Genomic DNA, 115,343 nt, shown 5'->3' on the forward strand with positions numbered 1-115,343 from the left:
CTTTTTTAAAGTATTTTTACTTTAATATTCTAACGCCTTATTCTGAGCTATTTGCAATTAATACTAGAGATTTTAACTATACCTTAGTTAAACAACTTAGCACTTCCTAATTATCTATAACTTTATTATTGTATCTAAATATATAAGATACTATCTTTGCTGTCCTAATTAAAATCATTTTATGATAAATATTACACTACCTGATGGGACCATTAAAACTTTTGAGAAAGGAATAACTCCTATGGAAGTTGCTAAAGATATTAGTGAAGGTTTTGCGAGGAATGTTATTTCAGCCAGTTTCAACGATGAAACTATCGAAACTAATACCCCACTAAAAACAGACGGTTCATTAATATTATATACATGGACAAATAACGAAGGAAAAAAAGCGTTCTGGCATTCAACATCTCATGTTCTAGCTCAAGCTCTTGAAGAACTTTATCCTGGAATCAAATTATCTATTGGTCCAGCTATTGAAAATGGGTTTTATTATGATGTAGATTTTGGAGATAATACGATTTCAGAAAAAGATTTTAAAACTATCGAGAATAAGATGTTAGAAATCGCCAGAGGAAAACATGATTTCAATATGCGTTCTGTTTCTAAACATGAAGCTCTATCATTATATAAGTCTCAGGATAATGAATATAAGGTAGAGTTAATTGAAAATCTAGAAGATGGTACAATCACATTTTGCGATCATTCTACATTCACAGATTTATGTCGAGGAGGCCATATTCCAAATACTGGGATTATTAAAGCTGTAAAGATTTTGTCTGTAGCAGGCGCCTATTGGAGAGGAGATGAAAACAATAAGCAATTAACCCGCGTCTATGGCATTTCATTTCCTAAACAAAAAGAATTAACCGAGTATTTACATTTATTAGAAGAAGCAAAAAAACGTGATCATAGAAAACTTGGTAAAGAACTAGAATTATTCACATTTTCACAGAAAGTAGGTCAAGGCTTACCACTATGGCTACCAAAAGGTGCAGCTTTGAGAGAACGCTTAGAAAATTTCCTAAAAAGTGCACAGAAAAAAGCTGGTTATGAAATGGTAGTAACTCCACATATCGGACAGAAAGAACTTTATGAAACTTCTGGTCATTATGCCAAATATGGAGAAGATAGTTTTCAGCCCATTACCACACCTAAAGAAGGTGAAGAATTTTTATTGAAACCAATGAATTGTCCTCATCACTGTGAAATATACAATAGCAGTCAATGGTCATACAAAGATTTACCAAAACGTTTTGCTGAATTTGGCACAGTATATAGATATGAACAAAGTGGTGAACTTCATGGATTAACTCGTGTAAGAGGGTTTACTCAGGATGATGCCCATATTTTCTGTACTCCAGATCAGTTAGATAAAGAATTTAAAGATGTTATTGATTTAGTGCTTTATGTTTTTGGATCATTAGGGTTCGAGAATTTCACTGCCCAAGTCTCACTTAGAGATCCCGAAAATCCAGATAAATATATTGGTAGCGATGAAAATTGGAAAAAAGCTGAAGATGCAATTTTGAATGCTGCAATTGATAAAGGTTTAGATTACGTTGTTGAAACTGGCGAAGCAGCTTTTTATGGACCGAAACTAGATTTTATGGTCAGAGATGCTCTTGGGAGACAATGGCAACTTGGTACAATTCAAGTAGATTATACACTACCGGAACGTTTTGATTTAACCTACAAAGGCAGTGATAATGAACTACACCGCCCGATAATGATTCATCGAGCTCCCTTTGGAAGTATGGAGCGTTTTATTGCTATCTTACTAGAACATACTGGAGGAAATTTCCCGCTTTGGCTTATGCCAGAACAGGTAATTATACTTTCATTAAGTGAGAAATATGAAAAATACACCGAAAAAGTTTTAAATTTGCTAGAAAAACACGAAATTCGCGCCCTCGCAGATAATAGAAACGAAACTATTGGGAAGAAAATTCGGGAGGCCGAAATGAATAAGATACCATATATGGTTATTATTGGCGAGAATGAAGAAAACGAAAACAAAATTTCTGTTCGTCAACATGGTGGTGAAGATTTAGGCATGATTAATGTAGATGAGTTTGCAGAAATTGTTGATAATGAAGTGAAAAAGACATTAAAAACATTTAAATAAAACAATTAAGTTTAACTAAAATATATAAGCCATAGCAATACGTAGAAGAAATTACTCTAAGCGAGTAGTAAAAGAAGATCAACACAAAATTAACTCTAAAATTAGAGCTGAGAAGGTACGCCTTGTCGGTGATAACATAGAAATAGGAATTTACTCAACAAAAGAAGCACTTGCCATTGCGGATGAACAAGGACTGGATTTGGTTGAAATATCTCCTAAGGCTGATCCTCCAGTATGTAAAGTCATGGACTATAAGAAGTTTCTTTACGAACAAAAGAAACGTGAAAAAGCTCTGAAAGCGAAAGCTTCAAAAGTGACTATAAAAGAAATTCGTTTTGGTCCTCAAACTGATGATCACGATTATGAATTTAAAAAGAAACATGCGGAGAAGTTTTTAAAAGATGGAGCTAAATTAAAAGCATTTGTATTCTTTAAGGGTCGTTCAATTGTTTTTAAAGAACAAGGTCAAATCTTATTATTAAGATTGGCTCAAGATCTTGAAGATTTAGGTAAAGTAGAACAAATGCCTAGATTAGAAGGTAAGCGTATGACCATGTTCATCGCGCCAAAAAAAGTAAAATAAGCTGAAGAGTTCAGCCATTAAGATAATAAGCGAAACGTAAATAAAAATAGGAAACAATGCCTAAAATGAAAACCAAATCAAGTGCTAAGAAACGTTTTAAACTAACTGGCACTGGTAAAATTAAAAGAAAGCACGCTTTTAAGAGTCATATATTGACAAAAAAATCAAAAAAGCGAAAGCTTGCTTTAACTCATGACACTTTAGTACATAAAGCAGATGAGAACAATATTAAAACCATGTTACGTTTAAAGTAACATAGTTTTAATCGGTTAAAACAAATTATAAACCCTGGAGTTAGGCAAAACCATTTAGCAAGTGTCAATATTTGACCGCCTACTACAAAAAAACAATTTAAGAAATGCCAAGATCAGTAAATTCAGTAGCGAAAAGAGCCAGAAGAAAAAAGGTTCTTAAGCAAGCAAAAGGTTACTTTGGAAGACGTAAAAACGTTTGGACAGTAGCAAAAAATGCGGTTGATAAAGCGATGCAATATTCGTACAGAGACCGTCGAGTAAAAAAGAGAACATTCCGTTCATTATGGATTATGCGTATTAACGCTGGAGCCAGACAACACGGAATGAGCTATTCTAAGTTTATGGGAAAACTTAAAGCTAACAACATCGAATTGAATCGTAAGGTTCTTGCCGATTTAGCAATGAATAACCCAGAAGCTTTTGAAGCAATAGTAAACAAAGTAAAGTAAGGCGTTTGCCTAAATAATAACAACAATTCGCTTATAAAAACCGATTCAGAAATGAGTCGGTTTTTTTTATCCATATCCTCCAAACGCTTATTTTTAATTTTGGTGATATTCAATATTTGATTCACAATATTCAGTGACTAAGAAGTCTTGTGAATTGCAAACAACTTTAAAGTTTCTGTTTTTCCTTCTAAAAGTTCTTCACCTAATGGAATGGATTTAAATTTAGAGGGCAATTTAAGATTTACCAGTAACTCTTCAGATATCAACAATGACTCATTATAGTCATTACACTGTTCCTGAATTCTTGATGTTGTATTAATTACATCGCCATGATATGCAAGCTCCTTTTTAATAGTTCCTACCTCTGTAATAATAATTTTTCCAGAATGAAGACCTGCTTTAAATTCAGGAATAACCCCATACTTTTTTGTAAAGTATTTTGAGTTTCTTTTAAGTCTTCGTTCATATTCAAAAAATAAATGAATACAATTCAGTTGCTTTAATCCTTTTTCCAATCGCCAGGTTAATACAGCTTCATCTCCAACATACTGGTAAATTTCTGCATCATATTTACTAACAATTCTATTCAGATAATAAAAACAATCCTGAATAAATTGACTGTATTTTAAATGGCCCAGTGATTCTGCTATGGTTGTAGACGATTTCAAATCAATAAACATTAAAATACGCTCTACTTCTCGTGGCTTTCGATAACGACCAATAATCATATTAAAAATTACGCCTCTTCCGAATTTATCATTGGTTAACCTTATAAATGAAAAGATTAAAGAACAAATAATAAAATACAACGTAACAACCCAAAATATTTTATTGGTAATCCACCAACCTCTTTGATTTGGAAAATCAACTTTTATGTATGATTCTGCTAAATAAGCTATAAGGGTTAAAGAAAAAATTAAAAATATGAGATAAATAATAGATTTAAATAATAATATTAACCCCAAATGCAATACTTTAGAAAGAAACTTGTCGAATAAAAATTCGACAATCGCATATACAATACCGACCATCAAGCCTAATATCAGACCAAATATGAGATATTCAGAAGCAGTTGTAACCTCATTGAGCTCTACTGTTGTGACTTTCTCATGATTTCTACCATAATATCGAATTAGAATAAATGAACAAAAGGCGAACGACCAAAACAGAATCGAATACAATAAAAGTTTAAAGAATTGTTTTAAAGCGAATTTCAAATCCTATAGTTTAGATTATTAATGACCTATATTTTAGTATATCGAGTTATCTGTTTTCTAAATGAACAAGAAACTAGTTAAAAAAACAATTAGGTTTTCTGTTTCTTCTTTTTAGCAGCTGGAAATAACACATTATTTAAAATAAGGCGATATCCAGGCGATGTTGGATGCAAGTCTAATTCTGTTTTTGGATCTCCCACTTTATGTGTATAATCTTCCGGATCGTGCCCTCCATAAAACGTAAAAAAGCCTTTTCCTTTTATACCATGGATGTATTTTGCTTCTCCATTCGTTTTGTTTTCTCCCATTACTAATACATTAGACTTGATCTCTTCTCGAGTAAACGATGTTGTTTGTCCCATAAAACCTTTAACTAATGCCGTATGATTTTGACATAACATTGATGGAATCGGATCCCATTTCGCAGAAAACTCCATTAAGGAAAAATAATCTGTAGTTGGTGGAATACGTCGTTTTTGTGTCATATCTATGGAAGAAAACTCATAGACGTTCGGATTACGTTCTAATAAATAATCTTTAAACGCAAAAGTTTTATTGTAATCTATTTTACTTTGATAACTAGGATCACTTCCATCGCCATCAAACATAGGTTCACAAATATCAACACCTTCTGCAGATAATGCAATATCAAAACTATCTGTAGCACTACACATGGCAAACATAAAACCACCTCCTATGACATAATCACGAATTTTTTTTGCAACTGCCAGTTTTTCCTGAGAAACTTTATCATATCCTAATTTTAGTGCAAGGGCTTCAGCTTCTTTCTTTTCCTGAATATACCATGAAGCCGATTTGTAAGCGCGATAAAACTTTCCGTATTGACCTGTAAAATCTTCATGATGCAAGTGTAACCAGTCAAACAATAACAACCCATCATTTAATACTTCTTCGTCGTATATCGTTTCGTAAGGAATTTCAGCATAGGTTAATACCATAGTTACGGCATCATCCCATGGTTGTAATCCGCTTGGAGAATATACCGCAATTTTAGGTGCTTTTTCCAAAACGACAGCTTCCATATTTTGTGACGGACTAGCGATAAATTCGAGAATTTCTTCTGCTTTTGAACTTGAAATCACTTCAAAACTAACACCTCTTATCGTGCATTCACGTCGTATTTCTTCAGAATCTGGTAATAAAAATGATCCACCTTTATAATTTAATAACCACTTCACTTTTGCCTGCTTTTCTAGTGTCCAATAAGTAACACCATAAGCTTTTAAGTGGTTTTGCTGGCCTTCAACATCCATAGGAATTAGAATATAGGACGCATAGCAATTACATGCTAAAAAGATAAATACGATAAGGGCAATTGTCTTCTTCATAACCGAAAGATACTCAAAAATTAGTCCGAAACTAAACGCTTTAATATACTTTTAGGTTTTTTAGTTGAAACGATACGTTTTTAAGATAACGCCAATTGCGATAATTGATTATAATATGGCAAACATTCGTTTAATAACGGAATTAAATGTTTTGGAAATGGATCTGCTTTAGGTTTATAAGTAGAAAACTTAGACGATTTATGAACATTATCATACCAGTATTTTGCCCAAACACCATCTTCTTCAAGCTTTTGAGGTTGCCATGCTAACATTGCATTGTTAAATGGGATATCACTATGTTCACAGAGCTGCTTCAGCACACCTTCAGGATTTAGTAATACATTTTTAGCATCTAACACAACATAATTTATGTCGTTTTTTTCAAAATATTGAATCAAATCTAAGTGTAGCTTATATCCAACATCCATCATGGTTGGTTGTTTTATGACTTTAGCAAATGATGGAAGCATTTCTCTAGGATCTCTAGTGAGTATCACATTATACAAACTTTTCATAAAACGTCTATCTAAATCTAAAAGATGATGTGTCATATTTTTAAAAAATAAGACGGGTTGTTCAGAATAATTAAGCATCATCTTTACGACTTCATCTCCATCATTTTCCATAGTTTTTAAAATAGTTTCTGCTCCTGGATGATAGTCTTTAGCATTCGAATTCTTAAGGTAATAAGCATATAGGGGCTCATCAAATACTTTGGTATCATTTCTTTGGGCAAAACTATACATCAAAGCGGTTGATATATTTCTAGGTCCAGACCATAGTGAAATACGTTTAATTGAATTACTTACCATTGGCAACAGCTTCTGCAATTAAATCATTATAAAATCCTGAAAGTTTTCTGGTCATATCTCCATATGTCTTCTCTCCTATTGGTCGTCCATCGATTTTAGTCACAGGTGTTAATCCACCAAAGGTTCCAGTAACAAAGGCCTCATCTGCACCATACACATCAAATAGCGAAAAGTTTTTTTGATGACAAACAATTCCGTTTCTCTGACAAGATTCAATGACTTTTGCCCTTGTGATGCCATTCATACAATATTGACCTGTAGAGGTCCACACTTCACCATTTTTAATGATAAAGAAGTTCGTTGCATTACATGTCGATACAAATCCATTAACATCGAGCATTAACGCTTCATCTGCTCCAGCTTCAATGGCCTGAATGAGTGCCTGAACTTCATGAAGTTTACTGTGGCAGTTTAGTCTAGGATCGAGATAATCTGGAGAACCTCTTCTAATTGTACTCGTGAATAGCGTAATTCCTTTTTCTTTGCTGTCTTCGGAAGCCTTTTTAAATTCAGGAATTATGACAACATTAGGACCAGAAATGGTTAACCGAGGATCTTGAGATGGTGTTTTTTTGATGCCACGCGTTATCATAATCCTAACATGAACGTGGTCTGTCATCTTGTTCTCATTGAGCACTTTCCAAATGGTCTGAGTCAATTCTCTTTTAGTAAAGGGAAAGGTCATTCCAACTGAAGCTGCAGACATCCATAAACGGTCTAAATGGTCTTCAAGAAAAACTAAAACTCCACGATGTAAGCGTAGAGCTTCCCAAATACCATCACCTACGAGATAACCGCTATCGAATACTGATATTTTGGCATCGTCTCTTTTGAAGAATTCTCCGTTAATATAAATTTTAATGTCTTTATTTCTGTCGTCAGCAACAGCATTATGCGTTCCATGAACCATTTCAATAGATTTTAGATAGGATTCTGAAAGATAAGAAAAAGATACATAGACCTTAAGTTGCCTTTAAGCCTTAAAGTCTATAGAAAAATAAGTGGTTATTTAAGAGGTTTGATAGAACGTTCTGGTCCAGACAATAAGGACGCAATGACTTTTGTACCTGGAAACTGTTCTAAAATAATTTTTATAAATACTGTAATTGGAATAGCCATAATTAATCCAGGAATTCCCCAAATAAAGCCCCAAAGCATTAACATAATGAGTACTGTTATGACATTTATAGAAAACGATTTGCCCATAAAGACAGGCTCTAGAATAGCTCCGAATAACACCTGTACTCCAGTAATTGATAAAATAAAGAAGAATAACGTACTCGTTGGGTCTAGTTCTACAAAAGCAAAAATGGACAATAGTATAACAGAAATAAACGAGCCAACCATTTGTACAAAATTAATTAGGAAAGCGAAAAGTCCCCAGAAAATCGGGAAACTCACATCAAAAAAGACACAAGCCAAGCCTGTAAATATTCCAGTTAATAAGCTCACTAAAAACTTAACTTTAATAAAAGTTATTAAGTCTTTTTCAATCTTCATGAACGCTTTTATAGACGTATGTTTTCGTTTTAAAATAGTGTCATTCATTACCTTATGCATATTAATAGATTCTGATAACCATAAAATGGTAAAAAAGGTAATCATTAATATGTTGGTCAAAAATTTTCTTATAAAGTCAAAAGTTGAACCAATATTATCTTTCTCAAAAAATTGGGCAAATATATTACTATCAGTATCATACACAATTCCGAATTCATTTTGCAAATACAGCATCAAATCATTAATTTTAACTTCAGCTTTACCAAAGAATCCAGTATTGTTAGATAAGATTTGTCTGCTGGATAATTGCACCAACTCGACGCCTATAAAGACACCTATAGCTATTAAAGAAATGACAATAACGATACTTAACAATCTAGGCACATTTCTTCTGCTCAACCAACGCATCAAGGGCAGAAACAATAATGCTATAAACATTGATGAAATAAGTGGAATAAAGATAAAAGACAGAAGCTTTAGTAAATAAAATACTAAAGGAATTACTATAAATAATAAAAGTGTGTTTGTTGTTCGTCTTTCTTCTAACATGAGGCAATTATTCTGTTCTTAGCTTTAAACAAAATTAAGCTAATATCTTGGTATTCTTCTTTAAAAAATCTTAAAATGGTACATCATTATCGTCATCTTCTGGAGTTCCAAATGCATCAGAAGCCGATGGAAAATTTTCTGGTTTAAATGTATCATCATTGGCTGCTGCATTCATTTTAGAATGAAACTCTCCAAAAGGTGTATCAAAATCGTCTAGGTTATCAAACTTACCTAAATGACCGATGAATTTCAATCTGATATTTTCTAAACCACCATTTCTGTGTTTTGCCACGATGAATTCACCCTGACCTTCAGTAGGAGAACGGTCATCATCATCCCATTCATCAATTTTATAATATTCTGGTCTGTAAATGAAACTCACAATATCAGCATCTTGCTCAATAGCTCCAGATTCACGTAAATCGGATAACAACGGTCGTTTACTTCCTCCACGCGTTTCAACAGCACGCGATAATTGCGATAAAGCAATTACTGGAATTGATAATTCTTTTGCTAAGGCCTTAAGGTTTCGAGAAATCGTAGATATTTCCTGTTCACGGTTTCCTCCTTTCTGACTTCCACCTGCTGTCATTAACTGCAGGTAATCAATCATGATCATTTTGATTCCGTATTGTGACGCTAAACGACGTGCTTTTGCTCTCAAATCGAAAATAGACAACGATGGTGTATCATCAATAAACAAAGGTGCTTTCTCTAATGTTTTAACTTTAACATTTAATTGTTCCCATTCGTGCTTTTCTAATTTACCTGTTCTTAATTTCTCGGAAGATAAATTTGTTTCTGAAGAAATTAAACGTGTAATTAACTGTACTGATGACATTTCTAAAGAGAAAAATGCCACAGGAATATTACTATCGACAGCAATATTTCTTGCCATGGTTAAGGTTAACGCTGTTTTACCCATACCTGGACGCGCTGCAATAATGATTAAATCACTCGGTTGCCATCCAGAAGTTAATCTATCTAATTTGGTAAAACCAGTAGGAATACCACTCATTCCCTCTTTATTGGAAATTTCTTCAATTTTCTTTTTAGCCTGAATAACTAAACTTTGTGCTGTTTCAGTTGACTTTTTGACATTTCCTTGTGTAACCTCATATAGTTTCGCTTCTGCATTGTCTAATAAATCGAAAACGTCTTTGGTTTCATCGTAAGCTTCCTCAATAATTTCATTAGATATTTTAATCAAACTACGCTGAATATATTTCTGAAGAATGATACGCGCATGAAATTCAATATGGGCAGAAGATGAAACGCGTTGCGTTAAAGAAATCAGATAAAAATCACCTCCAACCAAATCTAATTTAGCATCCTTTTTTAACTGACTGGAAACGGTTAATAAGTCGATAGGCTCACTGTTTTCAAATAATTTGAAAATGGCTTCAAAGATGATTTTATGAGATTCTTTGTAAAATGCTTCAGCGCTTAAGATATCGATAACTTCATCAACACCTTTTTTATCAATCATCATCGCTCCAAGCACAACTTCCTCTAAATCAATTGCTTGAGGAGGTATTTTTCCTTTTTCTAAGCTGATAATTGTGCTTTTATCAACTTTATAGCCTTGTATTTGGTTGGGTTGTTTCATAACTGCGAATGTAAATAAATTGTAAACAAAAACGATAGTTTAGTTCGTTTACAATCTTAACAATTGTTCAACAATTTAACTGTTAATAACTTGAATATATTGTTAATAGCGATAAAAAAAACCGAAACTAAATGTTTCAGTTTTTTCAATCCTTTATGTACTAAGGTTTAACCTTTAAAAACTCCCATATTAGTGTATTTATCCATACGCTGTTTGACCAATTCTTTTGGTGATAAGTTTTTAAGATCCTCATATGTTTTTACAATAGCATCTCTAACTGCCAAAAACGTCTTTTCACGATCCGTATGTGCTCCACCTAAGGGCTCTTTAATGATCTCATCTACTAGTTTTAGTTTTTTCATATCAGGTGCTGTTAGCTTAAGAGCTTCTGCTGCTTGCTCTTTGTATTCCCAACTGCGCCATAAAATAGAGGAGCAAGATTCTGGAGAAATCACAGAATACCACGTATTCTCAAGCATCATAACTTTATCTCCTACTCCAATTCCTAGAGCACCTCCAGAAGCGCCTTCCCCAATAATAACTGTAATGATAGGCACTTTAAGGCGTGTCATTTCCAGAATATTTCTTGCTATAGCTTCTCCTTGTCCACGTTCTTCAGCTTCAAAACCTGGATAAGCACCAGGAGTGTCAATAAGCGTCACTACAGGAATCCCAAATTTTTCAGCAGACTTCATTAAGCGCAAAGCTTTGCGATATCCCTCAGGATTAGACATACCGAAATTTCTATATTGTCTGGTTTTTGTGTTATAGCCTTTTTGTTGACCAATAAACATATAACTTTGATCACCAATCTTTCCTAAACCACCAATCATAGCCTTGTCATCTTTCACATTTCTATCACCATGAAGTTCTAAAAAGGAATCGCCACAAAGCGCTTTTATATGATCTAATGTATAAGGCCTGTTAGGATGACGAGACAATTGAACGCGTTGCCAAGCTGTCAGATTTTTATAAATTTCTTTTTTCGTTTCAACTAATTTTTTTTCAATCTTCTTGCAAGTTTCAGTAACATCAACTTCACTTTCTTCGCCAATGATTTGACATTTTTCGAGTTGATCCTGCAATTCTTTTATAGGAAGTTCAAATTCTAAGTATTCCATTTAAACAATTGTTTAGTTTTAGTTAGCGTACAAAACTACATATTTTTTCGAATGTAGGCACGTGAAAGGTAAGTCTGATTTTAGGGTTTAACAAAAATAATGAATATCCTTATACGAAGACAAAATTTACTATATTTTATCAACAAGAGAAGGTTCTTTAATTTTCCGTTTGTAATTCTTCAAAACGGCATCCATTAGCACAGTAACTAAAATCAATATTGCACCATAATAAAATTGGGCACTCATAATTTCAGTCTCTGGGAATAATAGTAAAGCCAAAGCAATACCATATAAAGGTTCTAAATTATAGGTAAGAATTACAGTGTATGGACTAATTAGACGCATCACATGTACAGAACCTATAAATGCATATGCTGTACAAACTGAAGCCAGAATAATAAGATATAACCAATCTTTCGAACTGAGATCAAAGAAGTCTAAACTAAACCCATCCTGAAAGATGAGAATAAATAGTGTTAAAAATACAACGCCACTAATGAACTCGTAAAACGAAATTACAGTGGCTTGATGAACCTCAATAAAACGACCATTAATTACAGCAAATAAGGTTGAAAATAATGCAGATGAAATACCTAATAGTATACCGTTTATGTATTTTATTTCGCTTTGAGTAATTAAAAACACACCTGCTATGACGATTATTCCGAAGATAATTTCGTACCAAATAATGCGTCGTTTATAAATTAATGGCTCAATAAATGACGCGAAAAATGCTCCAGTAGAAAACATAGCTAGAGTAATAGACACGTTTGATTGATTAATAGCTTCGAAAAACGTAATCCAATGCAGAGCGATGATGATTCCAGCTCCGAAAAACTTGAGTTTGGTTTTCGTATCAATTTTAATTTTGAGTTTAATTAGCTTTATATAGCCATACATTAAAATACCAGCAATAAGCATGCGATACCAAACTAATGCTGTAGAACCAATTGAAATCAATTCTCCCAAGATGGCAGTAAAACCAGCAATAAACACTAAAAAGTGAAGATGTAAATAATTCTTGGTTTTAGCGCTTCGCATTGTACAGAAGATATCCTGCTAATATACCAAAAACCAAATTAGGAAACCAGACCGCGACTATAGGCGAAAAATCTGATTGTTCAGCCATGACACCAAAGACCTTATCAAAAAACACATAAATCATAGCAGTTGTAATACCAAATGCCAAGTTAATACCCATTCCTCCTCTTCGTTTTACAGAAGATACAGCAACAGCAATAATGGTTAAAATAAATACAGATACAGGTAAACTCCACTTTTTATATTTTACAACTTCATAACGACCAATATTTGAAGATCCTCTCCGTTTTTCTTTTTCAATAAAACGAGTAAGTTCACCATATTGTAGTGTTTCAGCAATATATTCTACAGGTGTTAAGTCATCTACATCAAAAGTGAACAAAGTATCCATTCGACGTTTCGATTCTATAATATCTTCATGAGCACCAACTGTTCGTTTTGTATAATCAATAAGTCTGTACGTTGAATCGATATAGGTAATTGAATTCGCAGAAATCTTATACTTCAATTTATTACCTTCAAAATGTTCAAGAGTAAATTTATTTCCTCGTTTCGTATTCGGATCAAAACTACTTACATAGATAAAATCATTATCATTAATTTGTCTGTAAATGTTTTGAGTTTGCACAAGATCTTTGTTATTTTTAAGATATTTATATTTAAACGTATTAAATCCTTTACTTGCTTTTGGTGCTAAATACATTCCAAGTACTAAGGCAAAAGTGGCAACAATGGTAGCACCAATTAAATAAGGTCTTAAAAATCTGGTAAAGGATACTCCTGAACTTAAAAACGCTACGATTTCCGTATTGTTTGCTAACTTGGATGTAAACCAAATCACAGACAAAAACAAAAATATTGGAAATAGTAAATTAGCGAAATAAATTGTGAAATCCAGATAATATTGAGCTACAGCAGGAAAAGGAACTTCACGTTCTAATATTTTCCCTATTTTCTCTGCTAGATTTACTGTAATTCCGATAGGAATAAACAGGATCAACATCATCAAAAAAGTGAACAAATAACGTTTTAATATGTACCAGTCTAGGATTTTCAATTTATAAGCGCTTATCCATTTGTTTAACCATTTTATCTTTCCAAGGTCTAAAATCTCCTGCTAAGATATGTTTTCTGGCTTCTCTGACCAACCATAAATAAAATCCGAGATTATGAATGGTTGCAATTTGCTTTCCTAATAATTCGTTCACAGTAAATAAATGTCTCAGATAAGCTTTGGTGTATTCTGTATCTACAAAAGTGATTCCCATTTCATCAATAGGTGAAAAATCATCTGCCCATTTCAGGTTTTTGATATTTATACTTCCATGAGCAGTAAACAACATTCCATTTCTGGCATTTCTGGTTGGCATGACACAATCAAACATATCAACACCCAAAGCTATATTTTCTAGAATATTAATTGGCGTTCCAACTCCCATTAAATATCTTGGTTTATCCCAAGGTAAGATCTCACATACGACATCTGTCATGGCATACATTTCTTCAGCTGGTTCACCTACTGAAAGTCCACCAATAGCATTCCCTTGTGCTCCAGCATTTGCGATATATTCGGCAGACTGCTGTCTTAAATCTTTATATGTACTTCCTTGAACAATAGGAAAAAATGTTTGTTCATAATCGTACTTGAATGGCGTTTTATTTAAATGTGTCAAGCAACGTTCTAACCAACGATGTGTCATATGCATTGATCGTTTGGCATAATTATAATCACAAGGATATGGTGTACACTCATCAAATGCCATGATAATATCTGCACCAATACTACGTTGAATTTCCATGACGTTCTCTGGTGTAAACACATGGTAGCTTCCGTCAATATGCGATTTAAATTTTACACCTTCTTCCTTAATTTTTCTGTTTGCAGATAAAGAATACACTTGATAACCACCAGAATCGGTTAAAATATTTCTATCCCAATTCATGAATTTATGCAAACCACCTGCTTTTTCCAGAATTGGTGTTTGAGGTCGTAAATATAAATGATAGGTATTTCCTAAAATGATATCAGGATTGATATCGTTTTTAAGTTCTCTCTGGTGAACACCTTTTACAGAAGCTACAGTTCCGACAGGCATAAATATAGGAGTCTCAATTTTACCATGATCTGTAGTTATTACTCCAGCTCTGGCTTTACTTTGAGAATCATTAGCTTTTAATTCAAAATTCATAACATAGGCACATCAGTGGGCAAAGATAATTATCTCACTGTATTATGGTCTTAAACATTTAATAAAATTATACTTTGAAAAACTTAAAACACAGATTCAATATTTTAAATTGTTAGCAACTGACGAAAATCGTTAATAAGTGACCCATTTCTATTTTTGATTAGGCTGCTGAAAACTTTATTTTTGAGGCTTAAATTACTCACTCTATTTTTATGCCAAACACACAACAATTACAAGACTTAACAACTCAGGTTCGTAGAGATATTTTACGGATGGTACACAAAGTAAATTCAGGTCATCCTGGAGGTTCTTTAGGATGCGCAGAATTCTTTGTTTCATTATATCAAAACATTATGGATCGAAAAGAAACTTTCGATATGGATGGAATTGGTGAAGACCTATTCTTCCTTTCAAACGGCCATATTTCACCTGTGTTTTATAGCGTGCTTGCAAGATCAGGTTATTTTCCTGTAAATGAATTAAATACCTTCAGACTTATTAATTCCAGATTACAAGGACATCCAACTACTCACGAAGGTCTGCCAGGCGTGAGAGTTGCTTCTGGTTCTCTCGGACAAGGTTTTAGTGTGGCTTTAGGTGCTGCTGAAACAAAAAAATTAAATCATGACAAGCATCTTGTTTACAGTTTACATGGTGATGGTGAATTACAAGAAGGACAAAACTGGGAAGGTATTATGTATGCCGCTGCGAATAATATTGATAATATCATTTCTACAATTGATTTAAACGGTCAGCAAATTGATGGAGCGACAGATGATGTTTTACCCATGGGAAGTCTTAGAGCTAAATTTGAAGCATTTGGCTGGACTGTAGTTGATATTGAACAAGGAAATGATATTGATGCTATATTAACAGGAATGGCCGAAGCTAAAGCTTTAACAGGAAAAGGAAAACCAGTTTGCGTTTTACTCAAAACAGTGATGGGGAATGGTGTTGACTTTATGATGCATACGCATGCTTGGCATGGCAAAGCTCCTAATGATGAGCAATTAGAAATTGGATTAGCACAAAATCCTGAAACTTTAGGAGATTATTAATCATCAATTAAAAAAACAATGAAAACGTACACAAATACAGGAAATAAAGATACACGTTCAGGTTTTGGAGCTGGATTAACGGAATTAGGAAAAACCAATGAAAATGTTGTCGCACTTTGCGCTGATTTAATTGGTTCTTTAAAAATGGACGATTTTAAAGCCAATCATCCTGACCGCTTTTTCCAGGTTGGAATTGCTGAAGCTAATATGATTGGTTTAGCTGCCGGAATGACTATTGGTGGAAAAATTCCATTTACTGGAACATTCGCCAACTTCTCTACTGGTCGTGTTTATGACCAAATCAGACAAAGTGTTGCCTATTCTGATAAAAATGTAAAAATTTGTGCATCTCACGCTGGATTAACATTAGGTGAAGATGGTGCAACACATCAAATTCTTGAAGATATTGGCCTCATGAAAATGTTACCAGGCATGACCGTTATCAACACCTGTGATTATAATCAAACTAAAGCGGCTACTATTGCTATTGCTGAACATCATGGTCCCGTTTATTTACGTTTTGGAAGACCAAAAGTGGCTAATTTCACTCCTGAAAATCAAACATTTGAAATTGGCAAAGCTGTTCAATTAACTGAAGGTAATGATGTTACCATCGTGGCGACTGGTCATTTAGTTTGGGAAGCTCTTGAAGCAGCAAAAGCACTTCTTGAAAAAGGAATTTCTGCTGAAGTCCTTAATATTCATACCATTAAGCCTTTAGATGATAAAGCCATTTTAGATTCTGTTTCAAAAACTGGTTGTATCGTAACTGCTGAAGAACATAATTACTTAGGTGGTTTAGGAGAAAGTGTTGCAAGAGTACTTGCGCTTCATCATCCAACTCCTCAAGAATTCGTAGCTACTGATGATACATTTGGAGAATCAGGAACACCAGAACAACTAATGGAGAAGTATGGCTTAAATGCTGATGCTATTATAAAAGCTTCAGAAAAGGTCATAAAAAGAAAATAATACTTCGGTAAAAACAATGTATAAAAATCTAGCTTTAATCGGCTAGATTTTTTTTTGATTATACCTCTAAATGAACTTAATCTGTTTTCAGGTAAACGAAATAATAATCGTTTGGCAACGTTTTTGATATTATACATCCAAATCACAAAAAACGAATATTATGAAAATTTTAAAAACAAATAGCAACCACTTAGCTACTAAGAATGGTGTAAGTAAAAAATTAATTATTAGTGCGCTTATATTAGGTTTATTAAGTTTTAATGTCAATGCACAGGAAGGAAGCGCTTTTGGTATTAAAGCTGGATTAAATTACAATGCTAATGGTGATTATTTTGAATCTATTGGTGATAATGCCAAACATCCTGATCGTAACATTGGTTATCATGTTGGTGTTTTTGGAAAAATTGGAGACCGATTATATTTCAGACCAGAATTACTATACACTGCAACTAAAAGCACCTATAATAGTGATGATTTTTCAATGACTAAAATTGATGCTCCTTTGTTAATTGGTGCCAGAATTCTCGGACCAGTTAGTATTTTTGGTGGACCTTCACTACAATATATATTAAATACAGAATTTGATGGTATTAATATTAATGATGTTAAAGATGACTTTTCAATGGGTTTAAACTTTGGGATTGGCTTAAACCTTAATAAAATAGGAATTGATTTGAGATATGAAAGAGGTTTTAGCAATAATGAAGCTATATTTATTGATAACAATTTAGGCAATGGTGTTGTAAGTAGAATAGACACAAGACCAGATCAATTAATCCTTAGTGTATCTCTTGCATTGTAAATAAAAAAAAGCCGCTAATAGCGGCTTTTTTTTAGTTTAATTATCGTCTTGGTTTGAAATTGCTGTGCTCGAATCTAAGTAATTAGGAATACCATCACCATCTGTATCATCATTGGTAGGATCTCCATCATTATCTAAGTCTTCATATTTTGTTAATACTCCATCTCCATCATCATCAATATCAAAAAAATCAGGGATATTATCATTATCCGTATCATCATTAAATACATTTCCATCACCATCGATATCTTCTAAAAATGATAGTACTAAATCCTGATCGTGATCATTAGGCTCTCTGGTGTATAATTCAAATTTAAAAATAAGGTTTTCGTATTGAGAAATTCCAAAAGGAGGTGCATTAAAATAAGCTAAACCTGAAGGAACAAACATAACACCCAAACCATAATTACTATAAGAAAATGTACCATCACCATTATCGGTAATTTCGGTTGCCGTTCCAAAATCAACTAATACTAATCTCCAGGCTTCGATAAGCGTAATAAGATCTAAATTTTCAGCATTAGCAGTACTATCAAAATCTTCACCATCAAATAGTTGTCCGTAATAATTGATATTTACAGTATCTGAAGCGTATGGAGAATCTCCTCCTCCTTGATTTAATTTAAGAGTATAGTATTCGTATTCAACATTTAAGTACTCGGCTGTATGCGTTTCAACGGCATCTATTAGTAATGTATTAATATCTGGATCTGGAAGATCTAAATATTCACCAGTTTCCGTATTAATAGGTAACTCGGTAATAACTATGTCATCATATGTATAGTCACCAGGTGTTTCAAATATTGAGGAATTGTAATAATGGGTGCTCATATAATTTAACAAAGAGTCTTTATCTCTTGCTTGTTGAATTGTTCTGTCTCTTGGTGGTGGAATTTCAAAACCGTCGTCATCATTTTTGCATGAGGTAAAACACAAAACGGAAAGTAGAACTACTATAAGGGTATTTCTAAACATCATAATTAAGTTTATTTTCTTTAACATTCATTCAAAATACTTCAACCTATTTTAAATGATACAATATTGCTTATTTTTAAGGTGCAAGATACAATAATATATATTTTTGCATCAAACAATTAACGCCATTTTTATAACTTTAATATGCGAGTCGATAAATACCTTTGGAGTATTAGATATTTTAAAACCAGAAGCATTGCTACTAATGCATGTAAAAAAGGCCATGTAAAGGTAAATGAACAAGTCGTTAAGCCTAGTAGAGAGGTTTATCCAACTGATAAAATTGAGTTACGGAAAGATCAGATTAACTATATCATCATTGTAAATGACATTCCAGAAAGCCGAGTTGGTGCAAAATTGGTAGATATTTACCGAACAGATATAACTCCAAAAGAAGCTTTTGAAGCAAAAGAATTATTAAAATATTCTAAAGATTATTACAGAAAAAAAGGAGCTGGAAGACCAACAAAAAAAGATAGAAGAGATATTGATGATTTTTATGAAACTCCAGAAGAAGATAATTAAAATTTAAATCAGCATTAACAAACTGTTTTTTATCTTTGAAAAAACCAAAAAAGCATGAGCATTACCAAAAACACCATCTTAAATCATCAGGAAATTCAGCACAAAATAAGACGAATTGCTTACCAGATTTATGAAAGTAATGTGTATGAAGAAGAAATTATCTTAGCTGGAATTCAAGACAATGGTTTTTTGCTAGCAAAAAAACTGAAGCAAAACCTCGAAAAAATTTCTGATATAAAGCCTGTACTTTGTAAAGTGCATATCGTTAAAAAAAATCCACTTTCAGAAATCACCACCTCGCTTAATAAAGAAGATTACACTAATAAATCTTTGGTTTTAATTGATGACGTTTTAAATTCTGGAAGTACTCTTATTTATGGTGTAAAACATTTTCTAGATGTTCCGTTAAAACAGTTTAAAACTGCTGTTCTGGTAAATAGAAATCATAAAAAATATCCTGTTAAAGCCGACTTCAAAGGGATTTCATTATCGACTTCTTTAAACGAACATGTAGAAGTAACACTGACTGGCAAAACATATGAAGCCTATTTAAAATAGTTCAAGTAGAACAGACTCTACAACTTCTTCTATAGTTAATAAATCTGTTTTAATGGTGATATCTGACTGTTCATAAAATGGAGCTCTCTCAAATAAATGCTTCCCAATAAATTCTAATACTTCAGTTTTAGTATTCAAGTGAGAAATTAGAGGTCTGTTTGATTTTTCTAAAAATAAACGCTCTGTAAGATTATGAATTGATGCTTTAAGGTAAATCACTTTGGAATCGTCTTCTTCTTTAAGTATATTTAAATTATTTCCATAACATGGTGTACCTCCACCTAAAGCAACTATAGTATTCTTTTTATTTATAACTTCTTTTAAGTAAATGCTCTCCTGCTTTCTGAAAAAAATCTCTCCTTTAGTTTCAAAAATCTCACTTATCTTTAAATTTACATTCTCTTCAATATAAGCATCAAGGTCAATAAAATCATAATTTAAAATTTCTGATAATTTCTTACCTACAGAAGACTTTCCTGAGCCCATATATCCAACTAAAATAAGTGTCATTTTTCTGTTATAAATTGATTATTAAAAACATAAGTATCGCAATCACAAAAAAACAAAAAAATATCCAATAATAGGTTTGGAATATTAATTAAACGTTTTATATTTGCACCCTCGTTAGAGAAACTTATTGACCAGTTAGCTCAGTTGGTAGAGCATCTCCCTTTTAAGGAGAGGGTCCTGGGTTCGAGCCCCAGACTGGTCACATAAAAAAAGTTAAGCATCCGCTTAACTTTTTTTTTATCTTTATTAAAATTATGCGCACGTGGCGGAATTGGTAGACGCGCCAGCTTGAGGGGTTGGTGGACATTAGTCCGTGGAAGTTCGAGTCTTCTCGTGCGCACAATTACCTTCTTTAGCCGTCTCACCTTGGTCACAAAATCATAAATTACATCTAAATATCAATGTTCATTAAAAAAAAAGATTATTTTTGTTTAATCTTTTTATTTTAAAAATGAACAATATCAAAAGTACCTTCAGTATAAAAGACCTTGAGAATTTAACAGGCATCAAAGCTCACACTATAAGAATATGGGAAAAAAGGTACAACTTGCTTCAGCCCGAAAGAACTGATACTAACATTAGATATTATAGCCTATCCAATCTTCAAAAGCTACTAAACATTAGTTACTTAAATAATAATGGCTACAAAATATCAAAAATAGCAGCTCTTAAAAATGACGATATCTCTCAATTAGTAAAAGAAGTTGCTGAGAACGATACAACAAATAATCATGCTATTGATGCCTTCAAATTATCTATGCTCAACTTTGACCAAAAGTTATTTTATGATACTTATGAAAGCTTAATTAAAGAAAAATCATTTGGAGAAATTTTTTATCAAGATTTAATTCCACTTTTATCTGAAATAGGAATGCTTTGGCAAACGGATACCATTACTCCTGCTCACGAACATTTTCTGACCTCTCTTATAAGACAAAAGATATTAGTCAATACCGAGATCATTCAATCTCAAAATCAAGTAAATTCTGATAAAATATTTGTCCTGTATCTTCCAGATAACGAAATTCATGAATTAGGCCTCATGGTTATTAATTATGAAATTATTGCTAAAGGACATCAATCTATTTTTTTAGGTCAAAGTGTCCCTCTCGATAGCCTTAAAGATCTTCTTAATTATTACGACGACATCACATTCATATCATACTTTACAGTAAAACCTGAAAAAGATGATATTGCTGATTACATCAAAGATTTTTCACAGACATTAATTGTTAAAGATTCTATTAAATTTTGGATTTTAGGTAGAATGTTAGATGAAATTGATTTAAATTCACTACCAAAGCAAATTATTCCTTTCAAAACCATTAAGGATTTAGTTAAAAAACTCTAAAATTTCATCCCTAAGACTAAAGTTGTTTAACTTTTGTTTAAATTTGTTAAACAATGAATAAAAATATCGCTATCATAGGTTCTGGATTTTCCGCATTATCTGCTTCTTGCTATTTGGCTCAGAGCGGATATGATGTTAGTTTATTTGAAAAAAATGCTACTGTTGGAGGTCGTTGCAGACAATTAGTTAAACAAGGATTCACTTTTGATATTGGTCCGAGTTGGTATTGGATGCCAGACATTTTTGAAAAGTTTTTTGGAGACTTTGGAAAGTCTGTATCCGATTTTTACGAATTAGACAAATTAAGTCCTGCCTACAAAATCTTTTTCAAAGACGAAATTATTACGATAGGTGATACCTTAGACAAAATATGTAAAGAATTTGAGCGTATTGAGTCTGGAAGTTCCAAGCCCTTAAGAAAATTTATAAGTAAAGCTGCTACCAATTATGATATCGCCATAAATAAAGTAGTTCTAAAACCTGGAATTTCTCCATTTGAACTCGTTACACCAGAAACTGCATTACGAGTTGATCAGTTCTTTAAGACTATTAGTGGAGAGGTGAGAAAGCATTTTAAAAATCCGAAATTAATTTCAACGCTTGAATTCCCAGTATTATTTTTAGGTGCTAAACCCAGCAATACGCCTTCGTTTTATAGTTTTATGAATTATGCCGATTTCGGTTTAGGTACGTGGCATCCTAAAGGTGGCATGTACGAAGTTATTAAGGCAATGGCAGCTTTAGCTGAAAGTCTAGGTGTAGTTATTCATACGAATAGTACCGTTCAAAAAATTAATGTCACAAACAATACAGCTTCCTCTGCAATAATCAACGGAGAAATCAAAACTTTTGACGTCATTCTCAGTGGAGCTGATTATCATCATTCTGAAACGCTATTAGATCAAGAGTTTCGCCAATATTCTGAAAACTATTGGAGCAAGAAAACATTCGCACCTTCTTCACTCCTATTCTATATTGGCTTTGACAAAAAACTTAATAATGTAGAACATCACAATCTGTTTTTTGATACTGATTTCGAAACGCATGCCGAAGAAATATATGACAACCCTCAATGGCCAAAAGACCCCTTGTTTTATGCTAATTTCCCTTCAGTAACTGATAAATCTATGGCTCCAGCAAATTGTGAAACAGGCTTTTTCCTTATTCCGATTGCTCCTGGCATTGAAGATACTAACGAACTGAGACATCAATACTTTGATCTTATTATCTCACGTTTTGAGAAACTAACTCAACAAAGTGTAAAAAATAATATTATATTTAAGGAGTCCTTCTGTATCAAAGATTTTATTAAAGATTATAATTCTTACAAAGGCAATGCCTATGGAATGGCTAATACGCTATCTCAAACGGCATTTTTGAGGCCCAAATTAAAAAGTAAAAAGGTAAACAACCTTTATTTCACAGGACAACTAACGGTTCCAGGACCAGGAGTCCCACCCTCACTAATTTCAGGTAAGTTAGTGTCTGAACTCATTAAAAAACACCACAGCAATTAATATGAAAGCTATTTTTGATACCGTTTCAAAACAATGTAGTAAGACTGTTACTAAGTCTTACAGTACATCATTTTCTTTAGCAACGAAAATGCTCTCGAATTCAATTCGTCAAGACATATACAACATTTATGGTTTTGTAAGATTCGCTGACGAAATTGTTGATAGCTTCCATGATTACGACAAAGAATTATTATTTCGTAATTTTTCTAATGATCTGGAATTAGCGCTTGAACATAAAATAAGTCTTAACCCTATTTTAAATGCTTTTCAAGAAACTTATCATAGATACGCCATTGACAAAAGTATGGTTGATGCTTTTATGAAAAGTATGCGTCTAGATTTGCACAAACAAAATTATCTCACTGAAGCAGAATACAAAGACTATATCTATGGTTCTGCAGATGTTGTTGGTTTGATGTGCTTGAAAGTCTTTGTGAAAGGTGATCAGGAAAAATTTGACGCTTTAAAAGACTCAGCAATGAGCTTAGGCTCTGCCTTTCAAAAAGTAAATTTCTTAAGAGATCTAAAAGCTGATTTTGAAGATTTAAGCAGAACATATTTCCCGAATACAGATTTAAATCATTTGGATGAAGTTTCAAAGCAAACTATTATTGATGATATAGAAAATGATTTTGCAAAAGGTCTAAAAGGTATTAAAAATCTTCCTATTGAGGCTAAGTTTGGTGTATTCATGGCTTACAGATATTACAGTCAGCTACTAAAAAAACTAAAAAAAACACCTGCTCTTGAAATAAAATCGACCCGAATTAGAGTGCCAAATTATAAGAAATTTGAGTTACTCACCAGAAGTTATGTCAAATATCAATTAAACCTATTATAATCTCATGCAAACGGTATTATGGATTCTTGTTTTTTTAGGTGTTTTTTGCACCATGGAATTTATGGCGTGGTTTACTCATAAATACGTCATGCACGGTTTTTTATGGAGTTTACACAAAGATCATCACCATAAAGATCACGATAGCTGGTTTGAGCGTAATGATGCTTTTTTTATTTTTTATGCGGTCGTAAGTATGACGTGTTTTTACTTATGGAGTTACGAAGGTATTTGGTATTGTTTACCAATCGGATTAGGCATTATGGCGTATGGAGCGGCTTACTTTTTAGTACATGACATTTTTATTCATCAGCGATTCAAGATGTTTAGAAATGCCAATAACTGGTACGCAAAAGGGGTAAGACGCGCGCACAAAATTCATCATAAACATCTCGGTAAAGGCGATGGTGAATGTTTCGGAATGTTATTCGTCCCTTTCAAATACTTCAAAAAATAATAGTAAATTTTGTCTATGGCTGAAAGTTCCCATTTCGATTATATCATCATAGGAAATGGTTTAGCAGGTCTTCAACTGGCTTTAAAACTTTCGGAAGATAATTTCTTCAGCACTAAGACAATTGCTCTGATAGATCCATCAGAAAAAAACACAAACGACAAAACTTGGAGTTTCTGGGAAAAAGAATCTTCTCAATGGGATTCTATAATTTCCAAATCTTGGAATAAAGCCTCTGTTTTAACTTCCGAAAAGGACATACAATTAGATCTAAAACCATATAATTATAATACCATCAAAGCTTTAGATTTCTATAAGTACGCTAAAACGAAACTTCAAACGAAAGACAACATACACTTTATTATTGAATCAGTAGTTTCAGTTGAAGAAAATGAAGACCTTTTAGTTACTACAAACAATTCAACTTATTCGGCATCTCACGTATTTGACAGTCGGGTTCCTGAAGAATTTTCAATTCAAAATAACAAAAGCATTTCAATCATTCAGCACTTTAAAGGATGGATCATAAAAACTGAAAACAACTGTTTTGACGATTCAAAAGTAATCATGATGGATTATCGTTTAAAGGATGGCAATCAAACAACGTTTATGTACGTGCTTCCGTTTTCAACAACAGAAGCCCTTGTTGAATTCACCTATTTTACTGAAAATGTAGTTGAAGAGCACATTTACGACAACTTTATCAAAACATATATCAAAGATTATCTTAAAATTGATACTTACACTATCCTTGAAACTGAACAAGGACAGATTCCTATGAGCAACTTTGATTTTTCAAAATTCAATTCAAATAAAATAACAAAAATTGGAACTGGAGGTGGTTGGGTTAAAGGATCCACAGGATATTCCTTCAAACACACTGAAAAAAAAGTCTCAAAAATAATTGAGAATTTAAAGGCAAACCAAAGACCTTCAAGGAATTTATTCAAACAAAAATTTAAGTTTTATGATAAAGTATTTCTTAAAGTTCTAAAAGATGAAAATCATAAGGGCGAATGGATTTTTAAGCAGTTTTATGGTAAAAATTCAATTCAAACCATGTTTCGCTTCCTGGATGAAGAATCTACACTTTTTGAAGAACTGAAGATCATGTGGTCCTTATTTTCTTGGTCGTTCATTAAAGCCTTTTTTAAAACGCTTTAAGTAAATCTTCAATAGTATTTATAACAGCATCATTATTCCAATCTGCTGGACCTGTTTTATCAATCACAATGTGACCATTTTTATCAATAAGAAACGTTCTTGGAATGGACGTCACATCAAATTCGCTTGGATATTTTGTTAACGATTGATAAACGGGAAAACTATAGGCTTTTTTAGACATAAACTTTTTAATAACGGATTGGTCTTCATTCGAAACAAATAAGAATTCAACATCTTTATGATCTTTATAGTTTTGATATAGAGCTTCCAGACTTGGCATTTCGGCAACACATGGTGGACACCAAGTGGCCCAAAAGTTAATCAGAATCACTTTGCCTTTTGAAGTACTAAAGTCATAAGCAACACCTGAACTATCCATTAATTTCCAATTGTAACTCGATACAGCTTGACGCTCATCATCATCTATAGTTGATGGTTTTATAAGTAATACAATCCCTTTATTAATAAAGACTTGAATTGGATGTCTTGTTTGAGGAATAAGAATTAATGCAATAGCAATAATGAAAATGATATTATAAACAGTTGCTTTTTTTGATCTAGCCATCATAAGTGAATTTAAAACAGAAACGCATCATCATAGTCGATAATGCGTTTCAAATCTAACAACAAAACTCTAATTATAAAACTCAATTAGTTTCTTGTGACTGTAATTGAATTTGATAAATGAAATGTTCCAGTTAAGTTATTCGCATTTGTTACTGTTGCAATGTTGGTATCGTTTTCGTAACGTAAGTACCATATTAAGCATACACCAGTTCCTGCAGCATCAAAATCGACTCCTTCTACTGCTTCTAAAGTTGGAGGCGTTCCTAAAATCATTCCGTTAGCATCAGTAATAACCCAAGTTGCATTAGTACCTACTCTGTTATCAGGATTTTCAAAACCAATGCCACTCACCATGTCAGGTGTGCCATCTACTGTGAACATGAATGGGCCACCAGTAAGTACATCTGCATTCGGACCTCTTTCCACTCGAATCGAATTAGACAAACTAAACGTACCTGTTAAATCAGCTGCATTAGTCACTGTCGATAAATTAGTATCATCTTCATAGCGTAAATACCAGATTAAACAAACACCACGTCCCGCACCATCAAAATCGACACCTTCTAACATTTCAACTGAACCTGGAGCTCCTAAAATGTTTAAATTAATATCTGTAATCACAAATGTACTATTCGATCCAACTGCGTTAGGATCTGTTGCAATTCCACTAACATTATCTATATTTCCATCGACAATAAAGTTAAATGGTCCTCCACTTAGTGTTCCTGCATTTGGCACTCCTAATCGGTTAACAGCAATAGAATTTGATAAATCGAAATTCCCTTGAAGGTCATTCGCATTCATGCCTTCTTCTAAGCCTTGTAATCCGTTTTCATAACGTAAATACCAAATTAAACAGGTCCCAACACCTGCGCCATCAAAATTAACACCTTGAAGTGCTTCGTTGGTTGGTGGTAAGCCCAGGATATTGCCTTGATCATCTGTAACCACAAATGTTCTATTTGAACCCACTGCATCTGGATCTGTCGATATTCCACTTACGAAGTCTGGTGTACCATCAACGATAAAGGTAAAAGGGCCTCCTGTTAATGTACCAGCATTAGGAACTATTGGATTTTGAACGAAATTTCCATCGTCATCACTACTGCATGAAGTGGCTATAAAACCTAAAGCCAAAGCTGCAAAAAACATTTTTCTAATCATCATTTATAATTTTAAAGTTTATTTTATGCTTCAAAATTATAGTTTGTATTTATGATTAAATGTTAGCTAGCTAACACTAAGCAATTTTTTTTAAAATTCTGATTTCCTTGCGATTGAAGTTGATATAATTCTCCGCTTTAAGTTCATTAAGAAGAATGTTTAGTGTTGGTCTTGATGTTCCAATTAAAGAAGCTATATCTTTTTGTGTATAAGGATGCTTGATTATGTGATCACCTGTTTTCGGACAATCATAACCATAGTCAGAACAAAGTTCATCTAGAAATTCTATGAGTCTAGTTTTAGTGTCTTTAAATAATAAAAGCTGAAGTCTACGCTCTAGTTTTTTAAATTTTAATCCGATAAACTTATAAACTTTAAAACTAAAGGTTTGATTATTTCGCATTAATTCGTGCATGGTTGTCACACCAATGTGACAAATGGAAGTTTCATTGTCAATGGATTGCGCAAACTCATCGCGTTTATTGTCACCAAGAATGGCTTTCTCACCAAACAATTCACCTTTTGACAAAATGGCTTTTACGATTTCGTCACCATTTTCGTTGTAATAGCCAATTTTAACTTTTCCTTTTTCTATGAGATATACCTTGTTGGCAGAATCCTCTTCAAAGTAGATATAGTCCTTCTTTTTGTAAGCATCAAAATCATGATTACTTTTATATGCTTTGAATTTATGAGGACAAAGCACCTTAAAAAGATTGACATCATCGAAGAACCAAATGGATTGCATTTAGGATTTTTTTTGTTAGATAAAACTAAAGTCGTTATAAAACGATAATACTTACAGAGTTATCATAAAAAAAAGCCCTTGACATCTCAAGAGCTTTTTTATATTTGATAATGCAATTAATTATGCTGCATTTTCTCTTTTAATTTTATTTAAAGCCGAACCTTCATTATACCAGTCAATTTGTGCTTGGTTATACGTATGGTTTACTTTAATAGTGTCAGAACTTCCATCAGCATGAACCACTTCAATTGTTAATTGTTTATCTGGAGCAAACTCATTTAAATCTAAAAAGTTGAATGTATCATCTTCTTGAATTAAGTCGTAATCACTCTCATTAGCAAATGTCAATCCTAACATACCTTGCTTTTTAAGGTTGGTTTCATGAATACGTGCAAAGGATTTTACTATAACAGCTGCAACACCTAAGTGACGAGGTTGCATAGCTGCATGCTCACGTGAAGACCCTTCACCATAATTATGATCTCCAACTACAATTGATTTAATTCCAGCTGCTTTATAAGCTCTAGCCGTATCTGGAACACCTCCATACTCACCAGTTAATTGATTTTTTACGAAGTTTGTTTTCTTTCCAAAGGCATTTACAGCACCTATCAAGGTATTGTTTGCAATATTATCGAGATGTCCACGGAAACGTAACCAAGGACCAGCCATACTAATATGATCTGTAGTACATTTTCCAAAGGCTTTAATTAAAAGTTTAGCACCTGTAATCGAATTTCCAATAGGCTCGAAAGGTGTTAGCAATTGTAAACGTTCAGAATCTGAAGCGACTTTTACTTCAACGCCACTTCCATCTTCCATTGGTGCTAAGTAGCCATTATCTTTTACATCAAAACCTTTTGGTGGTAATTCCCATCCTGTTGGCTCATCTAACATGACTTCTTCTCCATTTTCATTAATTAATGGATCAGTCATCGGATTAAAATCTAAGCGACCAGCAAGTGCAATGGCTGCTGTTAATTCTGGTGATGCAACAAAGGCGTGTGTATTCGGATTACCATCAGCACGTTTCGCAAAGTTTCTATTGAACGAATGTACAATACTGTTTTTAGGTGCATTCTTCGGATCCTCATATCGAGCCCATTGCCCAATACATGGACCACAAGCATTCGTAAATATCTTAGCATCTAGTTTCTCAAAAATTTGAAGAATCCCATCACGTTCAGCAGTGTAACGCACCTGTTCTGAACCTGGATTAATTCCTAACTCAGATTTCATCTTTACACCTTTATCTAAAGCTTGCTGTGCAACCGAAGAAGCACGAGATAAATCTTCATAAGATGAATTGGTACAAGACCCAATTAAACCCCATTCTACTTTTATTGGCCAATCGTTAGCTTTCGCTTTTTCTGTCATTTCTTTACCCACTGTTGTCGATAAATCTGGTGTAAAGGGACCGTTTAATAATGGACCTAATTCAGAAAGATTTATATCTATTACCTGATCAAAATATTGTTCAGGATTTGCATATACTTCAGCATCAGCTGTCAAATATGTTTTGATTTTATTAGCTTCATCAGCAACATCTTCTCGATCTGTAGCACGTAAGTAACGTTCCATAGATTCATCATATCCAAATGTTGAAGTTGTTGCTCCAATTTCGGCTCCCATATTACAGATTGTACCTTTTCCTGTACAAGACATTCCTGTAGCTCCAGGTCCGAAATATTCCACAATAGCTCCAGTTCCTCCTTTAACAGTAAGAATTTCAGCTACTTTTAAGATTACATCTTTAGGAGCTGTCCATCCAGATAATTTACCTGTTAATCTTACTCCAATAAGTTTAGGAAATTTCAATTCCCAAGCCATTCCAGCCATTACGTCAACAGCATCAGCTCCTCCAACTCCAATAGCTACCATACCTAATCCACCAGCATTTACGGTATGTGAATCTGTTCCAATCATCATTCCTCCTGGAAATGCATAATTTTCTAAAACAACCTGATGAATAATACCAGCTCCTGGTTTCCAGAAACCAATCCCGTATTTATTAGACACCGATTCTAAAAAATTAAATACCTCATTACTTGTATTTATAGCATGCTGTAAATCTGATGTTGCTCCATTTTTTGCTTGAATCAAGTGATCACAATGTACAGTCGTAGGAACTGCCACTTTACTTTTACCAGCTTGCATAAACTGTAATAACGCCATTTGTGCTGTCGCATCTTGACACGCTACTCTATCTGGAGCAAAATCTACATAATCCTTACCTCTAGTAAATGCCTTATTTGGTTTACCATCCCATAGGTGTGAGTATAAAATCTTTTCTGAAAGTGTAAGTGGTTTACCAACAATATTTCGAGCTGCGTCAACACGCTCAGCCATATTATCGTAAACTTTTTTAATCATGTCAATATCAAATGCCATATATGTTATTTATAAGAGTGAATATTTGTTTGTTTCCTTGTGGTCAAGGATTGCAAAATTACAAATTTTTAGTCAGATTTAAAAATGTGTAACAAAAAGTGTTAAACACTGAATATAAATCAATAAAAAGCTCTTTTACTGATATAAAAATACATTATTGTTAGTTTTTTAAGATATAAAATAATAAATTAACAATATCACTTATTTAAAATACGATTTAATTTTTGGTGAATCCCTTAAATCGGTCATTGGTTTTTCATAGAAGCGATACACTAAATAAGAGACCACAAAAGTGATCAGCACATAAACTAATAGGTAAATAATTAAATCAAACCCTTCCATTGGTTCCGAAGGAATAAAGTATTTCATTAACTGCATTATAATTGAATAATGAAATACATAAATGGAATAAGATAAAATACTTATGTATGTTATTGGTATTCTAATTGATTTTGGAGCTGTTTTCATGTCACTTAGAAGTGGCAATGTACAAGCAATAGCTAATGATTTTATCACAAAATACCATACATTCCAAAATTGAGGATAATATTCAATAAACCATCCTTTAATAGGTATCAGGAAATTTATTGCAATCAAGACAACAACTCCAAAAGCAAATGCCAAATTCTTAATCTTATACCAAAATTGTGGTTTAACTATTGAAATATATGCAGCTAAAACGCCGTAATAGATGGCATCAATTCTATAAATCACAATCGATTTCACATTGAGTGTCCAATGCCTCATGTGACGAATTGCTTGTTCATGATTATACATCAACTTGGTCAAGACAAACAGTACTAAAATAAAGAGTGTGACTTGCAAGAATAACCTAGGTCGAGAGGCTTTTTTTCTAATAAACAAAACCAGATATAAGAGTAATGGACCTAGAATATAGGCAAATTCTTCTACAGATAAACTCCACGATTCAGGGTAAAACCAAGGCAATTGTGTACTAAAATTATGAAGAAAAAAACCATACTTCCACAATTGATCTGGTAGCTGACTTCCTATGTAAATAGCCACCAAAATATTGATAACCAGAGTGAGGTAATAATTTGGTAAGGTTCTAAACCAGCGTCTCACCCAAAAATAGGTTACCTCTTTAAAACGGAATGCTTTTGAGACATACATTTTGTATAAAATTCTTCCGATTAAAAAACCGCTTAATACAAAAAACACATCAACACCTAAAATCCCACCTATACTAAACAACTTTCGGGTAATTCCTCTCATTTCAGGAGTAATCCAAAGCGTATGCGAACACATGACCATAATAATGGCTATAGCTCTCATGAGGTCTAAGCCAAAAATTCGTTTTTCATAATCTATTCGCATCAAAAAAAGCCTTAGTTTTGTTTAGGTAGTAAAATAAAAAAATGAGATCCCACTTTTTACTGGGATTAGTTCAATTTGCAATTGTCAACATGCCTTTTAGGCGTCTCAAAATTGAATTTCACTAAAATGAAGTCCAAAATACTAAAATATACATTGTGGTTCATAGTTTTATTAACTATTGTTGGAGGCATCTACTATTTAAAGTTACCAAACAGACATAAAGCCATTGTTAAAACCAAGCTTTATCATGGATTCGGTATTGTTGATGGGCAATGGAATATTCAAAGCAACGATTCATCAATTAGTCTAATAACACCTACTTTGGTTATCGACAACATTTACAAGTCAATGGAAGGTCCAAAAGTAGTGCGTACTTTTCAGTTGGATGCTACCAAAAATGAACTGGTTTGGATAACTTCTTTTGAAACCAAAGCCTTGAGCACCAATGAAGTTGATCAGCTTTCTAATGATTACATCTGTCATACAAATATTGATTTATACGAAGGCGAGCATTATTCAAGATGGCAACTTAACCACAGAATTGGTGAGCAATATCCTCGTTTAACCTCGATGAGTAATGGTATTGAAAGTTATGCCTTTCCTGACGGGTTTGGGTTTCCTGTGTTCACAAATGAAAATTTACTATTGGCTACTCAGTCTTTAAACCATAATATCACAGGTGATCCATTCGACATTAAACATCAGGTAATTATAGGATATAAACCTCATGAGCAAGCCATGAAACCTCTAATGAGCAAAACCGTTTTTGTAATGCTTCCTTATGACTCTGAAAACCCATTTCAAGGTCCTACAGAGAACAATCCTAACATGTGTTTGCCTGTTGAAACGAAAAACCATTCTTACAAAAATGAAAATGGTGAATCACTTTCTGGTCATTGGGTAATTTTCCCAGGAAGGGATACATATCGTTACGATATTACGCATCAACTTCAGTTGAAAGACAGTACAACCATGCATCAAATTGCAACCCATTTGCATCCTTTTGCCGAGCGCTTAGCGTTTAGAGATAAAACTGCAGATGCTACCTTATTTGTTTCAGAAGCTGAAAATTATACTGATAAAATCGGACTTAAAAGCGTGTCTTATTTCTCAAGTACTGAAGGCATCATGTTGTATCCAGATCATAAATACGAATTGGTGCTTGAAACAAATAACACCACAACTATCAATCAGGATATGATGGCAAGTATGTTTGTGTTTTTATATGATAAAGAAATGCATGATAAATTAAAAGCCTACAAACCTTGAGACCTTTTGCCAGTTTAATACTTTTACTTTTTTTGAGTTGTCATACTTCAACCGATAACTTACCAATATTAAGCTATAAGGTAGATGATACTGGACAAAAAAAATTTTACACAATCACATATGATGGGTTTACCAATCAATTAGGTGAAACATTTTCTACGGAACACACAAAAAGCAACATATACATTGCTAATTTTTTTTTCACACGTTGCCCAAGTATTTGTCCGCCAATGCGAAACGAATTAATTTCAATTGCTGAAGAATTTTCAGAAGAACCGGATTTTATGATGATCTCACATACGATAGATCCTGAACATGATTCAGTTTCGGTGTTAAAAGCGTATGGTGAAGCTACTGATATTCCGGAAAGTAAATGGCAATTTTTAAGAGCTTCAGAAGACAAAACAAAACAGCAAGCAGAACTGTATATGACGAATTTTAAACCTCATGAAGACGGTTCAGACTTTTATCATAGTAGTTTTGTTGCTTTAGTTGACAAACAGCAACACATTCGTGGGTTTTATAATATATTGGTTCCTGAGGACGTTGAGCGATTAAAAAATGACATTCAAATCCTGTTGAATTAGTCCATTTTCTTATACATTTTGAAAAGAACAACAATGGTGTAAATCGCTGCAATTGCTTTTACAAGCATTCCAATAGTAAAAATTTGACTTCCGTAAGGCCAATGTTGTATTTTGAATAGTGAACCCACAACAATTAATATAAATCCTATGAGAAATAGTACTATTGCTGGAATAACGGCTTTCATTTAGAATAAACTCTTGATGATTTGCTCATCTGAGATTCCTTCAGCTTCCGCCTTGTAGTTTTTAATAATTCTGTGACGCAAAATTCCCTGAGCTACCGCTTGAACATTTTCGATATCTGGAGAAAACTTACCATTTATCGCTGCGTGCGTTTTAGAAGCGAGAATTAAATTTTGAGATGCTCTAGGTCCAGCTCCCCAATCTACGAACTCTTTTACCAAATCTGAAGCAGTATCAGCGTTAGGACGTGTTTTACTTACCATTTTTACTGCATATTCAATCACGTTATCAGCAACAGGAATACGACGAATAACGTTTTGAAAACCAATAATTTCTTCAGCAGTAAATAGAGAATTAACGGTTGCCTGAATATCTGTTGTTGTTGCTTTTACCACTTGAACCTCTTCTTCAAACGAAGGATATTCTAAATTAATAGCAAACATAAAACGGTCTAATTGTGCTTCAGGTAAAGGATAAGTTCCTTCTTGTTCAATTGGGTTTTGAGTAGCCAGTACAAAATAGGGTAAATTTAATTTGTATTGATGTCCAGCAACAGTTACAACACGTTCCTGCATGGCTTCTAATAAAGCTGCTTGTGTTTTTGGAGGTGTTCTATTTATTTCATCTGCAAGAATGATATTAGCGAATATTGGACCTTTAATAAATTTAAAATGTCTGCTTTCGTCTAAAATTTCACTACCTAAAATATCACTAGGCATTAAATCTGGTGTAAACTGAATACGTTTAAAATCTAAGCCAAGTGCTTGAGCAATAGTATTAACCATCAGGGTTTTTGCCAGACCCGGAACACCAATTAACAACGAGTGTCCTCCAGAAAAAATTGAAATCAATATTTGATTAACAACCTCATCCTGACCAACAATAACTTTGGCAACTTCGGTTTTTAGGGCGTTATATTTTTTAACAAACTGTTCTATTGCAGCAACATCAGACATACTTTATTGTTTTTCTTTTTTTAACCAGTTACTCGTAAATTCACAATCTCTATATTCGCCATTAATCTTAATATACGTATCATTGATTTTCTCTTCCTGCCACTTAGCAATTTCCTGAATCTGTTTATCCTGAAGCGCTAAATTTTTGATTTTAAGGTAATCTTTAGCAAAATTTGCTTCGTGCTCATCAATTCTATCTGTAACCGTTAATAATTTATATTTTACTTCATTAACACGATCCTGATCTTGTAAGACCAAACTGACTTCGTTATCTTTTAAATCCTGAATTTGTCCGTACAATTCCGGATCCATCTTTGTCAGTTCAAAATTAAAATCCTGTGTATATGGGTTAATTAATTGTCCACCATCGTTTTTAGTTTCTTTTTCATCACTAAATTCTTTTGCAGCGGCTTCAAATGTTAATTCCCCAGCAATAATACGTTCCCTTATGGTATTGATTTTATCTTTAGCAGCAGTTTTAGCTTCTTCAGTAACCTTTGGTCTTAGCAAGATGTGTCTAACATCATATTCTTGTCCTCTAATTTTTTCTAACATCACGATATGATATCCGAAATCAGTTTCAAAAGGATCAGAGATTTCACCTTCCTGTAAGGAGAAAGCCACATCTCTAAACTCTTTAACCATTCGAGGCCGCTTCTTATTTAAGGTATATTTACCTCCATCTTTACGAGATGCAATGTCATCAGAATAAAATACTGCTTTGGTAGTAAAGCTTGCCCCATTTTCAATGACATCTGCTTTAAACTCTTTCAGTTTATCAATAACCCTTTGCTTTTCAACCTCAGAAATTTCAGGAATAATAACAATTTGAGCTACTTTCAATTCTGTACCAAAGGTTGGTCGTTCCTCCTCTGGAATGTCATTAAAGTACTCCCTCACTTCCTCTGGAGTAACTTCAATTTCAGAAACTATTTTCCGTTGCATGTCTCCTGCTAACTTAGCATTTTTGTTAAGTTCAAACATTTCATCACGCAAACTTTGTTCACTGTCTTTATTATAGAAAGACAAGAGCTCTTGCATAGTTCCACCTTTGGTTTCCAAAAACGCATTGATTTGTTGTTCGATACTAGAGCGAATCTCTAATTCGTTAATAGGAATACTATCCTGAATAGCATGATGTGCATACAATTTATCTTCTAATAATTTACCAAACAACTGGCAACGCGTGATGTCTGCCGTAGAAACACCTCTAGCCTCAAGCTGAATAAATTCCTTATCTATATCTGAATCGAGCACTACAAAATCACCAACAACTGCTGCAACACCATCAATTTTAACGCGATCACTCGCCATTGATGTGTCTATTTTAGTTTTCGACTCTGTCACCTCATCTTCAATGATTTCTTGTCCTGTAACAAATTGCGCACAAAGCACGAAGGCCATAGCGACTATAAGTTTTGAATTATTTATAAATTTCAAATTGTTTATTTTTAATAGCATCTTTGGTAATATCTTTTTCAAGCTTTTTGATAAGCTCTAGTTTTCTTTTATTGATGATTATCTGATCAATCGTAGGTTTTACATAGTCTAAAGGCGCTGTATCGTTCTGAAACAAAACATCTTTAATTTGCACCAAATATAGGTCTAATGAATCTTTGAGTTGTATAAAATTAGATTTTTTTAACAGTTCTTTTTTATTATCTGAGTTTACTGCCGGAATTTTGTTTACAATCTGTGACGTCTGTATCCATAAGGAGTCGTTAAGTGAATACGATTTGAATTGAACGGAAATCGAATCCAGAAATCTTTTATCCTCATCATTAAATCGCTTGAATTTCTCTTTGATTTCCTCTTCATTAATAGCATTATTAGGTAGTGTAATATACCTGAACCTTACCAACTCTTCGTTGAGTTTAAAGGTTTCTTTATTGGCTTCATAAACCTCCTGAGCCTCATAATCATTAATAACGGTATCAATACTCTTTTTTACCAATGCTTCAAGATATGCTTTGGTATACAGGTCTTTTTTGTATTGTTCAACGAGCTTTTCAAAATTCTCTTGTTTCTCTTCAGAAAGGTTGCGTTCTGCACCATCAACAAGAAGTAATTGTGTTGCCCAACGATTTATAAACCCATTGACAACAAATGTACTGTCTTCTTTAGAAACACCTTCACCTACTAGCGCTTTAATATCGTCTTCATACAAATACGATTCATTAACTCTAGCTACAGGAACCCTATCGTCAGTTGTTTTAAAAAAACTGCATGACGATACTCCAAAGGCACATGATATGACTATGATATACTTTTTGAACAATTAGTTTAGTATTTGTGATTTTACCTTTTTAAGAACTTTAGAATTTACGTTTACCGTGTAACGTTGGTTAAGCGACTTGATCCAATCATCTTCTATTTGATTCTGGTAATCACTAACAACTTTACCTCTGGCTGAATCTAGGGTTTTATAGCTTTTAGAAATTACATCTTTAACCAAAATGACGTGAAACGAATCGTTATGCTTATAAATTTTTGATATTCCTTTTTTAAATTCAAAGTCTTCTGGTAAAGTTTGATCTCCCAATTCAAAGATACCACTGGTAGAAATTATGTTCTGTGCATCTTTGCTATTGAGATTGGTATTTATATCGTCTACAGATTTACCTTTATTCAAAAGATCAACTGCTTTTTCTACATTTTTTTTGTTGGCTGAAGAAAAGATAACTGCATCTACTCTATCGTTCCACATGTAATCATCCTTATGTTTTTCATAAAAGGCCTTTAAACCAACTGTATCTTTTGATGCAGCATTCCATACTTGTTTTTCCATAAGCTCAAACAAAAGCAAGCCATCTCTGTATTCTTTTAGAACATGTGCAAATTCTTCATTCTCAAACTCTAAATTCTCGCGATTATATTGTATGATTTGATCTTCTTTAAATTTATTATAAACACCACTAACTAATGCATTTGCACTCATGGTCTTGTTAGCATAGTTTCTCTGATTTTTAAACAAATGCTGTGCAAAATCACCATAGGTAATCGTGCTTTTACCTATGGTCATGAAGGCTTTATCATTATCTAAATCTTCAGGAACTATCCAAGCTTGCTTAAAGTAACTATCATTAATAGTATTTTCAAAGTAAATCAAAGCCTCTTTGTTATCGACCACTTTATACTTTTCATTAAGCTTTTTTGCTAATGCCGAATTAATTAATTGCGAACGAGAATCACGTCTCACTTTATTTTCAAATACCGCTTTAACATCTTCATAAGGTTGTGTATCCTTTTTGCTAATCAATTTCACGATATGCCAGCCAAAATCTGTTTTAAACGGTGTGGATACCTCATCTTTATTTTTAAGGCTGAATGCAACATCCTCAAATTCCTGAGAACCTAGTTGTCCACCTGTAAAAGGAGCTAAAACGCCTCCCTTAGCCGAAGAGCTTTTATCATCTGAAAATTGTTTCGCTAAAGATTCGAATTTTTCGCCTTGCTTTAGTTTCTGATAAATTTCTTTGATACGAGTTTCAGGATTTAACAGACTGTCTTTCTGGTTATTTGCTACCATGATATGTGCAACAGTAACTTCTCCTAGTGACGGACGCTTATCTGTTACATTTACAATATGAAATCCGAAACGTGTTCTAAACGGCATAGAAACCTCTCCGACTTTGGTATTAAAAGCAGCTGTTTCAAAAGGATATACCATTTTAAATGCCGAAAAGTAACCTAAGTCCTCAGCAAAAATAGTTTTACCATCATGTACTTCTTTTTGAACTGGAGCATAGCCCTCTTCAAGAATTCGATCACGTAATTCTAATAATCTGTTATAGACTTGAATTGTATCTTTTTCATTTTCTTCTATTCTAATGAGAACGTGAGAAGCTTTAACATCCATCGTAGATCGATCATAAGCTTCTTTAACAAGAGCCTCAGTCACTTCACTATCAGACATATAATTCTTAGTCAATTGCGATTTATAATTGGAAAACTCTCTTATATACTTGGCGTCTTTATCAAGTTCAAGACGCTTAGCTTCTTTCACTTTTAATTGATAATTAATGAAAAGTTCAAGATAGGCATCGACATCTTTTTGTGATTCGTCTTTCACTAAATCTAAATTCTTGTTATAAACTCTAATAAATTCTGAAGCCATAACAGGCTCATCATCAACTGTAAACAATACATCATCTTTGTCAATTTGTGAAAAAGCAGTAATTGAAAAGCAAAATAAAATTGCGGTAATAAGGTATTTCATTGTTTTGTAATTATGAATTAAATGTTGAATACGATTGAAACAAAGTTCAGCAAAAATAACACAAATAAGAGATTTAACAAGATGCTTTTTTCTAAACGTTTCTCAGACCAATTTAGTATCTTCTAAAAGTTCTTAAAATGTTGATTTGTAAAAGTAAGCCTGCATAAGACGATTACAATCATCCGATATTACTTACCAATCAACTAAAACAGGCATTTAAAGTATATGTTCCGTGTTTTTATTTTAAAAAAAGACAGTATCTTTAGAGTCTTAAATTAATCCCTCGTAATGCTTTATACTACAGAAATTATAGTTAAAGTCCCTCTTGATGTATTTGTCAATAAAATGAATAACATCGACAACCTGAAACATTGGCAAAGAGGACTTAAGTCTACCGAACATATTTCAGGTAATCCAGGAGATTTAGGTTCAAAAATTAAACTCAATTATCAATTTGATAAACGAAAAATGGAAATTATTGAAACAATTACAAAAAGTAATTTTCCAAAGGAGTTTCATGCAACCTATGCAACAAAAGGCATGAATAATATTCAAAAAAATTATTTTTCCGAAACATCAGATGGTCATACGAAATGGATTTCAATAAATGAATTTACACCACTTAGTTTTTCAATGCGGATTATGCTATTTTTAATGCCAAGTGCCTTCAAAAAACAATCGTTAAAATATATGCAGGATTTTAAAAATTTTGTTGAAAAAGGAACCTCTGTAGCCAATGCGTAAACTAAAACTCATCTGGGATTTTCGTGGTCCTAACGCATTAAAGACTGCTGAACATCATACTATTCACCTAAAAGAATACGTTTCAATTGAAAAATTAAATATAGACATCACTGGTTTCGAAATTTTAAGTGATATGCATGCCATTGCATTTATGGTTGTAGATGAACAGGATATGAAACCTATTAGAGATGCTTTAAAACCTCATAGAGGACAACTATATCAAGAATAATTTAACACCTTTATAATGATTAAAATTAAAAAAGTAGCACTTTTTACACCATTACTATTTGTCCTATTTTCAAGTTGTAAAACTGAAAGCAAAGACCAAAAACAAGTTGTGAATTATGCTGAAGAATTACATTCATATGCTCAGCCTAATAAAAGCGTCATCAAGCATTTAAACTTAGACATTACTGTGAATTTTGAGGATCAAGTCATAGATGGCGTGGCTACGTATACTATTGACAATAACAAGGCTTCTGAAATCATTTTAGATTCAAAATTTTTAGATATTGTTAAAGTTGAAGCTGATGGTAAAATTACCGAATATGAACTGGGTGAAGTTAATGAACAATTAGGACAACCATTGACGATTCATATTACCGAAGATACTAAAACCATTTCTGTTTACTACAAAACAACGAATAAAACGGAAGCCTTACAATGGCTAAGTCCGCAACAAACTGCAGATAAAACACATCCATTTCTTTTCACTCAAGGGCAAGCGATTTTAACACGAACATGGATTCCAATTCAAGACAGTCCACAAATTCGAATTACTTATGATGCAACGGTTCGTGTGCCAAAAGAATTAATGGCAGTCATGAGTGCTGAAAACCCAAAAACCAAGACAGTAGATGGTGTTTATTCATTTAAAATGGAACAACCCATTTCGCCTTACTTAATTGCGCTAGCTGTTGGTGATATTGAGTACAAAGCTGTGAGTGAACGAACAGGTGTTTATGCTGAAAAATCGATGATTGACAAAGCTCATTATGAATTTTCAGATATGGAAAAAATGGTTGTTGCTGCCGAAAATTTATATGGCGATTACGATTGGGACCAATTTGATGTGATTGTCTTGCCGCCTAGTTTTCCTTTTGGAGGCATGGAAAATCCACGTTTGACGTTTGCCACTCCAACCGTTATTGCTGGTGACAGAAGCTTGACATCTTTAATTGCACATGAACTTGCGCATTCGTGGTCTGGAAATTTAGTAACCAATGCAACATGGAATGATTTCTGGCTCAATGAAGGCTTTACAGTGTATTTTGAAATTCGAATCATGGAAGCGCTCTACGGAAAAGACAGAGCTAATATGATAGCGTTAATTGGCAGACAAGACTTAGATGACGAAATTGAAAGTTTCAAGAATGAACCAAATCGTACAAAACTAAAACTGGATCTTAAAGGCAAAAATCCCGACGATGGCATGAACAGCATTGCCTACGATAAGGGATATCTGTTCTTAAGAACTTTAGAAGAAACTGTAGGTCGCGACAAATTTGACGCTTTTTTAAAGGATTATTTTAAAACGCATGCATTTTCAACCATTACAACTGAAAAGTTTATCGATTACATCAATACCAATCTTTTAGAACCAAATAAGGTCACCTTCAATACTGAAGAATGGATTTACCAGCCAGGAATTCCTTCAAACCAGGCAATCATAAGTTCTGATAAGTTCGCGAACGCTGAAAAAGTACTAAAACAATTTTTGTCTAACGATACCATTGATGCATCAATCACCAAAGACTGGACAACTTTAGAATGGGTTCATTTCATTAGAAATTTCCCAGATACAATGACAACAGAAGATATGGCACGCATAGACAAGGCATTTGATTTAAGCAACGCTACAAATTCACACATTGCCATGGTTTGGTATGAACAAGCCATCAATAAGGATTATCATGGCAATAATGTCGATCAAAATATTGAAGATTTTTTGATTAGAGTTGGTAGACGTTGGTATGTAAACACACTTTTCAAAGCATTTAAAAATAATGACAAAATTGATGAAGCCATAGCTATTTATGAAAAATCTAGAGGCAACTATCACTCGGTTACTGCCAGTACAATTGATGAATTATTGGGCTTATAATTTTAATACTCTATCAAAAATGCAATTATTCAAATCTCTAATAATTCTTTTATTTCTGATAATTTCCTTTTCAGCTCAAGGACAAAATGATGGTAACATTAATCAGTTCGGACTTAAAGCTGGAATAAATTCTTCAAAATATACTCCAAGTACAGTGTTGACAGATTATAATAACCATATAGGTTTCTACGCTGGTGTATTTTATGAATTACGACTAGATGAACGATTCAGCTTTAAACCTGAATTATTATTTTCTTTGCAAGGAAGCTCTATTACGCATAAAGATATTCAGATTAATAATGGAAACTTACCCTTTTACGTGGAGCCTTATGACTTTGATTTTGAAGTCTATGATTATGTTGTAGCAATTCCTCTAACAATTAAATATCATTTAATTAAAGATTTATATCTTGGAGCTGGACCTCAATTTAATTTTATAATAGATCAAACGTTTCAAACTGATCAACAACTTTTAGATGGTACAGGTTTTGGACGTATTTACGAAGATGGTGAGAATTTTGAATTTGGGTTTCATCTGGTCTTAGGTTATGATATCTCAAATACGATTTCATTTCAAGTTGGCGCTTTTTCAGCTGTTGGAAATAGAAATAACGATGCTAAATCCTTTGTTTTAAATTCAGGTTTAGAGTTTAAATTATAGCATATTGTTTGATCTGGGCTTATTTATTGTAAATTCATTATTTTAGTTATTATCAACTAGCATTCAGGAATTAATACGCCTGACTATTCAAACTACCATGATATGAACACAACACCTGAACACAACGAGCGTATTGCACAAATGACCTTTGGATCAGTCTATCCACATTATGTCACTAAAGTTGAAAAAAAAGGACGAACTACAGATGAACTTCACCAAGTGATAGAATGGTTAACTGGTTTTGATGAACAGCAACTCAAACAATTCATTGATGAAAAAGCTACATTTAAAACTGTTTTTGCAAAAGCAAACTTAAATCCTAATGCGCATTTAATTAAAGGGGTTATTTGTGGTTATCGCATTGAAGACATCGAAAATACACTGACACGACAAGTGAGGTATTTAGACAAATTGATTGATGAACTTGCTAGAGGCAGAAAGATGGAAAAAATATTAAGAGAATAATTACAAAAGATATAACGCATGACATGGATTGAAAAACTACTTGGAGCCTTAATCATTATCGTGATGGTAACTCGTTTGATTTTTCCGTTTGCGTATTCTTCGATTGTAATAACGCTATTAATGCTCATATTAAGTATGTTATACTTTTGGTTTGGATTTGCTATACTTAACAATATTAGATTCAGACATATATTTAAAAATAAATTCTATAAAGATATCAGTGTACTACGAATATTAGGAACAATCGTAACTGGATTTGTTTTATCATTAGTCATTATTTATGCTTTATTTAAGTTTCAAAGATGGCCATACGGCAACATTGGTTTACGCATCTCGCTTTGTGGCTTATTGATAATTGCCATCGTTGTTTTTATGAAATATTTGAGTTCAAAACATCAATTTTATTCTAATTTCTTAATCAGATTGTTTCTAATTGGAATTCTAGCAACATCGCTTTATTTTGTTTCTTCCGAAACACTTTTAGAACTGCAACATAGAGATTATCCTGAGTATGTTGAAGCTGAAAAGAATTTAATGAAAGACCCACAAAATAGAGAGTTACTACAAAAAGCCAATGAAGAACGACAAAAAATGGATCTGAACAGCAGTCATAAAAATTAAAAAATGAGCAATTCTACATTGCTACTATAGCATAATCTGTTTCAATTCATAATCTAACAGCACTTACCCTAACCCATTTATTGGTTAATTTTCATTAATTTCGTTGAAGAAATCTAAAAATGCGCTCAATTTGAAAACAATCATAAACACATCCAAAGCTCCTGCTCCGATCGGACCTTATAATCAAGCAGTTTTAACTGGAAACACTTTATATACTTCAGGTCAAATTGCTATAGATGCTGAAACAGGAGCGCTTGTAATGGACAATATTCAGGTTGAAACTAAGCAAGTTATGGAAAATCTGAAAGCCGTTTTAGAAGCTGCAGAAATGACGTTCGAAAATGTGGTTAAAACATCCATTTTTATCAGTGATATGCATAATTTTTCCCAAATAAATGACGTGTATGCTCAATATTTTGATACTGATTCTGCTCCTGCACGTGAAACAGTTGAAGTTGCTAATCTTCCAAAATTTGTTAATGTTGAAATTAGCATGATTGCTGTTAAGTAACTATATCATATTTTGGCAAAGACTTTAAAATTATCCAAAAAAGAACTCAAAGAATTTCTTGACGCTAAAGTCGAACAGTACAATCACCCTAAATTTATAGAGAGTGATCCAATACAAATACCACATCAGTTTTCTAAAAAAGAAGATATTGAAATTTCTGGATTTTTGACGGCTACAATTGCATGGGGAAATCGTAAAAGCATCATCAATAATGCGCACAAAATGATGCAACTTTTGGAGCAATCACCATACGATTTTGTGATGAATCATCAAGAATCAGATTTAGAGAAATTAACCAATTTTGTACATCGTACGTTTAATGGTGACGATTTTGCTCAGTTTATACGCAGTCTTAATCATATTTATAAATCTCACAATGGTCTTGAAGCTGTATTTTCATCAACTAAGGAAACGCAATCGCTTCAGAATGCCATCCATAAATTCAAAACCCTTTTTTTTGAAATTGAACATCTACCCAGAACACAAAAACATGTAAGCGATCCTTTAAAAAATTCAGCGGCAAAACGTATCAATATGTATTTACGCTGGATGGTACGGCAAGATCAAAATGGTGTGGATTTCGGTATATGGAATTCGATGAGTCCATCACAACTATCTTGTCCCTTGGACGTTCACTCTGGAAATGTTGCTCGAAAACTGGGCTTACTAAAACGCAAACAGAATGATGGCAAAGCATTATCTGAATTAGACAATGCCTTAAGAAAACTAGATGCTCAAGATCCTGTTAAATATGATTTTGCCCTATTTGGCTTAGGTGTTTTTGAAGGCTTTTAAAAGACCTAAACTATGGCTTACTTCTTTCACTTGAGTTTTCACGATTAGGATTAATGTTTAACCAAGCGTTGCGCAAACTAATTTGAGATTTTGTCGCATTCTTATTTTCAACAAGATCAGCTTTAGTTGTATAAGCTTGAGTCATTTTTGTATTTATGATAACTTCTTCACCATTCCTATTTAAAACAAGTGAAATATCCTCTCCTAGTTTGGCACCATAAAGTTTTATTATGATGGCTCTGGCTGTATCGTAAGACACATCTACACCATTTACAGACTTAATAATATCGTTTTCAAGAACACCATTTTCTACCCAGAAACTATTCTCACTGACGTTTGAAGAGAAAAACAAAATATCATTGTCTTTATCTGCCTCAAAAACAGAACCTTTTCCAGATTGAACAAATCCGGTTTCAACTTTAGATTCTTCAAAAGTTAATCCGACTTTTTCTAAAAAAGCACTGTAATCAATAGGAGTTCCATTCACAATATGTGTATTTAGAAACTCGCCAATGGAAGGATATGTCATTTCGGTAATTTCAGATATTAGTGAATCGTCATCAAATGGTTTTTCAACGCCATATTTACTAGATAATTCTTTCATTAAACTCAACATACTTCTATTTCCATTACTCGCTTCTCGCAACAAAATATCCATACACATTCCTATTAAAGCGCCTTTTTGATACACATTAGAATAATTCTTCTGATATGGCGACTCTAAAACATGTTCGCTCATTTCAGTAAAACTCATGGTATCATCATAGTAAGTTATAGATCTTAAAATTTGAGAGTTTATCACTTTGTAATAATCTTCAGGAGTCAGCAAACCTTCATACACTTGAAAATGTTGGGCAAAATATTCGGTTACGCCTTCATACATCCATAAATGCTTTGAAAATGTCGGCTCATAATAATCAAAATAGTGAACATCCTCAGAGTGAACTGTGAGTGGTGTTACAATGTGGAAAAATTCATGTGAAATGATATCGATTATAGATTGCGCTATACGATCTGGAGTATATGTTTCCATCAAAACTGCCACTGTAGATGTATGGTGTTCTAGTGCACCTATACCTTTTGGCTGACCTTGACTTCTATCTGTCAAATACAAATAAATATCATAACGTGAAGTTGTATTTATGTCACCCAAATAAGTCTTTTGAGCCTCCATCATTTTAGCAACAACTTCTTTTAAGGTTGATGCCTTATGTTTTTTATTTGGCGAATATACACTGAGTACAATTTTAATATCATCAACCATAAATTCTTCAACATCTAATTTCCCATACATCATTGGATTATCTGTGATATCAAAATATCGTGGTGCAAAATAACTTGTCGTAATTTTAGTACCATCTGGACTTGATTTTATATTCGTGTTTTGAAGTGCAGATGTGCGTTCAAAAGTTGCAGGAGCAGTAACATCTAGTGTGTATTGTGCTTTTTTTAATGATTCAAAATAACCTATAAATCCGTGTAAATTTAAAACATAATTCTCTGGAGAAATATTTGTTCCTCCTGGAGAAAATGGAATATCTTCTGCTAGTCCACCAGAAATTTCTAAATCGTATGTATCATTTACAAAATACTCCAATTTGTCTAATTGTGTTGCATTAACGATTTGCCAGGTATTGTCATCCAGTTTTGTAACTGTTAAATGGTTTCCATCATAATCTATAGCTTTAATATCCTCAATATATTTTCCAAAATTATCTACAGCATAACTTCCTTGTATTATTCTTGGCATTCTGTAAATAACCGTATCTTGAATAAAACGACCAGGATTAATCGTTACAGGAGCTTTATCGTCAATAATTTGTGTTAAGTCAATGGAAGTTGCAATCGGATGTGCAGTCGCTAAATCATTGTCAATGTCTTTTGGAGAACCACAGGCTAAGAGTATCACACTCAAAAGGATTGTGGATAGGGCGTATTTCATAATAAATTTTTCTTTTTTTAGACGCACAAAATTACAATAGGTTACACTTAATTTAGCAAAGGTTTTGTTAAATTAGAAGTCGTATTTTAGCGTCATGTCTAAACCTCTCATTAGTATTCTTACACCTTTCAAAAACACATCTGCATTCATACCAGAATGTATTTGTTCGATTATTCAGCAAACCTATGAGCATTGGGAATTATTGATTGTTGACGATCACTCTTCAGATAATAGCTATGACATTGTAAACAAATTTGCTCAGGAAGACGCTCGTGTAAAATTATTTAAAAATTCAGGTTCAGGAATTATAGACGCTTTGCGTATAGCTTTTGAAAAAAGTTCTGGGACATATATTACACGCATGGATAGTGATGATATTATGCGTCCTGAAAAATTAGATTTTATGTTGAATGATCTTCAGAAATATGGTAGAAAACATATCGCTCTGGGTTTAGTAAAATACTTTAGCGATTCTGGCATTGGTGATGGTTATGCCAAGTACGAATCCTGGCTAAATAAACTTTCAACTGAAGGCGCAAACTATTCAGAAATTTATAAAGAATGTGTCATTCCTTCACCTTGCTGGATGGTACATCGAGAAGACTTGATAGCCTGTGAAGCATTTTATCCAAATCGTTATCCTGAAGATTACGACTTAACATTTCGGTTTTATAAAAATAACATCAGGTGTATTCCCAGCAGGAAGCTTTTGCATTACTGGAGAGATTATAGTACAAGAGCATCACGAACAGATAGCAACTATGCTGAAAATCATTTTCTTGAGTTAAAATTACATTACTTTTTAGACCTAAATCACGAGGCGTCGAGACCTCTTGTGATTTGGGGAGCTGGACAAAAAGGAAAAACTATTGCGAAGCTATTACAGAAAAACAAAATTAGTTTTATATGGATCTGCGACAATCCGAAAAAAATAGGCAAACATATTTATGATGTAGAACTGTATAATTTTGAACATTTAAAAGCACTTAAAAATCCGCAAAGTATCATAACAGTTGCCAATTCAAAAGAACAAAAAATCATCAAATCGTATTTTAAATCTATAGCGATGCAACCTATGGAAGACTACTTTTTCTTTTGTTAATTAAAGTAACACTGAGATAACATGAATTCTTCAAAATATTAGTTATTTTGCCCGATATTTTCAAATAATGTACAGATATTTTCCAATCTTATTAATTTTCTATTGTTTCTTGACTCTAAACGATTTGAATGCATCTAATGTTTCAATTTATAATACCTCAATATTCTGTCCAGCTCCAATTATGACAAGCTTTTCTCCATCATCTGGACCAGAAAACACATTGGTAACTATAACTGGAAATAATTTTAATGCGGTAACATCTGTAGATTTTGGTGGAATAAATACTTCTTTCAATATCATAAGTGACACGGAATTAGTAGTTGTAGTTCCTGCTGGATTAACAACGACTTCAACTATTACTATGACAAGTTCTGGTGGATGTACTGGAACATCTCCAACTATGTTTTCTTTAATTGAATCAGATTGTAACTCTACGAGTAATGATGACATCTATATGTCTGAAGTTTATGATTCTGATGGTGGAAGTTATGGTGTTATCGAACTTTACAATCCAACGAATACTGTTATTGTCTTAGATGGTGTCTATCAAATTGACCGTTATGGTGATATTGGGAATGCTGCTCCAAGCTATTCTATTTTACTAACAGGTACGATAAACCCATTAGATACATTTATTATAGAAATGGGTAGCACAGGAAACACTTGCAGCGGATTAGTTAGTGACTTGGATCAAGGTGCAGGAATCAATGCGAATGATGAAATAGTACTTCTTAAAAATTCTATTCAAATTGATGTTTTATATACTGATGTCAATATTGGTTACACTTACATAAGAAATTCTGATGCTGCTGCACCCTCAACCACATTCGATATTAATGAATGGACATTTTCCGATACTGAAGATTGTTCTGACTTAGGAATGCATACGGAAGACCCAGTTAACACACCAGTTATAACGCAACCTGATTCTCAAATAGTTTGCGAAAATACCAGCACAAACTTTACCGTTTCAGTTGATGTCGGAACGTATACGTATCAATGGAAAGTTTTAGATGCTTCAGGAAATTGGATCGATGTTGTTGATAATGCAAATTATTCTGGAACGACTACCAATACATTAATGGTTAATAATATACCTTTTAACTTTGACGGAAATCAATATTATTGTGAAATTACTTCCACCTCGTGCGATTTATTAAGTATTGCAGTCCAGTTGGAAGTTCTTAATCCGGAAGTCGATACCATTGCGAATCAAACCGTTTGCACAGATTATACCTTACCTGTGTTGACTAACGGAAATTATTTCTCTGCTTCTGGTGGCACTGGAACACCGTTTAATGCTGGTGATATCATTTCAACCTCGCAAACCATTTTCATTTATAATGAAATCGGAACTGCGCCTGATATCTGTTCTAACGAGAGTAGTTTTACGGTTACAGTTTCAGGAACTCCTTTGGTCGATACGATTGCGAATCAAACGGTTTGTACAGATTTCACCTTACCTGTGTTGACTAACGGGAACTATTTCTCTGCTTCTGGTGGAACTGGAACATTGTTTAATGCTGGTGATATCATTTCAACGTCGCAAACGATTTACATTTACAATGAAGTCGGAACTGTGCCTGATACCTGTTCTAACGAATCTAGTTTTACGATTACAGTTTCCGGAACACCTTTGGTCGATACGATTGCGAATCAAACGGTTTGTACAGATTTCACCTTACCTGTGTTGACTAACGGAAATTATTTCTCTGCTTCTGGTGGCACTGGAACAATGTTTAATGCTGGTGATATCATTTCAACCTCGCAAACGATTTTCATTTATAATGAAGTCGGAACTGCGCCTGATACCTGTTCTAACGAGAGTAGTTTTACGGTTACTGTTTTAGGAACTCCTTTAGTCGATACCATTGCGAATCAAACGGTTTGCACAGATTACACCTTACCTGTTTTAACCAATGGGAACTATTTCTCTGCTTCTGGTGGCACTGGAACAACGTTTAATGCTGGTGATGTCATTTCAACAACACAAACGATTTACATTTATAATGAAGTCGGAACTGCGCCTGATACCTGTTCTAACGAATCTAGTTTTACAGTGACAGTTTCAGGAACTCCTTTAGTCGATACCATTGCGAATCAAACGGTTTGTACAGATTATACCTTACCTGCTTTAACCAATGGGAATTATTTCTCTGCTTCTGGTGGCACTGGAACAACGTTTAATGCTGGTGATGTCATTTCAACCTCGCAAACCATTTTCATTTACAATGAAGTCGGAACGGCTCCTGATATCTGTTCTAACGAATCTAGTTTTACAGTTACTATTTCAGGAACACCTTTAGTCGATACCATGGCGAATCAAACGGTTTGCACAGATTATACCTTACCTGTGTTGACTAACGGGAACTATTTCTCTGCTTCTGGTGGCACTGGTACAATGTATAATGCTGGTGATGTCATTTCGACAACTCAAACCATTTTCATTTATAATGAAGTCGGAACGGCTCCTGATATCTGCTCTAACGAATCTAGTTTTTCAATTACAGTCTTCGGAACACCTTTGGTCGATACGATTGCGAATCAAACGGTTTGTACAGATTTCACCTTACCTGTGTTGACTAACGGAAATTATTTCTCTGCTTCTGGTGGCACTGGAACGACTTTTAATGCTGGTGATGTCATTTCAACATCGCAAACCATTTTCATTTATAATGAAGTCGGAACTGCGCCTGATATCTGTTCTAACGAATCTAGTTTTACAGTGACAGTTTCAGGAACACCTTTGGTCGATACCATTGCGAATCAAACCGTTTGCACAGATTATACCTTACCTGTGTTGACAAACGGAAACTATTTCTCTGCCTCTGGTGGCAATGGAACAACGTTTAATGCTGGTGATGTCATTTCAACCTCGCAAACCATTTTCATTTATAATGAAATCGGAACTGCGCCTGATATCTGTTCTAACGAATCTAGTTTTACAGTGACTGTTTCAGGAACTCCTTTAGTCGATACCATTGCAAATCAAACGGTTTGCACAGATTATACCTTACCTGCTTTAACCAATGGGAACTATTTTTCTGCTTCTGGTGGCACTGGCACAATGTTTAATGCTGGTGATGTCATTTCGACAACACAAACCATTTTCATTTATAATGAAATCGGAACTGCGCCTGATATCTGTTCTAACGAATCTAGTTTTACAGTGACAGTGGGTTCATCGGTTGATTTCAATCTTTCCGAATCAAACATTGATGTCATCAATGGAAGCTTAACAATCAATATGGACGATCCATCGCTTAGCTTTGAGTATTCATTAAATGGTGTAGAATTTCAAACCAGCAATACATTTACAAATTTACCTAATGGATCTTACACCTTGTTCGTTAGAGAAGTTAATGGTTGTCTTATAAAATCAATTACTTTTGAAATCACCTTAGATTTATATATTCCAAATTTTCTAACACCAAATGGCGATGGTTTTCATGATACCTGGAAAATCACTGATAGGAATAACATCGTTATTGACGTGTATATTTTTGATCGCTACGGAAAACTTCTAAAACATATTATTGGTACTGAAGCTTCATGGAATGGGACTTATAATGGAAAAACTCTTGAAACCAATGACTATTGGTACATTATTAATTTAAGAACTGGACAAGCAATAAATGGTCACTTTACTTTAAAGCGATAGTTACTTTTACATTTAAGTTTTGTGTAACTTTGTGAAATGCGTTTCAAAGTACAATCCGAATTCAAACCTACAGGTGATCAACCTCAAGCCATTCAGCAATTAGTTGATGGTATAAATTCTAATGAAAAATATCAGACTCTACTTGGAGTCACTGGTTCTGGTAAAACATTTACGGTTGCTAATGTGATTGAAGAGGTTCAAAAGCCGACTTTAGTTTTAGCACATAATAAAACACTGGCTGCTCAATTGTACTCTGAGTTTAAGCAGTTTTTTCCAGAAAATGCTGTTGAGTATTTTGTATCGTATTATGACTACTATCAACCTGAAGCTTACATTCCAGTTTCTGGTGTTTACATTGAAAAGGATTTATCCATAAACGAAGAAATTGAGAAAATGCGATTGAGTACAACCTCTTCCCTTTTGTCTGGACGTCGTGATGTCATTGTGGTGGCTTCAGTATCGTGTTTATATGGTATTGGAAATCCTGTAGAATTTCAAAAGAATGTAATTTCCTTAGAAATTAATCAGGAAATTTCAAGAACCGAATTATTACATCGCTTGGTACAAAGTTTATATTCGAGAACTGAAGCCGATTTTAATCATGGAAACTTCAGAATAAAAGGCGATACCGTTGATGTATTTCCAAGTTATGCTGATGACGCCTTTCGGATTCACTTTTTTGGTGATGAAATTGAAGATATCGAGCAGTTCAATATTCAAACCAATGAAGTTATTGAACATTATGACCGATTGAATATTTATCCTGCAAACATGTTCGTTACTTCTCCTGATGTGCTTCAAGGTGCTATTCGGGAAATTCAAGATGATCTGGTAAAACAACACGATTATTTCAAAGACATCGGTAAACATTTAGAAGCCAAACGTTTAAAAGAACGCACCGAATTTGATTTGGAAATGATTCGAGAATTGGGCTATTGCTCAGGAATTGAAAACTATTCCAGATATTTAGATGGACGACAACCTGGTACACGACCATTCTGTTTGCTTGATTATTTTCCAGACGATTATTTGATGGTTGTTGATGAGAGTCACGTGACCATTTCACAAGTTCACGCGATGTATGGTGGTGATAGAAGTCGTAAAGAAAATCTTGTGGAATACGGATTTAGATTACCTGCTGCTATGGACAACAGACCATTAAAGTTTGAAGAATTTGAGGCGCTGCAGAATCAGGTGATTTATGTGAGTGCAACACCAGCCGATTACGAACTACAAAAAACAGATGGTGTGTATGTTGAGCAAGTGATTAGACCAACCGGTTTATTAGATCCTGTTATTGAAGTGCGTCCGAGTTTGAATCAGATTGATGATTTAATTGAAGAAATACAAGTACGAGTTGAAAAAGATGAACGCACCTTGGTTACAACATTGACCAAACGTATGGCTGAAGAACTGACTAAATATTTAGATCGTATCCAAATCCGTTGTCGCTATATTCACAGTGATGTGGACACGCTTGAACGTGTTGAAATCATGCAGGATTTGCGAAAAGGTTTATTTGATGTTTTGGTTGGTGTTAACTTACTTCGTGAAGGTTTAGATTTACCTGAAGTCTCTTTAGTTGCTATCATTGATGCTGACAAGGAAGGCTTTTTACGATCAACGCGATCTCTAACACAAACTGTTGGTAGAGCTGCACGACACCTTAATGGAAAAGCCATTATGTATGCTGATAAAATTACGAAAAGCATGCAAAAAACGATTGATGAAACAGAATACAGACGTGAAAAACAAATTGCGTATAACACCAAGCACAATTTAGTTCCAAGAGCACTAAATAAGAGTTTGGACAATGCATTGACCAAAAATTCAGTAAGTACATATAGTTATGAATTAGAAGCTGCAAAAGCTGCAGAGCCAGAAAGTGAGTATCTCACTAAAGCTCAATTGGAAAAGAAAATTCGTGAAAAACGAAAACTCATGGAGCAGGCTGCTAAGGCCCTAGACTTTATTATTGCAGCTCAACTTCGGGATGAAATTAAGAGCTATCAAAACAAATTAGAAAAAGTAAATCGGTCTTAAAATGAAAGTCAGTGAACCTGTTATTAAGGTGAAACAAAATTTTCATCAGCCAGTTGAAACTGTTTGGAAAGCCATAACAGAAATCAAAGAAATGCGACAATGGTTTTTTGAAAACATTCCAGCTTTTGAACCATCTGTCGGATTTAAAACTCAATTCACTGTCACTTCTGAAAACAGACAATTTCCGCATCTATGGGAAATAACAGAAGTTATTCCTCTTCAAAAAATTGTTTATAATTGGAGATATGAAGGTTACGAAGGTAATTCGTTTGTAACTTTTCAATTATCTGAAATTAACAGTCAACTTACAGAACTCACTTTAACAACTAAAGTTACCGAAGACTTTCCTGATGACATTCCAGAATTTAAAAAAGAAAGTTGTGTTACAGGCTGGAACTATTTTATAAAAGAAAGACTGTTAGAGCATCTTAAAGAATAATAAGACAAAATTATATGTAATATTATAAATTATAGGTTGTGTCATTCCGAACAAGATACGAGGAGGAATCTCATTATTATAAGATTACTCGTCACTCATTATTCGCTCTGTCGAAATGACAAAGACGTTTTAGATCTCTGATTGTATATCAATTATATTGTACTTTGAAAATATCAATTAAGAAATCTGGTGGTACAACTTTATTAGGAAAACTTTCCATCAAATCAAGAACTCTATTTATAGATTCATGACTCAAACCCATTCGGAGTCCGAAATTATGTAGCTTCACCAATTCCTTAGAACTGATTTCGTGATCAAGATTCATTAATAAGACTAGTCTGTGAAATTGAACAATGCGCTCACTATGCGATTTTAGGTGTACATAGGTCACAGGATGCTCAATGAGATAATCAAAATCTTCTTTTGAAATATCCAATTGCTTGGCTACACCAAAAAGGAATCTATATTCAATGGACTTTATATTTTCATTTGTCTGTGCGAAAGCAATCATTTCTGAAAGCAAGCTCAATTTTTCAACGCGATTTATCATGACGAGGGATTATGATTTTTACTTTTTTAAAGTTAATAAGTTTAATTTGCCGTAAACCTTGATAAATTGTAGCTTATCGAAAAATATAATGCCTTTCATCGGTTTTTTCCTACTTTCATATAAAAACCATATTCAATACATTGATTATTAAAGGTTTACAAAAAACATGCATTTCATCGATTTTTGAATCGTTAAAAATTATTATCGATGAAATACACATTAAATAATTATTAAATTTTGTGTACATTCGTTTTAATCAATTCTTAGATGAAAAATATAAGGTAAAATTTAAACACCAAACAGATACTATGACCAATAACGACATATTTAAAAAACTAAGAGTTGCACATAAGCTACGTGATGATGATATTATTAAAATTTTAGAACTTGTTGACTTTAGAGTTACTAAAAGCGAATTAAATGCTATGTTTAGACGTGAAGATCATCCTAATTATATGGAATGTGGTGATCAGATATTAAGAAACTTCCTTAACGGATTGATAATTCATCTACGTGGTCCATTACCGAAACCTCAAAAAAAGAAGCCTTAAATTATCAGTATCGCAAAAATAGGCTTCTTAACATATACTTTAGATTTAAGACTGTAAATTGCATATTGATTAAAATGTCCCTATGCTTGAGATTCCTAATGCAACTAAAGTGATTCCAAATATTTCAGAAACTGAAATAAAAGCACTTAATACCAAATACAAATCCCTTTCAGCTACCGAAAGAATTAAAGAACTATATAAAGACTTTGACGTTACAGAGGTGATGTTAACAAGCTCTTTTGCAGCTACTTCAGCATTTTTATTAAAATTGTTTTCTGAAATTAATCAAAAGCAGGAAGTTTTTTTTATTGATACTGGATATCATTTTGAAGATACGTTAGATTATAAGGAACAGTTGACTAAACAATATGGACTCAATGTAAATTCTATTAGTGCATTAAAAGAAGAACATGATTTCACTACAAAAGATGAGACCTGGAAAAAGAATCCTGATTTCTGTTGCTCCATTAACAAAGTTAGACCTTTAGATATTATAAAGAATAACTATAAGGTTTGGGTTTCAGGTTTAATGGAATGGCAAAGTGATCATCGTTCAACTTTAGATATTTTTGAATTACGTGGCGAAATTTTAAAATTTTATCCACTCTTAGATATTACCAAAGCACAACGTGATACTTATATCAAAGAACACGATTTACCTTTTCATCCTCTAGTAGCTAAAGGGTATAATTCAATTGGTTGTAAACACTGTACTGTTCCAGGTGAAGACCGAAGTGGTCGCTGGAATAATAATCCGAAGACAGAATGTGGATTACATTTATAAAGTTGTCCTTCCGACCGAAGTGAAGGAATCTATAACGATAATTAGTTTTCTCAATCTGTTCGACATAACAATTAATTCAATTTAGTTCATAAAAAAAGCTCTCAAAATTGAGAGCTTTTTTTTATTATGTTGAGATTCTTCGCTTTTGCTCAGAATGACATTTATACCTTAAGCTAAAACCTGTTGTACTTTGTCAGCTGCTTCCTGAAATTCAGTAGCACTCATTACATCCAACCCAGAGTTGTCAATTAATTCTTTAGCGACATCAGCATTGGTTCCTTGTAAACGAACAATAATTGGTACTTCAATATTACCCATATTTTTATAAGCATCAATAACACCTTGTGCAACACGATCACAACGTACAATTCCACCAAAGATGTTTATCAAAATAGCTTTAACTGCTGGATCTTTTAATATGATTTGAAAAGCTGCTTCAACTCGAGCTGCATCAGCAGTACCACCAACATCTAAAAAGTTAGCTGGCTCTCCTCCTGCTTGTTTAATCAAATCCATCGTTGCCATTGCTAATCCTGCTCCATTCACCATACAACCAACATTTCCGTCAAGGTCAACATAGTTTAAACCAAGCTTTCCTGCTTCAACTTCAATTGGATTTTCTTCACGTAAATCACGAAGTGCAGCTAAATCTTTATGTCTGAAAAGCGCATTATCATCTAAAGAGACTTTGGCATCTACAGCCATGATTTTATCATCACTGGTTTTTAACACAGGATTAATTTCAAATAATGAAGAATCAGATTTATCGTATGCCGTGTATAATGAAGTTACAAACTTTGTCATTTCTTTAAACGCAGTTCCTGACAACCCTAAATTAAAAGCAATTTTACGTGCTTGAAAAGGTAATATTCCAGTAGCTGGATCAATTTCTTCATGAAAAATCAAATGAGGTGTTTCTTCAGCAACTGTTTCAATATCCATTCCACCTTCTGTAGAATACATAATCATATTGCGACCATTAGCTCTGTTTAACAACACAGACATGTAATATTCTTCAGGTTCTGAATCTCCAGGATAATAAACATCTTCAGCAACTAACACTTGATGAACACGTTTTCCTTCAGCAGATGTCTGAGGTGTCACTAAATCCATTCCAATAATTTGTCCAGCAATCGTTTTTACCTCATCTAAGTTTTTAGCCAACTTAACTCCACCACCTTTTCCACGACCACCTGCGTGAACTTGAGCCTTAATTACGTGCCAACCTGTTCCTGTTTCTTCAGTTAATTTCTTTGCTGCAGTAACAGCTTCATCTGCATTTTGTGCAACAATACCACGTTGAATGCGTACACCAAAACTGCTTAATAATTCTTTTCCTTGATATTCGTGTAAATTCATCTTTCTTAGAGTAAAATTTTAGATACGCAAAAGTAGTTAACCTATGGCGTTTTACCAATAGTTTTTAATAATGATTTATACAGTTTTATTATTTCGTTTCAGAAATTAAGGATCTCAACCTTTTAAACGTTTAATAATAGAAAATGCATGATCAACCAAATGATCTTCTACAACTATGGTAAATTCATTTGTTGTAGAAACAACTTCATATAAGGTGATGTTTTCCCAGGCTAACTGCTTAAATATTTGGTAGTATAAGCCTGAAATATTTGAATTCCCTTTTGGTAAATAAATACTAATAGCAGATAATTTATCTTTAAATCCTATTTGTTTCTCGTTTTTAAAAGCGTTCAAAATACTCTCCTTTTCAGATGTTGAAATAATAATATTGCTCTCAAATATACCACGAGTAAAAGCATAGAAAATTTGATGATTAGCACTTATGGATTCCAAAATATGTGAATGATTTTGAATTAAAGACGGTGAATTTTGAAATGTAAAGTCACTTAAATTCGATCGAACAGTAATATCTCCTAAATTCTCAAATATTTTTGTCAGTCGTTTCGTATTATTAATATACAAGGGCTGATGATAACGTCGTAAAGCCATCATGATAGCGCCATCTTTTACGGGTCGTCTCAACATTTCGGAAATTTGCTTATTCAAATCTTTGGCTAAAGCAGAATAGTTAATAATTTCTCGCGACAAACCTTCTTCTAAAAAAGGACTCGAAACTATAATACGTTCTACACAAGAGGCGATTGTTTTCAATTTGTTTATTATTTAACAATTTGTGCAAAATTAGCAATATTTTTGCATTTTTATGTTTAGACTACTGATTACATCTATTTTTGAATTCTGAAATACATTATATTTTAATAGTTCAAACTAATGAAACGAACCACCTTATTACAAATCGCTAAAGACTATGGCAGTCCAGTATATGTTTATGATGCTGATAAAATTCAATCGCAATACCAACGATTAACATCTGCTTTTAACAAGGTTAAACACGTGAAATTGAACTATGCTGTAAAGGCATTATCCAATATTTCAGTTTTGAAATTGTTTAATTCATTAGGCTCGGGATTAGATACCGTTTCAATTCAGGAAGTACAACTCGGACTTATTGCTGGGTTTAAACCTGAAGACATTATATTTACTCCAAATGGTGTTTCACTTACTGAAATTGAAAAAGCTGCCAGTTTAGGAGTGCAGATTAATATTGATAACCTTTCAATTCTAGAACAATTTGGCACAAAACACCCTAAAACTCCAGTTTGTATTCGTATTAATCCTCACGTGATGGCAGGTGGAAACACTAATATATCTGTTGGACATATTGATAGTAAATTTGGCATTTCAATTCATCAGATTCCACATTTACTTCGTATTGTTGAAAATACCAAAATGACTATTAACGGCATTCACATGCATACTGGAAGTGATATTTTAGATATTGATGTATTCCTTTACGCAAGCGAGATTTTATTTGAAACTGCTAAAAACTTTAAAAATTTAGAGTTTATTGATTTCGGATCTGGTTTTAAAGTGCCTTATAAAGTTGGCGATATTGAAACAAATATTGAAGAATTGGGCGACAAACTATCCGAACGATTTAATGAGTTTTGTAAGGATTACGGCAAACAACTAACCTTAGCATTTGAACCAGGTAAATTTTTAGTCAGTGAAGCAGGTTCCTTTTTAACGAAGGTCAATGTCGTTAAACAAACCACTTCAACCGTTTTTGCTCAAGTAGATTCTGGCTTTAATCATTTGATTAGACCAATGCTCTATGGTTCGCAACATGACATCATCAATATTTCAAACCCAAAAGGTCGCGAACGTTTTTATTCTGTTGTAGGTTATATCTGTGAAACGGATACATTTGCCAATAATAGACGTATTAGTGAAATTAGCGAAGATGATATTTTAGCATTTAAAAATGCTGGAGCCTATTGTTATTCGATGGCATCAAATTATAATTCACGTTATCGTCCTGCAGAAGTACTCTGGTATAAAAACAAAGCACATCTAATCAGGAAACGTGAAACCTTTGAAGATATCATAAAAAACCAAGTAGAAATTTCATTCGCATCTTAATCAACTATTAATTTTTTATATTTTACAATCTAAGTGGTTTATAATAGTTAAGGTAATGTTAATATTGTAGGAAAAATTTACTATCTTTAACATTCCCTAAAGTCTTTTCAATAGCTATATTAAAGACTGATGACTAAAAAACTAATCCTTATAATTGTACTTAGCTGTACACTAAATAATCTTGCGCAAAATTCTAATTCAAGCAGATCACTAGATTCTGTTCTGAATTGGTTAGAAACTCACCATAGCAGTATTAAAGATTCAAGTGCTTTTAAAATCAATTCAAGAATCGCTATTAACCTTTCTAAACAAGCTAATGATAGTAACAGGCTTGCACAATCTTATAGCTTTTTGGCTAGTTACCATGAAGAATATTCTAATTTAGATTCGGCTGTTTTCTACCTAAACACTGTAAAAGATATTTACACAAATCTTGATGAATCACTTAATCTTGCCGATACCTATCTTGATATTACAGCGCTCTATACTATAAAAGCAGACTACAACAAAGCTAAAAGTAACGTTTATAAAGCCTTAAGTATTTATGAGGCACTAGACAATCAAAAAGGAATTGCTAAGTGTTATGCTCATATTTGCGATTTGCAATATTATGAAAACGATTATAATGAAGCCATAATACATTGTGATAAAGCTATTACTATTCAAAAAGAAATTAATGCTAAAGAAGATTTAGCTCTTACCTATCGGTTTAAAGCTAATAGTCAATTATTTACGGGTTTTAACTTGGAAGACGCATTAGAATCTATTAACACTTCAATTGATTTATACAAGGAATTAGGTGAAACTGGAGCTCCGATGATGGCTTCAGTAAACTGGAGAGGTAATATTTACAAATATATGGAACGTTATGATGAAGCCATTGCAGATTATCAAGCTAATTATGACAACTCTAAAGCTATGGGATTAGAGCAATACTTGATTCCGTCGTTGGGCAACATCGGACATGTTTATGTCATGCAAGGCCAATATGAAGATGCGTTACCATACAATCTCAAGGCTATTGAGCTCATAAAAAAAACAGGAAGATCTCGAAATTTGTGGGAAAACTACATGCATGTTTCAGAAATTTATGAATCTATTGGAGACCACACAAAAGCCTTGTATTACCATCAACTATATGCTTCAGAATTGGAATCTTTTAAAGATAATATCATCTTAAGTCTCGAAAGTAAAACACAGTCTGAGTACGAAGTGGGTCAAAAAAATGCTACAATTTTGTTTCAGAATGAAAAAATCAGTCAGCAAAAACGAACTAAAGTCTTATATATTATACTTACTGGATTACTGGCAGTCATTCTTTTTGGAGTTGTTTATAATTTCAGAAAAAATCAACAAAAAAATAAAAAACTAGAATCGTTAAATAGTGAATTAGACAGTAAGAATCAGCAAAATGAATTGCTACTAAAAGAAATACACCATCGTGTCAAAAACAATCTGGAATTAGTGAAAAGTTTAATTGCATTGCAATCTGCGCAATTAGAAGATTCTCCAACCAGAGATGCCATGATTGCAAGTCAGAACAGAGTTCAATCTATGGGAATTATTCATCAAAAGTTATATCAAGGCGAAAATTTAGGAAGCATCGATATGAAGGATTACTTTATTAATTTGAGTAATGGTATTTTAGATACGTTTAATGCTGAAGACAAAGTTAAGATTGAATGCGCAATGGATGAGTTAGAATTAGATGTTGACACAGCTGTACCTATCGGACTTATCGTAAATGAATTACTGACCAATGCACTCAAATATGCATTTCCGAAAGATAGCAAAGGAACAATTGAAATTTGCTTATCAAGACCAAACCCTGAGACGATTGCTTTAAAAGTAATAGACAATGGTGTAGGAAAAATGTCGAATACTACTCCTAAAGGTACAGGCTTTGGAACACAACTCATCAAATTACTTACACAACAACTCAATGGACATATGAAAGAAAGCCATGACCATGGTACATCAATATCATTCGAATTTAAAATTAAATCCGCAGCCTAAATGAGCACTCCTATTAAAATTTTAATTGTTGAAGATGAAATGATTATTGCAGCAAACATCTCATTACAACTTACTATGCTTGGCTATGACGTTGTAGGCATTGTTCCACGAGCAGAAGACGCCTTAACGTGTGTTAAACAAGATCATCCAGATATTGTTTTAATGGATATTAATCTCAAAGGAGACTTAGATGGCATTGACACGGTTAAACTTATTAAGGAAATTCAAGATATTGCCGTCATTTATTTAACTGCAAATGCTGATGAAACGCATTTTAATAGAGCAAAAAGCACACATCCGCATGCCTTCATCTCTAAACCCTTTAAAAAACTTGATTTACAACGTGCTATTGAATTAACTGTAGATCGAATTCAACAGGAAAAAAATGAGTATGTTGAGGATAATCTATCAAAAACAGAACCTTCGCCATTTATGTTAAGTAATTGTATTTTCGTAAGACACAATGAAAAAATGGTAAAAGTTGATATTCAAGACATTCTGTACATAGAAGCTGAACGAAATTATTGTCGCATATATTCAAAAGACAAAGAATACTTGCTGGTAATGACCTTAAAAGATATGGATGAAAAACTTCCAAACAAACATTTTTTGAGAGTTCATCGCTCATTTATAATCAATTTGTCTCAAATAGATGAAATTGCCACAAGCCACATAGTTATTGCCAAAAAAGCTATTCCTGTTAGTAAATCTTTAAAAGAAGAATTACTAAAACGACTACAAACCATATAGCCAAAATACATACAGTTACTTCAAAATAATTTCCGATAAATAAATCGATGCGTTCGGACAAATTATCTATCAATTCGTCCTTGACAGATTTTTTTATAATAAGATAATAGGTTACTTAGTCAATGAATGTAAATCATTTATTAATCAACCATTTAAATATAATTATTATGAAAATTTCTAAAACAATTTTAAGTATTGCATGCTTTTTATTAATGCTACCTTTAACAATACTGGCTCAAGAAGATGAAAGTTTTATAATGAACACGACTGCGTTCACTATAAAATTTGGTCATGATTCAGACTTTACAGAAGGTGTAAAAAAATGGAACAAATGCTACAAAGACAATAAAGGAACAGAAAGCTGGAATGTTTGGCATCGCCTACAAGGAAAAGGAAATGTTTACGTATTGACATCAACTATGGAAAACTGGGCTGAAATGGATAAAAGTGATGAAGCAGGAAAAGCATGTCGCTCAATAGCTGAAGATCTAATCATTCCTCACATTGAAAATTCTGAATTTAATACGAATAGATTTATGCCTAACTATAGTCGTAAAACAAACCTAGAAGGCATGAGCATTGTTTGGGTTTACAGCTTTAAAGTAAATAACTCATTAGTTTTTAATGAAGTAGTAAAAGATGTGACAACAACTATCGCTCAAAAAGAAGGTGATAAACGAGGGTTTTGGTACGCAGTAATGGCTGGAGAAGGTGCTAATTATTTTGTATCGACGCCTTATAAAAGTTTTGCAGATTTAGATACTGATACCGACAATGTATGGCAAGTATATGAGAGCGCTCATGGCGCAGCTAAAACTAAAGCAATTCGTGAAAAATTCAATGCAGCATTAGAAGATGTTTGGAGCTATACTTACACGCTTGAAACGGAATTAAGCATGAGCCAAAATTAACCATTAAAACTTATTAATTGTGAAAACTTTAAAAACAACAATATTAGTCTTATTTCTTTGTATTGGTCAAATTACTTTAGCCCAGGAAACAAAGAGTTTCAATGAAATCGTCTCTCAAAATCCAACTGCCGAAGAAGACCTTAAGGTCGTTTCAAATTACTTAGATGCGATTATTAGCAACAAAATGGATGTCGTTGCAAGTTTATTATCAGATGATTATATATCATCTGGACCAAGTAATGGTGAAACTTCAACAAAAGCTGAAGAAATTACGAACTGGAAAGAAGCACATAAAGTGCGTACCAATCAAAAAAATGAATACGTGGTTAATTCCTGGAGAGTATTAGATGGAGAATATAAAGGTGATTGGGTGTCAATATGGGGAACTTATACATTTACAGAAAATGGTAAAGATATCGTATTACCTTATCAATATACAGCAATGGTTGATGGTGGAAAAATACAAAAAGCAGTGATTTACTATGATAATTTGGCTGTAGCTACTGCAATGGGTTATACTTTAACTCCTCCAGAAAAGAAAGAATAACCATTTTCTTCTAGAACATATAACTAACAGGCAGAAACGATTTTTGTGGAGAGGGTCGCGATAACTAAAAAAAAGATTTCGTTTTAGTGTTTTAAAAGCAAATCAACCAATTAGGTTATCATCTGCCTGTTTTTTTAGTAATCAAATTACAATCATACATTCTTTTAATAAAAACATGAAAAAAGTAGGTGTTATAGGAGGTTCTGGTTTTATTGAAAGTGATGTTATTTCGCTTTTACTACTTCATAATTTCAATATTAAAGTTTCAACTATTGATATTTCAATAAAAGAAAACTACGAACATCTTATGGAGTTAGATCATTCAGAAAACCTATACGTCTGTGAAATAGACACTCAGCAAAAGTCAGCTATATCTAATTTTACTAAAGATTGTGATTTGGTAATCTTTATGAATCCTTCCGATATAAAATTTTAACAACAAAAAAGACCATACAATGAAAGCTATTAAATTATTCTTAATTACAATCACCATGGGTTTATGTACTATATATTCCCAAGGACAAACCCTAGAAAAAGATATCAAAATGTACACTCAAGTATGGGATGATATTGTCAATAAAGGTGAAATCGACAAAATTAATTCAACATATTTCGATGCAAATATTACAGCCATTCAAAGTCCTGAAAATATTGTAGGCATAGAGAACTTTAAAGCGTATTATCAAAATTTTATTACGGGGTTTTCAAATATTGAATTTACAATAGTAAACGTTTTTGGTCATGAGAATCAAATTGTAAAACAATGGAATTTTAAAGGCACACATACTGGCGACTTCTTCGGTATTCCTGCAACCAATCGAACGGTTGATATTCAAGGTGTTACTATCACGAAAATGAAGAATGGAAAAATTGCTCAAGAACAGGATTTTATGGATAATGCTGTGTTTATGCAGCAACTTGGTTTAGTTTCAAATCCAGAGAATATTTCAATTATCAATGGTCTTTATGATGCTTTTGCAAAAGGTGATATTCCTACAGTGCTTTCTGGCATGGATGCTACTGTTGTATGGAATGAAGCTGAAAGTAATTCTTTAGCTGACAGCAATCCTTATATTGGTCCTGATGCCATATTAAATGGGGTATTTGCACGTCTTGGAGCCAATCATGAGTATTTCAAATTAGCAGATATAGTACTTCATGACATGAGCAATAATCAAGTATTAGCAACTTTACGATATGATGCAAAAAACAAAGCAACTGGTATCGTTTACAATGCGCAAGCAGCACACTTATGGACACTCAAAAATGGAAAAGTTATTGCTTTCCAACAATATGTGGATACCAAAAAATTAGCTGATGCTGAAATGAATTAGAACTGCATCATAAGATACTATATATAAACCTCAACAACAATTTCAGTAGGAACTATACCCAATAAAAGTTTCATCCAATGACACAAAAACAACATTATGAAAAGCTCAAAGTTAAAATTTAGTCGAAGTCTTACTGGAAGTGCTTTTTCACGTTATTTTTCATTTTCAGCGTTGTATGTCGCACAAGGGATTCCGGAAGGTATTTTGTTTTTTGCATTACCAGCATGGTTAGCTATGAATGATAAGTCTCCTGTAGACATTGCCGCTTTCATTGGTGTCATCTTAATTCCGTGGAGTTTTAAAATAATAATAGCGCCTCTAATGGATCGCTTTACCATTTTATCAATGGGAAGAAAACGACCTTGGGTTATTTTTGGTCAACTAGGTTTAATCCTCAGTTTTTTGAGTATCGGATTTGTACCTGATCCTTTAAATAACATCACTGGATTAATGATTGTTGGTTTCTCGATTAGCTTTTTTGGAGCTTTTCAAGATGTAGCCACAGACGGAATGGCTGTTGATGTGATTCCTGCTGATGAACAAGCCAGAGCAAACGGATTGATGTGGGGAACAAAGATCATTGGAACATCTCTATCCTTGGTTGTTGGTACCGCATTGATCAATAGTTTAGGTTTTACAACTGCTATTTCATTATTATCAATTGCTGTTGCAATTATTATGATAGTTCCCATCTATTTTACGGAACGTCCAGGCGAAAAAATTATGCCATGGCTAAAAGGTGAAGCAAATACCGAATCTGAGGCTAGCCAATTAAAAAGTTGGGCTGAAATCATAAAAAGTTTGTATCGTGTTACAAAATTACGATCCAGCCTCATCTTTGTAGTAATTTCTTTTGTTAGTGGAATTTTATTTGGGTTGATGGATACACTATTACCCATTTTTACTATTCAAGAACTCGAATGGACCAATACCGATTTTTCTCAGTTCTTTTCAATAATAAACGTTGTTGCTGGTATCTTTGGAATGATCATCGGTGGCTATCTCGTAGATTATTTTGGTAAAATTAAAATGCTAACCATTTACTTAAGTTTAATTACTGCTGTTATTTCAATTTTCGCTTTTGCAACTGGTCTTTGGTCAAACCTTATTTTTTTATGCGGATTTATGTTTATCTATTATGTACTCAACATTTTTTTATGCATCGGGATTTTCGCATCTGGCATGCAACTATGTTGGAAAACAGTTGCAGCAACACAATTCACTTTATATATGACATTATCAAATATGGGACGAGCCTCAGGATCTGCTTTGTTAGGTATCCTCAAAGATAGTTATAGTTGGGAAATTGTTTTCGTGTTTACTGCTTTAATGCCATTGATAATGGGTGTTTTAGTTCAATTTATTAACTTTAAAAACCACAAACAAAAAGTTGATCAGTTTAAGGTATTAGACCATACGTTAGTGGCTCCTCATGTTATTGAAGATTAAATTAAAATTATTCGATTATGCTAACCAAACTAGGTGAAAGGTTTACAATTATTTTTCAAAAGTATATGCCAGATGCATTTGTTTTTGCGCTTATACTAACATTAATCACAGGCCTCTCTGCATATATTTGGTCTGGTAAAAATATAATGGAGATTATAGTTGCATGGTATGATGGCTTTTGGTCGCTCTTAGAATTTGGAATGCAAATTGTTTTAATCATAATTACAGGATTTGCTATTGCATTATCTCCAGTGATTAATAGAGGTATTGATATTTTAACCAGTTACATCAAATCACCACGACAGGTTTATTTTTTTGTCACTTTAATTGGAGCTTTATTATCATTGGTAAGCTTTGGGTGGATTGTCATTACTTGTGTATTAGCCAGAGAATTAGCTTTACGTATAAAAGGCATTAATTATCCATTTTTAATTGCTTGTGTTTACTTTTCTGGCGGAAGCTGGGTTTCCGGACTTTCAAGTTCTATTCCTTTATTATTGGGAACAGAAAACAATTATTTAATTGAAGCTGGAGTTTTAACGGAAACTATTTCAACGACTACAACACTAGGTTCTCCTTTAAACGTAGCAATGCTTGCTTTATACGTCGCTTTTGCGCCTCTATTGATTGTATTTCTAATTCCGAAAGAAAAAAAATTAACACAACTGGAAGACATGCTGGAAGTAAAGTCTTCACAAAAAGAGAAGTCTATCAAAGAGGAAGCTTCCAGTTTAAACCTATCCTTCAGCTCATTATCAGATCGTTTAAACAACAATTTTATTCTTCAATTTAGTATTGTTTTAATCGGTCTCATTTATATCGTTTATCACTTTCAGACCAATGGTTTTGAACTGAATTTTAATATCATGATTTTCATTTTCATAATGGTTGGATTAGCATTACATAAAACACCAATGCGTTATGTGATTGCTATGAAACGTTCTAGTACAAACATCTCAGGAGTTTTGTATCAATATCCATTTTATGCAGGCATCATGGGCATAATGATACATACTGGTTTAGGTGAAGAATTAGCAAATTTACTCGCTTCAACAGCTACAATAGATAACTATCCGTTTTTTGCTTATGTAACAGGTGGCTTTGTCAATTTTGCAATTCCTTCAGCTGGTGGTGAATTTGCTGTTGTTGGTCCGAGCATTATCAATGCTGTCTCAGAAATTGGCACTGGATTACAACCTGAAGAGCTTAACAAAATGATCTCAAGAGCTTCCCTGTCAGTTGCCTATGGCGAAAGCTTAACTAATTTACTACAGCCTTTTTTCTTACTTCTGGTATTTCCAATTATGGGAAAAGGCATTAAAATCCAAGCACGAGATGTGATGGGTTATTTAGTCTTACCATTTTTACTATTTTTTTTAATTCAATCTATTCTCATAACCTATATACCATTGTAAATTAATGTATCAACCAAAACCAACCAAAAATGAATCTAAAACAATCAATGCTTATCGCAGTAGCTTTAAGTTTACTAAGTCTAGTTGCTTGGGAATGTTATTGGAGAGCACATGGTAAACTACCAGATATTGACGACAATAAAGACCTCTGGGCAGTACAAAGAGCCAAAGTTGAAACCTTATCTAAAGAAGACGTTGTCCTTATGGGATCTTCCAGAGTCCTTTTTGATATTCAATTAAATGAATGGGAAAAAGAAACTGGAATTAGACCCATTCAATTAGCAACTGCTGGTGCTTCGCCTCTACCTATTTTTCACGATATCGTAAACAATACAGATTATATAGGAACTGTCATAGTTGGTGTAACACCAGGACTGTTCTTCTCAACCACATTTCCCGAAGCTGGTCCGTGGAAACGAGCACAAACTCGTGTTGAGCATTATGAAAACCGAACGTATGCGCAACGCATCAACCATTGTTTATCAATGCCTCTTCAAAAACATCTGGTTTTTATATCCACTTCAGAAGAAGGCTGGTCAGATGACATCGATTTAAAGTCCTTACTAAATTCTGTCTCTTTAGGTGCCGAAAGATTAGAAAAACCACAATTTCCTCCATTTTATAAGTTTGAATATATGGATGAAAACCGCAACGTGAGAATGTCTGATAAGACTGCTAATGATACTGCCTTTGCCAGAACTGTAAAAAACGTTTGGCAAAGCATTGTAGAAGGTAATGACAGACCTCCTCAAAAGAAAGAAACAACGCAATTTTTTGTTGAAGACGCTAAAAAATTCAAGGCTAGAGGTGGGAACCTTATCCTATTGCGATGTCCTTCTACTGGTTTGTTTAAAGATATTGAATCGAAACATTTGGCAAGAACTGATTTTTGGCAAGAATTGGTAAAAGCGACCGAAGCTAAAGCATATCACTATGCCGATTATGAATCATTAAAAAATCTTGACTGCCCAGAATGGTCACATTTATCGGGACCAGATGCCAGTTTCTTCACTGCTGAACTAGTGAAAATCATGAAAGCCGATGGTGCATTAACCAACTCTAAAACCAACTAATTATGTTATTCAACTCATTAAGTTTCGTAGTGTTTTTAGTCATTGTTTTAGCACTATACTATTCGAAAATTTTTAAATGGACTGGTAAAAAAAGAATGTTGCTTTTAGCGAGTTATGTTTTTTACGGACTATGGAATCCGCCTTTAGTTATCCTACTTTGGATTTCAACACTAGTGGATTGGACAGCAGGAAACAAATTAGCAATTGAAGAAAATCAGAAAAAGCGTAAAATGTGGTTGCTTCTTAGCATGTTTGTGAATTTGGGCTTTCTTGCTTTTTTCAAATATGGTAATTTCTTATTAGAGAACTTTACTTTGGGACTGAATGCTCTAGGTTTAGCTTACGAACCAAAACCAATGGACATCATTCTTCCTATGGGCATTTCCTTTTATACGTTTCAAACCATGTCTTACACGATAGACATGTATAATAAAAAAATCAAGCCTGCTCGTACGTTTTTAGATTTTGCGCTATATGTAACATTCTTTCCACAGTTAGTGGCAGGACCAATTGTAAGAGCCAAAGATTTAATCACGCAATTTTATGAAGAGAAAAAAGCTACGAGTCAACAGTTTATTTGGGGAACATTTCTGCTAACTATTGGTTTATTTCAAAAAGTGGTTTTGGCAGATACTCTGTTAGCTGATGTTTCTGATCAGGTTTTCGGATCTAAAGAAATGTTGCATAGTTTAGATGCATGGACAGGAACTCTGGCTTTCTCCGGACAGATATTTTTTGACTTTGCTGGATATTCAACATGTGCTATCGGAATTGCCTTAATGCTTGGTATAATCTTACCAGACAATTTTAGATATCCTTATGCAGCCATTGGTTTTTCAGATTTATGGAAACGCTGGCACATTTCATTATCAACCTGGTTAAGAGATTATCTCTATATTCCTTTAGGCGGAAACCGAAATGGATTAACCAGAATGTATGTCGCGTTAATGTTAACTATGTTACTTGGAGGATTATGGCATGGAGCAGCATGGACCTTTGTTATTTGGGGAGCATTGCATGGTATGTATTTAGTAGTAGAACGTTTGTTAAAGACTAAAATTACCATTAAAATCAATGCGTTAAATGGTGTTCTTCTAGCATTACTCACCTACACGCTTGTCAACTTTACTTGGGTGTTTTTTAGAGCCAGAGAATTTTCAACAGCAAAGAATATGATAAGTTCTATGTTGTTTATGAATCCTGAAGGCAGCAAAATATTACATGGCTTTGATGTGCTTAAGGTTTTGACATTAATTAGTTTATTATTTATTTGCCATTGGATCATGAGAAACACATCAATGAAAGAGGTTTCTAAGAAAATACATCCAGTAATCTTGGGTGTAATTTGGGCTATGCTGTTGTTTTTGATATCGATTTCTCAAGGCAGTGGTGAGCAGTTTATTTATTTTCAATTTTAAGTCTAAATTATTAAATAAGTCATGAACACAAACAAAATACAAAACGTTCAACCTGTTCAAAAACAAGATCGTATTCAATTCTTAGATGTCTTGAGAGGTATTGCTATTTTCTTTATTTTCAGTGCTAATATCGTGGTGTTTTCAGGTTTATTATTCTTTTCTGATGACGCTAAATATCCTGAAGCCATTCTTAGTTCAGATGTATATTTAGACTTTATAATGTTTACTTTAGTTGATGGGAAATTTTATTCTATTTTCTCCTTACTTTTTGGGATTGGTTGTGTTATTCAGTTCAACAATGTACAAAGTAAGAACAAACCGTTTGCTCCTTTTTTTAGACGACGTATGTTCTGGCTTCTAATAATAGGTTTAATTCATTTATGCTTATTCTGGCTAGGCGATATTTTAACCTTATACGCTTTACTAGGATTTACTTTGATTTATTTCATTAAGGTTTCAAACAAAAAACTATTGATTTATGCTACGATTTTGATCTTATTTCCAATCGTCAACTGGTTGTTTGTACACTTTACAGACCTTAATTATGCTCAGATTTTCTTTAATACATCAGTTGCATATTATGAATTCTTCGGACTGCCATTAGCAGAATGGAATGGATCCCATTTTCCTGATTTTCAAAAATTGGAATTGAATGAAAGACTAATAGATTTTTTCAAAATGAATATTGGTAATACGTTTGTTAGAATTGGTGCCATTTTAGAAGAAGGACGGATTTTCAAAGTTTTGGGGATTTTTCTCATCGGACTTTGGGCTGGAAGAAAAATATTGAATGAAAATCTATTAAACAACTTAACACTTCTCAAAAAAATTGCGTTTTGGGGAATTCTCATCGGTTTACCAATAAGTATAATCAGAACTTATATAGAATTTTTTGGAGGTTCAGAAGCCTATTGGGATTTATTTAAAACCATTACTTATGCTTTAGGAACTGTGCCTCTAGCTATGGGATTAGCAAGCCTACTAGCATTATTATATTTTAAAAAGCCTTCATATTTTTCGGTATTTGCTCCAGTTGGAAAATTAGCACTGAGCAACTATCTTTTTCAAACCTTTATAGCTGTTATACTATTCTACGGAATTGGTTTCGGTTTCGCAGGAAAATTTGGATTCACAGTTGTAATGCTAATGTCCATTTGCATTTTTACAGTACAGGTAATCATGAGCAAGTTATGGCTTAAACACTTTAGATTTGGTCCATTTGAATGGATTTGGAGACAGTTAACCTACAAAAAACGACTGAAACTATTACAAGACAAAATTTGATTGCGTAACACTTCTAAACTAAAACATTTAATCTTATGATTACAAAAATTGACCGCTGGACAAAACCTGAACTTCACATATATATTCTTCTACTATGTGCTAACGCAGATTCAAACGAAACTGAAGTTGAAATAGAAATGATTAAATCTAAAGTAGATCCAGAAACATTTGACAAAATCTACACAGAATTTAAATCAGATTCCGAAGACGTGCAGTTTGAAAAAATAGATGATAACATTCAATGCCATGATTACAATAACATGGAACTGGCTAAATTTCGTCAGGAAATTCATGAGATATTTTTCAGCGATGGAAAATTCATGATGATGGAACAGAATTTAAATCGCATATTAGACAATATTTTATACTAAGCTAACAACACTTAATACATGGAACAAGACGAAGGATTAAAACGAAGTATTGGTGTATTTGGCTTATCGGCTAATATTGTAAACATCATGATTGGCGCAGGTATCTTTGCATTACCAGCAATTATTACAGGCATAATGGGATCTGCTAGTATATTTTCATACATTTTTTGTGGTATTCTAATAACCTTAATTGTCCTCTGTTTTGCCGAAGCTGGGACTAAAGTAAATAACACAGGTGGTCCTTACACCTACATTGAAACCGCTTTTGGAGATTATGCTGGATTCATTGCAGGTGTTTTTGCTTCTGGTAGTAATATGATAGCAAGCGCAGCAGTAGCAAATGCTCTTGTAAATATTTTAATGACTCTCCATCCTGTTTTTGAATTGCCTTGGGTTCGTATAAGCTTTCTTTTCATAATGTATTTTAGTTTTGCTTTTATTAATATTAAGGGTGTTAAACAAGGAATTGGTTTAATAAAACTTAATACCATTTTAAAAGTAAGTCCGTTACTTATTTTAGTCATTTTTGGATTAAGTCAAATATCAACAGATAATCTTCATATTGAAACCTTACCTGAATTAAGTCAGCTAGGAGAATCATCACTCATCTTATTTTTTGCATTTTTAGGTTGTGAAACCGGATTGATCGTTGGTGGTGAAATCAAGAATCCAAAACGAACCATTCCTCGTGCTATTTTAATAAGTATTGGTTCTGTTGTTGTACTGTACATCCTTATTCAAACGGTTTGCCAAGGTATTCTTGGTGATGCATTAGCAAATTATAAAGCAGCTCCTTTAGCTGAAACTGCCAAAGTTATTTTAGGTCCTTTTGGATTTATTCTATTAATCATTGGTGCAGCAGTTTCTATGTTTGGAAATATTAGTGGTGATGTATTAAACTCACCAAGAATTTTATTTGCATTATCTAGAGATAACGTCATTCCTATTAAACAATTATCTAAAGTTCATTCAAAATTTGCCACACCTCATATTGCCATTATCACACATACACTTATTACTTTTGTTTTGGCTGTAACTGGTAGTTTTGAGCAACTGGTTATTCTTGCTACTGCTTCTCTACTTTTACTTTACTTAGGAGTTGCTTGTTCGGTTATAAAATTACGAAAAACTCACAACGCTGAACCTGGTGAATTTAAAATACCTGGAGGAAAACTAGTACCTTTATTATCTATTGGAATTATCGTTTATTTTCTATCGAATTTAACATTGAAAGAAATCATAGGTACAGGAATTTTCATAGCAGTACTTTCGATTCTTTTCATTATCATTACCAAGATGAAATCTAAAATGAATGATTAAATCCATAACAAATACTCGTAAAAACGTATTAGATAAAAATGAATTATTTTGTCATTTCGCACGTGATGTGGAATCCAATTTTAATGAGATCCTGAAACAAATTCAGGGCGACAATACTTTTTAATATGATTAAGTTCTTCAGACACATTCGTCAAAATTTACTCATGGAAAACAAAACCTCCAAATACTTCAAATACGCCATTGGTGAAATTGTTCTGGTTGTCATTGGAATTTTAATTGCGCTTCAGATTAACACCTGGAATAAGCAAAATGAGGAACATGAATTAGAACTTAAAATACTTCAAGAAATACGAGTAAATCTAAATCTGGATCTGAATGAAATTCAGGAAGATATCGAAATAATGGCTGATATTAATGCAGCTTGTGATGACGTAAATACTTATTTAAGAACTCAAGAAAGTCCTTCCGAGAAATTCTTTAATAATGCTGCTATACTTAGAGTAACACCTCATTTTGACCCAAATACCAGTGGTTACGGACTTTTAGTTTCAAAAGGAATCGGAATCATTTCTAGTGATAGTTTAAGAAATGATATATCATTACACTATGAAAGACTCTATAGCTATTACAAGCGTTATGAAGAAGAACGTTTACGGTTTCATGCCTTACATAGCGAACCAAAGCTAATACAACATTTCACGCCTCTTTATGATGAAACTCAAAAGTATTACTTAAAACACAAAATTTCTCAAGAAGGTTTTAATATCCTAAAAAAAGATTCAGCATTTACTAAAGTTATTTCAGCAATAGCGTATGAAAATTCTAGCGTTAAAAACAGAGCAGAACGCGTAGAGAAGAGTATATTGTCACTAATTAAATCGCTTGATAATGAAATTAAGTCCTTACAATAGTCAATATATGCACAGAATAAATAGTAAGTTCCCTTTTAAAATTGTAAGTCCAATTATTCTCCTATTACTTTTATGTAATTGTAAAAACAACCATCAACTGCCTGATCCGGTTGAAGCTGGATGGAATAATCAGGTAATTTGTGAAGTCATTGAAGATAACGACAAACTAAGAACACTTCAATGTACTTTCCCACCTGGTGTTGGTCACGAACGTCATTACCACAAAGCCCATTATGGCTATACAGTTGCTGGAAGTACATTTAGAATTAAAGATACTTCTGGAACTCGAGAGGTCAATGTACCTACGGGATATTCATTTTACAACGACAAAATTGAGTGGCATGAAGTTTTGAATATTGGTGATAGTACTGCAGTTTTTTTAATTGTTGAACCAAAATAGCCGTACTGCTATGGACTCAAAATCACAATTCTTGTTAAATTTAACAGTAGCAACATCTGTTTTCATAATTTCGTGACTTATTCAATGTTGATGTTATGAATGGATTTGATATTGTAATGGTCATTGCCATTATACTTTTTGCAAGATTAGGTGTTCGCTTAGTAACCGGTTATATTAAAATGCGAAAAGCGTCTGAAAATGAAGAAGAAAAAACGAAAGAATAATTAATTTTCTCATTAAAAAATGTAACATTTTAGGAGGACAATCATCTTAAATATATGAAACATTTGATTTTAACACTTGCAATCCTTCTTTTCATTCAATACACTAATGCTCAAGAAATCAAACGAATACAAGCTATTCAAAATGATTCATTATATATAGACCTTACCAATAGTCTTTTTGCTCCAATAGAAATACAGTTTACTGTTTTAGATTCTACGAAATCATTTCTCAAATGTAATCCTTACGGTCTTTTAAAGGTAGGTGATACTTTAAAACGAGCTTTAGTTATTCCTCTTGAAAAAGTTGAAGATACTGGAAAAGTTAACTTTAGGACCTATCTCGATTATAACATCACTTTTGGCGTTCCAAATGAAACTTATGATACTGACTTTAAATATGAACTACCTTTTAAAAAAGGAAAACGCTATAAAGTCATTCAAAGTTTTGGAGGTAAATTTTCCCATAACAAAAGCCATTCAAAATATGCAATTGATTTTGGCTTACCCATAGGCGATACAATTACAGCTGCCAGAAGAGGAAAAGTCTATTTTGTGAAAGAAGATTCCAAAGAGCACTGCAGAACTATAAAATGTATTGATATGGCTAATAAAATCTATATCATACATGATGATGGTACAATGGCACATTATGTGCATTTAGATTTTGAAGGCGCTCTGGTAGAGGTTGGAGATACTGTTGAAGCAAATCAACCTATTGGCATTTCAGGCATGACAGGTTTTACAACCATTCCTCATCTACATTTTGTTTTATATAAAGCTCGAAGTGTGTCTATACCTTTTACGTTTAAAGGCATAAAACATAAGAAATTAAAGCAGGGAAAATACTACAGAAATAATTAAACTAGTCCTTTACTGTACCACTAAAATGACTCACCTTAGGATTAATGGCGTTTCCAGAACTTCTTCGGAATGATGCTAACTGACCACAATGCCAAATAGCATCAGCTATCGGACCGTTAATTTGATTCCAAAATGGTACTTCTCGTTCACCAAAAATAATTTTGAATTGCGATATATCGTCACTTGCTCTTAAAATATCAGCAGCAGTCTTCAGATTTTTTAAGGTTTGTTCTCGTTTTTGCTCATAGGACAATTTAGAATTATCAATTTTACCATTTGCTTTCTTTAAAGTAGCATTGACAATAATGTAAGACAACTCTAAAATATGGTCTATCGTTTCGGCTGTAGTACGAACATCTTCACTGGGTTGAAATTCTAAATCTTTTTCAGACAAACCTTCGCTTGCCCAGTAAAACCGAAATCCGAGAGCATCTACCATTCTTGCTGCAACGGTTCCAGCAGTAAAGGTTTCAGAATATTCTGGAATTTCGTAATATGGCAAACGTTCTTCTGAAATATTTTGTGCAGTAAGTGTTGCTGAAATTATTAGAAAAAATAAGACTACAAATTGTTTCATAACTTAATCTTTAATTCCAGAATCATTAGTAATTGTATCAGTTCCGTATTTATCAATCAAATAAATTAAAGCTGTCATAGATGCAGTACCAAGTTCTAGTTCCCGTTTATTCACATGTTCAAAAGTATCATTCGCAGCATGATGATGATCAAAATAACGTTGTGAATCTGGACGTAAGCCAGCCAAGACGATGTTATCATTTTTTAACGGACCAATATCTGCGCCACTATAACCTTCTTCAAAATAATGAATCAAATAGGGTTTAAATAACGATCTCCAACTCTGAACTTTAGTCAGAAAAGCTTCACTAGATTGAAAACTAAAACCTCTAGGAGTAAATCCTCCCGAATCACTTTCTAAGGCAAAAATATGATTCTCCCCTTGTTGTTTCGCTACCTCAGCATACTTTCTTCCGCCACGCAATCCGTTTTCTTCATTCATAAACAACACAGCACGAATGGTTCTTTTAGGACGAATTCCACTTTCTTTTAATAAACGAAGCACATCCATAGACTGCACTACTCCTGCTCCATCATCATGAGAACCATCTCCTAAATCCCATGAATCTAGATGACCTCCAACCACAATAATTTCATCTGGAAACTCACTTCCCGTAATTTCTCCAATAACATTATAAGACTGCACATCCTCTAATTGCTTACAACTCTGACTGAAATACAATTTGATATTTTTATCAAGTGCTAACATTCCGCTAAGTAGTTCAGCGTCGTTAGTACTTATTGCTGCAGAAGGAATACGTTGAGAGTTTGGTAAATCACCATAACTCATACTTCCTGTATGTGGAAAATCGTCTAATCTTAAATTTAAAGAACGCACAATAACACCTACTGCGCCATACTTTGCAGCTTCTCTAGCACCAGAATAACGTTCACTTGAACATCCTCCATATGCATCAAATGTATTGATTAAATTAGCCTGCATTGGTCGGTTAATAAACACGATTTTTCCTTTGATTTTCGCTTCCCCTATGGCTTCTAAGTCTTTATAAGTAGCCACTTCAATCAAGTTGGCCTTTACTCCTCCTGAAGGCGTTGAAACCGATCCACCTAGTGCACAAATATTTACACTAGTTGTTTTTCCAGGTGAGGTTTCTATATAAGCAAATTCAGGAGTTCCTCTCACCCAACGTGGCACCATGACTGGCTGAAGCCAAACTTTATCAAGACCTAATTTTTCAAATTCTTCTTTAGTATATGCAACAGCTCGTTCTGCATTTAATGAACCCGATAGTCGTCCGCCAATTTCATTAGATAAATGATCTAACCATTGGTAACTCATTCCGTTAGTTAAAGAATTATCATAAATTTTTTTTAGATTTTCAGCATCAGTTTGTGCTGAAATTTGGAAAGTAACTGCAATAGAAAATAATAGAATGATGCGCTTCATAGAAATATTTTAATCGAAGCTAAATATACTATTTAAAATGTTGGAGATTTATAAAGAAATCTTAAAATACTACTCGTTTTCAAGTTGTTTTAAATAAACATCCAGATTTGCTTTAACCTCATCATCAAGTTCTGGTTCTTTAATATCCTTAAAAGTTTTTAAAGTATCAAGTAAGGTTCGTGCCAAAATATATCTGGCTGTTGGTTTATCATCAGCCGGAATCGTAAACCAAGGTGCATGTGGCTTAGAAGTTCGGTTGATGGCATCTTCATAGCAGTCTTGATATTCATCCCAAAGTTTTCGTTCTTTTAAATCGCCTGGAGAAAATTTCCAGTTTTTATTAGGCTTTTCAAGACGTCGAATGAGACGATTTTTTTGTTCCTCTTTAGACAAGTGCAAAAAGAATTTAAAAACAATAGTTCCATTTTGCGCAATGTGCTTTTCAAAATTATTGATTTGCTCAAAACGCTCATTCCAGAAGCTCTCATCTATATCTTCTACAGAATTGATATGCGGTAAGTATTCACCAAGAATATATTCGGGATGTACTCGAGTTACCAGTACATTTTCATAATGTGTTCTATTAAATACACCAAATTTGCCACGTGCTGGAAGCGCTATATAATGTCGCCATAAATAATCGTGTTTTTTTTCAATTTCTGTTGGAACTTTAAAACTGTGCACCACAACACCTCTAGCATTAAGTTCTTTAAAAACTTCACGTATTAAGCTATCTTTTCCAGCAGTATCCATGCCTTGAATACAAATAAGAACTGCGTATTTTCCATGCGCATACATGGCATTTTGAATCTTAGCCAAATCTTTGCAGACGTCTTCAAGTGCACTTTCTATGTCTTTTTTATCTGCTTCTAAATCGAAGATCGTTGAGACCTTATCCAATTGAATGGGCTTGGTAACCTTGAAGTCATTTACATTAATTTCTTTCATAATCACTAATTATTTTGATGCGAATAGTTTAACATCCTCCTCACTAACTTCATTTCCTCCAAGAATTATGAGTCGTTCAACAACGTTTCGTAACTCACGAATATTACCTGTCCAATCATAGTCTTGAAGCAGTTTTATGGCTTTATCTGAAAATTCTTTTTTGGCATTCCCTTGCTCCTCAGCAATTTTAGATGAAAAATGATTAATCAACAATGGAATATCTTCTCGTCTGTCATTTAAAGCAGGAACCTTTATAAGAATCACAGCTAATCTGTGGTATAAATCTTCTCGAAATCTACCTTCTGAAATTTCAGTTTTTAAATCTTTATTAGTTGCTGCAACGACTCTAACATCAACTTTAATATCTTTATCGTTCCCAACACGCTGAATTTTATTTTCCTGTAAAGCTCTTAGCACTTTGGCTTGGGCAGAAAGACTCATGTCTCCGATTTCATCTAAAAAAATAGTGCCACCATTAGCCGCTTCAAACTTTCCTGCTCTGTCTTTTACAGCACTTGTAAACGCACCTTTGACATGACCAAAAAGTTCACTTTCAATCAACTCAGCAGGAATTGCAGCACAATTGACTTCGATTAGAGGACCTTTTGAGCGTGCACTTTTTTGATGCAACCAATGCGCAACAAGTTCTTTTCCTGTTCCGTTCGGACCAGTAATTAAAACTCTGGCATCTGTTGCAGATACTTTTTCAATCATGTCTTTGATATGAGCAATGGCCTCACTCTCACCAATCATTTCATATTGCTTACTAACTTTCTTTTTAAGCATTTTATTCTCAACAACTAGCGTTTTTGTATCTAATGCGATTCGCACTGTATTGAGTAATCTATTTAAATCTGGTGGCTTCGAAATGTAATCAAAAGCTCCTAAACGCATCGTATTGACAGCTGTATCGAGATCGCCATGACCTGAGATCATAACCATTGGAATTTCTGGTTTGATTTTTTTGACAGCTTCTAAAACTTCAACACCATCCATTTTAGGCATTTTAATATCGCAGAGTACTAAATCGTAGTCATCATTTTTTATCTTTTCAATACCAACCAGACCATCTTCAGCTTCTTCAACCTGATACGTATCACTTTCTTCTGAAAGAATTTTTACAAGTACTCTTCGAATTGCTGCTTCATCTTCTATGACTAAAATCTTTGACATAATTATATTTTAAATTTTAAACCTGTTCTTAAATAAAAAGCATTTATATCATCTAATTTAAACACTTCCCCTTTTTCTTCATTTCGCAATATATTGTTCAATCGAAATGTATAACCTGCATACATGTAATATACTAAATGTTTTGTAAAGCAATATTCATAACCTACACCTCCTACTGCAACTGATAAAGATATATTATCAACCTGTTTACCATTTACTAATGAAGGCTCTTGCAAATGTGCAAAATAACCATCCAGAGCAACGAAGGTCTGAACTATATTTTTCTCATTAAAGAAATATTTGACATTGGATTTTGGAACACCGGCAGAATAAGACCAATGAGCATTCACTCTTCTAAAATAACTTACAAATGGCAGTGGAAACGGCACTCCAGTAGTCGCATTATAAGTTAAACCTAATATTAAACGGTAAGGCTTACTAGCACTCTCATCCTTAGTGCGATCATTTATAACAAACACACCACCATTCATAAAAAAATCATCTTGTGTTAATTTTGTGGTTAGTGTAGATGCTATTCTTGGATTAAATTTTAAACCAATTCTCCATTTCTCGCTAGTTTTAAAAGTATAACCAATGTTTAAATCAATGATATTAATCGTTTTTAAAAGGGAAGTATCAAACGGATAATTATCTTCCAGATTTAAAATCACCCTATTGTACTCAGCACCTGCAATAAGATAGTTGTCTTCTGAAATTTCAATAGGATAATTAAACAATGCTCTAAGCCTTGTATATTGATCTTCAGAATTACTTTTTGGTATAAATGAATATTCAATCCTTGCCAAGTCGGTAAGTTGCGCTACAGCAGTACTATGAAACGAACCTATTAGTAGTAAAAACAAAGCTAGACGAAGTTTATTTGGCATAAATAAAAATTGATTTTAAAATTAAATAACTTATTTCGCTTGTTCTTTGATATGAATATCTCTTTGAGGAAACGGAATAGTGATATTGTTTTCTCTGAATAATTTATCAATTTCAAATCGAATATCACTTTTAGGGAATTGCGCCTTAAAACTGTCGTTGATCGTGAACACAATTTTAAAATCTAATGAACTTTCTCCAAAATCAGTAAAAACAACAGTAGGTTCTGGGCTACTAATAACATCCGGATGCGTACTTGCAGCTTGTAATAATAATGTTTTTACTAACTGAACATCGCTTCCGTATGCCACTCCAACTGAAACACTTTCTCTGGTAGAAGTTCCGTTTTGAGTCCAATTATACAAGCTATTTTCCAAATACAAGTGATTCGGTATTACCAGCACTTTATTATCAATTGTAACGGCTCTTGTTGTTCGTAAATTGATTTCTTCAACACGACCTACTTTTCCATCAATTTCAATAATATCACCAACATGTACAGATTGATCGATTAGAATAAACACTCCTGAAATTATATCCTGAAATAAGGTTTGCAGCGCCAGACCAATTCCAATTAATAAAGCGGCAGATGCAGCGAAAACCGCAGTTACATCAACACCAACAGAGTGTAACGTTATAAGTAAAATAATAAGATAGACAAGCCATCTAAAATAGCCATAGACCACATTAAATTTGCCTTTATCCTCAATTGGTAGATGCCTGGTGAAAGCTCTAAGGGCTATTCTTAAAATGATGGTCGTAATAAATATAGCAGTAATTACTACTAACATATCAAGAATTGAAATGCTAATATCTTCAGAAAGATCTAAATGTAAGTTGAGAAACGTTCTTATTTTTTCCCAAGCAGAACTTTCTGTTATTGTTTCTTCTAAGGCAGATAGATCCTGAATCATGATTAATATTTTATCCACTTAAACAATTCTTTGTAACTCGGTTTTTTTCCATACATCAAAATACCTACACGATAAATTTTAGCTGCAAACCAAACTGTTAATACAAATGTAGCGACTAAAATTAAAAATGAGAGTGCTTGTTGCCAGAGTGGAACACCAAAAGGAATACGCATGAGCATGACTACTGGAGATGTAAATGGAATAAATGAAAATACGGTAGAAACTGTTCCATGAGGATCTTCAATTACTGTGAAAATACCAACATAAACTGCCAGAATTAAAGGCATTATAATGGGCATCATAAATTGTTGAGTATCTGTCTCGTTATCTACTGCAGCTCCCACTGCGGCATACAATGAGCTGTACAGCAAGTAACCTCCAATAAAAAATAACAAGAATGCAATTATTAAATTGCCTATTGGCAAATTAAAAAAGGACTGAACGGCTAATTTCATTTCGTTAGCAACTTCTGGGTTTTCCATAGCCTGATTCATCATATCTTGTTGTGGTGTTTGAATATCAGACAGGCTAATACCAAGTATTGTAGACAAAACAAGTGACAAAACTCCTCCTAAAATTACCCAAATAACAAATTGTGTAATTCCCGCCAGAGAGGTACCAATGATCTTACCCATCATGAGTTGAATAGGTTTCACAGAAGAAATAATAACTTCAATAATTCTACTAGTTTTCTCTTCAATAATACTGCGCATAATCATGTTTCCATAGATGATAATAAACATGAATAACAAATAACCAGCTGCTCCACCGAATGCCAGCTTTAAGTAACTATCAATTTTTGAAGTTTTCTCTCCTGAAAATGTTTCTTGAGTAATATTAATATTCGTTTTTGCTGCTTGTATTTTTTCAATATCAACGCCATCGCTTTCCAGTTTAGCGTCAGATAATTTCTTTTCTATTTTTCGTTCTAAACCTGAGATGATGGACAATGATGGTGATTCATCTGAATAAAATTTCACATTAGGTAAAACCTTGGTTATATCGCTGCTCTTCTGGATGTATAGCAATCCATAATCTTCCTTTGCTTTGACTAATGCTTTAGCTGATTCCAGATTTTCGTTTTCTAAAATGGTATAGGTTGTATGTTCAGTATTTGCAAAAATCTCGCTTAAAACACCTGTTTCGTCCAATACAGAAATACTTCTGTCTTTATCATTATTTAACTGAGATAAATAAGCAACGACAGCGATTAGGGCAACCATAATTAAAGGACTCACAAACGTCATGATGATAAACGATTTGTTTTTGACTTTAGTCAGATACTCTCTTTTTATTATAAGTGGCAAATGATTCATCTTAATTGTTTTTTACGGTTTGAATAAAAATATCGTTTGCACTAGGTATAACTTCAACAAAGTGATGTACTTCTGCCTTAGAAGTTAAAAATGATAATAAATCGTTAGACGAATCATTAGTATTTAATTTGATATTCATTTTAACATCATCATTCAAATTTCTGAATGTCGCAGGAAATACCTCAAATTTTTCTTTGATAGCATTTGAAACACTCTCAATGTTATGTGTTTGAAGTCCGACCTCAAAAGTATTCGTTTTATATTGACGTTTGATGTCTGTCAACTTTCCATCAAGCACTTTATTCGACTTATGAATTAAAGCGATATGATCGCACAACTCTTCGACCGATTCCATTCGATGTGTAGAAAAAATAACAGTAGCACCTTCGTCTCGTAATTGAAGGATTTCATCTTTAATTAAGTTGGCATTAATAGGATCAAAACCAGAAAAAGGCTCATCAAAAATCAATAATTTTGGCTGGTGTAAAACCGTTACAATAAATTGGATTTTTTGAGCTTGTCCTTTACTGAGTTCCTGAATTTTTTTATTCCACCAATCTCCAATTTCTAATTTATCAAACCAGTATTTTAACCGTGTTTTAGCCTCTTGTTTGGTTAACCCTTTTAATTGAGCCAGATAGAGCGCTTGTTCTCCAACTTTCATAGACTTATACAAACCACGTTCTTCAGGAAGATAGCCTATATTTTGGATGTGTTCAGGTTTTAAAGGTTCTCCATCTAAAAGAACATCACCTGTATCTGGCATAGTTATTTGATTAATAATGCGAATAAGGGTCGTTTTACCAGCGCCATTAGGACCTAGCAATCCGAAAATGCTTCCCTTTGGAACAGCGATAGAAACAGCATTTAGCGCTCTAAAATCTCCGTAATTTTTAGATACTGAATCAGCAACTAAGAGGTTATTCATAAATTAAAATTGAAAAGTTAAATTTCGTAACGTGTAAAGATAAAAATGTTAATAGGAATTAAGTGCTTATACACATTAATTTTTAACATTTATACCTTAAAATTTGAAATGTTTAAAATGTTATAATAGGTTCAATTCACAAGATAGAAATGTCATAAAAAACAAAACCCACCCTTAATAAATTAAGGATGGGAAAAAATTGCTATGAAAAAGAAAAATTACCACTAAAATAAATTAGTGATATTCAAATATAGTGTTTTTTATTAAAAAACAGTTTTTTATGAAAACATATCTTTAACTTTTTCAAAAAAAGATTTATCACTACTCTCAGGCTTAGGATTGAAGTGTTCATCATTTTTCATGCTTTCGAAAAATTCTTTTTGCTGTTTATTCAATGTTTTTGGAGTCCAGACGTTTACATGAACAAGTAAGTCACCTGTGCCGTAACCATTAATACTAGGTATTCCTTTTCCACGTAAGCGCAAAATTTTACCAGATTGAACACCTGCTTCAACCTTAATTCGTACTTTGCCAGTGACTGTATCAATTTCTTTAGACGTTCCTAAAACAGCATCAGGCAGACTAACATAAAGATCATAATGCAAATTATCTCCTTCACGCTTTAACGTGTCGTGTTCCTTTTCTTCAATCACTACCAGTAAGTCACCAGAGATTCCGTTTCCAGGAGCTTCATTGCCTTTACCTGTGACCTTTAACTGCATCCCATCTACAACTCCTGCAGGAATTTTAACTGATACAGTTTCTTCCTGAATTATCAACCCTTGAGCATCTGCGTCGTTAGGTTTTTTGTCAATACTTTGACCTGCGCCACCACAAGTAGGGCAAGTCGATGCTGTTTGCATTCGTCCTAAAATGGTATTGGTAACCCTTGTTACCTGACCAGCACCATTACACGTACTACAGGTTTTATAAGTGGTACCAGATGCTTGAATTTTTCGTTTTACCTTGATTTTCTTTTCAACACCATTTGCAATCTCATCTAAAGTTAGTGTAACTCGTATACGAAGATTACTTCCTTTTACGCGTCTTTGACCTCCACTGAAGCCACCTCCAAAACCAGAGAAACCGCCTCCACCACCAAAAGCACCTCCAAAAATATCACCAAACTGGCTGAATATATCATCCATATTCATGCCTCCGCCTCCAAAGCCACCTGCGCCATCAAAAGCTTGATGACCAAATTGATCATATCGCGCTTTTTTATCTGCATTACTTAAAACTTCGTAAGCTTCTGCGGCTTCTTTAAAATTAGCCTCGGCATTCTTATCATCCGGATTTTTATCTGGATGGTATTTAATTGCCATCTTTCTATAAGCTTTCTTAATTTCAGCTGCCGAAGCATTTTTATCAATACCTAATATCTCGTAATAATCTCTTTTTGCCATGTTACTTCACCTGTTTCGATAATAAAACAGTTTTTATTAATTAATGTGTTACTGACCAATGACCACCTTTGGAAAACGAATTACTTTTTCTCCTAATTTATATCCCTTTTCAATGACATCAACAATTTTGCCTTTCATATCATCACTAGGTGCCGGAATTTGTGTAATGGCTTCATGCAAATCGGCATCAAAAACATCACCTGCATTAACTTCAATTTTTTCTAAGCCTTTTTGATTGAGCGTAGTTAAAAGTTTATTATAAATTAACAATACGCCTTTTCTAAGCTCTTCAGCTTCCTTGTCATCTTCGATATGTGTAAGCGCACGTTCAAAATCATCTAATACTGGTAGCATTGCCAGCATGACATCTTCACTTGCTGTTTTAAATAAATCTACACGCTCTTTAGACGTTCTTTTTTTATAGTTTTCAAATTCAGCAAACAGACGCAAAAATTTGTCCTTTTCTTTACCAAGTTCTTCTTTTAATTGGTCTTCAACAGATACCTCTTCTACTTGTGTATTTGAATTGGAAGTTTCGTTTGTTTCCAAATCTTTAGCAGATTCTTTTTTATCTTTTTTACTCATTGTGTTTGATCATTTTTGTAAATCTTCGATTTAAGTTTGCAAAAGTACTGCCATAATTATTAAAATGTCAAAATGTCATTAAAAAAATTTAATCATTTGACGTCTGTTTAGAAATCCTTATTTTTGAATCAATAATAACACTAAAACTATTTGAAATGATTAAGAAAACATTACCAATTGTATTACTGCTTGTGTTTACATTTGCTATGACTGGATGTAAAAATAATGCTGCAGAAGCAAATACAAGTGAAGCCGAAGCTGCTGCTGTTAGTGAAAGTTCTTCTGAAAAATTTACAGTCAACGTTGCCCAATCTACTATTGAATGGAAAGGTTTTAAACCTACAGGAACTCATAATGGTACAATAAGCCTTGACAACGGTGTCTTTAAAACAGATGGTGGCAAATTGCAAAGCGGCACCTTTTTAATTGACATGAATTCTATAACGGTAACCGATCTTGAAGCTGGAGATGGTAAAGAAGATCTTGAAGCACATTTAAAAGGTACTGTTGAAGGTAAAGAAAATCACTTTTTTGATGTCTCTAAATTTCCATCAGCAGCCTTTGAAATTACATCTACTGAATCTTTAGCTGCTGGCAAAACAAGACTATCTGGAAACCTTTCGATAAAAGGTCAGAAACACAACATTTCGTTTCCTGTAACTATTACTAATTCGAACGACCAGATGACTATTGAAAGTGATCCGTTTACTATTGACAGAACAAAATGGAATGTTAATTACGGTTCTAAATCAATTTTTGAAGATTTAGGTGATAAGTTTATTAACGATGATATCGAATTAAAAATTAGTATTAGCGCTAGGAAAGCGTAGATTGATAGCTTTTTTTTTAAAAATTGTAGAAGCCATTCCGTTTAGGAGTGGTTTTTTTTATCCTAATAAATCCTGAATAGCAGGTTCTAAATGATGAAATAAAAAGTTGAAACCAGCATCTTCAATTTTTTGAGAACTCACACGCTGACTTTCAAATAATAAAATATGCATTTCACCTAGAACTAATTTCATAGCGAACTTAGGTATGTTTGGTAAAAATAAAGGTTTCTCTAAAACTTTGGCAGTAATCTTAGTGAATTCGGCATTACTCGTTGGATTTGGAGCAACACCATTATAAATACCTTCAAGGTTATTTTCTGCCACGTAAACAAATAACGAGGCTAGGTCTTCAATATGAATCCAGGATTGCCATTGCTCTCCATCTCCAAAAGCAGCGCCAGCACCAAACCGTATAGGTTTTGCTATTTCTTTCAAAGCGCCTCCTTTATCGGAAAGTACTAGTCCAATCCTGATTTTTGACACCTTGATTTGCAAGTCTGAAAATTGATCGACAGCTTTCTCCCATTTTTCAACAACCTGACCTAAAAAGGAATCTGATGTCCTGTCAAAATCTTCATCGTAATAATTTGTTTGAGAACTCGGGTAGACACCAATGGCACTCGCAGAGACCATATGGGCAACTGGAAAATTATTTGCTTTTATAGTATCAAAAAGTAGTTGAGCTGTATGGGTTCTGCTAGTAATAATTTCTTTTTTGTACTCGGATGTCCATCGCTTAGAAATCGTAGCGCCAACTAAATTGATAATAGTATCAACACCTTCAAAACAAGACGTATCAATTTCTTTGGCATCAGGATTCCAGTAAAATCCTTTATAATTTGCTTCAGAAGATAACTTTTTTTTAGACGTTGTCAGATAATGAACAATGACATTATTGTCATGACAAACCTCAACAATTTCTTGTCCGATTAAACCTGTAGCACCTGTAATTAATACTGTTTTCATAGGACTACAAAATTAAGGAAACTCGCAAGCTGGAACTAATATTTATGAATGGTTTAACGTTTAATTGCTCTAAGCATATGCCGTTTCCCTGGAGGTCCATTTAAACGCTCAATAGAGAAACCAACCGACTTTAAAGCACGTTTGACACTTCCTTTACAGGAATAGGTCACTAAAACGCCATTTAGTCTTAAGGCATCATACATTTTTTTAAAAATATCTTCTGTCCAAAGTTCTGGCTGTACACGAGCTCCGAAAGCATCGAAGTAAATAATATCGTAACAATTAATATCGTTAATATCGCTAAAAAATTTCTTCAGTTTTGTTAGTGTAAAATGCTTTGTGATATCGTGAGAAGACTCCCAATTACATGCATGTATGTTTTCAAATACATTATTTTTAAGTTGTAGTACTTCCTGGTAATTAAGTTCCTTTAATTCTTCTGATGACACTGGATAAGCTTCAACACCAACGTAGTCAATTTGCAGTTTTTGCTGTTCAGAAATTAACAAACTAAGAATAGCATTAAGACCTGTTCCAAAACCAATTTCTAAGACTGTAAGTGTATTCTTTTCTGAATTTAATTCAGAATTAAAAAAAAGCAAACCATGTTCGATATACACATGATTTGCTTCTTGTATGGCACCATGAACAGAATGGTATTGTTCGTTCCAACCTTCAATTTGAATGGTTTTAGAACCGTCTGCTGTGGTGATTATTTTGCGTTGCAACTTTTAATTGATAAGTAATTTTTTAATTTTAGGTATTGGTCCTGTACACTCTGTTTGATGACAGCTTATACAAAGATTGATCGCGTTATTGTAGCGCTCAGTAAGTGGAACAATAGTATCCTCTACAAACACAAGTTTTTGAGCTTCAACAAACTTACCTGAATAATGATCGAACCTTGCATTTCTGGATTTAGATTCTGAAAACTCAGCCGTATGAATCTTTAAAAATTCCTCAGGAAACTCGGTCGTTATCTTTCCGTTTTCAACCTCTTTTTTAAGCTGTAAGTTAAACGCGTGCATGCCTCGCATCAAATTAGCCATTTCTGAGCCTTGATAGACGTCATAATGTTTAGAACCATCAACAATAGTAACTTTCTGCTCTGTTTTTTCAGAAGAATTGCAACTAAACATTAAACCAATTATAAAGATATAACCAAGTTGTTTAAGCATTAGTCCTCTTTTAGCAATACACCATCTGCAACAAATGAAAATGTCTTTTTAGGCGCAGTTATTTTAGCAATTTCTTCAGCCGATTGCCCTGCATCTTCAGCATAATGACGTTGTTCTTCTACGGGAACTTCATTTACAAATGCTTTTCCATTCAATACAACTTCTCTACCAGCAATATCCTTAGGCATAAAGAATCCATAGTCTTTAAACTTTACCATCACCTGCTCACCGTTTTCTAAGTCAACTTTCATCCAGCAACCTTTAGCCTGACAAACCTCATCGACTTTTGCAATCATTTTAGTATCAATGGAGTCACCTATTGCCATACTTTCAAAATGAGTTGCCATTCGTTTTGCTGAAAGTGCATCAGCTGCATTGATTTCTTTTCCAAATGAACTGTACGAAATCTCTTTATCTTCAGACATATTTTGAGTGATGTCTACAGAGTCTTCAGTTTGCTTACTTTCATTTTTACAAGAAAAAACAAAAGTTACCAGCATTACTAGTAAAAAAATACGTTTCATAATTAGTGTTGTTTTTTAATAAATATTTGATTCACAAAGGTACATATTTTTTAGCTTAATTTTATGCGTTTTTAAAGCTGAAATTACTAATTTTGCAAAATAAAATTCAGAGAAAAAAATGACGAAAGTTTCAACTTACGAAATCGATATAGTAAAATCACCAACCACAAAGATTCATGATGTAGATTTTAACAATCTTACTTTTGGGCGCACATTTACTGATCACATGTTTTATTGTGATTATATAAATGGAGAATGGCAACAACCAAAGATTGCACCATACGGACCAATGCAAATTGATCCGTCAGCTCGAGTGTTTCATTACGGTCAAGCGGTTTTTGAAGGTATGAAGGCTTATAAAGATGAGGATGGTAAGGTCTTTTTGTTTAGACCTGATGAAAATTTTGCACGTATAAATAAGTCGGCTAAACGATTAGCTATTCCTGAATTTCCTGAAGCCTATTTTTTTGAAGGTATTAACACTTTGCTTAATTTAGATAAGGCTTGGGTACAAAGTGGTGTTGGCAACTCTTTATACATAAGACCCTTTGTCATAGCGACAGATTCTGCAATTGCTGCAGCCCCTTCAGAAAATTACCGATTTATGATTATTTGTTCTCCTGCCAAAGCGTATTACAAAGGCACGGTAAGGGTTTTGATAGCTGAAAAATTTAGCCGTTCTGCCAATGGAGGCGTTGGATTTGCTAAAGCAGCAGGTAATTACGCAGCTCAATTTTATCCTACTAATTTGGCACAAGCTAAAGGGTTTCAACAAGTCATCTGGACAGATGCAGACACGCATACTTTTTTAGAGGAAGCTGGAACGATGAATGTATTTTTTAGAATTGGAGACACCTTAATTACTGCACCAACTAGTGACCGAATCTTAGATGGTGTAACCCGAAAAAGCATTATTCAAATAGCGAAAGATAATGGGATTACCTGTGACGTAAGACCAATTACAGTTAATGAGCTGATAGAAGCTCATAAAAATGGAAGCTTAAAAGAAATTTTCGGAACGGGAACTGCAGCTGTTATAAGTCCGGTTTCCGCATTTGAACACCATGACTCTGTTTATGAGCTTCCCGAAATAAATGAAACGTCGTATTCCAGCATTCTTAAACAAAAAATGTTGAACATTCAACATAATTTAGCTGAAGACAAACATGGTTGGCGATACGAAATAAAATAAATAAATAAAAAAAAGAAGCCAATTGGCTTCTTTTTTTTATGATTCCAATATCTCCTTGATGTTGGGCTTAAAATAATTTGGCCCTTTTAAAACTTTACCATCTTCTCTATAAATTGGTTCTCCATCTTCACCCAATTTACTCATATTACTGCGTTGAATTTCGTCAAAAACTTCTTCAATTTTATGTTGCAAACCATGTTCAATAATCGTTCCACAAAGAATGTATAACATATCCCCTAAGGCATCAGCAACCTCAACTAAATCACCCTCATTTGCCGCTTCGAGATATTCCTCATTTTCTTCTCGCATTAATTTGTAACGCAACATATTTTTTTCAATTCCTAAATTCGCTTTAGGTGTTTCTCTATGACCAATTTTAAATGCTGCATGAAATGCTTTTACCGCTTCAATTTTATTTTTCATCCTGTAATTTTTTATATAAGTAACTATGCCTTATAGCATTGTGTTTTCAATTATAAAATTCGCAAATATTAACTTGATTTTAAGTGAATAATGCAATAGTATTATTTATTTTTGCATAAAAATAGCTATATGTTTAGTAACGGTCAATTGATTTTTGGGATTTTATTTGCAATAGTATTTATTACGATTATTTTCTTTGCTTACAAAAAGGATTTCAAAATACATCAACGCTATTACAGAGGTAGTGTTTGGATATTAATAGCTTTTATCTCATTTATCGCAATGATAGCGACTATCAAGTTTATCTTTGTCTAAAGGAGACTTCTTTCTTTTCTGTCTTATTTTTCCTGTTCACATTTATATTTTTAGTAATTTGGGTTAATATACCTAGAATTGGGTATGTTTTGATGCTCTCCTACTTCGCATATTTGACTAATTAACTAACCAAAATCCTATATATTATGAAAACTAAATTATTAAGACTATGCTCTTTTATTTTGATAACAGCTACGTTTTTAGCATGCCCAAGTAAAGCATCGGAAACCTTTCCTGAAAATTTATCATGGGATTTTTGTGAAACCGATTGTGCTGTTGATTGTAGTGAAGATTATCTTTACAATACAGATGAAGGAAGTGCCTATTTTACGATTCCAATTCCTGATGGAGCTACTTTGTCATCTTACAAAGTGGTTAATAATGGACAAACTGTAGAGTTTACGTGTTCAAACTCAAAATATCAAGGAAAAATAGTAAATGTTTCAATTAAAATTCCTGCTGGAAAATTAGCAAAAAATAAAGGTGGTCAATTAGCTGTAAATGTTGCTTTTGAAGATTATGAATGTGGAATTGTTCCTAAGGCAACTAGAAATAAAGGCTCTGTACTACAAGGCAATCCAGGTATAGATGTTTGTTTTTGCAAATAATTGAGGTGATAAGGTTTATATATTTATCAATTCTTCTGTTGACTACAGGAGGCATTTGTCACTGTCAAAATGATTCTGCATTTTATTATTTTGACAGAGTCACTCCTAGTAGTGAATTAAGTTCAAGAATTGATCATGAGAAAAACATCTCTAATAAAAACTTTTACAAACTCATTTATTACAGCAAGCAGAGGCAAACCGACTCTATGCTAAGATATGTTACAGCATTGGAAAAAGACCAATCACTTTCAAAGTCAAAACATCCCAAAATATTATATTTTAAAGCTTATTACTATAGGATTATTCAAAACGATTCATTGAGTTTTTTATACCACTATAAAGCATTTTTAAGTGCTGAAAAACTTCAAGATACATTAACAACACTGGCAGCTTTATCAGGTCTTGCTCAATCTTATGATTATAACACAAATAATCCTTATCGTTTAGATTATTTAAATCTGTTGGAATCAAAAGCAAAAGAATATAACAATGTTTCTTATCAAATAATTCAGACCTTTTTAAAAGGAAATTATTATCAGCTCAGGGATCAAAATAAGAAAGCTGCAACTTTTTATAATAAGGCGCTTCAGTTTGATTTCAAGAAAAGAGATAGCACTACTCTATTATACGCTTTAAATAGTTTAGGGGTATTGTACGAAGAGAACTTAAAAATTCCTGATTCTGCTCTTTATTATTTCCAAAAGAAATTAAAAATTATAAAGACTAATAAATCCTTCCAGTTTCCTAGCAATTACTTTTCAAGTTACAATAACATTGCCAATGCGTATAAGAGTAAAACCAATTTTGATTTAGCAGAATACTATTACAAATTAGCAGATTCCATAGAGTTAAGAGAAAACAATGTTTTTTACAAAGCGATGCTCAAAGAAAATCTTTCTGACTTATATGCGAAACAAGGTGATTATGAATCTGCTTACGCTAATTTATCGGCATACAACATCCTTTCCGACAGCATCAAACTTGAAGAACAACAAACAAGCATTGCAAGAATTAAAGAAGAATTTGACAATGAAAAGTTACGAGCAGATAACCTTGAGAGTGAAGCCAAAAGAAAACAAAACCAAAACATTGCCATTGGTCTTGCTGGAAGTTTAGCATTAGGAAGTATTATCGTTTTCCTCCTATTTAAAAATACCAAACGTAAACAAATACTAGCCGAAAAAGAAAAAGAACTCGAAAGTCAAAAACTAGCCACTGTTTTAAAAGAACAAGAACTCACGACTATTGATGCCATGATTGAAGGTCAAGAAAAAGAACGTCAGCGCATAGCTAATGATTTACATGATGATTTAGGCGGACTTATGGCGACAGTGAAACTTCATTTTAATGCGCTTAAAGACAAACAAACACCTGAACTCTATACGAAAACCAACCAACTTATTGATGAAGCCTACGACAAAGTAAGAACTGTTGCTCACGCTAAAAATTCAGGTGTTATTGCTAAACAAGGTCTACTAAAAGCTGTTCAGCAAATGGCTGATAAGGTTTCTGCTTCAAATAAAATAACAATTAGCGTCATTGATCATGGTTTAGATGATCGCTTAGAGAATAGTTTAGAGCTTACTATTTTCAGAATTATCCAAGAACTTATTACTAATGTTATTAAACATGCCAATGCTACTGAAGCTAATATTCATATTACCAATCATGAAAACTCCTTAAATATTATGGTTGAAGATAATGGTAAAGGATTTAAGGCAAATCAGATTACAAAAACAAAAAAAGGAATGGGAATCAGCAGTATTGATAAACGTGTTGCGTATTTAGATGGCACAATGACTATAGAATCTGAACACCATCAAGGTACCACCATAATAATAGATGTTCCAATATGATACGACTAGCAATAGCAGAAGATCACCAATCCCTTATAGATGGCATTTCTCTACTTTTAGAATATGAAGATGATATTGCTATTGTTGGAACTGCAAATGATGGTGAAGAACTTTTAAACATTGTTGAAAAAAAACGGCCAACTGTCGTACTTACAGATATAAGAATGCCAAAATTGGATGGAATTGAAGCTGCCAGACGCATCAAAAAAGCGCATCCAGAAATTAAAATATTGTCCTTCTCTATGTTTGATCAAACTGAAGCCATAGAGCAAATGCTCCAAGCTGGTGCTTCTGGATATATTTTGAAAAACTCTTCACTCACCGAAGTTTTAAGTGCCATCAGAACTGTTGCTAAAGGCGAAACTTATTTTGATGCTAATATCAATACTAATGTATTAGATTCAGAAAATAAAACAAAAACTAAAGGTCTTCTTACCAAACGCCAAATAGAAATCCTTGAACTCATCGCACTTGGCAAAACTTCTAGAGAAATAGCAGATGAATTATTCATAGGTGTTCATACAGTAGACACACATCGTAAAAATATGGCTCGAATTTTAGGGCTTCAAGGTAAGGGAGAATTGATGCGCTACGCCTTAGAAAAGAAATACAAATTCTAAATTTACCTGCTATTGGGTATGGTATTGCCAATGATGAATACATAGATTTGATTTCCAATCAATACAGTATTCATTATGAAAATTCAGCACTTTCTGAGCATTGTTTTTATGCTGTCTTTCAACTTTTCATTTTCACAAGATAACAAGACATTAAGCGAAACTATTAATGATCTATTTCCACATATAGCTTTAGTTGAAATAAAATCAGATTCCACTAAAAAACACTTTATCGATTATTTGAATTTTTTAAAAAAAGTAGAACGTTTAAAAAAATTAAAAGGTGCTATTGAATTTGGTTTTAACGGAAGCGAAGTTGATAATTCAAACCTGTATACTATTGTCACAGGTATGGAAGCCAACTTTGGTGGCTATCCTCTTGAAATAGAAGCTAAAACAAACATTCAAACTCAGATTACAAATGGAGCATTTGATGAAAACCTCTCAAGCCTGGATATTTCAATGGATTATCATCCGTTTAATGATCTTACTCATGAAACCTACGTGTTTGTCATGAGAACAAAAAATAAATTTTTAGGCATCGATCAGAGGTATGAAATTGGTGGTGGTTATATTTTTAACTTTTATTCTGGAAACCGAGAAAATGGTGTTTCCAATAGTCTAGTCAAACAAGGAAAAGACCTTATAGATAAACTTTATGCTTACCACGAAACCTATTCAACAGAAACCAATGGTGTTAAGCTCAAAGATGAAATTAAAATGAAGCTGGCAGACCATTTAACAAAAAACAATAACGATATTAAGAGGACTAATTTTGACGCCATTTTCAATGCTAAAGAAGAACAACAAAAATCAATAATAAAAAGGTATAGTAAACACAGAGTTGCTTTACTCTTAGGTTTCAATTATGAAATTGAAAAAACTCAAGATAGTCTTACTTTATTCAACAAAGAACTTGACACGACATTCAACAAAACTTTTGAAGCTACTAACCTATTTAGATTTGTAATTGCTCCAAAATACAATTTACAAGGTGAAAGATTTAAATGGACCAATACGATATTCTTTAAAATAGGATTATTAAATCTAGTTGACGATTTAGTAATTCCTGATGACACCATTACAAATCAATTAGTAACAGATAAGCGTACCGATTATTGGATGGATTTAAGAACTAGCTTCGAATTCAAAATTTCCAATTACCTAGCTTTTGTTTCCACTTTAAATTATGTTTTCGATAATGCTCCCAAGCGAATCTATTTTAATGGTGTTAATGGAATACCTACTATTGCAGAAGCCGAAAACAGCTTTACAGGAATAAACTTCAAATTGAAATATCAATTTTGAACAAAATTAGAAGATACTTTAATTTTTATATATTTATAGACGCTATTAATTAATAAACAACACATTCTTATGAGATTTTTTAAATCACTATCCCTTTTATTGTTCATTCTATTTTATACCACCAGCCATTCCCAAAGTTATATTGGATATACTGTTGATAACTACTCTGGTATCCATGGCGTGGTTTATAACCCCTCAAATATTGTTGGATCAAATTTTAAAACTGATGTAAACATTGCCTCTTTTAGTGGATTTATTGGTAGTGATTACTTCGGAATAAACTTTGGCGATATGATTAATGGTAATAATTTTGATTTTTCAGAAGACACAGAACGTTTCTTGAGCGATAGCAATAATTTCTTCCTTAATGCCGATGTATTAGGACCTTCTTTTATGTTCAATCTCAATGAAAAAAGTAGTATTGGTCTAGTGTCCAGAGGACGTGCTTTTTTTAATTTAAATAACATCAATGGTGAACTCTTTGAAGCCATTGAAGATGAGTTTGAATCTGAGAATGATATCACATTTGACTCACAAAATTTAATTGGAACAGTACATGCATGGGCAGAAATTGGAATTGCTTATGGACGAATTTTAATGGATAAACAGCAACACATTTTAAAAGGTGGTGTTACATTAAAATACCTTCAAGGTGCAGGAGCATTATTTGCAAGTAGTCCCGGATTTATGGGACAATATACGCGATCGACAGAAACTTTAACTACACAAGGAGAACTCAATTATGGAACTTCAGAAGACTTTGACTCTGATGATTTAGATTTAGGAAACCTAACTGCTGGCTTTGGAATGGATCTAGGGTTTACCTACCAATGGCATCCTAGTAGGGAAAACGATAGTATCCCAATTTACAAAGATAATTACAAGCTTAAAGTCGGAATGTCTATTACAGATATTGGTTCTATTAATTATAAAGGTGCCGAAATAACATCTTACAATGTCAATAATACTGTGGATACATCAACCTATGATGAACTAGAAGAATTTCTGGATAATAATTATAATAACACAAAAACTATTCAAGACACTAAAATACAACTACCAACCGCTTTACATCTTTTAGTCGATTATAGAATAGCAAAAAAATGGCTGGTTAGTGCACAAGCAAATTTATCATTAGTAAAAAAAGATAATGAACTCGCAAATTCTATCATAAACACAGTAACTATAGCACCAAGACTTGAAACAAAATGGTTTAGTTTCTATACGCCTTTAAGTTTCAGACAATATGGTGATTTTGCCTTTGGTGGAGGATTTAGACTAGGTCCTTTGTCTATTGGTTCTGGTTCTATATTTAGTAATCTCTTATCAGACAGTTCTAAAACCACAGATGTATTTTTAGGTTTAAAAGTTCCTATATACAGGAAGTAAGCCTGAGAGAATTAAAGATTCCCTGTATTGGGTATTTTCCCATAGTCTAATTTCCCAACTTTTATTATTGCTATTATTTAACATTTTAAAACCAACCAATTATGAAGAAATTATTACTCAGTTTGACTGCCCTATTAATAACCTTTGTTGCCTTTTCCCAAGTTCCCGTAAACGACTTGATTGAAAATGCCATAGAAATTGATCCTTCAAACTATGTCGAAGAAAACATACGCTTAGACTTAGCAACAACAACAGGCTACGAAAATGCGTTATGTGGAACGGGCACTTTCACAAAGGTCTTTTATAAATTCACAGCTACTACAGATGCCAGAGTAAATGCTAGCCTAACAGATATGTTAGGCAATGCTAACACTCAAAGTTTTCTTATATTTTTCACTGCACCAGATTTAAATCAAATCGATGAAACCCAACTTACTTTGGCTTCAGATTGCACAATAAGTGATACGACTGTTACAACTGTAAGTGCTGGATCATCTTATTACATTCAAGTAAACAGAAACGACGCCAATACATTTTCAAGAATAGAAGTCGCATTAGGTCCTCCAAACGATACTATAGAAAATGCTATTGAAGTTACCTCTTCAAGTTTTAACGATGAAAATATTCGAATAGATTTGGCAGCATCAAATCCAGGAGGTCAAGGAAGTTGTCCATTAGCTACTTTCAATATTGTGTATTACAAATTCACGGCAACAACAAACGGCACAGCTACCTTTTCACTTCTAAATCAAAATGGTGGTGCAAATCCGGTTAATTCATTTGTTATCTTTTATTCAGCTCCCAACCTAAATGCACTTGATACAGATTTGACACTGGTTTCAAGTTGTTCTTTTGTCACCCAACCTTCCATAAATATTGTTAATGGTCAAAGTTATTATGTTTTAGTAAGTAGACCTGATCAAGGTCAGTTATCGCGAGTAAGTGCAACAATTTCACAAGATGGTCCTCCAAGTGAGCGACAAGCTTTAATCGATTTTTATAATGCAACCGATGGTCCAAATTGGGGTATCAATACCAATTGGAATACTGCTGCTCCTCTTTCAGAATGGGCAGGAATCACCCTTGAAAATGGTCATGTTACCGCAATGGGCTTGATTAATGTTGGAGCTACAGGAAATTTGCCTAACTCTATTCTTAATTTACCGTTTTTAGAAAGTTTTGTCTTTTCCAATAATAATTTTACTGGTGAATTACCAGATTTAACAAGTCTAACCAACCTTCAAACTTTCAACATTTCAGGAAATAAGTTTTCATTTGCTGATTTAGAACCCAATTTTGCACAAAACTCAACAATAACAGAATTTATCTATGGAGGCCAACAGAGAATCAATGAGGAAATACTCATTGACAATCCAGTTATTGGCGAAGAATATACACTAAGCACAACGACACCAGGAACAAATTTATCATACCAATGGATTAAAGATGAAGGTGGATTTTTATTGGATATTGAAGATATTCCGGGAGCTACAAGTTCTGATTATGTGATTCCGAGCTTACAAGTAGATGATATTTTTTCATATAGCTGTAGAGTGACCAGTGCTTTAATTCCGGATTTAGTCTTAGTAAGAAATAGAATTAATATAAGAATTCCAGTATCTCAATCTGAACGCGATGCTTTAGTTGCTTTTTACAATGCAACAGATGGTCCTAATTGGGCCAATAATGAAAATTGGTTAAGCGCAGCCGATGTTGACGATTGGGCAGGAGTTCAAACTGTTGGTGGAAAGGTTATTGTTTTAAATCAGAATTTTCAAAACCTCAATGGACAACTACCTGACGAAATTGGAGATCTTATATATTTGAAAGAAATTAGAATCAGTGTTAATCAAAATCTTACAGGACCTATTCCGTCATCTATAGGAAATTTAACCGATTTAGAATTCTTAAGATTTCAGTTCAATAGCATGTCTGGAGACATTCCAGCTTCTGTGTCTAATCTTACAAAATTAACTCGAGTCTATTTACAAGACAATCAATTTACAGGTAGCATCCCTTCAGGTTTTGGAAATGCGCCTCAATTATTTCAAATATTCCTGAATAACAATCAACTTGACGGGCAAATACCTGCCAGTATTGGTGGTTTAAATGAGTTAGTTTCATTTGACATATCTAACAATGGACTCTCAGGAACACTTCCAGCAGAACTTGGTAACCTGTCCTCTATTCAACTATTCGATATAACTAACAATGATTTTACAGGACAATTACCGGATTGGTCTGGAATAAATGAACCTGAAAGCGCAAATTTCAATTTAACCAATAACTATTTCGATTTCAGTGATTTAGAACCTCTAGTAAACAATGGTGTTACGTTTAACAGTCTTGCATATTCACCTCAACGTACGTTAGATCAAGAGGAAGAAATTATGTCGCCTCCTGGAGTCGATATTGTTTTAGATGTTAACGACACCACCATTAACCGAAACGGGGAAGACACGGCTTCAAACAATGAGTTTCAATGGTATAAAGATAATGTGGCTATCAGTGGCGCAATTGGAAGTACTTATACTATTGTAAACGCTCAAATTACGGATAGTGGAGTATATTTTTGTGAAATCAGAAACGCATCACTTCCAGATTTAGTCATTGTTAGAGCTAATATTACGGTTGTAGTTGATGACAGTTTGAGTACAACAGATTTCGATAATGAAGATTTCAAAATTTTTCCTAATCCAGCTCATAACTGGCTAACAATACAAACCAATGCGTTTAAAGATTCTAAAGCGCAAGTATTTGATGTGAATGGTAAATTAGTATTTGAAAGAGCACTCACATCGATGACCACCTCTATTGCTGTTGATCAACTTGCTGCTGGGATCTATATTATTTCAGTAAGTAACGATACTATGAAAACCTCCAAACGCTTTATAAAACAATAAATAAGTACCGTTGGAATACTATTAATCTAAAGGGAGAATCAATACATCCAACTTAGAAAAATCCCCTTAATTGGGGATTTTTAAGTTTAATGTTAAATAAATATTATTCGTAGTCCATTTTCTACATAGTGTAATTATTTTATATATATTTAAGCTGACTATTAATCAACCAATTATGAAAACATTATTACTCTCAATTACCCTTATTTTAACAAGTTATGTAATATTCGCTCAATTACCTGTTAATGATGCTATAGAAGATGCTATAGAAATAACTACAACCTCTTTTACAGATGAAAATCTAAGGTTGGACTTAGCAGCAGAATTTAACGAACCAATTAATGGTTGTGGGATAGGTGGATTTAAAACTGTCTTTTACAAGTTTTTAGCACCTTTTTCTGGAGATGCAGCGGCAGTTGTTCTTAATCAAGATGGATCAAGTGCTTCAGGTTCAATATTTGCAATTTTTTATTCTGCTCCTAATTTAAACATTACCTCTGGAGATGAGTTTATATTTAGTGAAACACCTTGTGTGCTTACTCCAAATGCAACGAATCTTATTATTAGCGAAGGTCAATCCTATTATATCGCAATAAGCAGAGCTGAAGCCAATGTATTATCAAGAGTTGAAGTCACTCTTGAAGAAGTACCATTACCAATTAATGACCAGATTATTGATGCTACTGAAATTACTGGAAATAGTTTTAATGACAGTTTTATGAGGTTAGATTTTGCTTCTGCTAGTTCAGGAGGTCAAATTGGTTGTGATACAACTCAAGAAGTTGTATACTACAAATATACTGCAACTGATGATGGATTTGTTTCGCTTTCATTGACAAATAATTCTGGTAGTGATTCTGTGATTGATACGTCATCATTTATTCGTGTGTTCAATGCACCTCATTTAAATGTAACCTCAGAATCAGATCTTTCTCTTGCAACAGGACTAAACTGTAATTCCGAAATTAATGTTGATGTAGCTGTAGAATCAGGTCAATCTTACTATTTTTTGGCACATAGACCAGATGAGTTTCAGCTATCTTCTTTTAATTTTGAGTTTATAGCTTTAACTAATAACTCATTAATAAATGCTACAGAGATTACAACTTCCAGTTTTACGGATTCAAATCTAAGGTTAGATTTAGCAAGTGAAAGTACTGGTGGGCAAATTGATTGTTCTACTACAAATAAAGTTTTATATTATAAGTTTACAGCTGATTCTGATACCAAAATTTTCACTAGATTAACTGATGATACTAATAACCCTATATCAGGAAGCGGAAGTACATTTATCAATATCTATGAAGCACCTAACCTAAATATTACTTTAGAAAGCGAGCTTGTTTTAGCTCCAGGAGATATTTGTAATAATGCTCAGTCAGAAGTAAATATTGATATTACTTCTGGACAATCCTATTATATCTTGATTAATAGAGATAGAGCATTTGCCAGAACAACATTTTCATTTGAAAAAGATCCACCGCTAACTGAAAGACAAGCTTTAGTAGATTTATATAATGCTACAGGTGGCCCTTTATGGACATCTTCTGATAACTGGCTTTCCAACGATAGTCCTTTGAATGATTGGGAAGGTATTCGAGTAGAGGATGGTCATATATCAAGAGTAATTTTATCCAATAGAAACTTAACAGGTCAAATTCCTAATTCAATCCTTAATCTGCAATTCGTGGAGTTAATTAGCCTAGGTTTTAACAAATTAAGCGGATTAATTCCTGATTTTGGGTTATTACCTAATCTTGAAGAATTACGATTAAATGGAAATAACTTTTCTCTTGGTGATTTTGAAACAAACTTTGTAAGTAATTCATCGATAACTTTTTTTAACTTTTCTCCGCAAAGACTAATCGATGATTATATATTAATAGAAAATCCTGTAATTGGAGATGATTACACATTAACCATGACACCACAAGAAGGTACTAATATAAGTTATCAATGGGTAAAAAGATCTCCAGCTTTGTTTGAACCCTTCGTTGAAGAAGTTCCTGGAGCTAATTCAAATGAATATGCAATTTCAAACTTTCAACTTGAGGATGGTTCAACCTATTCATGCTTTGTGACTAGCCCACTTGTACCTGGTTTAACAATAGAAAGGGAAAGTATAAAATTCAGAGTACCAGTATCCCAATCTGAACGTGATGCCCTTATCGCTTTATATAACGCAACAGATGGTGCAAATTGGTACAATACAATAGGAACTAGTTTAATTATTGAAAATTGGAATACTTCTGCACACGTAGATACTTGGACTGGTGTAGAAACATTCGGTCATAAAGTTGTGTATCTAAATTTGAATTTCAGCAATCTAAATGGTCAATTACCTGATGAAATTGGAGACTTAATCCACCTTAGAGAACTAAGGGTGAGTGCAAATCCAGATTTAACTGGTCCAATACCTTCATCAATTGGAAATTTAAGTGAACTACAATGGCTAAGATTACAGAATAATGGACACACAGGAGAAATTCCAATTTCCATTGGCAATTTATCAAACCTTAACAGATTGTATCTCAGTTTCAATGAACTTACAGGAACTATTCCAACTAGTCTTGGCAATGCTCCAGAATTGTTGCAACTCATCCTAGAACACAATCAACTTGATGGAGAAATTCCGGGAAGTTTAGGCGACTTAACTAATCTTGTTTCGATTCAATTAAATAATAATAATTTATCTGGAAGTATTCCTTCAAATATTGGTAGTAATGTAGAAAGTATGTCCTTAGATGTCTCCTTTAACAATTTGTCAGGCCCTCTTCCTGAATGGACTACATTCGTAAACCCAGAATTCACATCAATTAGACTCCAAAATAACTTTTATAGTTTCAGTGATTTAGAACCTCTAGTCAATAATGGTGTAACTTATGGCTCACTTATATATTCTCCTCAAAACACACTTGATGACGAAGAAGATTTAAATTCTCCTCCTGAAGTTGATATTACTCTAGATGTTAATGATACAGATATTAATAGAAATACTCAAGATCCATCACCAAACAATCAATACCAGTGGTTTAAAGATAATACCATCATAAATGGTGCAAATGCTAATGCCTACACCATTGTTAATGCACAACTAACAGATAGCGGAGTTTATCATTGTGAAATCACAAATCCCTTAGTTCCTGATCTTACTATTGTTAGAGCTGATATCAATCTAACAGTTGACGATAATTTAGGAGTTGAAGATTTTGAAAATGAAGACTTTAAATTATATCCTAATCCTGCTAGCAACTGGCTATCTATTAAAACAGACTCTTTAACTGATGATGCTAAAGCACAGGTATTTGACATGAATGGGAAATTGTTATTTGAAAAGACGTTAACATCTGAAATTACTGCCATTGCTATCGATCAACTAGCAGCTGGAATATATGTAATTACTGTGAAAGCTGATGATAAACAAACTGCCAAACGTTTTATCAAACAATAAACATAAATTATTTAGACTTACTTAAAATCCCCTTAATTGGGGATTTTTTTATTAAAAATTTGATGACATTTTACAACGTTTACAGATGTTATCATAAAACTAAACTATGACAATCGTATCCATTTTGATTTCGCTTATCATTATCAATTTAATTTTATTGAAATTCAGTATCAATAAATACAAACAATAATTACTTTGATAGTGCAGTAAATATATTTCGGCAAAGCTTGAAGTAAAATGATTATCTTTGATAGTACAATCTCGTACCAATCAAATAATCTAAAGATGAAAGCGTTTAAATACATTTTGTTTTTAATCCTTATCCTAATTATAGGTGTAGCGATTTATATTGCTGTTCAACCCAATTCCTTTCATGTTGAACGTACCAGAACACTACAAGCTCCTGCTCCAGTAGTTTATAACAATATTTCCGATTTTAAAAACTGGGAAGCGTGGTCCTCTTGGATTGAAGCAAAACCTGAAACCAAAGTCACACTTTCTGATCAAACAAAAGGTGTAGGAGGTTCTTACTCCTGGGAAGATGAAGACGGTATTGGTATCATGAAAACTGTTTCAACTATTCCCAATAAATCAATAATTCAGGAAATGCAAGTTGCCGACTTTCCTGTTAATGAAGTTCGCTGGAATTTAAAACCTAATAAAAATGGAACTACTGAAGTCACTTGGACTATTGAAGGTAAAAATATGCCATTCATGTTCAAAGCCTATACAACAGCTATGGGTGGCATAGAAAAACTTATCGGTCCTCATTTTGAGCGTGGTTTAGAATTATTAGACAGTGTTCTTATTAAGGAAATGAAAGTTTATAACATTTCGGTTAAAGGTGAAACACAACATAGTGGAGGTTTTTATCTTTATAACACAACCTCTTGTAAAATGGACGATTTTAAAGAAAATATGCAAGAGATGTTCCCAAAAATTGGTGGCTATGCTATCGCTAATAATATAAAAATGGCTGGAAGTCCATTTGTCATTTATCATACGTGGGATGAGGCCAATAATACGGTCATGTTTTCGTGTGCAGTTCCTACGTCTTCTAAATTTGAAACCACAGATCCAGATGTTCTAACTGGGCAGTTAGAATCGTTTAAAGCTGTAAAAACGGTTTTAAAAGGTGATTACGAAAACTTAAAAGAAGCATGGGACAAAACCATGACCTATATTCAAACTAATAATTTAGAATTTACTGAAACAGGACCTATGATTGAAACCTATCTTACAGATCCTATGGAAACTCCTAATCCAGCCGATTGGGTTACTGAAATATTCATAGCTGTAAAATAATGGTTAAACAATTAATCTTAGTATTTATTGGTGGAGGTTTCGGAAGTATGCTTCGCTTTATCTTAGGAAAGTTTCTAAATAACGGTCAAAACGGTATTCCTTATGGTACATTTGCAGCAAACATTATCGGTAGTCTTTTAATTGGAATCATTTTAGGAATGGCTGCAAAAAACGATACCTTAACGTCTAATCAAACCCTATTGCTTGCTACTGGTTTTTGTGGTGGTTTTACTACGTTTTCAACCTTTGCCTATGAGAATCATATCTTTTTAAAATCAGGAGATTTTACCTCATTTGCAATCTATACCATTGCCAGTTTTATTATTGGCTTTTTGGCGGTTTTCTTCGGAATGTATTTGGTGAAATAACTCAAAATTTAAAATATACGACATTTATCGTATGTTTTCTCTTACATATAATTAGGATTTTTGACCCATTAATTTTAAAAACCTAATTATCATGAAACATTTATTTATCCTACTATCAATTATTGCAATTAGCTTTACACAAGCGCAAAATATTTTAATTGTTGACAACGATCCTGTAATTGACACAACACCATCTCACATGTTTGACAATATCACTGATGCTATTTCCGCAGCAAATACTGGTGATATCATTTATGTACAGCCTTCAATAACAAGCTATGGTGCCGTAACCATTAACAAAGAAATCACCCTTTATGGTTCTGGATATGCTCCTGAATTAAACAATGGTAGAAGATCTGAATTGTCTAGTGTTAGAATTGATGCCGATAACATCAAAATTAGCGGATTCTACATCAACTCTTTTATTACTTATAATTCAAGTACTTCTACATCAAATAATGTTTTGATTGAAGACAACTATGTTAACCAGACAATTTATGTTGGTTCAGCCACCGCATCGCATACAACGACAAATAACAACTGGATCATTCGAGGCAATGTTATTAATTACGGAATTAATCTTCACGCAGACCCAACAAAATGTGTTAATACTGTAATTACCAATAATCATATTACGCTTTTAAACAATAGCACATCAGCTACTTATGCCTTACGCTACTTTAACGACACGACAGTGTTTAACAATAATGTTGTAAGAATTAATTTCACTTGGGGTAACGTAAACATTTTTCCAAATATGACGGGAGATGTAACAGTATTTAATAATATTTTTATATCTAATGGCGTAAATACGCTATTTGCGCCAACAACTGGAAGAATACTTACCATCAACAATTCTATAAGTTACATGTCAACAGGAGGTACTTTATCTTTAACAATGCCTGGTACTGGAAACTTTGACAATCAAAACCCTTTCTTTACAAGTGTGGCATCGGCCTCATTTGATATTGCCGTTGATGATGATTTCACTCTATCTCCTAGTTCTCCTGGTCTTAATGTTGGTTCTGATGGAAATGACATCGGTATTTATAATGGTGATTATGATTTTGATATGCGAGGCTATCCTACGGAGTTACCTTATTTAACCAGTTTTTCGATTAGTAACAACCTAATTAATGCTGGTGAAAATATCAATGTTAACGTACAGGCAAATGCTAACAAGTCAAATTAATAATCAAATATCAAAATGATTATGAAACGACTACTTTATTTAGTTTTTGTGCTTACCTCGTATGTGATGTATGCCCAAGGTGATATCTCTGAAATAGAATATTACTTTGATACAGATCCTGGTATTGGGAACGGCACAAGTATAGATATAGATCCAGATGTTGAACTACTCAATCAAAATTTCAGTATACCAACAACAGGGCTATCTACTGGGAATCATAAACTGTTTGTACGAGCAGTTAAAGATGATGGCAGTACTAGCTATTATTACTCTCAAAATTTCAGCATAAGAGCTGCCAATGCTACATTTAACAGTTCTGATATTGATGGCTTTGAATACTATTTCGATACTGATCCTGGCATTGGTAATGGCACTCAATTGATGGTAACTGATTCAGAGTTGATTAACGAATCGTTTAGTATTCCGACAGGTTCATTGAGTACAGGAAGTCATAGATTATTTATCAGATCTAAAAGCAGTGATGGCTTGCATAGTGAATATGACAACGTAGCGTTTAGTATTTCCAATAATCCAGCTGTGTTTAACACAAATGATATTGTATCTGCTGAATATTATTTTGACACTGATCCTGGCACAGGAAACGCCACAAACATCTCAATACCTTCGGGTGAAACATTGAATGAAAATTTAGCGTTTTTAACCAATGTAATGCCTCTTGGAAACTACAGAGTGTTTTTAAGAGTTAAAAATGCAAATGATGATTGGTCCATGTATGATCGTGTGACGTTTTCTGTCGTGCCTTTGGCAGGTGTAAATATAACTGATATCAATACTATAGAGTATTTCTTTGATACTGATCCTGGTATTGGTTTGGGCAACAACATAACAATAACAGATGCTGAAACTGTTACTCAAAGTGTTGCTATTCCGACAGCAAGTTTATCTGCAGGAACGCATAGATTATGCATTCGTATAGGCAATACCAATGGAACTTATAGCTTGTTTACCCATAATGTTATTTCCGTAAAAACACCATCATTCTTCAATACGGCCTCAATTGTTGCTGCAGAATATTTTATCGATGTTGATCCTGGTATCGGGAACGGAAATGCTATTGTAACTTCTGGAGATAATATTGATGAAGATTTTCTTATTACAACTTCAGGAAGTTTGTCCATGGGAGATCATTATGTTTATGTAAGGGTTCAAAATAGTGATGGCACATGGTCTTTGTTGGAGAAACAGCATTTTGAAGTCGAGGAAACTTTAGGTATTAATTCTGAAATCATATCTGAAATAAGTATTTATCCGAACCCAACCCAAAGTATACTTAATTTAAAATTGCCAAATACCATAACCATTGAGTCCATAGACCTTATCGATATGAATGGAAAACAAATATTCCATTCCATAGAGGCGCTCAAGAAACTGGACTTATCCAATGTTTCAAATGGCATATATTTACTTCAGCTGAAAACCAATATTGGTGAACTTTCAAAACGAATCGTAAAACAATAGCACTTAAAAAGCGTCATTTTTAATGGCGCTTTTATTTTTTGAAAGCCTTCACGCCTGCTCTAACGCTTAATGCCAGATAATTTACTCTTGGAACTATCGGACAAGAATACTTTTCATTGTACGCACAATACGGATTGTAAGCTTTATTAAAATCAATCTCGATGGTGTCACCTTCGGGAATTCTCAAATCTATATAGCGTCCACCACCATAACTTTCTTCGCCATTGGTATCATCGAGAAACGGTAAAAATAAATAGTCTTCAAAACCTTCCCGCTTCATAATGTCTTTACCTTGATAGACATTCAAGCTATAGGTTTGACCCTTCAACTCAAAAGTTAAAATTCCATAAATACGTTCAGGCGATACTCGGCTGGTCGTAGTTTTCATATCAAACCATTCGGTATCTGGTGTACGTTTTAAATTTGCCTTTACGATGTATGTTGAATCGAACTTAAAAAAGTCTAAGCCTTCAAAATGCCTTCGGTCTTTATCTTTTAAAGGCGAGCTCGTTGCATCTTTATACTCAGCATTGAGCTCTCGCTGAAATTCAGTGTCTCCAGTAATTGGCTTTTTTTCTTGTGCACAGCTTAATGTGCTTATCAAAATGAGTACTGCTAAAAAGGATTTCATAAGTATAGATTTCTGTTTCAAAAATACAACTTAAAGCTTTTTTTCATAGATTTGACTGTAAATAAAAAACAAATCATGCAAAATTGCGTCGTAACATATACAAAAAGACAAACCACTTGTGTCAAGAGTCGGATTTTCCATATGCTATGATAATATACATATATTACCAATCAATCATGAAAAGTCCGACATTATCGTCGGACTTTTTACTTTTATATACCAACCAACATGAAATCGCTTTTTAATAAATATATCGACACTTACAAAGGCATTGCCAGAGAAATTTGGTTCTTATCTATTGTGACCTTCATCAATCGTGCTGGAGCCATGGTGATTCCATTCTTATCATTGTATCTCATAAATCAAAAAGGGTTTACACTGCCTCAGGTTGGATGGATCATGACCTTCTATGGCTTTGGTTCACTGGTTGGAAATTTAATAGGTGGAAAACTTACGGATATTATCGGCTATTACAAAACCATTGTTTTAAGTCTGTTTACTGGTGGACTCGGATTTATTGGTATTCAGTTTTTAGACACCTTTTACAGCGTTTGCTTCGGCATGTTTTTTTTAATGATTGCGGTTGACATTTACCGTCCTGCAATTTTTGTAGCAGCAGATGCTTACAGTATTAATAATAATGTGACGAGAAACATCGGACTCATTAGATTAGCCATCAACTTAGGATTTTCAATCGGACCAGTAATTGGAGGGATTTTAATTGCAAGAGTGAGCTATTCATCCATTTTCTGGGTAGATGGTATTACCTGTATATTAGCATCATTCCTTTTAATCGCATTATTAAAACCGAAGAAAAAGAAGAACGAAGAAATGCCTGTCATTCAGGTTAAAGAAGGAATTTCACCTTATCGAAATCCTGCGTTTCTCTTGTTTTTTCTGGTCATGATCATAAATGCAATTGCGTTTATTCAGTATTTTTCTACGGTTCCTATTTATTACAAACAAATTCACGGACTTTCCGAAGATACTATCGGATCAATCTTATTCTTAAACGGAATTATGATTGTTTTTCTGGAAATGCCTTTAATTGCATGGGTTGAAAGGCTAGGCATGTCAAAAATTACTGCCACTATATTGGGCATTGTATTTCTGGCACTAAGCTTTATCATCCTCAATTTCTCAAGTCTGTTTGGTGTACTGATTATTGGGATGGTTTTAATGACCATTGGAGAAATGATAGGCTCTCCATTTTCCAACGCTCTGGCATTAAAAATGGCACCTAAAGGTAGAAAAGGAAGTTATATGGGTTTGTATAGTATGAGTTTTTCTATTTCACATATTATTGGACATAATGCAGGAATGAATGCTATTCATTATTTTGATTTCGATTTAACCTGGTATGGCATGTTTTTCATTTTAATTGTAGCTGCCATTATCATCATGTATTTACCAAACTTAATGAAAAAACAACAGTTATGAATCTCAACCAAATAACCATTCCATCCTTAGATGTTGAAAAAGCAACAGCATTCTATAAAACCTTAGGTCTCCACCTTATCGTTGATGCATTGCCAAGATACGTCAGGTTTGAGTGTCCTGATGGTAACTCTACATTTTCTATACATAAAGTTGAGGAATTGCCTAAAGGAAACGGCATCAGTATTTATTTTGAAGATGATGATCTTGATGCACTAGTTAATTCCCTTCAGCAAAAAGGCATTATCTTTACTTCTGAGCCTGAAGATAAAGACTGGTTATGGAGGGAAGCACATTTAAACGATTTAGATGGCAATCATATCATTCTTTTTAAAGCAGGAACTAACAGAACAAATCCGCCTTGGCGAGTACAATAAAATGAAACATTTTCTATTAATAATCACAATATTAACTTTAGTAAGTTGTAATACTTCAGAAGGGAAAAAGAAGAGTATAAACAATGAGATGCTGAAACAAGTTCAGCATGACGAAAGCAAAAAAGAATTTCCAAAATTAGAAGCCAATCGATACAATGTTGCATTTTTGATTATGGATGGCACGTTCAACACCGAATTGACTGCGCCTTTTGATATTTTTCAACACACCATTTTTAGAGATAGAATCAAAGCGATGAATGTGTTTACCGTAGCCAATACTGATGAACCTATCGTCACTTTTGAAGGCATGCGAATTATTCCTGATTTTAATTATCTGAAAGACGACTTACCAAAAATTGATATTCTCGTCGTACCAAGTGCTGAACATCATTTAAATTCCGATTTAGAAGATGAAGACATGATTAACTTTGTAAAACGTGTGGATGCCGAAGCGCAATTTGTAACGTCTCATTGTGATGGCGCATTTGTTTTGGCACAAGCTGGATTGCTTAACCAATCTGTATCTACCACATTTCCCAGTGATATTGATGCCATGAGAGTGCGCTTTCCAAATTTGGATATCAGAAAAGATCTTTTATTTGTTCACGATGGAAAATACATAACCTCAGCTGGAGGTGCAAAATCATTTGAAGCAGCTTTATATCTATGTGAAGTCCTCTACGGAAAAGCTGTTGCTGAAAGCTTAGCTGGTGGTTTGGTGATCGACTGGAACTTAGAAACTGTTCCACATCTTATAATAGACTAACAACAAACACCTAAACAACTCAACAACTTAACTACTTCATAGGCTTCACCTCATTATGCTTAATCACGTGCGACAGCACAATCTGAGTTTTCGTTTCGCCATAGACAATCAGTTGATCGATAAAGGATTCTAAGTGCTTCTGGTTTTTTAAGACCACTTCCATAACAATATTTTCATTTCCTGTGATGCGATAACAGTTTATCACTTCGTTATAGGTTTTTACTTTTTCTAAAAACGGTTTCAGCATGCCCATAAATGCACGTAAGGTAATTAAGGCTTTGAGTTGATAACCTACTTCAAACGGACTTACCAAAGTGTTATAACTTTGGATAATTCCTGCATCTTCCATCTTCTTTATGCGCTCGGAAACGGCTGGAGAACTGATGCCAACTTGACGTCCAATTTCCGCATTAGACTGACGCGCATTGACTTGCAGGCATTTTAAAATCTTCCAGTTTAAATTATCGATTTGCATTTAAAGTATTTTTAAAATATACGCTAATTATTAAACCAAATATACAATTTTACTTTAATATCGAAAGTATAATTTCAGCACTTGTCACTAATTTTGTTACCATTGCTATTAAAAAATGAATTATAATATCCCATCTCATTTATCTGAACTGCCTATCTATCAAAAGGCTATGGATATTCTTGTGTTATCAAGAAGCATCTCGACCTATATTGGTCAGGATTTGTCATATTTACGATCTGATGGTACCGAAGACACACATATTTACTTTTCTGGAGATATCATTCAACAATCGGAGTCTTTAGCTCCAGAAATAGAAAAAGCGCAAGCCGAACATTGTTCTGATAAAAAGCACAAACACTTTGCATCTCTGGAACGTTTGGTACATCGTTTGCATTTAAACTGTAACCGTTTGCAACATTGCAATAGTAATGGCAAAGACTACTTGCCTATTCTTCAAAGTGAATTAAAAAAATTTAAACGTTTACAACGTCACTGGATGATGACGCTTTAGATTTTTTATGCGTTAACCACATGCTTTTCCTAAATGAACAGATGGTCTGTAGGCATAATAATGCAAGACTTCTTCTAAAGCCTTTTTCAATGCTTTGTTTATGGGTAAGATGGTATGACCTAGTTTAAAATCTATTTGATTTAGCTGCATATAGTAGTCTGTAAAAACTGGCACATACAATCCTTTAGCTATGGCTTCGGAAGTTGAATTATAAGAATCTGCCTGACCGTCTTTGATGATTTTGCAGGTTGCTAATCGTAATGTTCCATATTTATCAGTATTGGCTGCAAAGCCAAAAAGTCTACAAATTAAGCCTCTGTATTTGTAATTGCTACATCGACCATGATTAATAAGCGATAACGGTTTATAAATGAAACAGGTTGAATTTTGGGTGTTATTAAGCTTAATAATGGTCTTTTCTGCCTCACCATTTAAAAATAAATGAAATGCCCAAGGCAAAAACTCTATTGGAGATGCTTCTACATCAGGATACGTACAACATTTGCCACATCCAGCAGCGCAACTCAAACCTGATGCTTGCTCAAATTGAGCGGCTTCTTGTTCTAATTTAGAAAAAAGATTTTCTACTAATTGAACTTTTCGCTCTATGGACATTGTTTTTTTCTGAAGGTAGGCTTAATAAAGCCAATACCTTGGTTTTAATCAGGAAAAGAAATTAATGTTGCGTTCTTATATACTGGAAGGTTTGCTCTGCTTCAAAGTGAGTTAAAAAAATTCAAACGTTTACAACGTCACTGGATGATGACCTTGTAAGTTTTAACTACAAACTTTACAATCAGAATTTTTAATGATCTTTTATTTTAAAGTTCATTTTATAGACGTCAAACTTTATTCTTTAATAAATTGCTTGACCTCTTCAGTATTGTTAGCACCTTCAATTTTTATAAAGTACAACCCACTAGACAAGTGTTCTACATTTATATTAGAGCGACTACTTTCGAATACTTTTTGTCCTTGAATACTATACACCGAAACTTTATTAATTGGCACATCAGTTTTTATAAACACTACTGTTTGAGCCGGATTTGGATAAACCATAAATTTAGAAGTTTCATAGTCGTCAATAGAAAGACTGTTTCTATAATGAACAATTCCATCTTCTTCAGTAAAACGCGTAATTAATCCCTCAGTTTCACCTTCAACTTGAGGAATGACCATTCCAAAAGTTTCAAAATCATTTGCTCCATTAAAAAACCAGATATTCATACTTGAGAAGTAATAATCACCTTCTCCTTTGAAAAAGTCAATTTTTCCAGAGTGGCGTATTGTATTTCCATTATTACTTCCGTTAGAAATAAGACGTAATAAAACACCATCTTCATCATACATGGAAATGAAGTAATCGTCTGCTGATATGGTTAAATTATAATTTATATTATCACTACTTGTAAATTCTGAAGTAGACATAGCTTCTCCATTGTTTGAGACTTTTCCTAAAACACATATTTCGTCGTTGTTTTTTATGATTTTATATCCATAACCATAATATGTGTTTTCCGCACCTTGTATCCATTGACAAACACCATTAGTATCTATTTTAGCAACAAAATATTCACCAGCATTCATTGAAGTTGTTGTTCCATCCGTATTCTCAAAAATATGGTTATCGTCCATTGCTATAAACGAATTATTAACGGCATTACTCCCAGAAATGTAACAATTTCCATTTTCATCTGTTACCATTGAGCGTGCTCGAGTACCATCGGTATATTCCGTGTCGGTATAACTTCTCAACTTCCAAATCAGTTGACCGTTTTCATCAAATTTTGTTAAAAATAACTTTGCACCATAATTATTAAATTCTCTCCATAAGGTTTCTGGCACTGGATTGTTTACAGAATACAAATCAATTAAAATTTCAAAATATCCTGATATGTAATAATTGTTGTTACTATCAAAACCTATATGTGTTATTTCTCCACCATTAGTGTTTTGGTTATAAAAGGCTGTATCCCAAATAACGCTGCCATCTGGTGCAAATTTGACTATGGCATTATTTCTTGAATCCCCTTCAGGATTTTCAGTAGCTATATGAATTTCTACGCCATTCAAGAAAATTTGTCCACTATTAGCTATTAATCCTGTTGCTACTAAATTATTATCTTGGTCTATAAACAATCTTTTTGCGGCAAAGGCACCATGAACATACCATTGAAATTCACCTTTAGAATTCAGTTTTATCAGAAAGCTTTCATTTGCAGAACTTCCGCTTAATGGTATTGCATTACCCAAAGTATCGTAGAACGTACCTTCTGATGCACCACAAACATATATATTCCCTAATTGGTCTTCCACTGTTGCATACATTGAATCTCTGTCATCATAAGAAATATAATTAGATTGAACCTTCACTAACCACTTTAATGCGCCATCTTCGTCATACTTGGTTAAATAGCAACCTTTATCACCTTCTTCAAAAGTGAACGTTGTTCCCACATTAGAGTCCATTGTTTGATTTTCGTTATAATAGCCACAAGCTAAAAATCCGTCTTGGGTTTTTTCAATATCTGCAATGTCATCATAATAATAACCAGACCATTGCGGATCGACACCATCATTTAGTATGGTCCAGCTCGTTTGCCCAACTGGAGATTCATAAATATATGGACCAGGTTTTTCTACCTCATCATAACAGCCATTATCAGACCAGCATTCAAAATTTACTGTAGTTTCACCCAAATTTGAAAAGGTAACTTCAGGATTTTCCATACTCGAATTTAACGGCGAGGCACTTGGTGAAAACTCCCAACTAAAATTTTGTGCATCGACAGAATAGTTATTGAACTCAACAACCTCGTTCTGCTTTGCATTAATTAGTGATTGAAAATAAATGGCTTCTGTATGTTCAACATCAATTGTAAATTGATCCGAAAAGTTTTGGTAACAATTTGCAAGTACATGTTCTGCCCTTAAATAATAATCACCAGCAGTATTTATAGGAGCACTCACTAAGGTGATTGTTCCTCCATTTCCGATTGGACTAGTGCCATAAGTGTTACTTTCTCCAACCATTTTTAAGACATACCTCACATTTGGCTCAGAATTCTCAATTTGAATTTCAATAGATTCTTCTTTACAAAGCAGATTATCAGAAACGGTCGTTGGTTTATTTGTTTCTGGAGGATTTACAATATGAATGGTAGTTGACAATGTAGATTGCTCACCAAAACTATTTTCAGCAGTTACTACAATATCATAACTTCCAACAGTATTAAAAGTATAATTAAAATCACTACAACCTGTATTGAATTCAGTGCCATCAAGCGTCCAACTACACGAGTTAGAAGACCCATTAAAGAAATCAAAATTAACCGAAGACCCAACACATCGTCCAATTGCATCTAATGAGATATAAGGTTTAGTTGCGCCACCTAAGTTTGTGGTTTTAAGAAGCACTCCATTATCTCCACAAGCATATATTAATGAAGGATCATTTGGATCGTCCCAAAAGCTTTTAA

At 33.5% G+C, this 115,343-nt stretch carries 110 protein-coding genes and 2 tRNA genes (1 of these 112 running past the window's edge); 67 read left to right on the forward strand and 45 right to left on the reverse strand.

Annotated features, from left to right (window positions below; translation table 11 throughout):
• Window positions 1-181 precede the first annotated feature (181 nt).
• The 4 genes from thrS (at window position 182) to rplT (ending at window position 3,411) form a co-directional block, all read left to right on the forward strand.
• Window positions 182-2,125 (forward strand): threonine--tRNA ligase, encoded by a 1,944-nt coding sequence (gene thrS / locus TD18_RS07235; RefSeq protein WP_040250647.1) that lies wholly within the window; start codon window positions 182-184, stop codon window positions 2,123-2,125.
• Between the two features lie 88 nt (window positions 2,126-2,213).
• The gene (gene infC, locus TD18_RS07240) at window positions 2,214-2,708 is read left to right on the forward strand and encodes a translation initiation factor IF-3 (RefSeq protein WP_241480664.1); all 495 of its coding nucleotides are present in this window, start codon (window positions 2,214-2,216) and stop codon (window positions 2,706-2,708) included.
• Window positions 2,709-2,764: 56 nt separating this feature from the next.
• On the forward strand, window positions 2,765-2,962 hold the full coding sequence (gene rpmI / locus TD18_RS07245; RefSeq protein ID WP_040250651.1) for a 50S ribosomal protein L35: 198 nt from the start codon (window positions 2,765-2,767) through the stop codon (window positions 2,960-2,962).
• Between the two features lie 104 nt (window positions 2,963-3,066).
• Window positions 3,067-3,411 carry a 50S ribosomal protein L20 gene (rplT, locus tag TD18_RS07250; protein ID WP_040250654.1) on the forward strand — a complete coding sequence of 115 codons (345 nt, stop codon included), beginning with the start codon at window positions 3,067-3,069 and terminating at the stop codon, window positions 3,409-3,411.
• A 137-nt stretch (window positions 3,412-3,548) separates the two neighbouring features.
• Here the strand turns inward: rplT and TD18_RS07255 are convergent, their stop codons facing one another.
• The 10 genes from TD18_RS07255 to tgt form a co-directional block, all read right to left on the reverse strand.
• Window positions 3,549-4,628 carry an adenylate/guanylate cyclase domain-containing protein gene (locus TD18_RS07255; RefSeq protein ID WP_040250658.1) on the reverse strand — a complete coding sequence of 360 codons (1,080 nt, stop codon included), beginning with the start codon at window positions 4,626-4,628 and terminating at the stop codon, window positions 3,549-3,551.
• Between the two features lie 89 nt (window positions 4,629-4,717).
• Window positions 4,718-5,902, reverse strand: coding sequence for a hypothetical protein (locus tag TD18_RS07260; RefSeq protein WP_040250663.1), 1,185 nt, complete (start codon window positions 5,900-5,902; stop codon window positions 4,718-4,720).
• Between the two features lie 155 nt (window positions 5,903-6,057).
• Window positions 6,058-6,789: a sulfotransferase-like domain-containing protein gene (locus tag TD18_RS07265; protein ID WP_040250664.1), complete on the reverse strand. Its 732-nt coding sequence runs from the start codon at window positions 6,787-6,789 to the stop codon at window positions 6,058-6,060.
• Entirely contained in the window at window positions 6,779-7,699 is a 921-nt protein-coding gene (locus TD18_RS07270; RefSeq protein WP_040250666.1) for an aminotransferase class IV, read from the reverse strand. Before TD18_RS07270 ends, TD18_RS07265 begins: the two co-directional genes overlap by 11 nt.
• A 95-nt stretch (window positions 7,700-7,794) precedes the next feature.
• A complete protein-coding gene (locus tag TD18_RS07275) occupies window positions 7,795-8,838 on the reverse strand; it encodes an AI-2E family transporter (RefSeq protein ID WP_040250669.1) in 1,044 nt (347 codons plus the stop codon).
• 70 nt (window positions 8,839-8,908) lie between these two features.
• On the reverse strand, window positions 8,909-10,447 hold the full coding sequence (gene dnaB / locus TD18_RS07280) for a replicative DNA helicase (protein ID WP_040250672.1): 1,539 nt from the start codon (window positions 10,445-10,447) through the stop codon (window positions 8,909-8,911).
• 167 nt (window positions 10,448-10,614) lie between these two features.
• On the reverse strand, window positions 10,615-11,568 hold the full coding sequence (locus tag TD18_RS07285) for an acetyl-CoA carboxylase carboxyltransferase subunit alpha (RefSeq protein WP_040250674.1): 954 nt from the start codon (window positions 11,566-11,568) through the stop codon (window positions 10,615-10,617).
• A 129-nt stretch (window positions 11,569-11,697) separates the two neighbouring features.
• Window positions 11,698-12,609: a DMT family transporter gene (locus TD18_RS07290; protein ID WP_040250676.1), complete on the reverse strand. Its 912-nt coding sequence runs from the start codon at window positions 12,607-12,609 to the stop codon at window positions 11,698-11,700.
• Window positions 12,596-13,666, reverse strand: coding sequence for an LptF/LptG family permease (locus TD18_RS07295; protein ID WP_084205873.1), 1,071 nt, complete (start codon window positions 13,664-13,666; stop codon window positions 12,596-12,598). The genes TD18_RS07290 and TD18_RS07295 overlap by 14 nt, the downstream gene beginning before the upstream one ends.
• Window position 13,667: 1 nt before the next feature.
• Window positions 13,668-14,798, reverse strand: coding sequence for a tRNA guanosine(34) transglycosylase Tgt (gene tgt, locus TD18_RS07300; protein WP_040250680.1), 1,131 nt, complete (start codon window positions 14,796-14,798; stop codon window positions 13,668-13,670).
• A 212-nt stretch (window positions 14,799-15,010) separates the two neighbouring features.
• Between tgt and TD18_RS07305 the strand changes: the two genes are divergently transcribed.
• From TD18_RS07305 to TD18_RS07315, 3 genes are all read left to right on the forward strand, one after another.
• Window positions 15,011-15,856 carry a transketolase gene (locus TD18_RS07305; protein WP_040250683.1) on the forward strand — a complete coding sequence of 282 codons (846 nt, stop codon included), beginning with the start codon at window positions 15,011-15,013 and terminating at the stop codon, window positions 15,854-15,856.
• An 18-nt stretch (window positions 15,857-15,874) separates the two neighbouring features.
• Window positions 15,875-16,828 carry a transketolase family protein gene (locus tag TD18_RS07310; RefSeq protein WP_040250684.1) on the forward strand — a complete coding sequence of 318 codons (954 nt, stop codon included), beginning with the start codon at window positions 15,875-15,877 and terminating at the stop codon, window positions 16,826-16,828.
• Between the two features lie 160 nt (window positions 16,829-16,988).
• The gene (locus tag TD18_RS07315; RefSeq protein ID WP_052461080.1) at window positions 16,989-17,630 is read left to right on the forward strand and encodes a porin family protein; all 642 of its coding nucleotides are present in this window, start codon (window positions 16,989-16,991) and stop codon (window positions 17,628-17,630) included.
• A 36-nt stretch (window positions 17,631-17,666) separates the two neighbouring features.
• Here the strand turns inward: TD18_RS07315 and TD18_RS07320 are convergent, their stop codons facing one another.
• Window positions 17,667-18,608: an FKBP-type peptidyl-prolyl cis-trans isomerase gene (locus TD18_RS07320; RefSeq protein WP_052461081.1), complete on the reverse strand. Its 942-nt coding sequence runs from the start codon at window positions 18,606-18,608 to the stop codon at window positions 17,667-17,669.
• A 141-nt stretch (window positions 18,609-18,749) separates the two neighbouring features.
• On the opposite strand from TD18_RS07320, the gene TD18_RS07325 reads away from it, so the two are divergent.
• Together TD18_RS07325 and TD18_RS07330 are read left to right on the forward strand one after the other, a co-directional pair.
• On the forward strand, window positions 18,750-19,130 hold the full coding sequence (locus tag TD18_RS07325; protein ID WP_040250686.1) for an RNA-binding S4 domain-containing protein: 381 nt from the start codon (window positions 18,750-18,752) through the stop codon (window positions 19,128-19,130).
• A gap of 54 nt (window positions 19,131-19,184) precedes the next feature.
• Window positions 19,185-19,688: a phosphoribosyltransferase family protein gene (locus TD18_RS07330; RefSeq protein WP_040250688.1), complete on the forward strand. Its 504-nt coding sequence runs from the start codon at window positions 19,185-19,187 to the stop codon at window positions 19,686-19,688.
• Here TD18_RS07330 and TD18_RS07335 read toward each other — a convergent pair.
• Window positions 19,680-20,198 carry a shikimate kinase gene (locus TD18_RS07335; protein ID WP_040250691.1) on the reverse strand — a complete coding sequence of 173 codons (519 nt, stop codon included), beginning with the start codon at window positions 20,196-20,198 and terminating at the stop codon, window positions 19,680-19,682. The genes TD18_RS07330 and TD18_RS07335 overlap by 9 nt on opposite strands.
• Before the next feature lie 129 nt (window positions 20,199-20,327).
• On the opposite strand from TD18_RS07335, the gene TD18_RS07340 reads away from it, so the two are divergent.
• The 7 genes from TD18_RS07340 (at window position 20,328) to TD18_RS07370 (ending at window position 25,522) form a co-directional block, all read left to right on the forward strand.
• Window positions 20,328-20,400, forward strand: a tRNA-Lys gene (locus tag TD18_RS07340).
• 54 nt (window positions 20,401-20,454) lie between these two features.
• Window positions 20,455-20,538: transfer RNA gene (locus TD18_RS07345), tRNA-Leu, on the forward strand.
• Between the two features lie 111 nt (window positions 20,539-20,649).
• Window positions 20,650-21,549 (forward strand): MerR family transcriptional regulator, encoded by a 900-nt coding sequence (locus tag TD18_RS07350; RefSeq protein WP_040250695.1) that lies wholly within the window; start codon window positions 20,650-20,652, stop codon window positions 21,547-21,549.
• 53 nt (window positions 21,550-21,602) lie between these two features.
• Window positions 21,603-23,066 (forward strand): phytoene desaturase family protein, encoded by a 1,464-nt coding sequence (locus tag TD18_RS07355; RefSeq protein ID WP_040250697.1) that lies wholly within the window; start codon window positions 21,603-21,605, stop codon window positions 23,064-23,066.
• 1 nt (window position 23,067) lies between these two features.
• Complete coding sequence (locus TD18_RS07360; RefSeq protein WP_040250704.1) at window positions 23,068-23,907, forward strand: phytoene/squalene synthase family protein; 840 nt, start codon at window positions 23,068-23,070, stop codon at window positions 23,905-23,907.
• 4 nt (window positions 23,908-23,911) lie between these two features.
• Window positions 23,912-24,361, forward strand: a complete 450-nt coding sequence (locus TD18_RS07365) for a sterol desaturase family protein (protein ID WP_040250708.1) — start codon at window positions 23,912-23,914, stop codon at window positions 24,359-24,361.
• 15 nt (window positions 24,362-24,376) lie between these two features.
• Entirely contained in the window at window positions 24,377-25,522 is a 1,146-nt protein-coding gene (locus TD18_RS07370; protein WP_040250711.1) for a lycopene cyclase family protein, read from the forward strand.
• Here TD18_RS07370 and TD18_RS07375 read toward each other — a convergent pair.
• From TD18_RS07375 to TD18_RS07395, 5 genes are all read right to left on the reverse strand, one after another.
• Window positions 25,509-26,090 (reverse strand): TlpA family protein disulfide reductase, encoded by a 582-nt coding sequence (locus tag TD18_RS07375; protein WP_241480654.1) that lies wholly within the window; start codon window positions 26,088-26,090, stop codon window positions 25,509-25,511. The genes TD18_RS07370 and TD18_RS07375 overlap by 14 nt on opposite strands.
• A gap of 83 nt (window positions 26,091-26,173) precedes the next feature.
• Window positions 26,174-27,256, reverse strand: coding sequence for a hypothetical protein (locus TD18_RS07380; protein WP_152611334.1), 1,083 nt, complete (start codon window positions 27,254-27,256; stop codon window positions 26,174-26,176).
• 73 nt (window positions 27,257-27,329) lie between these two features.
• A complete protein-coding gene (locus tag TD18_RS07385; RefSeq protein ID WP_040250715.1) occupies window positions 27,330-28,001 on the reverse strand; it encodes a Crp/Fnr family transcriptional regulator in 672 nt (223 codons plus the stop codon).
• Between the two features lie 120 nt (window positions 28,002-28,121).
• A complete protein-coding gene (locus TD18_RS07390) occupies window positions 28,122-30,392 on the reverse strand; it encodes an aconitate hydratase (protein ID WP_040250717.1) in 2,271 nt (756 codons plus the stop codon).
• Window positions 30,393-30,593: 201 nt separating this feature from the next.
• Window positions 30,594-31,730 carry an acyltransferase family protein gene (locus TD18_RS07395; RefSeq protein ID WP_040250719.1) on the reverse strand — a complete coding sequence of 379 codons (1,137 nt, stop codon included), beginning with the start codon at window positions 31,728-31,730 and terminating at the stop codon, window positions 30,594-30,596.
• A 126-nt stretch (window positions 31,731-31,856) separates the two neighbouring features.
• Here TD18_RS07395 and TD18_RS07400 point away from each other — a divergent pair, with 126 nt between their 5' ends.
• Window positions 31,857-32,999 (forward strand): hypothetical protein, encoded by a 1,143-nt coding sequence (locus tag TD18_RS07400; RefSeq protein ID WP_152611335.1) that lies wholly within the window; start codon window positions 31,857-31,859, stop codon window positions 32,997-32,999.
• A gap of 32 nt (window positions 33,000-33,031) precedes the next feature.
• The gene (locus TD18_RS07405) at window positions 33,032-33,586 is read left to right on the forward strand and encodes an SCO family protein (protein WP_052461083.1); all 555 of its coding nucleotides are present in this window, start codon (window positions 33,032-33,034) and stop codon (window positions 33,584-33,586) included.
• On the opposite strand, the gene TD18_RS07410 is transcribed toward TD18_RS07405, so the two are convergent.
• From TD18_RS07410 to TD18_RS07430, 5 genes are read right to left on the reverse strand one after another with little or no spacing between them, the layout of a single operon-like run.
• Complete coding sequence (locus TD18_RS07410; RefSeq protein WP_040250724.1) at window positions 33,583-33,771, reverse strand: GldL-related protein; 189 nt, start codon at window positions 33,769-33,771, stop codon at window positions 33,583-33,585. The two genes, TD18_RS07405 and TD18_RS07410, sit on opposite strands and share 4 nt — an antisense overlap.
• Window positions 33,772-34,725, reverse strand: a complete 954-nt coding sequence (locus tag TD18_RS07415; RefSeq protein ID WP_040250727.1) for an AAA family ATPase — start codon at window positions 34,723-34,725, stop codon at window positions 33,772-33,774.
• A 3-nt stretch (window positions 34,726-34,728) separates the two neighbouring features.
• Window positions 34,729-36,186 (reverse strand): peptidylprolyl isomerase, encoded by a 1,458-nt coding sequence (locus TD18_RS07420; RefSeq protein WP_040250728.1) that lies wholly within the window; start codon window positions 36,184-36,186, stop codon window positions 34,729-34,731.
• Window positions 36,149-37,003: a hypothetical protein gene (locus TD18_RS07425; RefSeq protein ID WP_052461084.1), complete on the reverse strand. Its 855-nt coding sequence runs from the start codon at window positions 37,001-37,003 to the stop codon at window positions 36,149-36,151. The genes TD18_RS07420 and TD18_RS07425 overlap by 38 nt, the downstream gene beginning before the upstream one ends.
• Window positions 37,004-38,944, reverse strand: a complete 1,941-nt coding sequence (locus TD18_RS07430) for a peptidylprolyl isomerase (RefSeq protein ID WP_040250732.1) — start codon at window positions 38,942-38,944, stop codon at window positions 37,004-37,006. It lies immediately after the preceding gene.
• 288 nt (window positions 38,945-39,232) lie between these two features.
• On the opposite strand from TD18_RS07430, the gene TD18_RS07435 reads away from it, so the two are divergent.
• From TD18_RS07435 to TD18_RS07470, 8 genes are all read left to right on the forward strand, one after another.
• Window positions 39,233-39,688 (forward strand): SRPBCC family protein, encoded by a 456-nt coding sequence (locus TD18_RS07435; protein ID WP_040250735.1) that lies wholly within the window; start codon window positions 39,233-39,235, stop codon window positions 39,686-39,688.
• Window positions 39,681-39,917: a hypothetical protein gene (locus TD18_RS07440; protein ID WP_040250738.1), complete on the forward strand. Its 237-nt coding sequence runs from the start codon at window positions 39,681-39,683 to the stop codon at window positions 39,915-39,917. The genes TD18_RS07435 and TD18_RS07440 overlap by 8 nt, the downstream gene beginning before the upstream one ends.
• A gap of 15 nt (window positions 39,918-39,932) precedes the next feature.
• Entirely contained in the window at window positions 39,933-41,792 is a 1,860-nt protein-coding gene (locus tag TD18_RS07445) for a hydrolase/aminopeptidase (protein WP_040250740.1), read from the forward strand.
• 19 nt (window positions 41,793-41,811) lie between these two features.
• Complete coding sequence (locus tag TD18_RS07450; RefSeq protein WP_160289457.1) at window positions 41,812-42,453, forward strand: porin family protein; 642 nt, start codon at window positions 41,812-41,814, stop codon at window positions 42,451-42,453.
• Window positions 42,454-42,555: 102 nt separating this feature from the next.
• Window positions 42,556-42,918: a DUF2200 domain-containing protein gene (locus TD18_RS07455; RefSeq protein ID WP_040250746.1), complete on the forward strand. Its 363-nt coding sequence runs from the start codon at window positions 42,556-42,558 to the stop codon at window positions 42,916-42,918.
• 18 nt (window positions 42,919-42,936) lie between these two features.
• A complete protein-coding gene (locus TD18_RS07460) occupies window positions 42,937-43,539 on the forward strand; it encodes a hypothetical protein (protein ID WP_040250749.1) in 603 nt (200 codons plus the stop codon).
• A 130-nt stretch (window positions 43,540-43,669) separates the two neighbouring features.
• Window positions 43,670-44,050, forward strand: coding sequence for a Rid family detoxifying hydrolase (locus TD18_RS07465; protein WP_040251892.1), 381 nt, complete (start codon window positions 43,670-43,672; stop codon window positions 44,048-44,050).
• A 12-nt stretch (window positions 44,051-44,062) separates the two neighbouring features.
• Entirely contained in the window at window positions 44,063-44,845 is a 783-nt protein-coding gene (locus tag TD18_RS07470) for a TIGR02757 family protein (RefSeq protein ID WP_040250752.1), read from the forward strand.
• 10 nt (window positions 44,846-44,855) lie between these two features.
• Here the strand turns inward: TD18_RS07470 and TD18_RS07475 are convergent, their stop codons facing one another.
• Entirely contained in the window at window positions 44,856-46,787 is a 1,932-nt protein-coding gene (locus TD18_RS07475) for a M61 family metallopeptidase (RefSeq protein WP_052461085.1), read from the reverse strand.
• Between the two features lie 94 nt (window positions 46,788-46,881).
• On the opposite strand from TD18_RS07475, the gene TD18_RS07480 reads away from it, so the two are divergent.
• From TD18_RS07480 to TD18_RS07495, 4 genes are all read left to right on the forward strand, one after another.
• A complete protein-coding gene (locus TD18_RS07480; protein ID WP_040250755.1) occupies window positions 46,882-47,889 on the forward strand; it encodes a glycosyltransferase family 2 protein in 1,008 nt (335 codons plus the stop codon).
• A gap of 181 nt (window positions 47,890-48,070) precedes the next feature.
• Window positions 48,071-51,550 carry a T9SS type B sorting domain-containing protein gene (locus TD18_RS07485; protein WP_040250758.1) on the forward strand — a complete coding sequence of 1,160 codons (3,480 nt, stop codon included), beginning with the start codon at window positions 48,071-48,073 and terminating at the stop codon, window positions 51,548-51,550.
• A gap of 36 nt (window positions 51,551-51,586) precedes the next feature.
• Entirely contained in the window at window positions 51,587-53,593 is a 2,007-nt protein-coding gene (gene uvrB, locus TD18_RS07490) for an excinuclease ABC subunit UvrB (protein WP_040250760.1), read from the forward strand.
• Between the two features lies 1 nt (window position 53,594).
• Window positions 53,595-54,032, forward strand: coding sequence for an SRPBCC family protein (locus TD18_RS07495; RefSeq protein ID WP_040250763.1), 438 nt, complete (start codon window positions 53,595-53,597; stop codon window positions 54,030-54,032).
• Window positions 54,033-54,180: 148 nt separating this feature from the next.
• On the opposite strand, the gene TD18_RS07500 is transcribed toward TD18_RS07495, so the two are convergent.
• Entirely contained in the window at window positions 54,181-54,582 is a 402-nt protein-coding gene (locus tag TD18_RS07500; protein ID WP_040250766.1) for a hypothetical protein, read from the reverse strand.
• Between the two features lie 308 nt (window positions 54,583-54,890).
• Between TD18_RS07500 and TD18_RS07505 the strand changes: the two genes are divergently transcribed.
• Entirely contained in the window at window positions 54,891-55,133 is a 243-nt protein-coding gene (locus TD18_RS07505) for a DUF1456 family protein (RefSeq protein ID WP_040250769.1), read from the forward strand.
• Window positions 55,134-55,215: 82 nt separating this feature from the next.
• Window positions 55,216-55,917, forward strand: coding sequence for a phosphoadenylyl-sulfate reductase (locus tag TD18_RS07510; protein ID WP_052461086.1), 702 nt, complete (start codon window positions 55,216-55,218; stop codon window positions 55,915-55,917).
• A gap of 168 nt (window positions 55,918-56,085) precedes the next feature.
• Here TD18_RS07510 and sucC read toward each other — a convergent pair whose 3' ends face one another.
• The gene (gene sucC / locus TD18_RS07515) at window positions 56,086-57,276 is read right to left on the reverse strand and encodes an ADP-forming succinate--CoA ligase subunit beta (protein WP_040250770.1); all 1,191 of its coding nucleotides are present in this window, start codon (window positions 57,274-57,276) and stop codon (window positions 56,086-56,088) included.
• 114 nt (window positions 57,277-57,390) lie between these two features.
• Window positions 57,391-58,047 (reverse strand): hypothetical protein, encoded by a 657-nt coding sequence (locus TD18_RS07520; RefSeq protein WP_040250773.1) that lies wholly within the window; start codon window positions 58,045-58,047, stop codon window positions 57,391-57,393.
• Window positions 58,048-58,167: 120 nt separating this feature from the next.
• On the opposite strand from TD18_RS07520, the gene lysA reads away from it, so the two are divergent.
• The 18 genes from lysA (at window position 58,168) to TD18_RS16660 (ending at window position 75,624) form a co-directional block, all read left to right on the forward strand.
• On the forward strand, window positions 58,168-59,379 hold the full coding sequence (gene lysA / locus TD18_RS07525) for a diaminopimelate decarboxylase (RefSeq protein WP_040250776.1): 1,212 nt from the start codon (window positions 58,168-58,170) through the stop codon (window positions 59,377-59,379).
• Window positions 59,380-59,508: 129 nt separating this feature from the next.
• Complete coding sequence (locus TD18_RS07530) at window positions 59,509-61,395, forward strand: tetratricopeptide repeat-containing sensor histidine kinase (protein ID WP_052461087.1); 1,887 nt, start codon at window positions 59,509-59,511, stop codon at window positions 61,393-61,395.
• On the forward strand, window positions 61,396-62,145 hold the full coding sequence (locus TD18_RS07535) for a LytR/AlgR family response regulator transcription factor (protein ID WP_040250778.1): 750 nt from the start codon (window positions 61,396-61,398) through the stop codon (window positions 62,143-62,145).
• 167 nt (window positions 62,146-62,312) lie between these two features.
• Window positions 62,313-63,056 (forward strand): hypothetical protein, encoded by a 744-nt coding sequence (locus TD18_RS07540; protein ID WP_152611336.1) that lies wholly within the window; start codon window positions 62,313-62,315, stop codon window positions 63,054-63,056.
• Between the two features lie 19 nt (window positions 63,057-63,075).
• A complete protein-coding gene (locus TD18_RS07545) occupies window positions 63,076-63,603 on the forward strand; it encodes a nuclear transport factor 2 family protein (protein ID WP_040250781.1) in 528 nt (175 codons plus the stop codon).
• Window positions 63,604-63,778: 175 nt separating this feature from the next.
• On the forward strand, window positions 63,779-64,039 hold the full coding sequence (locus tag TD18_RS07550; protein WP_040250784.1) for a Rossmann-fold NAD(P)-binding domain-containing protein: 261 nt from the start codon (window positions 63,779-63,781) through the stop codon (window positions 64,037-64,039).
• A gap of 19 nt (window positions 64,040-64,058) precedes the next feature.
• Window positions 64,059-64,937 (forward strand): ester cyclase, encoded by an 879-nt coding sequence (locus TD18_RS17485; protein WP_084205877.1) that lies wholly within the window; start codon window positions 64,059-64,061, stop codon window positions 64,935-64,937.
• A gap of 96 nt (window positions 64,938-65,033) precedes the next feature.
• The gene (locus tag TD18_RS07565; RefSeq protein ID WP_040250787.1) at window positions 65,034-66,386 is read left to right on the forward strand and encodes an MFS transporter; all 1,353 of its coding nucleotides are present in this window, start codon (window positions 65,034-65,036) and stop codon (window positions 66,384-66,386) included.
• A gap of 17 nt (window positions 66,387-66,403) precedes the next feature.
• Window positions 66,404-67,801, forward strand: a complete 1,398-nt coding sequence (locus tag TD18_RS07570) for a short-chain fatty acid transporter (protein ID WP_040250790.1) — start codon at window positions 66,404-66,406, stop codon at window positions 67,799-67,801.
• Window positions 67,802-67,830: 29 nt separating this feature from the next.
• Window positions 67,831-68,874, forward strand: coding sequence for a hypothetical protein (locus TD18_RS07575; protein ID WP_040250792.1), 1,044 nt, complete (start codon window positions 67,831-67,833; stop codon window positions 68,872-68,874).
• Between the two features lie 2 nt (window positions 68,875-68,876).
• A complete protein-coding gene (locus TD18_RS07580) occupies window positions 68,877-70,292 on the forward strand; it encodes an MBOAT family O-acyltransferase (RefSeq protein ID WP_040250795.1) in 1,416 nt (471 codons plus the stop codon).
• Window positions 70,293-70,313: 21 nt separating this feature from the next.
• Complete coding sequence (locus TD18_RS07585) at window positions 70,314-71,576, forward strand: DUF418 domain-containing protein (protein ID WP_040250797.1); 1,263 nt, start codon at window positions 70,314-70,316, stop codon at window positions 71,574-71,576.
• Between the two features lie 35 nt (window positions 71,577-71,611).
• The gene (locus TD18_RS07590) at window positions 71,612-71,947 is read left to right on the forward strand and encodes a hypothetical protein (RefSeq protein WP_040250801.1); all 336 of its coding nucleotides are present in this window, start codon (window positions 71,612-71,614) and stop codon (window positions 71,945-71,947) included.
• Between the two features lie 18 nt (window positions 71,948-71,965).
• Window positions 71,966-73,267 carry an APC family permease gene (locus TD18_RS07595; protein ID WP_040250804.1) on the forward strand — a complete coding sequence of 434 codons (1,302 nt, stop codon included), beginning with the start codon at window positions 71,966-71,968 and terminating at the stop codon, window positions 73,265-73,267.
• A gap of 164 nt (window positions 73,268-73,431) precedes the next feature.
• The gene (locus tag TD18_RS16655) at window positions 73,432-74,139 is read left to right on the forward strand and encodes a DUF6090 family protein (protein WP_162483190.1); all 708 of its coding nucleotides are present in this window, start codon (window positions 73,432-73,434) and stop codon (window positions 74,137-74,139) included.
• Window positions 74,117-74,539 (forward strand): cupin domain-containing protein, encoded by a 423-nt coding sequence (locus TD18_RS07605; protein ID WP_241480655.1) that lies wholly within the window; start codon window positions 74,117-74,119, stop codon window positions 74,537-74,539. Before TD18_RS16655 ends, TD18_RS07605 begins: the two co-directional genes overlap by 23 nt.
• 95 nt (window positions 74,540-74,634) lie before the next feature.
• On the forward strand, window positions 74,635-74,763 hold the full coding sequence (locus tag TD18_RS17520; protein ID WP_262501191.1) for a hypothetical protein: 129 nt from the start codon (window positions 74,635-74,637) through the stop codon (window positions 74,761-74,763).
• Between the two features lie 54 nt (window positions 74,764-74,817).
• On the forward strand, window positions 74,818-75,624 hold the full coding sequence (locus TD18_RS16660) for a M23 family metallopeptidase (RefSeq protein ID WP_052461090.1): 807 nt from the start codon (window positions 74,818-74,820) through the stop codon (window positions 75,622-75,624).
• Between the two features lies 1 nt (window position 75,625).
• Here the strand turns inward: TD18_RS16660 and TD18_RS07615 are convergent, their stop codons facing one another.
• From TD18_RS07615 to TD18_RS07660, 10 genes are all read right to left on the reverse strand, one after another.
• On the reverse strand, window positions 75,626-76,201 hold the full coding sequence (locus TD18_RS07615; RefSeq protein ID WP_040250807.1) for a hypothetical protein: 576 nt from the start codon (window positions 76,199-76,201) through the stop codon (window positions 75,626-75,628).
• A gap of 3 nt (window positions 76,202-76,204) precedes the next feature.
• Window positions 76,205-77,608: a M20/M25/M40 family metallo-hydrolase gene (locus TD18_RS07620; protein ID WP_040250810.1), complete on the reverse strand. Its 1,404-nt coding sequence runs from the start codon at window positions 77,606-77,608 to the stop codon at window positions 76,205-76,207.
• A 69-nt stretch (window positions 77,609-77,677) separates the two neighbouring features.
• On the reverse strand, window positions 77,678-78,556 hold the full coding sequence (locus tag TD18_RS07625; protein ID WP_040250813.1) for a PPK2 family polyphosphate kinase: 879 nt from the start codon (window positions 78,554-78,556) through the stop codon (window positions 77,678-77,680).
• A 9-nt stretch (window positions 78,557-78,565) separates the two neighbouring features.
• A complete protein-coding gene (locus TD18_RS07630) occupies window positions 78,566-79,729 on the reverse strand; it encodes a sigma-54-dependent transcriptional regulator (RefSeq protein ID WP_040250816.1) in 1,164 nt (387 codons plus the stop codon).
• Window positions 79,730-79,731: 2 nt separating this feature from the next.
• Window positions 79,732-80,616 (reverse strand): DUF6268 family outer membrane beta-barrel protein, encoded by an 885-nt coding sequence (locus tag TD18_RS07635; protein WP_040250819.1) that lies wholly within the window; start codon window positions 80,614-80,616, stop codon window positions 79,732-79,734.
• Between the two features lie 30 nt (window positions 80,617-80,646).
• Window positions 80,647-81,528 (reverse strand): mechanosensitive ion channel family protein, encoded by an 882-nt coding sequence (locus TD18_RS07640; protein WP_040250822.1) that lies wholly within the window; start codon window positions 81,526-81,528, stop codon window positions 80,647-80,649.
• A gap of 2 nt (window positions 81,529-81,530) precedes the next feature.
• Window positions 81,531-82,844, reverse strand: coding sequence for an ABC transporter permease (locus tag TD18_RS07645; RefSeq protein ID WP_040250824.1), 1,314 nt, complete (start codon window positions 82,842-82,844; stop codon window positions 81,531-81,533).
• A 1-nt stretch (window position 82,845) separates the two neighbouring features.
• Entirely contained in the window at window positions 82,846-83,772 is a 927-nt protein-coding gene (locus TD18_RS07650; RefSeq protein ID WP_040250826.1) for an ABC transporter ATP-binding protein, read from the reverse strand.
• A 278-nt stretch (window positions 83,773-84,050) separates the two neighbouring features.
• Window positions 84,051-85,178, reverse strand: coding sequence for a molecular chaperone DnaJ (dnaJ, locus tag TD18_RS07655; protein WP_040250828.1), 1,128 nt, complete (start codon window positions 85,176-85,178; stop codon window positions 84,051-84,053).
• Window positions 85,179-85,226: 48 nt separating this feature from the next.
• Window positions 85,227-85,763, reverse strand: a complete 537-nt coding sequence (locus TD18_RS07660) for a nucleotide exchange factor GrpE (RefSeq protein WP_040250830.1) — start codon at window positions 85,761-85,763, stop codon at window positions 85,227-85,229.
• Between the two features lie 155 nt (window positions 85,764-85,918).
• On the opposite strand from TD18_RS07660, the gene TD18_RS07665 reads away from it, so the two are divergent.
• Window positions 85,919-86,593, forward strand: a complete 675-nt coding sequence (locus tag TD18_RS07665) for a YceI family protein (protein WP_052461091.1) — start codon at window positions 85,919-85,921, stop codon at window positions 86,591-86,593.
• 57 nt (window positions 86,594-86,650) lie between these two features.
• Here TD18_RS07665 and TD18_RS07670 read toward each other — a convergent pair whose 3' ends face one another.
• The 4 genes from TD18_RS07670 to TD18_RS07685 are packed head-to-tail and all read right to left on the reverse strand — an operon-like array spanning window position 86,651 to window position 89,261.
• Window positions 86,651-87,559: a TIGR01777 family oxidoreductase gene (locus TD18_RS07670; protein ID WP_040250832.1), complete on the reverse strand. Its 909-nt coding sequence runs from the start codon at window positions 87,557-87,559 to the stop codon at window positions 86,651-86,653.
• Between the two features lie 53 nt (window positions 87,560-87,612).
• On the reverse strand, window positions 87,613-88,287 hold the full coding sequence (mnmD, locus tag TD18_RS07675) for a tRNA (5-methylaminomethyl-2-thiouridine)(34)-methyltransferase MnmD (protein ID WP_040250834.1): 675 nt from the start codon (window positions 88,285-88,287) through the stop codon (window positions 87,613-87,615).
• Window positions 88,288-88,290: 3 nt separating this feature from the next.
• A complete protein-coding gene (locus tag TD18_RS07680) occupies window positions 88,291-88,737 on the reverse strand; it encodes a hypothetical protein (protein WP_040250835.1) in 447 nt (148 codons plus the stop codon).
• Window positions 88,737-89,261: a DUF4920 domain-containing protein gene (locus TD18_RS07685; RefSeq protein ID WP_040250837.1), complete on the reverse strand. Its 525-nt coding sequence runs from the start codon at window positions 89,259-89,261 to the stop codon at window positions 88,737-88,739. Before TD18_RS07685 ends, TD18_RS07680 begins: the two co-directional genes overlap by 1 nt.
• Window positions 89,262-89,379: 118 nt before the next feature.
• On the opposite strand from TD18_RS07685, the gene TD18_RS07690 reads away from it, so the two are divergent.
• Window positions 89,380-90,453 (forward strand): branched-chain amino acid aminotransferase, encoded by a 1,074-nt coding sequence (locus TD18_RS07690; protein ID WP_040250839.1) that lies wholly within the window; start codon window positions 89,380-89,382, stop codon window positions 90,451-90,453.
• A gap of 36 nt (window positions 90,454-90,489) precedes the next feature.
• Here the strand turns inward: TD18_RS07690 and TD18_RS07695 are convergent, their stop codons facing one another.
• A complete protein-coding gene (locus TD18_RS07695; RefSeq protein ID WP_040250841.1) occupies window positions 90,490-90,876 on the reverse strand; it encodes a pyrophosphohydrolase domain-containing protein in 387 nt (128 codons plus the stop codon).
• Between the two features lie 461 nt (window positions 90,877-91,337).
• Here TD18_RS07695 and TD18_RS07705 point away from each other — a divergent pair, with 461 nt between their 5' ends.
• From TD18_RS07705 to TD18_RS07755, 11 genes are all read left to right on the forward strand, one after another.
• Window positions 91,338-91,799, forward strand: a complete 462-nt coding sequence (locus tag TD18_RS07705; RefSeq protein WP_040250847.1) for a hypothetical protein — start codon at window positions 91,338-91,340, stop codon at window positions 91,797-91,799.
• A 5-nt stretch (window positions 91,800-91,804) separates the two neighbouring features.
• Window positions 91,805-93,655 (forward strand): tetratricopeptide repeat-containing sensor histidine kinase, encoded by a 1,851-nt coding sequence (locus TD18_RS07710; protein WP_152611337.1) that lies wholly within the window; start codon window positions 91,805-91,807, stop codon window positions 93,653-93,655.
• A complete protein-coding gene (locus TD18_RS07715) occupies window positions 93,652-94,275 on the forward strand; it encodes a response regulator transcription factor (protein WP_040250853.1) in 624 nt (207 codons plus the stop codon). Before TD18_RS07710 ends, TD18_RS07715 begins: the two co-directional genes overlap by 4 nt.
• Before the next feature lie 75 nt (window positions 94,276-94,350).
• Complete coding sequence (locus TD18_RS07720) at window positions 94,351-95,580, forward strand: hypothetical protein (protein ID WP_040250856.1); 1,230 nt, start codon at window positions 94,351-94,353, stop codon at window positions 95,578-95,580.
• A gap of 69 nt (window positions 95,581-95,649) precedes the next feature.
• Entirely contained in the window at window positions 95,650-96,969 is a 1,320-nt protein-coding gene (locus TD18_RS07725; RefSeq protein WP_040250858.1) for a DUF5723 family protein, read from the forward strand.
• A gap of 101 nt (window positions 96,970-97,070) precedes the next feature.
• Window positions 97,071-99,872, forward strand: coding sequence for a T9SS type A sorting domain-containing protein (locus TD18_RS07730; protein ID WP_040250860.1), 2,802 nt, complete (start codon window positions 97,071-97,073; stop codon window positions 99,870-99,872).
• A 175-nt stretch (window positions 99,873-100,047) separates the two neighbouring features.
• Window positions 100,048-103,323 (forward strand): T9SS type A sorting domain-containing protein, encoded by a 3,276-nt coding sequence (locus TD18_RS07735; protein ID WP_040250863.1) that lies wholly within the window; start codon window positions 100,048-100,050, stop codon window positions 103,321-103,323.
• Window positions 103,324-103,608: 285 nt separating this feature from the next.
• On the forward strand, window positions 103,609-104,628 hold the full coding sequence (locus TD18_RS07740; RefSeq protein ID WP_040250865.1) for an SRPBCC family protein: 1,020 nt from the start codon (window positions 103,609-103,611) through the stop codon (window positions 104,626-104,628).
• The gene (crcB, locus tag TD18_RS07745; RefSeq protein WP_040250868.1) at window positions 104,628-104,996 is read left to right on the forward strand and encodes a fluoride efflux transporter CrcB; all 369 of its coding nucleotides are present in this window, start codon (window positions 104,628-104,630) and stop codon (window positions 104,994-104,996) included. The genes TD18_RS07740 and crcB overlap by 1 nt, the downstream gene beginning before the upstream one ends.
• Window positions 104,997-105,087: 91 nt before the next feature.
• Window positions 105,088-106,188 carry a right-handed parallel beta-helix repeat-containing protein gene (locus TD18_RS07750; RefSeq protein WP_040250871.1) on the forward strand — a complete coding sequence of 367 codons (1,101 nt, stop codon included), beginning with the start codon at window positions 105,088-105,090 and terminating at the stop codon, window positions 106,186-106,188.
• 21 nt (window positions 106,189-106,209) lie between these two features.
• Complete coding sequence (locus TD18_RS07755) at window positions 106,210-107,667, forward strand: T9SS type A sorting domain-containing protein (protein ID WP_160289458.1); 1,458 nt, start codon at window positions 106,210-106,212, stop codon at window positions 107,665-107,667.
• 31 nt (window positions 107,668-107,698) lie between these two features.
• Here the strand turns inward: TD18_RS07755 and TD18_RS07760 are convergent, their stop codons facing one another.
• Window positions 107,699-108,298, reverse strand: a complete 600-nt coding sequence (locus TD18_RS07760) for a DUF1684 domain-containing protein (protein ID WP_040250876.1) — start codon at window positions 108,296-108,298, stop codon at window positions 107,699-107,701.
• A 228-nt stretch (window positions 108,299-108,526) separates the two neighbouring features.
• Between TD18_RS07760 and TD18_RS07765 the strand changes: the two genes are divergently transcribed.
• Genes TD18_RS07765 through TD18_RS07775 form a run of 3 tightly spaced genes read left to right on the forward strand, consistent with a single transcriptional unit; the run spans window position 108,527 to window position 110,878 of the window.
• A complete protein-coding gene (locus tag TD18_RS07765; RefSeq protein ID WP_040250878.1) occupies window positions 108,527-109,738 on the forward strand; it encodes an MDR family MFS transporter in 1,212 nt (403 codons plus the stop codon).
• On the forward strand, window positions 109,735-110,112 hold the full coding sequence (locus tag TD18_RS07770; protein ID WP_040250880.1) for a VOC family protein: 378 nt from the start codon (window positions 109,735-109,737) through the stop codon (window positions 110,110-110,112). Before TD18_RS07765 ends, TD18_RS07770 begins: the two co-directional genes overlap by 4 nt.
• Before the next feature lies 1 nt (window position 110,113).
• Window positions 110,114-110,878, forward strand: a complete 765-nt coding sequence (locus TD18_RS07775) for a DJ-1/PfpI family protein (RefSeq protein ID WP_040250882.1) — start codon at window positions 110,114-110,116, stop codon at window positions 110,876-110,878.
• A gap of 31 nt (window positions 110,879-110,909) precedes the next feature.
• On the opposite strand, the gene TD18_RS07780 is transcribed toward TD18_RS07775, so the two are convergent.
• A complete protein-coding gene (locus TD18_RS07780; RefSeq protein WP_040250884.1) occupies window positions 110,910-111,353 on the reverse strand; it encodes an Lrp/AsnC family transcriptional regulator in 444 nt (147 codons plus the stop codon).
• 115 nt (window positions 111,354-111,468) lie between these two features.
• Between TD18_RS07780 and TD18_RS07785 the strand changes: the two genes are divergently transcribed.
• On the forward strand, window positions 111,469-111,864 hold the full coding sequence (locus tag TD18_RS07785) for a hypothetical protein (protein WP_040250886.1): 396 nt from the start codon (window positions 111,469-111,471) through the stop codon (window positions 111,862-111,864).
• A gap of 12 nt (window positions 111,865-111,876) precedes the next feature.
• Here TD18_RS07785 and TD18_RS07790 read toward each other — a convergent pair whose 3' ends face one another.
• Both TD18_RS07790 and TD18_RS07795 read right to left on the reverse strand, forming a co-directional pair.
• Window positions 111,877-112,479 carry a YkgJ family cysteine cluster protein gene (locus TD18_RS07790; RefSeq protein WP_040250888.1) on the reverse strand — a complete coding sequence of 201 codons (603 nt, stop codon included), beginning with the start codon at window positions 112,477-112,479 and terminating at the stop codon, window positions 111,877-111,879.
• Between the two features lie 234 nt (window positions 112,480-112,713).
• Window positions 112,714-115,343, reverse strand: the 3' portion of a protein-coding gene (locus TD18_RS07795; RefSeq protein WP_084205879.1) for a T9SS type A sorting domain-containing protein. It continues 907 nt past the right edge of the window; the window shows 2,630 of its 3,537 coding nt (coding positions 908-3,537); its start codon lies off the right edge, out of view — the gene reads right to left on this strand; it ends in the stop codon at window positions 112,714-112,716.

It is taken from the genome of Psychroserpens mesophilus (genome assembly GCF_000826645.1).
GTDB lineage: Bacteria > Bacteroidota > Bacteroidia > Flavobacteriales > Flavobacteriaceae > Psychroserpens > Psychroserpens mesophilus.

Bases quoted from the DNA above. Each gene is read 5' to 3' on its own strand.
- TD18_RS07480 (WP_040250755.1), top strand. From the start codon at position 46,882: ATGTCTAAACCTCTCATTAGTATTCTTACACCTTTCAAAAACACATCT.
- TD18_RS07290 (WP_040250676.1), bottom strand. From the start codon at position 12,609: ATGCGAAGCGCTAAAACCAAGAATTATTTACATCTTCACTTTTTAGTG.
- TD18_RS07665 (WP_052461091.1), top strand. From the start codon at position 85,919: ATGATTAAGAAAACATTACCAATTGTATTACTGCTTGTGTTTACATTT.
- TD18_RS07325 (WP_040250686.1), top strand. From the start codon at position 18,750: ATGCGAGTCGATAAATACCTTTGGAGTATTAGATATTTTAAAACCAGA.
- TD18_RS07575 (WP_040250792.1), top strand. From the start codon at position 67,831: ATGAATCTAAAACAATCAATGCTTATCGCAGTAGCTTTAAGTTTACTA.
- TD18_RS07715 (WP_040250853.1), top strand. From the start codon at position 93,652: ATGATACGACTAGCAATAGCAGAAGATCACCAATCCCTTATAGATGGC.
- tgt (WP_040250680.1), bottom strand. From the start codon at position 14,798: ATGAATTTTGAATTAAAAGCTAATGATTCTCAAAGTAAAGCCAGAGCT.
- TD18_RS07485 (WP_040250758.1), top strand. From the start codon at position 48,071: ATGACAAGCTTTTCTCCATCATCTGGACCAGAAAACACATTGGTAACT.
- TD18_RS07670 (WP_040250832.1), bottom strand. From the start codon at position 87,559: ATGAAAACAGTATTAATTACAGGTGCTACAGGTTTAATCGGACAAGAA.
- TD18_RS07400 (WP_152611335.1), top strand. From the start codon at position 31,857: ATGAAGTCCAAAATACTAAAATATACATTGTGGTTCATAGTTTTATTA.
- TD18_RS07705 (WP_040250847.1), top strand. From the start codon at position 91,338: ATGAAAACTAAATTATTAAGACTATGCTCTTTTATTTTGATAACAGCT.
- TD18_RS07690 (WP_040250839.1), top strand. From the start codon at position 89,380: ATGACGAAAGTTTCAACTTACGAAATCGATATAGTAAAATCACCAACC.
- TD18_RS07435 (WP_040250735.1), top strand. From the start codon at position 39,233: ATGCTTTATACTACAGAAATTATAGTTAAAGTCCCTCTTGATGTATTT.
- TD18_RS07680 (WP_040250835.1), bottom strand. From the start codon at position 88,737: ATGCTTAAACAACTTGGTTATATCTTTATAATTGGTTTAATGTTTAGT.
- TD18_RS07725 (WP_040250858.1), top strand. From the start codon at position 95,650: ATGAGATTTTTTAAATCACTATCCCTTTTATTGTTCATTCTATTTTAT.
- TD18_RS07350 (WP_040250695.1), top strand. From the start codon at position 20,650: ATGAACAATATCAAAAGTACCTTCAGTATAAAAGACCTTGAGAATTTA.
- TD18_RS07305 (WP_040250683.1), top strand. From the start codon at position 15,011: ATGCCAAACACACAACAATTACAAGACTTAACAACTCAGGTTCGTAGA.
- TD18_RS07430 (WP_040250732.1), bottom strand. From the start codon at position 38,944: ATGAAATACCTTATTACCGCAATTTTATTTTGCTTTTCAATTACTGCT.
- TD18_RS07780 (WP_040250884.1), bottom strand. From the start codon at position 111,353: ATGCAAATCGATAATTTAAACTGGAAGATTTTAAAATGCCTGCAAGTC.
- TD18_RS07750 (WP_040250871.1), top strand. From the start codon at position 105,088: ATGAAACATTTATTTATCCTACTATCAATTATTGCAATTAGCTTTACA.
- TD18_RS07695 (WP_040250841.1), bottom strand. From the start codon at position 90,876: ATGAAAAATAAAATTGAAGCGGTAAAAGCATTTCATGCAGCATTTAAA.
- TD18_RS07335 (WP_040250691.1), bottom strand. From the start codon at position 20,198: ATGACACTTATTTTAGTTGGATATATGGGCTCAGGAAAGTCTTCTGTA.
- TD18_RS07775 (WP_040250882.1), top strand. From the start codon at position 110,114: ATGAAACATTTTCTATTAATAATCACAATATTAACTTTAGTAAGTTGT.
- TD18_RS07590 (WP_040250801.1), top strand. From the start codon at position 71,612: ATGATTACAAAAATTGACCGCTGGACAAAACCTGAACTTCACATATAT.
- TD18_RS07460 (WP_040250749.1), top strand. From the start codon at position 42,937: ATGACATGGATTGAAAAACTACTTGGAGCCTTAATCATTATCGTGATG.
- TD18_RS07720 (WP_040250856.1), top strand. From the start codon at position 94,351: ATGAAAATTCAGCACTTTCTGAGCATTGTTTTTATGCTGTCTTTCAAC.
- TD18_RS07535 (WP_040250778.1), top strand. From the start codon at position 61,396: ATGAGCACTCCTATTAAAATTTTAATTGTTGAAGATGAAATGATTATT.
- TD18_RS07265 (WP_040250664.1), bottom strand. From the start codon at position 6,789: ATGGTAAGTAATTCAATTAAACGTATTTCACTATGGTCTGGACCTAGA.
- TD18_RS07395 (WP_040250719.1), bottom strand. From the start codon at position 31,730: ATGCGAATAGATTATGAAAAACGAATTTTTGGCTTAGACCTCATGAGA.
- rpmI (WP_040250651.1), top strand. From the start codon at position 2,765: ATGCCTAAAATGAAAACCAAATCAAGTGCTAAGAAACGTTTTAAACTA.
- TD18_RS07660 (WP_040250830.1), bottom strand. From the start codon at position 85,763: ATGAGTAAAAAAGATAAAAAAGAATCTGCTAAAGATTTGGAAACAAAC.
- TD18_RS07650 (WP_040250826.1), bottom strand. From the start codon at position 83,772: ATGAATAACCTCTTAGTTGCTGATTCAGTATCTAAAAATTACGGAGAT.
- TD18_RS07790 (WP_040250888.1), bottom strand. From the start codon at position 112,479: ATGTCCATAGAGCGAAAAGTTCAATTAGTAGAAAATCTTTTTTCTAAA.
- TD18_RS07310 (WP_040250684.1), top strand. From the start codon at position 15,875: ATGAAAACGTACACAAATACAGGAAATAAAGATACACGTTCAGGTTTT.
- TD18_RS07730 (WP_040250860.1), top strand. From the start codon at position 97,071: ATGAAGAAATTATTACTCAGTTTGACTGCCCTATTAATAACCTTTGTT.
- TD18_RS07630 (WP_040250816.1), bottom strand. From the start codon at position 79,729: ATGTCAAAGATTTTAGTCATAGAAGATGAAGCAGCAATTCGAAGAGTA.
- lysA (WP_040250776.1), top strand. From the start codon at position 58,168: ATGAAACGAACCACCTTATTACAAATCGCTAAAGACTATGGCAGTCCA.
- TD18_RS07355 (WP_040250697.1), top strand. From the start codon at position 21,603: ATGAATAAAAATATCGCTATCATAGGTTCTGGATTTTCCGCATTATCT.
- TD18_RS07320 (WP_052461081.1), bottom strand. From the start codon at position 18,608: ATGATGTTTAGAAATACCCTTATAGTAGTTCTACTTTCCGTTTTGTGT.
- TD18_RS07360 (WP_040250704.1), top strand. From the start codon at position 23,068: ATGAAAGCTATTTTTGATACCGTTTCAAAACAATGTAGTAAGACTGTT.
- crcB (WP_040250868.1), top strand. From the start codon at position 104,628: ATGGTTAAACAATTAATCTTAGTATTTATTGGTGGAGGTTTCGGAAGT.
- TD18_RS07380 (WP_152611334.1), bottom strand. From the start codon at position 27,256: ATGATGATTAGAAAAATGTTTTTTGCAGCTTTGGCTTTAGGTTTTATA.
- TD18_RS07495 (WP_040250763.1), top strand. From the start codon at position 53,595: ATGAAAGTCAGTGAACCTGTTATTAAGGTGAAACAAAATTTTCATCAG.
- TD18_RS07765 (WP_040250878.1), top strand. From the start codon at position 108,527: ATGAAATCGCTTTTTAATAAATATATCGACACTTACAAAGGCATTGCC.
- TD18_RS07625 (WP_040250813.1), bottom strand. From the start codon at position 78,556: ATGAAAGAAATTAATGTAAATGACTTCAAGGTTACCAAGCCCATTCAA.
- TD18_RS07275 (WP_040250669.1), bottom strand. From the start codon at position 8,838: ATGTTAGAAGAAAGACGAACAACAAACACACTTTTATTATTTATAGTA.
- thrS (WP_040250647.1), top strand. From the start codon at position 182: ATGATAAATATTACACTACCTGATGGGACCATTAAAACTTTTGAGAAA.
- TD18_RS17520 (WP_262501191.1), top strand. From the start codon at position 74,635: ATGAATGGATTTGATATTGTAATGGTCATTGCCATTATACTTTTTGCA.
- TD18_RS07455 (WP_040250746.1), top strand. From the start codon at position 42,556: ATGAACACAACACCTGAACACAACGAGCGTATTGCACAAATGACCTTT.
- dnaJ (WP_040250828.1), bottom strand. From the start codon at position 85,178: ATGGCAAAAAGAGATTATTACGAGATATTAGGTATTGATAAAAATGCT.
- TD18_RS07755 (WP_160289458.1), top strand. From the start codon at position 106,210: ATGAAACGACTACTTTATTTAGTTTTTGTGCTTACCTCGTATGTGATG.
- TD18_RS07615 (WP_040250807.1), bottom strand. From the start codon at position 76,201: ATGAAACAATTTGTAGTCTTATTTTTTCTAATAATTTCAGCAACACTT.
- TD18_RS07270 (WP_040250666.1), bottom strand. From the start codon at position 7,699: ATGGTTCATGGAACGCATAATGCTGTTGCTGACGACAGAAATAAAGAC.
- TD18_RS07620 (WP_040250810.1), bottom strand. From the start codon at position 77,608: ATGAAGCGCATCATTCTATTATTTTCTATTGCAGTTACTTTCCAAATT.
- TD18_RS07595 (WP_040250804.1), top strand. From the start codon at position 71,966: ATGGAACAAGACGAAGGATTAAAACGAAGTATTGGTGTATTTGGCTTA.
- sucC (WP_040250770.1), bottom strand. From the start codon at position 57,276: ATGAATTTACACGAATATCAAGGAAAAGAATTATTAAGCAGTTTTGGT.
- TD18_RS16660 (WP_052461090.1), top strand. From the start codon at position 74,818: ATGAAACATTTGATTTTAACACTTGCAATCCTTCTTTTCATTCAATAC.
- TD18_RS07440 (WP_040250738.1), top strand. From the start codon at position 39,681: ATGCGTAAACTAAAACTCATCTGGGATTTTCGTGGTCCTAACGCATTA.
- TD18_RS07640 (WP_040250822.1), bottom strand. From the start codon at position 81,528: ATGATTCAGGATCTATCTGCCTTAGAAGAAACAATAACAGAAAGTTCT.
- TD18_RS07510 (WP_052461086.1), top strand. From the start codon at position 55,216: ATGCTTGAGATTCCTAATGCAACTAAAGTGATTCCAAATATTTCAGAA.
- TD18_RS17485 (WP_084205877.1), top strand. From the start codon at position 64,059: ATGAAAGCTATTAAATTATTCTTAATTACAATCACCATGGGTTTATGT.
- TD18_RS07390 (WP_040250717.1), bottom strand. From the start codon at position 30,392: ATGGCATTTGATATTGACATGATTAAAAAAGTTTACGATAATATGGCT.
- rplT (WP_040250654.1), top strand. From the start codon at position 3,067: ATGCCAAGATCAGTAAATTCAGTAGCGAAAAGAGCCAGAAGAAAAAAG.
- TD18_RS07635 (WP_040250819.1), bottom strand. From the start codon at position 80,616: ATGCCAAATAAACTTCGTCTAGCTTTGTTTTTACTACTAATAGGTTCG.
- TD18_RS07580 (WP_040250795.1), top strand. From the start codon at position 68,877: ATGTTATTCAACTCATTAAGTTTCGTAGTGTTTTTAGTCATTGTTTTA.
- TD18_RS07585 (WP_040250797.1), top strand. From the start codon at position 70,314: ATGAACACAAACAAAATACAAAACGTTCAACCTGTTCAAAAACAAGAT.
- TD18_RS07570 (WP_040250790.1), top strand. From the start codon at position 66,404: ATGCTAACCAAACTAGGTGAAAGGTTTACAATTATTTTTCAAAAGTAT.
- TD18_RS07450 (WP_160289457.1), top strand. From the start codon at position 41,812: ATGCAATTATTCAAATCTCTAATAATTCTTTTATTTCTGATAATTTCC.
- TD18_RS07375 (WP_241480654.1), bottom strand. From the start codon at position 26,090: ATGATGGCTAGATCAAAAAAAGCAACTGTTTATAATATCATTTTCATT.
- TD18_RS07760 (WP_040250876.1), bottom strand. From the start codon at position 108,298: ATGAAATCCTTTTTAGCAGTACTCATTTTGATAAGCACATTAAGCTGT.
- TD18_RS07445 (WP_040250740.1), top strand. From the start codon at position 39,933: ATGATTAAAATTAAAAAAGTAGCACTTTTTACACCATTACTATTTGTC.
- TD18_RS07370 (WP_040250711.1), top strand. From the start codon at position 24,377: ATGGCTGAAAGTTCCCATTTCGATTATATCATCATAGGAAATGGTTTA.
- TD18_RS07550 (WP_040250784.1), top strand. From the start codon at position 63,779: ATGAAAAAAGTAGGTGTTATAGGAGGTTCTGGTTTTATTGAAAGTGAT.
- TD18_RS07475 (WP_052461085.1), bottom strand. From the start codon at position 46,787: ATGAAATACGCCCTATCCACAATCCTTTTGAGTGTGATACTCTTAGCC.
- TD18_RS07645 (WP_040250824.1), bottom strand. From the start codon at position 82,844: ATGAATCATTTGCCACTTATAATAAAAAGAGAGTATCTGACTAAAGTC.
- TD18_RS07285 (WP_040250674.1), bottom strand. From the start codon at position 11,568: ATGGAATACTTAGAATTTGAACTTCCTATAAAAGAATTGCAGGATCAA.
- TD18_RS07330 (WP_040250688.1), top strand. From the start codon at position 19,185: ATGAGCATTACCAAAAACACCATCTTAAATCATCAGGAAATTCAGCAC.
- TD18_RS07605 (WP_241480655.1), top strand. From the start codon at position 74,117: ATGAAATTAAGTCCTTACAATAGTCAATATATGCACAGAATAAATAGT.
- TD18_RS07410 (WP_040250724.1), bottom strand. From the start codon at position 33,771: ATGAAAGCCGTTATTCCAGCAATAGTACTATTTCTCATAGGATTTATA.
- TD18_RS07420 (WP_040250728.1), bottom strand. From the start codon at position 36,186: ATGCTATTAAAAATAAACAATTTGAAATTTATAAATAATTCAAAACTT.
- TD18_RS07365 (WP_040250708.1), top strand. From the start codon at position 23,912: ATGCAAACGGTATTATGGATTCTTGTTTTTTTAGGTGTTTTTTGCACC.
- TD18_RS07385 (WP_040250715.1), bottom strand. From the start codon at position 28,001: ATGCAATCCATTTGGTTCTTCGATGATGTCAATCTTTTTAAGGTGCTT.
- TD18_RS07500 (WP_040250766.1), bottom strand. From the start codon at position 54,582: ATGATAAATCGCGTTGAAAAATTGAGCTTGCTTTCAGAAATGATTGCT.
- dnaB (WP_040250672.1), bottom strand. From the start codon at position 10,447: ATGAAACAACCCAACCAAATACAAGGCTATAAAGTTGATAAAAGCACA.
- uvrB (WP_040250760.1), top strand. From the start codon at position 51,587: ATGCGTTTCAAAGTACAATCCGAATTCAAACCTACAGGTGATCAACCT.
- TD18_RS07530 (WP_052461087.1), top strand. From the start codon at position 59,509: ATGACTAAAAAACTAATCCTTATAATTGTACTTAGCTGTACACTAAAT.
- TD18_RS07565 (WP_040250787.1), top strand. From the start codon at position 65,034: ATGAAAAGCTCAAAGTTAAAATTTAGTCGAAGTCTTACTGGAAGTGCT.
- TD18_RS07505 (WP_040250769.1), top strand. From the start codon at position 54,891: ATGACCAATAACGACATATTTAAAAAACTAAGAGTTGCACATAAGCTA.
- TD18_RS07685 (WP_040250837.1), bottom strand. From the start codon at position 89,261: ATGAAACGTATTTTTTTACTAGTAATGCTGGTAACTTTTGTTTTTTCT.
- TD18_RS07785 (WP_040250886.1), top strand. From the start codon at position 111,469: ATGAATTATAATATCCCATCTCATTTATCTGAACTGCCTATCTATCAA.
- TD18_RS07540 (WP_152611336.1), top strand. From the start codon at position 62,313: ATGAAAATTTCTAAAACAATTTTAAGTATTGCATGCTTTTTATTAATG.
- TD18_RS07260 (WP_040250663.1), bottom strand. From the start codon at position 5,902: ATGGATGTTGAAGGCCAGCAAAACCACTTAAAAGCTTATGGTGTTACT.
- TD18_RS07415 (WP_040250727.1), bottom strand. From the start codon at position 34,725: ATGTCTGATGTTGCTGCAATAGAACAGTTTGTTAAAAAATATAACGCC.
- TD18_RS16655 (WP_162483190.1), top strand. From the start codon at position 73,432: ATGGAAAACAAAACCTCCAAATACTTCAAATACGCCATTGGTGAAATT.
- TD18_RS07740 (WP_040250865.1), top strand. From the start codon at position 103,609: ATGAAAGCGTTTAAATACATTTTGTTTTTAATCCTTATCCTAATTATA.
- TD18_RS07315 (WP_052461080.1), top strand. From the start codon at position 16,989: ATGAAAATTTTAAAAACAAATAGCAACCACTTAGCTACTAAGAATGGT.
- TD18_RS07770 (WP_040250880.1), top strand. From the start codon at position 109,735: ATGAATCTCAACCAAATAACCATTCCATCCTTAGATGTTGAAAAAGCA.
- TD18_RS07735 (WP_040250863.1), top strand. From the start codon at position 100,048: ATGAAAACATTATTACTCTCAATTACCCTTATTTTAACAAGTTATGTA.